Genomic DNA, 115,343 nt, shown 5'->3' on the forward strand with positions numbered 1-115,343 from the left:
CTAAGAAATTAGGAGGTTTTTTTGTATATAATTTTTAGAAAAAATTAATTAAATACATTTTAGAATCCGGACGATGCCTCTAGACCTTCTAAGAAATTAGGAGGTTTTTTTGTATATAATTTTTAGAAAAAATTAATTAAATACATTTTAGAATCCGGACGATGCCACAAAACTCTCTAAGAAATTAGGGATTTATTTTTGCATATATTTTTTAGAGAAAATTAATTAAATGCATTTTTGAATCCGAACGATACCTCTAAACCTTCTAAGATATTATAAATAGTTATTTACAAACATTTCTAAAATGAAATCATTTGAAAACAGTTTAATACAATAAAAAAATCCTATAAATTCTAATAGACTTTATAGGATTTACAAAGGTATAATTGATTAAAAACTATTCTTTCATTGATCCAGATTTGAATCTTTCACTGGCTGTTTGGTAATAGGAAATGGTTAAATCTTTATAAAAAGGGTTTATTGTTTTATCAACAGTCATTTGATTTGTTGTAGCATCCCAATGGTATTGATTGCATTGCTTTCTATCATTAATTTCGGTGAATGTATTCTTTTTTATCATTCCTAAAGTTCTGTAATTTCCAATTAATGCTCTTTCATCATCAGATTGCATTAAACGAACATCTTTTCCGTATAAAGAAGTTGAATAAGTCCAATTTAAGTATCCAAAAAGTGTTGGCATAATATCAATTTGAGAAACCAACTTAGTATGTTTGACTGCTGGAATTTTTAAATTATAAATAATCGCTGGAATATGATGTTTATCAATATTTAATTCCCATTTACCTGCACTACTTGCACAATGATCGGCTACAATAACAAAAACAGTATTTTCAAACCAAGGCTTTGTTTTGGCTTCTTCAATAAATTTTTGAATGGCATAATCGGTATATCTTACTACAGATTCTCTCTTTCCTTGAGGAAAATCAATTATGTTTTTTGGGAACGAATACGGTTTATGATTAGAAGTTGTCATGATAAAATCAAAGAAAGGTTTGTTCTTTTTATAACTTGCATCAGCCACTTGAATTGTTTTAGAAAACGTATTTTCATCACAAATTCCCCAAGCATTTTCAAAAGTAACTTCGCTATCTTCAATATTTATTCTTTGGGTTTTAATATCATCAGATAAGGGATTTCCGCGATTTCTATCGATTATTGTAAAACCTTGACCACCAAAAAAAGTATTCATATTATCAAAATAACCATCACCACCATAAATAAAATTTAAATCGTACTCTTTTTGTTTTAAAACAGATGCTATTGAATATAGATTAGCATTGTTTGGACGACGAACAATACTGTTTCCTGGAGTTGGAGGAACAGACAAAGTCAATGCTTCCATGCCTCTAATAGTTCTTGTTCCAGTTGCATATAAATTAGTAAAAAATACACTTTCGTTGGCTAAACTGTCAAGAAATGGTGTTAGTTTTTCCTTATTTCCAAAAGCTTCCATGAAATCTGCACTTAAACTTTCTACACAAATTAAAATAATATTTGGTCTATATTCTATACTATCATTAGTAACTTTTCGAGAAATATTTTGTAAATCATTAGTATTATAAACCTGGTTGTTTTGTCGAATTTCTTTTTTAACTAAATCAAATGCTTTTTCATTGGATAAGGTTTGATAAAACGTATTAAAATCCAATTCATTAGAACGAAATGCAGCAAAAAAAGAATATACTCCATTTTTTGAAAGTTCATTAACATATAAGTTTTTTGAAGTTTCAGCTTGCTTGTTGGTTATGAATTTTATGAAAATAAGACTTACTAAGACTAAGGGAATTATATAAAAAAATCTTTCTTTAAGTTTGGGTTGATTGGTAAATGTAAAATGAAATTTTTTGGTTTTGAAAAAGTAAAAAAACAATAAACCTGTTAAAGTAAAAAGTACAATGATTAATAATGGTAAAGGAAAAGATTGATTAATATTTTCAACAACTTCATAAGTATAAATTAAATAATCAACAGCTATAAAATTAAATCTTGTACTAAATTCATCCCAAAAAGGAAATTCAGCTAAAAACGAAAAAACAGTGATAAAAAAAGTAAAAAATAAAATGAAATAAGTTGCTAATTTATCTAACGAAGAACCAACTAATTTACTTGGAAGAACTAATAAATATAAAGCATAAATTAATCCAAAAAAAACAGCTGTTCCAAAATCAAATAAAAATCCTAAGGAGAAAATTTTAAAGACATTACCTACTGATAAATCTACAGAATTAAAAGAAATAATAAATAATATAAGTCTAATTGAGAATCCGAATAAACAATAAATAGAAAGAAAAGAAAACAGCACTGAAAACCTGTTTTTGTTAAATAAATGTTTCATTTTAAATAATAAATTAATACGATTCAAAAGTATTATCTGTTAAGTAAAATGGCAATAAAATAGGGTATGTTACAATTATATCATACTACTTTTTTGGGTATTCTGAAGGGGAAACACCGGTGATTTTCTTGAAAGTGGTATTGAAGGTAGATTTATTTTTAAAACCTACAGAATAAGCAATTCCTAAGATAGAATACTGATTGTTTTCATCATTGGTGTAAAGATGAATAAATTCTTGAATTCGATATTCATTAACAAATTGAGTAAACGTTTTTTGAAGATGAACATTTAAAATTTCAGAAATGTAATGTTTTGGAATAGCTGTTTTTTCGCTAAAAGTTTGTAACGTTAAAGCAGCATCTAAAAATAATTTATTAGCTTCCATGACGTTTTTCATTTGAGTGGTGTAAGAAGCTATATTTTCTTCATTTAAAGAAGAATTTTTATATTTAATTGTAGTTTTTGGTAAATGAATAAAACTATCATTAAAAACGAAAAAATAAGTCAAATAATAAAAAAGTAAAGCAATTTCTATAATTATAATGGAATTGAAAAGAGCTACATTGTTACTATGGGTATAAAAATTAAAAATAGAAGCACTATAAACAAAAAGTAACGATAAAATTATGATGTAAAACGGTATTTTTATTGCATTTGAATTAATCTTAATTTTAGCAAAATACAGAGCAGCAAGTAAATAAGTAACAAATGCAAAATACAAACCATGTTCTATGATTTCAATTTGATAAGATTCGTAAATAAGAATTTCAAATAATTCTAAACTCACATAAAACAAAACCGGAATAAAAAAAGGTAAAATAGAACGAATTTTAAAAGGGTCTTTTGTATTGAGGTATTTTAAAAAGAGAAATAAAAACGTAATAAAAAGGGTATTGTCAACTACAAAAATATCGTAATCTGAGATAAAAAGATTAGAATTATAATCACCCAAAAGATAAATTACTAAAGAAAAAAGTGTAGCTGAAAGAAAAAAGTAATCGTTAAAAAAATACTTAGCTCTATTTTTAAATAAAACAAAAAGTAAAAATATTCCTTGAATAATTGCAATTATATGAATAGTTTGGAGCATTTATTTTACTATTTTAAAAACTATTGAAGCAATTGGTTTGTGTAAAGCATTACCAACCATGTAATTTGCTTTTATATTATTTATGATAATGTAATCTTTTCTTTTAGCTTTTTTTAATAGATTTAGAACTTCTTCATTAAAAACATTTCCATTAACACTTATAGTTGGAAAATTACCAACCTTAATTGAAAATTGAGTAACATATGGATTAAAATTACCATAAATAAAATCAATAAATTTTATTCCAACTTTTGCTTCTTTTAGTTCTTCTATACTAAATTCTAAATAACCTTGACTTGAAAATTCATCATTTAAAGTCGGAAAAGGAATTGGTAAATTCTTAATCTGAAAAACATGTTCTTCTATAATTTTAGAATCGTCTAATAAAATAATTTCTATAAAAACTTTTGTTTCTGAACCTGCACCAGCTTTTAAAATATATTTACCTTCTTTTAAAACTACACCATCTCCAGAAACAGTATATGATTTGGCATTAGAAACGGCTATTGAAATTGGATTATCAATTCCTCTGTAAACAACTTTTACTTTATCAAGAGAAATTACACTATGTTGAGGTTTAGAAATTGTGTCTTGAGCAATTAAATTAATTGAAAACAAAAGTGTAAAATAGACAATTAATTTAGTCATAACTTTAAGATTGTTTATACTCAATTTCTGTATTTGGTAAAAATCTTTTTTTAAGTAGTTCTTTTTCATTTGGAAAAAAACCTTGCAACATAAAAAACAAACCAAATATCAAAATTACTATACTGATAACGCGTTTTATTTTATAAATATTTTGTGGTGTTAATCTGTTTTTTAATTGTTTGGCTAATATAATTTTGGCTACATCAAAAACTAAATAAAAAAATAAAATAGCTGCAAAAAACCATGAAATTCGTTCAGTTTTCATTTCCATTTGTGGACCATAAGTAATGATGATCATCAACCAAAAACCTAATACACCAATGTTTATAAAATTCAATAAAAAACCTTTAAAAAATAAAGCAAAATAATTATTCTTCGGAATATTATCATAATCTAAGTCTTTATCTTGTTGTTTTATGAAATTCTTTTTCAATAAAATAAAAGAAATCAATCCGTAAGCCAACATGATTAAACCACCAATAATGAACAACGTAGGATTATCTTTTAATTGTTCTAAAAGTTGATTGGTACTTAAATAAGCTATTAATATAAAAATAATATCACCAAAAACAATTCCTAAATCTAAGGTAAAAGCTGCTTTAAATCCTTTAGTTATTGAAGTTTCCAACAATACAAAAAAACCTGGACCTATTGAAAATGCCAATAAAAGTCCCCAAGGAATTGCAGTAAGTATGTCGTGTAAATGCAAATTTTTAGTGTTCAGTGTTCAGTTTTTAGTGTTCAGTAAATGAAACTAAAATCAAACTAAGTTTGTACGAATTTACAAAAAATATCAATTCTAATATAAGAATTTTAATATTACTCTAAACAACTGCCAACTAATTACTGAACACTGATCACTTATTTAACTTCACGAATTGTTCCACCAGCAACAACTTTTTGGTTGATTTGTCTTGGTTTTCCATAAATGGTAATGTTTCCTCCTGCTCTTACTTTAGCATCAACTAAATTTGTAGCATAAATATCAGCTTCTCCACCAGCATTTACAGTAATTGTGGTTTGTTCGGTTTCTAAAGATTTTGCATTATAAATTGCACCAGAATTTACTAATAAATCTTGATTTTTAGCTTTTCCAGTTACATTTATAATTCCACCTGAAGTTCCTTTTACATTTAATTTATCTACATCAAGATTAACTTTAATTTCAGCACCTTCTTTTGCAATTATATCAAAAATAGTTGCTTTAAAAATTTCTGTTGAAGCAATTCTTGAACCTTCATTGGCTTCAACAGCTTCAATATTTTTGTAATATAAAGTAACTGAAATATCTTCTCCACCCATAGTTTGTGAAAAAGGCATTCTGATTTTTAATTCACCATTTTTATTAACGGTTTCCACACTTTCAGCTTCATTTCCATTAATTGTGATTTTATTTTCTGTTGATTTTATTAATAAAATATCTAGTTTATCAAAAGAAGTTACTTTAGTAAAATCTCCTAAGGTTCTTTCTACTTGTGAAAAAGCTGCTGTTGTTAGTAATAGAAATGTAAATGTTAGTTTTTTCATGTTGTTATAAATTTATAAATATTATTAGACTTAACATAAATAATGCAGATTCTAATAAATTCAAATATATTCTATCAATAATTAAATTTTTAAAAATAAAATCTAAAATTAAAAGAAGTAAACTAAAAATTAATATTAAAATAGATAAACCTTTTGCAAATCCATGATAATCTATTTTATTCAAACTATTAAAAAAGATAACAATAGATGATAATAAAAATATAACTCCTAAAATATTAAAAACAGATATATTCTTCTTAATAAATTCAATTACTTTCATAATTAATAATTGTCTAAGTAATACAAATCAAAAACTGTTCCTTTTTAGAAATAAACTTAATTTTTATCATTCTAAAATTGATTCAGAAGCTAATTTATTTTAGAAGCAGAACTCGTTTCAGCTTGACAAGATTGTGTGTAACTGAACACTAAAAACTGATCACTGAACACTACTCCTTTTTCCTTAAATAAGTAAAATCCAATTGTTTTTTAACTAAATCTGCGTTTTTAACTTTAACGTAAACTTCGTCTCCTAATTGTATGATGTTTTTAGAAACTTCACCAACTAGTGCATATTGTTTGTCATCAAAGGTGTAATAATCATCTTTAATTTCTCGTATTCTACACATTCCTTCACATTTATTTTCAATGATTTCAACGTAAATTCCCCATTCGGTAACACCTGAAACAACACCTAAAAATTCTTCATCTTTATGATCTTGCATGTATTTTACTTGCATGTATTTGATAGAATCTCTTTCGGCTTGAGTAGCTAAATATTCCATGTTACTAGAATGTTCGCATTTTTCTTCATATTCTTCTGCTGAAGCACTTTTTCCACCATCTAAATAAAATTGAAGCAATCTATGTACCATCACATCAGGATAACGTCTAATAGGTGATGTAAAATGACTGTAGTAATCAAATGCTAATCCATAATGACCAATATTATCTGTAGAATATTTGGCTTTACTCATGGTTCTTATTGCTAAAGTATCAATTAAATTTTGTTCTTTTTTACCATTAACATCCTGCATTAATTGATTTAAAGATTTAGAAATATCTTTTTTATCACGTAAATCTAACTTATATCCAAATTTTGAAATCAAAGCTTGAAGATTAAATAATTTATCTTCATTGGGTTCATCATGAATTCTATAAACGAATGTTTTCTTTTGTTTTCCAATAAATTCAGCTACTTTTCTATTGGCTAAAAGCATGAATTCTTCAATCAAATGATTCGCATCTTTTGAAACTTTGAAGAAAACTCCAACCGGTTCAGCTTCTTCATTCAAATTGAATTTTACTTCTACTTTATCAAACGAAATGGCACCAGCTTGCATTCTTTTTTTACGAAGAATTTTGGCTAATTCATCTAGTTTTAAAGTCGCATCAACAATTGGTTTTGGAACTTGATAAGCTTCTCCAGTTAAAGAAATTTCAGCTGGAATTATATCGGATTTTGTTTCAATAATACTTTGTGCTTCTTCATAAGCAAATCGTTGATCTGAATAAGTCACGGTTCTTCCAAACCAAGAATCTACAACTTCTGCTTTTTGATTCAATTGAAAAACAGCTGAAAACGTATATTTCTCTTCATGAGGTCGAAGTGAACAAGCAAAATTAGATAAAACTTCAGGTAACATTGGTACAACTCTATCTACTAAATAAACTGAAGTGGCTCTGTTATAAGCTTCGTCATCTAAAATAGTTCCTTCTTTCAAATAATGCGAAACATCAGCAATATGAATTCCGATTTCGTAATTTCCATTTTCTAAAACTTCAAACGATAAAGCATCGTCAAAATCTTTAGCATCTTTGGGATCAATAGTAAAAGTTAGCGTTTTTCGCATATCTCTTCTTTGATCAATCTCTTCTTGAGTAATTGAAGTATCAATTTTTTTTGCGTAAGCTTCCACTTCGATAGGAAAATCATAAGGCAAACCATATTCCGCTAAAATGGCATGAATTTCAGTGTTGTGTTCTCCAGGTTTTCCTAAAACTCTAGTTACACTTCCAAAAGGTGAATCGGCTTTCTTTGGCCAATCTTCCATAGTGACTAAAACTACATCACCATTTTCGGCTTCACCAATTTTATCTTTTGGAATAAAAATATCGGTGTACATTTTATTATTGGCAGTAGTTACAAAAGCAAAGTTCTTTTGAATATCAATAACTCCAACAAATTCTGTTTTATCTCTTTCTAAAATTTCTAAAACTTCTGCTTCAGGTTTACGCGAACTTCTTCGGTTATACACATAAACTTTGACTTTATCTTTATCTAAAGCGTGATTCAAATTTTGAAAAGGAATAAATACATCGTGTTCCAATTCATCACAAATAAAATAACCTGTTTTACGAGAGGTCATGTCAACTGTTCCTTCGTAGTATTCGGATTTAGCAATGATTTTAAATTTTCCTCTTTCGGCTTCTTCGATTTTTCCTTTTTGTTTTAAACGATTTAATTCTTTGATAATTTCGTTTCTACTTTTGGTATCATTCACATTTAACACTGCAGCAATTTGCTTATAGTTAAAAGTCTTGTTAGCATCTTTTGAAATAATTTTTAAAATTTGAGCAGTGAAATCTTTTTCTTTGCTGCCATACTTTTTAATTTTCTTTGTCATATTCTTTTCTTATAAAGTTTAAAAGTACGAAGAAGTAATTAGTAAATAGTAATTAGTGAATAGATTTAATAAAAAGATAACTATTAAAAATAAAAAAAGATCTAAAATTTGTAGACCTTTTTTTAAAAATAAATCCATTAAAATATTACTCTTTTATAAATTTTTGACTCGTTAATTGAGTTCCATTAATTAAATTTAAGATATAAATTCCTTTTTCTAATTTACTAGTATTAATAGTAGTTGTTAATCCATCTAATTTTTGTGTGTGAATTATTTTACCTAAAATATCTGTAATTGTAATTTCTTGTGAAGGAGTAAAATTATCTAGTTTTATAGTAAGATTTTCTTTTGCTGGATTTGGAAAAATAGATAAATTATTATTTTCTAAAAAAGAAGTAGTTGATAAAGTTGCACTTAATTTTACGATCCAATAATCAGATTGTCCATGATTTCCTGTTACATCTCCATTATTTGAACTAGTATGAGATGCAACAATATAACCACCATCTGATGTTTGGATTATAGAAAGTGCATTATCCCAAGATGAACCACCAAATGGTTTTTTCCATTCTATTATTCCTGTTGAGTTTAGTTTTAAAATCCAACAATCACTTAATCCATAATTACTTGTTACATCTCCATCATTTGAACGAGATGGTCCTGCAACTAAATAACCTCCATCTATAGTTTGACTTATAAATAATGCTAATTCTGATAATGATCCACCAAATGATTTTTGCCATTCTATTATTCCTGAAGAACTTAGTTTTACAATCCAATAATCAGTAAACCCGTGATTACCTGTTACATCTCCATCATTTGAACTAGATGATCCTGCAACAATATAACCTCCATCTGTGGTTTGAATCATTGAAAATAAAACATCATTACTTGTTCCACCAAATGATTTTTGCCATTCAATTATTCCAAGAGAACTTAATTTTACAATCCAATAATCAGTAGCTCCGTGATTACCTGTTACATCTCCATTATTTGAACTGGATTCTCCTGCAACAATATAACCTCCATCTGTGGTTTGAATTATAGATTTTGCTACATCATTACTTATTCCTCCTAACGATTTTTGCCATTCAATTATTCCTAAAGAACTTAATTTTACAATCCAATAATCAGTAGCTCCATGATTTCCTGTTACATGTCCGTCATTTGAACTAGATGATCCTGCAACAATATAACCTCCATCTATGGTTTGAATTATTGAATATGCTTGATCATCACTTGTTCCACCAAATGATTTTTGCCATTCTATTATTCCTGTTGAAGTAAGTTTCACAATCCAATAATCATTATCTCCGTGATTACCTGTTACATCTCCATTATTTGAATTGGAAAATCCAGCAATAATATAACCTCCATCTGTGGTTTGAATCATTGAATAAAGTATATCAGTATTTGTTCCTCCTAACGATACTTGCCATTCTATAAATGGTGACTGTGCATAACTATAACAAGAAACAATTAGGAAAAATAAAGTTTTTAATATTTTTATGTATTTTAGTTTCATAGTTTTATCAAATAAAATTAGACTTAGCTAAAGTACATAATAAATTAATTTAAATTTCTAAAATTTCAAGAGTTTTCAACATATATTAAAAACAACAAAAATATTTTTATTTAAATTTAAATTTATGATGGTTATGATAGTGTGTTAATAGTTACTATAATTTTTTTAAAAAGATATTGGATTTTTAGTTTTGGTAATTTATACACAACAATTAACAATGTTATGAAATTGTAAAGTGCTAAAATTGAATTGAATTTAAGTTTTTATTAACAGATGTTAACAACCAAAAAAACACAATTTTCTTTGATAAGTTTTTATAAAATTTGTGTTGATAAGTGAAGATTTTGTGCTGATAATTTTCAAAAAAATAATCGAAACTTTTATAGGATTTTAAAAAGCAATTTTGGATTAGATAAAATTTTGATACAATGTCAAAAAACTTCTAAAAAACTATCTTTATTTATTAACAACTTATGTTAAATTAACATTAACTGATTATCAACTAGTTGTAAAATTTAATTAACAATTGTTATTTTAAATACATTTTGTGTATTAATTGTTCTGATTTTTAAGGTTTTAGTTAAATTTTTTTCAAAAAGTCTTTTTCTAGTATAGCATGTCTTTTGCTTTCCCTAACTTTGTATCAAACAAACACTAATAAAAACACAACTAATGAAAATATCTATTGGAAATGATCATGCAGGTCCAGATTATAAAAAAGCAATTGTTCACTATTTAGAAGAAAAAGGACATACTATTTTTAACCATGGAACGGATACTTTTGACAGTGTTGATTATCCAGATTTTGGTCACGAAGTAGCTTATGATGTGCAAATGAAAAAAGCAGATTTTGGCATTGTAATTTGTGGTTCAGGAAATGGTATTGCCATGACTGCAAACAAACACCAAGATGTTCGTGCTGCACTTTGTTGGATTAAAGAAATTGCAGAATTAGCTCGTCAACACAATGATGCCAATGTAATAAGTATTCCAGCAAGATATACATCAATTCCACAAGCAGTTGCTATGGTTGAAACTTTTTTAACTACAGCTTTTGAAGGAGGAAGACATGCCAATAGAGTAAATAAAATAGCTTGTAAATAAGATTTTTAGATAACTAGATTTTTAGATGATTAGAAAAAACTAAGAAATTTAAAATCTAATTTTCCAAAAGTCTAAAAATCTAATCATCCAAAAAATGAGTCACAACCACATTCATAAACATCAAGTACAAGGAAAAAATTTACTGTATTCTATTTTATTGAATGTGGTTATTACGGTTGCTCAAATTGTTGGTGGTATACTTTCAGGAAGTTTAGCTCTAATTTCTGATGCTTTACACAATTTTTCTGATGTTTTATCATTAATAATCAGTTATGTAGCTCATAAATTATCTAGAAGAAAAGCTTCATTAGAACAAACTTTTGGATTAAAAAGAGCAGAACTAATTGCAGCGTTTGTAAATGCTTTTTCTTTAATAATTTTGGCTTTTTATTTAATTTATGAAGCTATTTCTCGTTTTTTTCATCCGCATGATATTGAACCTAATTTAGTTATTTGGCTAGCAGCTCTTGGAATTGCAGTAAATGGTTTTTCCGTTTTATTATTAAAAAAAGATGCTGATCATAACTTAAATATGAAATCGGCGTATTTGCATTTATTAACAGATATGTTAGCATCTGTTGCGGTTTTAGTAGGTGGAATTTTAATGTATTATTATCAAATTTATTGGATTGACAGTGTACTTACTTTAATTATAGCGATTTATTTAATTGTTGTTGGAATTGATTTATTATTGAAATCAACCAAAATGCTAATGCTTTTTACACCAGAAGAAATCAATGTTAAAGATATTGTTAGAGCAGTTAATCAAATTAAAGGAGTAAAAAAATTACACCACATTCATCTTTGGCATTTGAATGAAGAAGAATTACACTTAGAAGCACATTTAGATTGTTCAGAAGATATTAAATTAAGTGAGTTTAATGATTTATTATATAAAATTGAAGTGGTTTTATTTAAAAAATTCCATATCAATCACGTAAATATTCAACCTGAATTTCAAAAAGAAGACCCAAAAGAGATAATAGTTCAAGATTGATTTTTATTTTCGAATAAAAAAAGTTACTTTTCTTTTCAATTTATATAGAAAATGAGCGAAGAAAAACCACAATTAAAAAAACAATATTATCCTATAAATTCAAATTTAAGAAGTTACCTAGAAAAATATAAGAGATTAACTAAAACCAATATTTTTTATGATGACTTGTTGCGTTTTCAAGGAAGTGTAGTTGTTTTTGATAAAGACGGAAAAGATACACTTTGGGTGAGACTTTTTTATAATGAGTTTGAAAAAGAAGAGCTGGATAGAAGTCTAAAAAAAATATATACACTCTTACATTCTGATGGTGATGAAAGTAGTATGGAGTTTTTAAATGTGGATTATATTGATTTTTGCACCTTTGGAAATTCAAAACCTTTTAGAGTAAAAATTCGAAATATTTTAAACGATAACTATACCCATTTTTATATTAAAAAAGCAGATGCTTCTCGAATTTTTGGTCTAGAAATAGAACATATTATTTCTCCAAACAGTATTAATTTTTTAGTTTTCGAAGACACACTCATCGAAGAACACATAGTCGGAATTCCAGGGGATGTTTTTTTAGAAGAAAATCTAAAAGAATGTAATGAAAATGAGAAAACCCAAATCGCAAAAGAGTTTGTAAAATTCAATGAACGTTGTATGATTGGACTTTTAGGAGATATGCGATCTTATAATTTTGTGGTAATTCCGATTTATGATTTTGATCAACGAATTTTCAGAATTAGAGCCATAGATTTTGACCAACAAAGTTATGAAGGCAGTTTTAAGTTGTATAAACCACATCTTTTCAAAGAAAATTTTAAATTATCAGAATTGGTGCAAAATAAATTGAAACCAAAATCAATTACACAATATCAAATAGAAGAACGTTCTATTATTGTAAAACGTTTAATTGATACCAAAACAAGATTAAAACGCTTAATCGAAGCTATGAAATCTACCAAGTTAGCTCCAATAGAACACATTCAGCAATTGCAAGATGAAATCTATGAAGTTACTTTAGACATTGAATTCAAAAAAGCCAGTTCTATGGGTGAAATAGTTCAAGCAGCTTTAAATTTCATGAAAAGAAATTACAAAATTGAAGATTATAATTAATTTTAAAAATACTTTATTCATATTATGTTTTTTACTATTAATTCCTTGTAAATAAGAAGTTAAAGAACCTATTCAAGAAAAATTGTTACCAATCGAAAAACAAAATAATACTTTACTATTACAACCTGAAACCACTATAAAAGACACTTCATTTATTAACATTCAAACCTTGAGTAATGATTTTATTTTAGATTTAAATATGCAACAACAGACAATTTTCTAAATCAAAAAGTATATGAATGTCCTAATTGCTATTTACGAAAAAACACAGCAATAGATTTAATGAAAGCCAATACAGAATTAATTACAAAAGGTTTCAGAATTAAATTATTTGATTGTTATCGACCTTTAGATGTTCAAAAAAAGATGTGACAAATTTTGCCAGTAACTAATTATGTAGCCAATCCAAAAAAAGGTTCCAAACATAATCGTGGTGCAGCTGTAGATGTAACTTTAGTAGATTCAAATGGAAATGAATTAGATATGGGAACCAATTTTGATTTTTTTGGACCAGAAGCTCATCATACTTATATGAATCATTCTCCAGAAGTTTTACAAAATCGTAAATTACTAAAAGAAACTCTAGCCAAATATAATTTCAAAAGTATTTATAACGAATGGTGGCATTATGAATATCGACCAGAAATCCGATCTAACATTTCTAATTTTAAGTGGAAATGTGAGTAAGAGGTTTAAAAGGTTGTAGGTTATAAGCTTAAAAGGTTTTGTGAATAAAAATAGCTGTTTTCATTCTATTTTTTAACTTTCAATTGACGCAATTTAGCTAAATTGCGTCAACCAACAGACGGAATTTACATTAATTTAGTCAGACACCAGAATATAATGTTCAAAATTATTTAGAATTTATACCAAAAAAGACTTTCAAACTTTACAAAAACCTTCGCATATTTGTGTTAAATAAAAAATCAATGAACCAAATTCAATTCATAAAAACAGTTGTAAATACTGTTGATAAAAACATAGAAGCCACTTTAAAGTTACTTTCAGAAGATTGTACCATTCCTTTTATTTCGCGTTACCGAAAAGATACAACCGGAAATTTAGATGAAGTCGAAATCGAAAATATTGCCAAACTTTCCAAGCAATATGATGAAATCGTAAAGCGAAAAGAATCCATTTTAAAAACGATTGAAGAACAAGGCCAATTGACTTCAGAATTGAAATTAAAAATTCAAAACAGTTTTGATTTACAAGAAATTGAAGATTTATATTTGCCCTACAAAAAGAAGAAAAAAACCAAAGCTGATGTAGCTCGAGAAAACGGATTAGAACCTTTGGCAAAAATCATCATGGCTCAAAACAACGACGAAATCGACTTTGAAGCTTCCAAATATATTTCCAAAAATGTGGTGAATGAAGACGAAGCTTTACAAGGAGCAAGAGACATTATTGCTGAATGGATTAACGAAAACATATACGTTAGAAAGAATTTGCGTCGTTTGTTTCAAAGAAAAGCTACAGTAACAACAAAAGTGGTTAAAAAGAAAGCCGAAGAAGAAGCTCAGAAATTCAAACAATATTTTGATTGGTCTGAACCGATTTCAAAAGCACCGTCACATCGATTATTAGCGATGATGCGAGCAGAAAAAGAAGGATTTATCAAGTTAAATGTTGAGGTTGAAAATGAAGAAGCCATTGATTTCATAGAGGAAAATATCTTAAAAGGAAGAAACGAAAGCACAGAACAAGTCAAAATTGCGATAAAAGACAGTTATAAACGTCTTTTAGAACCGGCCATTTCTAATGAAACTTTACAAGAAGCCAAGGCCAAAGCCGATGAAAAAGCTATTGAAGTATTTGCTGGAAATTTAGGACAATTATTATTAGCTCCACCTTTAGGTGAAAAACGAATCTTAGCCATTGATCCAGGTTATAGAAGTGGTTGTAAAATCGTTTGTTTGGATGAAAAGGGCGATTTATTATACAACGAAACCATTTATCCACACGCACCACAAAACGAGTCAGCAATGGCAATGAAGAAAATCCGTTCGATGGTAAATGCTTACAACATTGAAGCTATTTCTATCGGAAACGGAACAGCTAGTCGTGAAACCGAATTTTTCATCAAGAAAATTGCTTTTGATAAACCGGTTCAAGTGTTTGTGGTTTCAGAAGCTGGTGCATCAGTGTATTCAGCAAGTAAAATTGCACGAGATGAATTTCCAACTTATGATGTCACCGTTCGTGGTTCAGTTTCTATTGGAAGAAGATTATCGGATCCTTTGGCAGAATTGGTGAAAATTGATGCCAAATCCATTGGTGTTGGACAATATCAACATGATGTAGATCAAACCAAATTAAAAGAAGAATTAGATAATACTGTTGTCCGTTGTGTGAATTCAGTTGGAATCAACATCAACACAGCAAGTAAATCGTTATTAAGTTACGTTTCTGGAATTGGAGAAAAAATGGCCGAAAACATTGTAGCTTATCGTTCCGAAAATGGACCATTTGTAGAAAGAAACCAAATCAAAAAAGTACCAAGATTAGGAGAAAAAGCTTACCAACAAGCCGCAGCTTTCATCCGAATAAAAGATGGTAAAAATCCTTTAGATAATTCAGCCGTTCATCCAGAAGCTTATAAAATTGTCGAAAAAATGGCCAAAGATTTGAAAATTTCGGTTGAAGATTTAATCGGAAATAAAGAAAAAATCAGCCAAATAAAATTAGAGAATTACATCACACCAGAAATCGGAATTCTAGGTTTAAAAGACATCGTAAAAGAACTAGAAAAACCAGGATTAGACCCAAGAAAATCAGCAAAAATTTTTGAATTTGATGCCAATGTAAAAACCATAAAAGACTTAAGAACAGGAATGATTTTACCAGGAATTGTCAATAACATCACAGCTTTTGGATGTTTCGTTGATGTTGGAATAAAAGAAAGCGGATTGGTTCACATTTCCCAACTAAAAGAAGGTTTTGTTTCTGATGTCAACGAAGTAGTAAAACTCCATCAACACGTTCAAGTAAAAGTCGTTGAGGTAGATGAAGCTAGGAAACGTATTCAATTGACGATGATTCTATAAAACAAAAAATCCCAAACACCAACAATAATTGGAATTTGGGATTTTCTTTTTGAAATTTTAAAAAGCTTACTCCTTAGTAGTAGTATCGTCTTTTTTAGAATCTTTATTTTCCTCTTCTTTAGCAGCGTTTTTAAATTCTTTAATTCCACTACCTAATCCTTTCATTAATTCCGGAATTTTTTTACCACCAAAAAGCAATAAAATGGCCAAACCAATTAAAACATAAGAACCAGGACCTAAGGCACCTAAAAATATAGTTAATGCGTTCATTTTTTCAAATTTTAATACTGCAAAGATAAAAAGAAAATAACAATAGCTACTTTTTTAACGAATAATTATTGTTAGGCTAATCTCTTAACAAAGCATAATTCTTATATTTGTAAATCAAATGGTTAAAAAATGTCAAAAAAAAGAATTAAAAGACAACTTTTAAAAAATAAATTATTCAACAAAAGAAGACTTGTAATCTTAAACGAAGACACGTTTGAAGAAACTTTTTCATTAAAATTAAACTTAATGAACGTGTTTGTAGTGGCAACTGTATCAGCCATTTTTCTTATTTCAATTACAACATACATTATAGCATTTACACCACTTCGCGAATATATTCCTGGCTATGCTTCTACCCAGCTAAAACAAGATGCTATAGTTTTAGCGATCAAGTCAGATTCGCTTCAAGATAATATTGAAATCAATAACAAATACATCACTTCAATAAAAAAAGTGTTGGTTGGAGAGTTAGAATATGCCAAATTAAACAAAGATTCGTTACAAAGTAACCTTTCTCTTACCACTGAAGAGCTTGACATAAAAACCACCAAACAAGAACAAGAACTTAGAGATCAAGTAGCTCTTGAAGATAAATACAACGTTTTTGATAACGCAAAACCCAAAATCAACTTCGTTTTATTTCCACCCACAAACGGTAAAATTGTTAAAAATTACAATCCAGTTTCCAAAAATTATGCAATTCAAATTGCAGTTGCAAAAGATACACCCATAAAAGCAGTCGCTTCTGGAACCATTCTTTTTGCCGATTGGACACCAACATCAGGTTACGTAGTCATTATAAAACATAAAGACGATTTAATTTCGGTTTATAAAAACATTTCATTTCTTACAAAATCGGTTCGTGATAATGTCAAATCGGGTGAAGTAATTGGTCAAGCAGGAAGTATTGATAACAATTCGAATTCCAACCTACTTTTCGAACTTTGGAAAGAAGGATTCCCAATAAATCCCAACCAATTTATTAATTTTCAGTAATGTTTTTAGAAGCTTTTTCCCGCTGTCCATTACAAGATTTTGCAAACAATACTGTTTTTATAAACTATAAAAAGAGCTTCTTTGGTCGCTTTTTTACAGTTACAAAAACTAGCATTCTTTCACAAAATGCTTTCCATTACCATCAGGGCTAAATTAAAAACTATGAGTATAAAAAGTATCGTAGCAAAAATATTTGCAAAAAGCATTCACAAAAAAACTCAAAAATGGGTTTCAAATCCTATTAAAACGCAACAAAAAGTGTTTTTAGATTTAATCCAACAAGCTTCACAAACACAATTTGGAAAAGACCATAATTTTTCTCTAATAAAATCACATCAAGACTTTGTAAATCAAGTTCCAGTTCGGGATTACGAAGCTTTAAAACCTTACGTAGAAAAAGTCGTAAAAGGAGAACCAGACATTCTTTGGAAAGGAAAACCTTTATATTTTGCCAAAACATCTGGAACAACGTCAGGAGCCAAATATATTCCACTTACAAAAGAGTCAATGCCTTTTCACATTCAAGCGGCTCGAAATGCCATTTTAAGCTACATTCACGAAACAGGAAAAGCAGATTTTGTAGATGGAAAAATGATTTTCTTACAAGGAAGTCCACTTTTAGAAGATAAAAACGGAATCAAATTAGGTCGTTTATCTGGAATTGTAGCGCATTTTGTTCCCGCATATTTACAAAAAAACCGAATGCCTAGTTGGGAAACCAATTGCATAGAAGATTGGGAAACTAAAGTCAACGCTATTGTGGAAGAAACCATCAATGAAGACATGGCTGTCATTTCTGGAATTCCATCTTGGGTGCAAATGTATTTTGAAAAGTTAAAAGAAAAAGCCAATAAACCAGTTGGCGAAATCTTCAAAAACTTTAATTTATTTATTTACGGTGGCGTTAATTATGAACCTTACAGAGCAAAATTCGAAAATCTAATCGGTCGAAAAGTAGATTCTATTGAATTATTTCCAGCTTCCGAAGGATTTTTTGCTTACCAAGATTCCCAAACAGCAAAAGGAATGTTGTTGCTATTGAATTCAGGAATTTTCTATGAATTTATAATAGCCAATGAATTTCATAATGAAAACGTAAAAAGATATACGATTGGAGAAGTCGAATTAGGCATAAATTATGTTTTAATCATTTCAACAAACGCTGGACTTTGGGCATACAATATTGGAGATACTGTTCAGTTTACCAGTTTAAAACCCTATCGTGTTATTGTTTCGGGACGAATTAAACATTTTATTTCGGCTTTTGGAGAACATGTTATTGCCAAAGAAGTCGAAAGTGCTTTGCAAGAAGCGGTTCAAAATACTGAAGTTCGAGTAAACGAATTCACAGTGGCACCACAAATCAATCCAACTTCAGGTTTACCTTATCACGAATGGTTGATAGAATTTGAAAACGAACCCAATAATCTAGAAGAATTTGCGTTAAAAATAGATGATGCTATGCGGAAGCAAAATGTGTATTATGACGATTTAATTGTAGGAAAAGTGTTGAGAACAGTAGTTATTACAAAAGTACCTAAAAACGGTTTTCAAGAGTACATGAAATCCATTGGAAAGTTAGGCGGACAAAACAAACTCCCAAGATTGAGTGATAATAGAGAGATTGCGGATAAGTTAGGAAGAGAATAGATAAAAGAGCAAAGAAAAAAGATTTTGAAACAAGTTCAGAATGACAGAAAATCATGTAAATATTAAAATAGCGTAAATAATTTCGAATAATCTAAAACTTTGTCAAGCTGAACTTGATTCAGCTTCTAAAAAACATCAATATGAAGCAAATTTTACTCTTATTACTAATCTCATTTTCCCTTACTGCCCAAGTAAACGGAGTTGTTTTGGATAGTATTTCAGGTAAACCAATTGCTTATGTCAATATTTGGGTTGAAAACGAAAATATTGGTACAACTTCAGAAGAAAACGGTGTTTTTTCATTAGATATAAAAGAAGAAAAGAATATTATTTTTTCTGCTTTGGGTTATGAAACAAAAACCATAAAATCTACCGAAATAAAGCAGGTTTACTTGAAAGCTATCGTTTATGAAATGGAAGAAATTGTTCTAGAAATTCCAAAATTGACAAAGGAAATACAAATTAAAAGATTAAAAACTAAAACTATTAATCATGTATTTACCAGTAAATCAGGAATATTTATTTATGCTAAGTTTTTTCCAAAAAAGATAAACTATAACGAAACAAAATTTATAAAAAATGTAAAAATAAAAACAAATAGTAACATAAAAAATGCAAAGTTTAAATTAAGATTATATAGTACTAATGAATATGGTTTTCCAAGTAGCGATTTAATAGAAGAAGATATTATTGTAACGGTTAAAAAAGGAAAAAAAACAAATACAATTGACTTGTCAAAATATAAATTATTATTTCCAGAAAACGGTTTTTTTGTAGCTTATGAATGTTTAAAAATTGAAAGTAATAAATATAGAGATAATTCAAAACAAGAAAATGAATTTTACGAACCTGGTTTTGAGAGCAATATTGTAAATGAAGAACAAACATATTATTTTATAAAAGGTAAATGGGAAAAAAGCGAAAAATCAACAGATATAAACATTAAAGGATTTGATAACAAGATTTTTGAACCAGCAATTGAATTAACTTTAACCAACTAAAATTAAAAGGTTTAAAAACCTTTGAGGTTTACATAATAAAAAATTATGAAGCAAATTTTACTCTTATTACTAATCTCATTTTCCCTTACTGCCCAAGTAAACGGAGTTGTTTTGGATAGTATTTCAGGTAAACCAATTGCGTATGTCAACATTTGGGTTGAAAACGAAAATATTGGTACAACTTCAGAAGAAAACGGTGTTTTTTCATTAGACATAAAAGAAGAAAAGAATATTATTTTTTCAGCTTTGGGTTATGAAACAAAAACCATAAAATCTACCGAAATAAAGCAGGTTTACTTGAAAGCTATCGTTTATGAAATGGAAGAAATTATGGTTTCTGAACCAAAGAAAACAAAAAAAATCACCATCAATAAATATAAAAAAAACAAAATTAATTTATATTACGGCGCTGGAAAACAGCCAACAATTTTAGCTAAAAAAATCGAATATACAGATCAAATTGCAGAATATTCATATTTAAAAGAAATCAAGTTTTTAAGTTTATCACAAATTGAAAATGCAAAAATAATACTAAGATTTTTTGAAGTGGATATAGACGGAAATCCTAGTAATGATTATATTGATGAAAATATTTTAATTACGGTAGAAAAAGGTAAAAACGACAATACTATAAATTTAGAAGAGTATAAAATTAATATTCCAAAAGAAGGTATTTTTATTGCTTTTGAATCTATCATAATAGAAGAAAATAGATACGATTATGAAGTTAGATTAGGAAAAGAAGGTACTGAATATAAAAGAGATTATAATTATCAACCATTTATTGGAACAATACCTTCAGAAAATAATTTAACTTTTAAATTTATGGTAGGTAAGTGGTTTGAATCCAAAAAAAATAAATTTGAAGATTCTAAAATAATGAATAAATATCAAGATAAATTTGGAGAATTAGCAATTGAATTAACTTTAACCAATTAACATGAAACAAATACTCATCTTTTTACTAGCCACATTTTCCCTTTCTGCCCAAATCAAAGGTGTCGTTTTAGATAGTATTTCAGGTAAACCAATTGCTTATGTCAATATTTGGGTTGAAAACGAAAATATTGGTACAACTTCAGAAGAAAACGGTGTTTTTTCATTAGATATAAAAGAAGAAAAGAATATTATTTTTTCAGCTTTGGGTTATGAAACAAAAACCATAAAATCTACCGAAATAAAGCAGGTTTACTTGAAATCTATCGTTTATGAAATGGAAGAAATAGTTCTAGAAACACCAAAAAAAACTAAAGAATTTAAAGTTGGAAATTATGAATCTAGTGGTTTTCGTTGGCATTTGAATTATAATTTTAATGCTATATATTTTGAATCTAACGAAGAAACTGAAAAACACCCTTATTTGAAAGAAATTAAATTTCATACAATTTCTAAATTAAAAAACTCAAAAATTAGGATAAGAATTGTTGAATGTAATACAGATTTGTCTCTAGGTACAGACATTATTGATGAACCTATATTAGTTGATATAAAAAAAGGAAGTAAAAAAAACGTTGAAGATGTATCTAATTTAAAAATAAAAATTCCCGAAAACGGTTTTTTTATTGTGTTTGAAAAATTATTAATTAAAGAAAATAAATTTTGCTTAGAAAGAAAGTATAAAAATTCATCTAAAGTTAAAAGCACAATAAAAAGTTGTTCTTATGAACCTAATTTAGCCTATATTCCGTCAGAACAAAACAATGTTTTATATGCTAATAACACCTTAAATTGGACAAAACAAGATAAAGTTAAATTGGATAAACCTAAGAGTTACGAAAATTTATTGATGAGAAAATATCATGATAAATATTTAGTTCCTTCAATAGAAATTACTTTAACCAACTAAAAACTAAAAATCCTATATTTGCAGGTTAAATACACAAAATGAAAGAAATTAAAAACATATCACGTTCCAGAGCACAAGAATCTTCAGCTGCAATTGAGCGTTTATATATAAGCATGCGCCACCTTTTCAATAGAGGTTTTTATAAACCCATGGGAATATCAGGGGAAACGCTTCGTGAAGCCTTGTTGTCCTTACGACCTGAAATATATGGAAGTATTGCCGAAGAAAAAGTCGAATTAAATGGGTTATTGTATGTAATTGAAAGACTTCCTGTTGGAATTGAACAATGTCGCTTTATCAATTTAACTTCAGACGAAGGATATTCTAACTCGCACTTCAAAGCCATTGTTCCTCCAAAAAGAAGAAGAAATTGTTACAGAATTGACGACGAACAAATGAATGTGGAAATCACTCGTGGTCGTTCGGACATTTATGATATTTTGACCCATTTGACGTTTATTTTCATCGAATCTCACAAAATAAAAGATAGAGTTCTAATTGATGAATCCGGTGAACTAACTCGTGATTGGCAAAAATTAGAAGAAATTGTTTCTCAAAACAAAAAATTAACTGTTGTGGATAGAGAAAAAGCCATTTCTCATATATCCAACGTTTTAGGAAGAACTTTTGCAGAAGTACAAGCCATATATCCCGATTTTGCTACACCTGAAGCACCAGAACGCTTTTTACACATTGTGTATTGGTTGGGAAAATTAGCCATTGAAGAAGTGTTATTAAACAACAAACGAACCATTACTTTCAGTCCAATTTTAAGAGAACGACTTGGACATCATATTTACGGTGATATTTGGGCAACTAACATTAAACAAGTTTTACAAAAAAACAAGTTAATTGACAGACCCATTCATATCATTAGTGCCAATATGCACAGTGTTATGAATTCTATTTTTGCAGAACCAGTAATTGGAAAAAATTATAAAAACACCAACGATTTTCAAATTTTTGAAGATTTAAGCAGTTCTGAAAATAAAGATTTACGTAAAAAAGTGGAAGATTTTGCCGTTAAAAACGGCATGATTTCTTTACCAGATACTTCAGGAACCAATATTGATGTTCAAATTTTTGATACCGCTCAAATTGATCTTAAAAAATCTGCTTTCCCGTCAGCTCAATTAGATAAAGAAAAACCGGTTTTAATTGTCATGGATTACGCTTTTGGAGAACAAGCTTATGAAACTATTGATGAGTTATTAAAACCCTACAAAATGGATAAGTCTAAGGTTTTCTTAAATGTAGAATCGGTTTCAATAATGGGAAAAGCTGGAATTTTACAAGGAGGAAAAGGAGACATCATGATTCCAAATGCTCACGTAAATGAAGGAACAGCAGACAATTATCCTTTTGAAAACGAATTAACTGCTGCAATGTTTGAAGGCAATGACATTCCTGTTTTTGCTGGACCAATGGTTACGGTTTTAGGAACATCACTTCAAAACAGAGATTTATTAAAATTTTTCCACGAATCTACTTGGGAAGCTATAGGTTTAGAAATGGAAGGTTCTTATTATCAAAAAGCCATTCAATCGGCTTCCAAAATTAGAAAAAGCATTAATCCAAATGTAAAAGTTAGATATGCTTACTACGCTTCAGACAATCCTTTAGAAACAGGAAGCACACTAGCTTCAGGTGGTTTAGGAACTACAGGAGTTAAACCAACCTATTTAATTACAATAAAAATTTTAGAACAAATATTCAACGTAAAATAATCATAAATGAGTACAAATTCTCAAGAACAAGAAATAGATTTAGGTCAATTATTTAAAAAGATTGGAGATTTTTTTAGTGGTTTAGTAAATACAATTTTCGATTTTATTTTCTTCATACAAAAAAAAATAATCATTATTGTAGTCTTGTTGATACTAGGAATAGCATCAGCTTACATATTAGACGGAAAAAAAAGGTATGAACATGAATTATCGGTAATCCCTAATTTTGGAAGTAATGAGTATTTATATAAATCAATAGAGGAAATAAATACCAAATTAAAAGAGAAAGATCCAGAATTTTTTAAAAAAGTAGGCATTCATGATTTTAAAGACATCATGAGCATTGATATTGAAGCTTATCCTGCTGTGTATAGTTTTGTTAACAATAAAGAACAAGAAAATAATTTTGAGTTAATTAAATTAATGGCTGAAGATGGAGATTTAGAAAAAATTTTAGAGAATGAAATTACCAGTAAAAATTATTACCATCATAAAATTTCAATAGTCACTAAAGGAATGTGGAAAAGAGAAGACTTGATTAATCCAATTCTTAATTTCTTAAACAAAAGTGATTTTTTCTTAAAACAGCAAAAAGTAGTTCAACAAAATTTAGAAGACAAATTAGTGGCTAATGATTCTCTTGTAAAACAAATTGATAATATTATTTTGTTACTTTCTAGTAATAAAAATGGAGGAGGAAATATTTCTATTTCTGAAAACAGTAGTATTCCTGATTTAGTTGATAAAAAAGATTTTTTAATTACAGAATCTCAACGATTAAAATCAAGTAAAATTATTTATGATAAAATTATAAAAGAAGAAAGCAGTATTTTAAACATTAGAAATTATGTTCCTTTTATGCTGAATTCAAAAGTTTTACTTCCACTTATATTTGTTTTCATTTACTTATTTGGATTTGCATTTATGAAAATTTACAACAAACAAAAACTTAGAAAAGTTTAATACTAAATAAGTATGAAAGGAATAATATTAGCAGGTGGTTCAGGAACTAGACTTCACCCATTAACCTTGGCTGTGAGTAAGCAATTAATGCCTATTTATGACAAACCAATGATATATTATCCATTATCTACATTAATGTGGGCTGGAATCAACGAAATTTTAATCATTTCTACACCACATGATTTGCCCTTATTTAGGCAATTATTAGGAGATGGAAAAAAATTAGGTTGCCGTTTTGAATATGCAGTTCAAGAAAATCCGAACGGTTTGGCCGAAGCCTTTATTATTGGAAAAGATTTTATAGGAAATGATAAAGTGGCTCTAATTTTAGGAGATAATATTTTTTATGGAACAGGTTTAGCCGAATTACTTCAAGCTAATAACAATCCAGACGGAGGAATTATTTATGCTTATCATGTTCATGATCCAGAGCGTTATGGAGTTGTTGATTTTGATAAAGAAGGGAATGTACTTTCCATTGAAGAAAAACCCGAAAACCCTAAATCAAATTATGCAGTACCTGGAATTTACTTTTACGACAATTCGGTAGTTGAGGTTGCAGCAAATATAAAACCAAGTCATAGAGGTGAATTAGAGATAACGGATGTTAATAAAGAATATCTCAAAAAAGGAAATCTTAAAGTAAGTATTTTAGATAGAGGAACAGCTTGGTTAGATACAGGAACTTTTCAATCGTTAATGCAAGCCGGTCAATTCGTTCAAGTGATAGAAGAAAGACAAGGATTAAAAATTGGAGCTATAGAAGAAGCTGCTTATAAAATGGGTTTTATTAATGCCAATCAACTTCAAGAATTAGCAAAACCATTACTTAAAAGCGGTTACGGAGTACATTTAATGAGTTTAATAAAAGAATAGAAGAAAAAGTAAATAGAGAAAAGAAATTAGAACAAAGAGAAAAGAAAAATTTCACCTTTTAATATTGATTTTTTCTATTATAATTGATTAATGAATATGAATTTTATTGAAACAAAACTCAAAGGATGTTTTATCATAGAACCCAAAATAATCACTGATGAAAGAGGTTATTTCATGGAAAGTTTTAACGAAAACACTTTTCAAAACGGAATTGGCAAAAAAATCCATTTTGTTCAAGACAATCAATCTTATTCTTCTAAAGGCGTATTAAGAGGTTTACATTACCAAACAGGAGTAAATGCTCAAGCAAAATTAGTTCGTGTTTTAGATGGAGAAGTTTTAGACGTTGCGGTTGATATTAGACCAGAATCTGAAACTTTTGGAAAACACGAAACTCTTTTATTATCTGCTGAAAATCAGAAACAATTTTTTATTCCAAGAGGTTTTGCTCATGGTTTTATTGTTTTAAGCGAAACAGCAACATTTTTTTACAAATGCGATAATTTTTATAATAAAGAAAGTGAAGGAGGAATACTTTTTAATGATGTTAATCTAAATATTGATTGGCAATTTCCAATTGAAAAATGTATCATTTCCGAAAAAGACCAGGTTTTACCCGAATTGAAAAACGCTAAAAAAGTATGGTAGTTTTAGTTACTGGAGCCAACGGACAATTAGGGCAATCACTTCAATTTGTTGCTAAAAATTATCTTGAAGTTGCGTATGTTTTTTGTGATTCAAAAACATTAGACATAACAGATTATGATAACGTTAATGCTGTGTTTAAAGAAGTTCTTCCAAATTATTGTATAAATGCAGCTGCTTACACTGCGGTTGATAAAGCTGAATCTGAACCTGAAAAAGCCTACTCAATTAATGTTTTAGGCGCACAGAATTTGGCTAAAATTTGTAAAATGAACAACACTGTTTTATTACATGTTTCAACAGATTTTGTCTTTGATGGTACAAAAAAAACACCTTACAATGAAAACGACATTCCCAATCCAACTGGAATTTACGGACAAACTAAATTAGAGGGAGAAATAGTGATTCAAAATACTTGGGAAAAACATTTAATCATAAGAACATCATGGGTTTATTCTCAATTTGGTAATAACTTTATGAAAACCATGTTGCGTTTGGGTTCAGAAAGAGATAGTTTATCTGTTGTTGATGACCAAATAGGAACACCCACAAATGCAGTGGATTTAGCAGAAGTATTAATTAAAATCGTTGAATCTTGTCATGCTGAACTTGTTTCAGCATCTAATTATGGAATCTATAACTTCAGCAACGAAGGACACTGCTCATGGTACGATTTTGCCAAAAAAATCTTTGAAATAAATAATATCAACATAGATTTACAACCTATTCCATCAACAAATTATCCAACACCAGCCAAAAGACCAGCTTACAGTGTTTTGGATAAAAGTAAGATTAAAAAGGTTTTTAATGTTGAGGTTAAAAATTGGGAAAATTCGTTAAAACCCTATAATTTTCCATTACAATAGAAAAAACACACGATATTTTTCCATTATAACAGAAAATTATCGATTATTATTCTAAAACAAAAGCAAAATTACCCTTATCATTTACTAATAAATATCCAAAAAGTCAATTTGCAATAATTAATTCTGAAAACTTTTTTGAATATTTGATTTAAGTAAGATTAAACGTGTTTTTGGAGTAGAGATTAATAGTTGGGAAGAAAGCTTAAATTTAATACAATAATTGTTTAATTTCTCTTTCAAAATTATTTAATATTTTGTCTTCAGAAAAATGTTCTAAAACATAATTTTTAGCTTTTTCATCAGCAGCTATGTTATTTTCTTTGGCTGTTTTATTTTTCTTTATATAATCTAAAATAGGGTTTAAATCATCAGTAGAAAAGTATCCTTCTAGGTCATTGTCCTTAAAAATTCTAGAAACTTCAGAATGTTCATTTCCGGTAATTATGGATGGTTTGCCGCTTGCCATCATTCCTAAAATTTTAGAAGGCATTACAGTATCTAAAACATTTATTTTTTGAAAAAGAAAATGAAGGTCAGCACTGCATAATAAGTCATTCAAATCATTATAAGGAATGGGTTCGTAAAAACGAATAAAATTAAATCTTGACAATCTGTTTTTAAGTTTTTCAACATAAGCCCCATTTCCTACAATAACAATTTCAATATTTTCGGAAATTAATTGCTCACACAAAGCTTCAAAAAGGTTCCAATCTTGCTTTTCACCTATATTTCCTGAATATAAAAGAGTAAATTTATCTTCATTAAAATAAGGATGTTGTTTAGCTGTAGAAGGATTAATATTTTTAGACGAAATCCAGTTTGGAAAGAAATATACATTATTTAAATTAGTTTTTTCTTTAGATTTTTCAATCATATTATAACTAATGGTACTGATTACATCAGCTTTATTCAACAGCATCCTTTCAACAGTAAAAACACTTTTTTTAAATAATTTACCAATAAAACTAGCATGTAATAAACCAGATTGAAAAGCCAAATCAAACTCAAAATCTTGTACATGAACCCATAATTTAGCTTTAGTTTTTTTTGCCAATAAGTAGGCTGTAAAAACCGAAATTGTAAAAGGAACAATACAAATAACTAAATCTGTTTTTTTAATTTTCTTAGCATTATGAAAATTTCCCCAAAGAAGGCTAAGCATTAATTTAATTCTACCAATAAAAGAAACCTTTTTCGGAATATATTGTTTATATCTAAATACTTTAATACCATCAATTATTTCATTAAAATAAGTACTTTTGTTTTGGTATTCTTTAGCTATTTCCCATTTTGGATAATAAGGGAAACCAGTTATAACAGAAACAGTATATCCTTTGTTAGATAAAAAAACAGCAAACTGAGAAGTATAAAGACCTATTGCAGTGTCTTCTGGAGCATAATTTCCAGTAAATAGTGTAATAGTTTTTTTTGTGCTCAATTTTTTTTTGACAAAAATATAATTTATTAGAAACATATAGGTTAAAAAACGAAATAAAATGAAGATTTACTTAGACAATATTATTTTTTCGAAAGTTAAAAACGGTGGTGTTTCTAATTATTGGTATGAATTGATTAATTATTTGGAGCATCAGCAAAATGATGAAAAAAAATATTTTGAAAGTTTAAATGCCTTAGAAAATTTTCATAGAAAAAAATTATCTCTTGAAAACAACCAAATTATTGATGTAAAGTCAAGTGCTTTAAAAAGGTTTTTACCAATTTCATATAAAAACAACGATAAATTTATTTATCACTCAAGTTATTATAGAGGTTTATCAGGTTCTAAAAATAAAATTGAAGTGACCACAGTTTATGATTTTATCCATAGTTTTTATTCTAGTTTTCCAAAAAAACAACTTCATAACGTTTTAAAATTTAATGCGATTAAAAGAGCGCAAGGAGTAATTTGTATATCACACAACACGTATAATGATTTAAATAAAATATGTCCTTTAAAACCAAATCAAAAAGCGACAGTTATACATGTTGGTGTTAGTGATGATTATTTTTCGATTAAAGAGTATACAACAGTTGAAAATGAATTTATAATCAAAAACAAATTAGAAGATAATTTTTTACTATTTATTGGTGGTAGAACAAGCTATAAAAATTTCGATTTTGTGGCAAATGTTATAAATGAATCAAAAGAATATAAACTTGTTGTTGTTGGTGGCGGAAATTTAAATGAAGTAGAAAAAAAGTTATTTACAGAAGAAGCTTTAAAAAGAGTTGTCTTTTTTCCATCATTAGAAAACAAAGAACTCAATTTATTATTAAACAAAGCTAGTGCACTAGTTTATCCATCAAGTTATGAAGGTTTCGGAATTCCTGTTGTTGAAGCCATGCGTGCTGGTTGTCCGGTTATTGGATTAAATAATGCAACAATAAGAGAAGTTGCCGAAAATGCTGCCATTTTATTAAATGAATTGTCTATTTCTGAATTTCATTTAAAGACCAAAGAACTTCACAAACAAGAATTTAGAACGGAATTGATTGACAAAGGATTCCAAGATTCTAAAAAATACAGCTGGGAAAAATGCAGTAGAGAAACGCATGAGTTTTATAGTGCTTTGTATGATAATGATTTTTCCTCTTTGTAAAATAGAAAAGTTGAAATAAAAAACGAATATAAAAGCATTCCATTTTCTCTTTCTATTAAATTTTCTGTACTAAAATTTAACAAAAAGAACAGCAATAAACTAATACCAATATAGTTTTTTTGTTTAGTAAATATTTTATATATTTTATAAACACCAAACAAATAAATCATTAATCCAACTACTCCAACAGTCATTAAAATACTAAAATATTGATTATGTGTATTGTAAGTTTTAGTACTTAAATCAATTCCTTTTTCAATGTAACATGGATTTAATTGATCTTGAGTATTTCCAACGCCATAACCAATTAAAGGACTTTCTAATATTTTTTCAATAGAACAGTTGTAAATATTAGTTCTGATACTGGTGGAGCTATTAGGATTATTAATGGTTGAATTATTTACTATTTCCAAAAAACGATTATAATTTTTGTATTTGGGTAAAAATTGAATTGATAAAACAGTAATTAGTAAAATAACAAACAAGCCAACTATAGTTTTTTTAAAATTAAAGAGTTTAAACAGCAAATATCCTAAAGTTATAAATAGATAAATTATGGAACCTTTTCTCATTAAAACAGCAATTACTACGCTAAAAAATATGATCAGTAAAATATAAATTATGTTGTTTTTATTGGCATTATCTTTTATTAAATAAATTAACATTAAAATAGAAATCCCACAAAATAACGACATGTAAATTGGATGAATGGAGAATAGGCCTAAACCAATATTTATTAAATTGGAGTAATGAATAAATGTTTCGACTATCGTATAACCATCAAAATTAAGTACGTATATAAAACTTATAAAACAAAAAACGAAATTTGACATAATAAATGTTAAAAACAATTTTTTAAGCAATTTTTTATGTAATGGAAAAGAAGCACTAAAAAGTAAACTAAAAATCAAGGGAAACACAATCATACTAGACATTGTAGATATTCTTTTAAAACCCTCTTTAAATTGCAATGAATGGGAAATACTTATCAGGTAAAGGATAACTAAAACAGATATATAAATGAAATTTTTGAAAGGGAACAAAATTTTATTTTCTGCTTTTTTATAATAAAGTAAACTAACAAATAAAAATATAATTATTGGATATGCTTTAAATCTATTTGGAATTAGTATTGTAGCACTATTAACCAATAAAAATAATTCTACAAAAAAGCTTAAAGTAATTTTATTTTTTAACATAATAATTTATAAATGCTAATAATAGTTTTGGAAAAACAACTGTTGCAACTAAAAATGCAATTATATAAGCAAACCCACTAGTTAAATCTCCTCTCAAAAAATACATTAAATAAATTGCAAAATAAAACGCAAAAATAGATTTTAAATAGTCTTCACTTTGAAGCCATCTAATCATTAATACAAAAACATATGCTAAAATGATTGCAAAAAGTAAAATACCAACAAAGCCAAAGTTTATATAACCCTCAGAAATATATGGATTTGACAAATTATTCCAATTAAAATTATACTTATCAATCAAATAATTACCTATTAAAAAACCAGTTGTTTCTGGCTTTGATTCCCAGATACTTCTTGGAACAAAAAACAATAAACTACACGATAATTGTTCTCCTATAACAACACTTTTTTTATCGAAATAATCTATTGTTGCCAAAAAATTAGGATAAGCATCATAATGTAAAGAATTAAAAGCATCTGTAATTTTTAAATACTCTATATTCTTATATAAATAGATAGGTTTGGAAATCATTTGAGATAATGAATACCTGGAGTGCGTTATTATTGATAATACAGGAAATAAAACAATCATGGATAAAAACATCAAACGCAGTACTTTATAATTATTTGACAAGTATTTATGAAAAAATAAAAATATCATTGTAATATATAATGGACCCAGAGCATTTCTTTTTTCTGTTAAAGGATTTTTTAAAATTAATATTACAGCCAAGAAGTATAGAAAAAAGAATAAGACAATCTTTTTATTGGCCGAAAAGCCTTTATTTTGAATTAAATAGTAATATGAAATAATTAAGCCCGAGAAAGGAATAAAGTATAAAAATTTTTGAACTATCAAATATTGTGAAACACTAGTTTGTTCAGCTTCTTCATAATATTCATGCTGAAACTGAAAAATAATTGATTTATAATTAAGCAGTAATATGAATAATGTAAAAGAAAATAGTATGAATAAAAAGAAAGGTACTTGATTATAGGTATAAGTGAGTTTGTTTTTAAAATTAATTTTATTTTTAAAAAATAAATAAGCAATACTGAAAACCAAGTTAAAAACAAGAATATAGGAATTTGCTCTAATGCAAATGTTTTCACTAAAAGGAAAAGCTTGCATAAAAGACCCAGAGTTTTCAAATCCTTTTTGTGTTATATCATTAATTTGAATTAAAGGAGCAACAATAAAAAACAAAAAATTAAATACAATAAAAACACTTAAAAAAGGAGAGAATTTTTTTTCAAATAATATGTTGTAATAAGTAAGCGCTAAGAGTAATATAAAATTTATTGAAAATGAAATTTTAAGTAAAATAGGGCAGCTAAAAAACAAGATAATATATAAGTATATAATTATGATGAATGTTAAAAATATAGATTTACCCATTATTTGTTTTTTATAAAAAAAGGCACATATAGTGCCTTTTAATTATTTGTATAATTTTAAAAGTTCTTCCGTTAGATTAACATTAGATATCAAAACAGGATCTTTTTTGCCTTCAAAAGGAACAATATTATATTTTAAATTTTCTTCATCAAATATAATACTTTTATTACAATCCCAATTTGCAATAAACAAACCATCATCGCCATTAATAATTTTGTTATTATATTTTATAGAAATATTTTTAATAATTATATTTTCTGCTTTTTGATTTTTACCAACATCTAATCTGATTACTTTAGGTAAATCACCATTAGGGAAATTGAAATTTAGTTTTTGCATGTAATTTCCACCAAAGACTTTCTTTTCTATCATTTTAGAACCGTCAATTTCTTCATTTAAATCTGTTGAATAATAAACAATAAACTTATCAGGTGTATTGTAGTTAAATTCGATTAATAATTCAACATTTTCTAAAGTGGTGCTATTATTTTTTTCTTCTTTGTTTGGGTTTTCTTTTCCACAAGCCAATATAAATGTGCTAAAAGATAGCAATAAAAGTTTTTTTATGATTTTCATTTTTTTATGATTAGATTTTGAAGAACAAATGTATATTTAAAAAAAACATTTTTCAAACTTTATCAAAACAAAAAAGGTTTAATATTCTTAATTTTTTCATTAAGAATAATATTCGAAATTAATATTGGTATTTTTTTTCCTACTACAGGAGAAACGATAACGTCATGATAATAGTTTTCGTTATTGTAAATAATACTTTCATTAAGGCTCCAATAATTCATATATAAACCGTTATCACCATCAATTAAACTATTTCCATATTTTAATGAAATGTTTTTTATAGATAGTTTTTCTATTTTTTGATTTTCAGAAATATCTAATCTAATATTATATGGAGTAATAAATTCAGGAAAATTGATAGTTAATTTTTGATAATTTGGTTTTCCGTAAACATACAAATCGATATAGTTTGATCCATCTATTTCTTTTCCAGGAACTTTTGTGTAATATATTCTAACTTTGTCATTATACTTATTTAAGTACTCAATTTCTAATTGAAACTTATTATTTGTGTCAAAATAATTAAAGATAGAAACACATATAATAATTCCAGAAATGTAAACGATAATTTTTTTTAATCTATTTTTCATATTTAAATCCATTTTGTAATGTGTTTCCTCTTAATTTAATATTTTCGTTTAAGTATGCTGAACATGGCACAACATCAAAACATCTAAAGTAATTTATTTCAGGGGTGCTATATAAAATAATTGAATTGTTGTTTTTAAATTTAAATTCATTTTCAATAAATTCGGCTTTAGTGTTTTCAACATACTTCTTATAATTTAATGGTTTAAAAATATAAGAAGTATATTCCGAAATTTTATAGTCCTCTGTAAATAAAGCAAAAGATTTCTTTGATAAAATTATTAAAGTTGAAAATGTTATTATAATCATTAAGTGATTTATTTTTTTATTCAAGAAAAATTTATGATTAAAAAAATGTGAATAAACAAAAACATTTAAAAGTAATATGAAAGAAAATGAAAATCTAAAATCAGGAGCTTTTAAAAGCCAAAAAATAAAAGAAAAGTAACAAATAATAAAGGAGAATAAAATATTTTTATTTAATACTCTTTTGTTTCTAAAATATAAAAAAAGTAAAATAAAAGGTGAAATTAAAGCTATTATAAAAAACCTCCTGTTCTTTAAAGAAGTCATTTCCCACCAAATTATAATCCATTCAGAAAATGATTTTTCTAAAACATAGTTTGATTCAAAAAAAGGTATTCTAGCCCAAGCATAAATACTTTCTTTAGTTATAATAACATTTTCAACAGGAACTTTCCAATCAAAATTAAAGAAGTCCAAACTTTCAAAAGGATATAAAACATAACCAGTTATAATAATATTTCTTATTATCCATGGTAGAATAAAAACTATGGAAATAAGAGTAAGTTGTTTAATAAAATTTATATTGTTATTGTTCTTTAAATAGATAGCATAAAAACTTATTAATATAATTGGTAATGTTGATAATTTTAAAGTAATACAAAATATAGGTAAAATTATTATTATCAAATATTGTTTATTTATCATTTTTTCTAAAATTAAAAGCTTAAAAAAAACATAAGAAATTAATATATTAGGTATAAGATCAGAACTAGGGGATGATATATCTAAATAGTATTGTTCATAGAAAAAATATATAAAAAACAAACATAAAATAGCTACTAACCCTTTTTTATCAAAAACTATTTTAATTAACCAAACAAAAAAAACTAAAAGCGTAACAGAACTTAACAAGTACAAAGATTGTTTAAAAAAACTTTCAAAAGTAAATGCCGCACTCATTACAAACACAGAAGAATTGAAACCAAATCTGTCATGAAAATTTGCCAATCCAGGAACAACTCTATACATTTCATTCCATTTTATTGACCCAATATGATATAGATGTGAATCGAATAATCTTGGAGTAACTAAAGAAGTAAATAATATTATTACAAATAGTAGTAAAATTGATAAAGAAAATGATTTTTGTTTTATAAAAACATTTATAATTTTTTCATAATTATTTTTTAAAAATAAATTATTGTTTTTAAAAGAAATATATAATAATAATAATGATATTGCTAGTAGAATAATAAAAGCAAAGATGTTTGTAGGTAAAAATAAACTCCAAAAATTTAAAAAAGTACCTACTACACAAAAACCAATAAAAAAATTATCAAAATTATCATATTTATTTTTCGAATCTAATTTGAAAGAAACAAAAGATCCAATATTCATAAATATAAAAGTTATTATAAAGAAACAAAAAATATACGCTAACATAATTTACTAATTAATTTTAAATGAGCCCATTATGAAATATACAAAATCTTAAAACTTAAATTTCCATAATGTTTTAGTAACTCAAGTACAAGAGCTTATTTATTTTATGTTCAAACAGAAAAGGGCTTGTTTTAAAAGTTTGAATTAAATAATCTTGATATTAAATAATTTTTATCAAGTAAGTTTCAAATTTCTGTTTTGCTTATATTTAACACATAAAATGTATAAAATATAAGGACAAATATAATTATATAATTCATTTATATTATTCAAAATAAACATTTAAGTGAACGAACTATTAATATGTAAAGTATTTTAAAAGCGTACAGCGTTCAGATTGGATTGCATAAACAACCCCATTTTTGTATGCAATATTTATTATTGAGTTCATGTTGGAGTCACAACAATAGTCTAAACTCCAATTAACACCACCATCAATTGTTTTGTAAATTTTATTTTGATAACAATACCATCCTGTATTTTCATCTTTAAAACAAAAATTTGTCATAAAAACATCGTCATTTACTAAACTCCAATTTTGACCACCATCACTCGTTTTCATTAATTTTGAATTAGAATTATCACTTTTTATCAGGTTTAAAAAACCAATATTTTCATTGATAAAACTAATTTTATTTACACTAAAATTTGAATATAAAGAGTTATTTAATACAATTTGGTTGTAAACTCCATTTTTAATTATGGCGATATAAGGTTGATATGGACCATAAGATATAACAGCACCACTTTGCAGAATAGGTTGTCCATTTTTTCTACCAGCATACCATAGATTATTTTCGTTTAAGAAAGATGTACAATAAACATGCCTAGTATTAAAAAAGGGCGCTTGAGTAAATCTAGTAAAATTTACTCCATCGTTACTAGTGTAAACTCTATTATTAGAATCTATTAGATAAGTTATAGATAAATCATTAGAAACATAAATACCAACTATATTTGTTTCGCCATTAAAATATGAATTAGCAGATAAATAAGGAAATTGGAAAATATCAATAGCAACATTAGGGTCTATACCATATCTTACAAAACGATCACGTAAAGAATAGAAGCCGTCATGGTTTTCAGTAATATAAAAATCATTACCTTTTTGGTCGACTTTTCCAGTTTGTCTAAATGTTAATCCTCCATCTAATATTTTGTAAACTTTTTGAGATGAATAATAGCTATCACCACCAAAAGAATAATAAATTGCATCTCCTACAACTATTATTTTATTACTAGCAGAATTACCATAACCACTTGGCGGATTCAGTTTATAATCCTCAATTTTATGCCAAACATTAGGTGTATTATCTAATATTCCTATTCTACCGCCAAATCTTAAATACGGCATTGAATCTGATATTGAAGCCTGCCTGCCATTTATTAACAATCTCAAATCAGTAATACAATTAAATCCTGCAGGAAGTTTAACAACTATATGATTGATAGAACATTCTATTATTTGTGCATTTAAAACTATTTGTGAGTCAGAAGATATATATTCAAATTTTAAATCAATTTTGCTGATATCATTTGTAAAATTAGTTCCATAAATTGTAATTTCATCTCCCGAATAACCTAAATCTGTAGAATAGTTTTCAATTACGGGATATAATTCTGAAGTTACATCAGTTAACTCATTACTTTCAATCGATTTACTACAACTAATTATTAAAAAAATAAAAAATATAAGTATTTTTTTTTTCATAATGTAAAATTTTTGTAAGTCTAATTTATAAAATAAATTCTCTTTAAACATAATCTTGGTAAAATAAAAAATAAAATTTTATTTTAAAAATAAAAAACACAATGTAAAAGTATAATAAATTTCTTCAAATGTCTGAAAAACAAGTGATTATTTTTAAAATATAATATTAAATCACAAACATTTAAGATTACATTTCAATTTACTTTATTTTAAACAATCCATACTTTAAAATGCAGTAAATAGCTCTAAAGCCATCTTTCCAGCCTATCTTTTTTCCTTCTTCATACGTTCTTCCATAATAAGAAATACCTACTTCATAAATTCTTATTTTGGGTACTCTTGATATTTTTGCAGTAACTTCTGGTTCAAAGCCAAAACGATTTTCTCTTAATGGTATAGATTGTATAACCTTAGTATTAAACAACTTATAACAAGTTTCCATATCTGACAAGTTTAGGTTAGTAAACATATTAGACATAAAAGTTAAAAAACGATTTCCAATGGTATGCCAAAAAAACAAAATTCTGTGAGGATTTCCGCCCATAAATCTACTTCCATAAACTACATCGGCAAAACCATCTAGAACAGGTTTTAAAAGTAAATTATACTCTTGAGGATCGTATTCTAAATCGGCATCTTGAATGATTAAATAATCACCCGTTGCTTTTTGAATTCCGGTATGTAAAGCAGCACCTTTTCCTTTATTAACTTCATGTTTAAAATACTGAATGTTAATGGTTGGGTTAGAAGTCATATAATTTTTAATTGCCTCTTCTGTATTGTCTTTGGAACAATCGTTGACAATTATAATTTCTTTTTCAATATTATTTAATAAAGCTACTTGTTGTAATTTATCTAAAATAAAATGAATGGTTGGTCCTTCGTTGTAAGCCGGAATTATTATGGAAAGTTTGTGAAATGTATTCATAGTTTAATTTTTAAAAAACACACCATCTACTTCAATAAGTTCTCCGGTTTTTTTATTGTAATGACCACTTTCTATGGTGGTAAGTTTAAAGCCAAGGTTTTTTAGTTTATCGCTCATTTCTTCAAAGGTTAAACTTCCTTGATAAGAAGGTATTAAAGCCATTTCAATTTGAATTCCAAGTACATTTTTTATTGATTCTACTGCACCATCTAAAACCATTTTTTCATAACCTTGCGTATCAATTTTTAGATAAATGTTTTTGTCTTTTATATTTAAACTATCAAAAACAGAGTCTAATTTTTTAATCTTAATAGTTTCTTTTCTGATAAAAGTGGCTTCTGGAGCACTAGCTGTAAGTTGAGGTAAATCATTCAAAATAGAACTACTAACCGAGTTTTTAGAAATATTTATTTCAGATTCACCATTTCGTTCTCCTAATGACATGTTATGTACTTCCCATAAACCATCTTTTGAAGCCGTTTTTTGTAATTTAACGAAAGCTTCAGAAGTTGGTTCAAAAGAAATTATTCTTCCCTTATAACCTATATTTCTTAATTCTGAGCCATATTGACCTATATTAGCTCCAACATCAATAATTACATCAATATTAAAGTTTTTTAAAAGTTTAATTCTTCTGTCTAATTCCGGTGTTGGGTATTTTAAAATCTCAACACCGAAAGAATTGTTAAAAGCTCTTTTTAATTTTAATAAAAAGCTTTTGTTTTTATATATAAAATTATTCATTTTCCTCAATTTTATTAACCAAAGAGTAACATTTATAAGGTATAATTATTACCCAAAACAATAGTATAATTATAGATGAAATAACTACACTATTAACACGAAAGCCCAAATCTACAAAAAAATAGGATAACGGTATTTTTATTAGCATACTTATTATTAAAATGGAGATATAAACTGTTAAATTTCCAATACCATTTAAAAAAAAGGAATAGAAAGTTGTGAATATTCTCAACAAAGTAACAATTCCTGTTAAAAGAATTAAGTATTTAGGAACTTCAACTGCTTCTTTTATCCATAATAAAATAACATATGGACTAATCAAAACACCAATTATTACAACAATACTAATTCCAATAAAATATTTATTGAACTTCTTAAAAGAGTTTAATAAAGATTCTTTATTTTTTTCAATATAATTTTTTGCAAACATAGACCAAAGAGGCGATAAAGCAGCAAACAAAATCATTAATGGAAATTGAAATAATTTATTTACTATTTCATAAGGTGTAACTTCAGAAGGACTAAAAGCATTAGAAATAATATAATTATCAGAAGAGAAAATGATTAACATTCCAACTTGAATAATCATATATTTGAATCCTAATTGTAGTATGCCTTTTATAAAATCTTTACTAGCTTTTAATTTTGTTGATAAGCTCAAGGATTCCATTTTAAAAAAACGCAAAGTGTAGAACAAGTTTACTAGAAAAGTAAATAAACCATTTATAATAGAAATTGCAATTAGTTTTTCTTCTGAGTTATTATTTGGAAAAAACACAATCAAAAGTGCAAAAAGAAGCAATAATCCAATTTGATTTACGGCCAAAGATTCTTCGGAATATTTACCTTTTAAAAACGCAACGTATAAAGATTTATGAATATTGGCAATAAAGTTGATACAAAAGAAAAAAACATTCAACACAAAAAGAAAAGTAATGAATGGTTTGGTTTGAAACTCAATATTAAAAGCGGATTTGAAGTCGAAAAAAAAGGAAAACAATAAAAACGATATAAAAATAAAAACAGCAATGTAACCCGATATTTTGTAAGTGGATTTTATATAGCTTTTTATTAATTCTAGTTTTTGTTCATGTATCAAAACAGGAATTTTGGTTTTTAAAGAACTTTGGATGCCAAAATCCATTAATAAAACCAATTGAAATAATGTAAAAACTAAAACCCAAAGCCCATAGTTTTCATTACCTAAATAATCTAACAATAATCTTATGGATATAAACAAACAAAGCCCTGAGACCCCTTTGTAAAAACCGCTCATGACAAGATGATTGTTTAGAATTTTATGCACTTAAGTTTATTTAAAGTTGCTATAATTATGCGCTTTTAACCAAGATAGTGTTTTATTAATACCTTCTTCTAGAGAAACTTCATGTTTCCAGCCAATGGCGTTTATTTTAGAAACATCTAATAATTTTCGTGGTGTTCCATCAGGTTTTGAAGCATCAAAAACAAGATTGCCATCAAAACCAACTGTTTTCTTTATTAAAAGCGCTAATTCTTTAATAGACAAATCTTCACCTGTTCCAATGTTTATTGTTTCTGGTTCATTGTAATTCTGCATTAAAAACAAACAAGCTTTAGCTAAATCATCGACATACAAAAATTCTCTTTTTGGAGCACCACTTCCCCATATTGAAACTTCATTAGCATTATTATTTTTAGCTTCAATAAATTTTCTTAGTAAAGCCGGTAATACGTGAGAATTGTTTAAATCAAAATTATCATTTATACCATATAAATTTGTAGGCATGGCAGAAATGAAATTGGAACTGTATTGTTGTTTGTAAAACTTACACATTTCAACTCCTGAAATTTTTGCAATAGCGTAAGCTTCATTTGTGGGTTCTAATTTTCCGGTTAACAAACTATCTTCTCTTATGGGTTGTTCCGCATATTTTGGATATATACATGAACTTCCAAGAAAAAGTAGTTTTTTAACATTGTTCAAGTGAGCATGATGAATTACATTGTTTTGTATCATCATGTTTTCATATAAAAACTGAGCAGGATAAATGTTATTGGCATGAATTCCGCCCACTTTTGCAGCGGCTAAAAACACATAATCAGGTTTGTTGATCTCGAAAAAAGAGGCAACTGCAGTTTGATTAATTAAGTTTAATTCTGTAGAATTAGGTACTAAAAGATTTTGAAAACCACTTTTTTGCAATTCTCTTACTATAGCTGAACCTACCATTCCATTAGAACCAGCAACAAAAATTTTAGCTGTTTTTTCCAATTTAATATTTTTTTACGTAATCTAAATCGTGTTGAACCATAATTTTTACTAATTCTTCAAACGAAGTTTTATTAGGATTCCAACCTAGATTTTGTTTTGCTTTAGCTGGGTTTCCTAATAAAGTTTCCACTTCTGCGGGTCTATAATAATTTGGATCAACTTCGATGATTGTTTTTCCAGTTGCTTTACAAATTCCTTTTTCGTTTTCTTCTTTTCCTTCCCAAATAATTTCTACACCAACTTCATTAAAAGCAAGTTCACAAAATTCTCTTACAGAGTGTTGTTCACCTGTAGCAATTACATAATCTTCAGGCACATCTTGTTGAAGCATTAACCACATGCATTCTACATAATCTTTTGCATATCCCCAATCTCTTAAAGAATTTAGGTTTCCTAAATATAGTTTTTCTTGTAAACCATGTTTAATTCTGGCAGCAGCAAGCGTTATTTTTCTGGTTACAAAAGTTTCGCCTCTTCTTTCAGATTCATGATTGAAAAGAATTCCATTCACGGCAAAAATATTGTACGATTCTCTGTAGTTTTTAGTAATCCAAAAGGCATAAATTTTGGCAACACCATAAGGACTTCTTGGATAAAATGGAGTAGTTTCTGTTTGAGGAATTTCCTGAACTTTACCGTATAACTCTGAAGTTGAGGCTTGATAAATTTTTGTTTTTTCTTCTAAACCACAAATCCTAACCGCTTCTAATAAACGTAATGTTCCAATTCCGTCTGTTTCTGCAGTATATTCTGGCAATTCAAAAGACACTTTAACATGAGATTGAGCTGCCAAATTATATATTTCATCAGGTTTAATTTGTTGTACCAAACGAATCAAATTAGTAGAGTCCGTCATGTCTCCATAATGTAATTTAATTTGTTGTTTGTTATGCAGATCTTTTATTAAAGATTCAATATATAAATGTTCAATACGTTCTGTATTAAATGTAGAACTGCGTCTAATTATACCATGAACTTCATATCCTTTTTCTAGTAATAATTCAGCTAAATATGAGCCATCTTGACCATTAATTCCTGTTATTAAAGCTACTTTCATTTATTTTTTATAATTTTTAACTTCTTCTTCTAATAATATATCTAAAACATTAAAAAAATTGAGATCGTAATTCCAATTCAATTCTTTTTTTGCTTTTTCGTTGATTCCATAAATATCTTCAATGTCTGAAGGCCTGTAAAATGTAGGGTCAATTATACACAAATCTTTTGAAATCTTTAGTTTATCAAAAATATAATAGATAATTTCTCTCAAACTAACCGATTGTCCAGAACAAATCAAGAAATCCGAAGGTTTATCTTGTTGTAACATTAAATACATGGCCTCAACATACTTTTTTGCAAAACCAAAATCTCTTTTAATATCAATATTTCCAACTTTTAAAACGTCTCTTTTCCCAAGCGAAATCTCCAAACTTTCTCTTATAACTTTCTTTATAAAAAAAGTATCATTTCTCAAATAAGATTCATGATTGAATAAGATGCCACAAGATATAAACATTTCATAACTTTCCCTATAATTCACACAAGTATAATGTGCTGCAACTTTTGAAATGGCGTAAGGACTTACAGGATGAATTAAACTTTCCTCAGTAATAGGAAGTTTTTTAACTCTTCCAAACATTTCACTGCTACTTGCTTGGTATAGTTTTATTTTAGGATTTATATTTTTTATGGATTCAATCAAGTTAAAAACACTTAATGTATTGAACTCAAAAGTATTAATAGGTTCTTTGTAGGATTGATAAACAGAACTTTGAGCGGCTAAATTGTAAATTTCATCAGGTTGAATGGCACTTAATAATTCAGCTACTTTGTTAATGTTTAGTAAATCACATTCAACAACTTCAATCTTATCTAAAATTTTTAAATATTCTAATCCTTTAAAATTATTGGATTTTTTTCTAGTAAAGCCAATTACTGTATAACCCATATTTAACAAAAAGGATGCTAAATAAGCACCATCTTGTCCGTTAATACCTGTAATAATTGCTTTTTTCACTTAAAAAATTAGTTTGACTTGCAAATATAAAACTATAATTAAATTAACCTCTTTATTTACAAACAAATATTCAATAAATAAGTTAACTGTTAAAATAAAAAAAAATGATACCTTGCAATTAATTAAGGTAAAAATTACAGTAATGAATACTTTTAAATTTCAAGGGATTGGTTTTTTTCAAACGGTTAAAAAAGATTTTAAAAATAATGTTCCTTTGTCTTTTTTTGTTTTGAGTTTAATTACAATTCCTTTCAATCATGCTGTAAACAGTGTGTTTTTAGTTTTATTTTTCATTGCTTCTTCTTATTCATTAACTAAGAATAACTTTTCATTGAATAAAAGCTTATTTTATCTAGTTGCTTTTTATTTATTAATGTTATTTTCTTTGATGTGGACTTCTGACCAATCGGCAACATTGCAAGCTTTAATTAAAGAAGTTCCTCTTTTAGTAATTCCATTGTGTTTTTTACTGGGTAAAGAATTTTTCGTCGGTAATAAAATAAAAATTCTCAAATATTACAGTTATTCCATTGTTTTTGTTGCTTTTTATTTTATTGTAAAAGCTACTTATGATTATTTAATAATTAATGATTTAAGTGTTTTTTTCTTTCATAATTTAGTTACTAAAGATTTAAATGCAGTTCATTTTTCTGTATTTGTAAGCATCGCTTTTTTTTATTTTTGGACGAAGGAAATAAAGACAAATAAAGATAATTTATCAGCAACATTCCTTGCTTTTTTTCTTTTTTTACTTTCCTCTAAAAACATCATTTTTACAACAGTTCTACTTTCCATTATTCACTTTTTTTATTTTTCAAAATCAGCAAATAAAATGCGTTTGCGAAATATAATTATTTTAGGATTTGCATTAGTGTGCCTTTTTTCATTTGGTTGGATTAAAGAAAGATTGGTTTTTGAATTTAAAATCAAAGAAGAGAGTAATATTGGCCATACAGTTATTAACAAGCAAGATGTTGGATCAAATGTTATTAGTATGAAAGAAGCTTGGTACAATCAAAAATTTAATCAAACAGATTATTTTTCAGGATCATCGTTTAGAGTGTATCAAGCCCGATTATTTTTTGAGTTTTTAAAGGAAGACAATATTTTTTGGAATGGGTTTGGTTTAAATGCTTCTTATAAAAAAATTGAAGAAAAAGGATTACAAAACAATGTATTTCAAGGAAACGAGTTGATTGAAGGTTATCATAAAAAGAATTTTCACAACCAATATATTCAAGTTTTTGCAGAATTGGGTGTTTTAGGATTTATATTATTAATAGTAATAGTGTCTATAAATCTAAAAAACGCCATAAAACATAAAGAATTTATACATATAGCTTTTGCAGTTCTAATGATTAGTTTATTTTTGACCGAATCTTTTTTATGGAGACAAAGAGGTGTAGTTTTTTTCACTTTATTATATTGTTTATTTAATTCAAAACAATCACAATAAAAGGAAAATTATAACGTTCCATTAAGATAAAATTAACAAAACATAAAAAAAAATACTCAAAAAAATTGAAAAGAATACTAATTACAGGAGCTGCAGGGTTTTTGGGTTCTCATTTGTGTGACAGATTTATAAATGAAGGTTATTTTGTTATCGGTATGGATAATTTAATAACGGGTGATTTAAAAAATATTGAGCATTTATTTAAAGATAAAAACTTTGAATTTTACCATCACGATATTACTAAATTTGTCCATGTCCCAGGTGAATTAGACTATATTTTACATTTTGCTTCACCAGCAAGTCCAATAGATTATTTAAAAATACCTATTCAAACTTTAAAAGTAGGTTCATTAGGAACTCATAATCTGTTAGGATTAGCTAGAGTTAAAAAAGCTCGAATATTAATCGCCTCAACTTCAGAAATATACGGTGATCCATTAGTTCATCCGCAAACCGAAGAGTACTATGGCAACGTAAATACTATAGGTCCAAGAGGTGTTTATGATGAGGCTAAACGTTTTCAGGAATCGATAACTATGGCTTATCATACATTTCATGGATTAGAAACTAGAATTGTGAGAATTTTTAACACATACGGACCAAGAATGCGATTAAATGATGGTCGCGTAATTCCTGCTTTTATAGGTCAAGCTTTACGTGGAGAAGATTTAACTATTTTTGGAGATGGAAGTCAAACCAGATCTTTTTGCTATGTAGATGATCAAGTTGAAGGAATTTACAGATTGCTTCTATCGGATTATGTATATCCAGTAAATATTGGAAATCCAGATGAAATTACAATAAAAGATTTTGCAGATGAAATTATAAAATTAACAGGAACAAATCAAAAAGTAGTTTATCATCCGTTGCCAGTAAACGATCCTTTACAAAGACAGCCAGACACAACAAAAGCAAAAGAACTATTGGGTTGGGAAGCTAAGGTTTCCAGAGAAGAAGGAATGAAAATTACATACGAATACTTTAAATCTTTATCCAAAGAAGAATTAATGAAAGAGGAGCATAAAGATTTTTCAAAATATATATTCTAATTGAACAATAAAACAGGTAGATATTCAAAATACATTAGACCATTAATAACCTTTTTAGATTTATTAATTATAAATTTATTGGTGTTAATTTGTCTAAGAACCAGTATGAGTAATTTTGGATATCATACAATATTATCCATCTTTTGGTTAATAGCCTCTTATTACACTGGATATTATGAAGTGTTCAGATTTACCAAAGAAGTACAAATTTTTGGAAAGTTATTAAAGCAATTTTTCTTTATTACAATTATCACATTTGCTTATGTTGGTTATAAATACAAATATGTAACCCCAAACGAAATTTGGTTCTTTATATTTATATCCTTCATTACTATTGGTTTTCAAAAGTTTTTTATTTTTAATTTATTAAAAAAATACCGCCTTTTTTACGGTGGAAATTTAAGAAAAGTTATTATTTTAGGAAACGGTAAAAATGTAGATGAGTTAGTTGATTATTTTTCTAACAACCCAGATTATGGCTATAATTTGCTAAAACAATTTGATTTAAAAACTAATAAAAGAGAGGAGTTAAAAGAATGTTATCAATATGTTTTGGATCATAAAATAGATGAAATTTACGGATCATTAACTACTCTAAGAAACACAGATATTGAAAACTTAATCAATTTTGCCGATAACAATTTAAAAACAATTAAACTCCTTCCGGATAGTAAACAAACGCTTTATCGAAATTTAGCTTTAGAATATTATGGCTACATTCCTATTATTTCTTTAAGAAAAATACCTTTAGAAATAGAGGTGAATAAACGATTAAAAAGATTTTTTGATATAGTATTTTCAATCTTAGTTATTGTTGGAGTTTTATCATGGTTGATTCCAATACTTGCTGTTTTAATAAAATTGGAATCTAAAGGACCTATTTTTTTCAAACAAATGAGAAATGGTTTGAATTACGAAGAGTTTTCATGCTATAAATTCAGATCAATGCGATTAAATAAAATAGCCGATTTGGAACAAGTTTCTAAAAACGACCCAAGAATTACAAAAACCGGCAAGTTTATGCGTAAAACAAGTATTGATGAGTTACCTCAATTTTTCAATGTTTTAGTAGGCAACATGTCTGTTGTTGGTCCAAGACCTCACATGGTAAGTCACACAGAAATGTATGCCAAAAGTGTGGATAAGTTCATGGTACGTCATTTTATAAAACCAGGCATCACTGGCCTAGCTCAAACTAACGGATTTAGAGGTGAAGTTGAAAACGAACAAGACATCATAAACCGAGTAAAATACGATATTTTTTATCTGGAAAATTGGACTATATTACTAGACATTAAAGTTATTTTTACTACCATAGTTAATTCAATAAAAGGAGATAAAAAAGCATACTAATGAATGATTTAGTATCCATAATTACTCCAACATTCAATTCAGCTAAATATATTTCTGAAACTATTTTATCTGTTCAAAAACAAACACATCAAAATTGGGAAATGATTTTGATTGATGATTGTTCTTCAGACAACACGATTGATTTAATCAAAGATTTCATAGCAAAAGACCATCGAATAAAACTTTATCAATTAGATTTAAATTCGGGACCAGCAGTAGCTCGTAATAAAGGAATTGAAAACGGTAATGGAAAATACATGACATTTCTAGATGCTGATGATATTTGGTTTGAAGATTTTATCGAAAACAGCATCAAAACCATTCAAAAAACTGGAATTCATTTTGTTTTTTCATCCTACAAGCGTTCAGATGAGACGCTCAATTTTATTTATTCCGATTTCATTGTTCCTCAAAAAGTGACTTATTCCGATATTTTAAAATCAAACTCAATCAGTTGCTTAACTGCTTTTTTGGATATCGAAATCTTAGATAAAAAAGCCATGCCGTTAATCAGAAAACGTCAAGATATGGGTTTGTGGTTGAAATATTTAAAAGAAATTCCATTTGCCTATGGAATTCAAGAACCAAAAGCCATTTATCGAATTAGAAAAAATTCGCTTTCCAGAAAAAAATCTGATTTATTGAAATACCAATGGCAATTTTTTAGAGAAGTTGAAAAATTAAACGTTTTTCAATCTGTTTATTATATGTTACATTGGATGTATCGAGGTTTTATGAAGTATAGAAACTAAAGTAAGGATTCAAATTGCTTCAATTTTCCTCGTTTACTTCTTTCTAAGAAAGGTTTCTTATAGAAAACAAAGTTCAAATTAGGCTCTAAATAAAGAGAAATCGCATTTTGAATTGTTTCAATTTGACTTGAATTTAATTCACTTTCACTAACATAATCAATTTCAAAAGAATCAATTTTAGTTTGTTTTATTATAAATTCTTTCACATTTCCATCGTCTTCAATAATACTTTTGGTAACATAATAAAAGGTTAAACCTGGTGCTTTTTTTCCACTTGGTAAAATCGCAACATCATTAGTTCGACCAATTAATTTTTTAAGAATGGGTTTTTTAAACGTGCTTTTTTCATCTAAAATACCAACATCACCAATTTCATATCTAATAAATGGATGTGCTTTGTTGTAAAGAGAAGTTACAACAATTTTTCCTTCTTTTCCATGAACAACAGGTTGATTGTTTTCATCTAAAATTTCAACAAATAATGTTTCAGCATTTATTTGCCATTCACTATCTAAATTTTCAAAGGCAATTAAATCCAATTCAGAAGCACCATATTCATTGATAATTGGAATTCCAAAATAGTCTTCAAGTAGTTTTTTATCTTCATCAAAAAGCATTTCCGAAGTCACAAAACAGACTTTTAAAGAAGGACAAATATCTTTTAAAACTAATTTTCTTTCTCTTAAATATTTTCCAAAAAGCACAATTGAACTCGTATATCCATTGATATAACTAAAATTTTTAGCATTAAAATGTTCTAAAATGTCATCAAAAATTTTGTCCGATAAATCAAAAATAGGAAAACGATATCGGTTGCCTAAATAATCTTTCAAACGTTCTTTTTTGTTGCCTATAAAATCTAAGGGAATTCCATAAAAACGAGCTTGATAAGAAGAATTAAAATCAATTGCATACCAACCAAATCTATAAATAATTGAAGCCCAAGTTAAGGCATGACATTCTTTGTCTTTTGCAAAAACAAAAGGATTTCCACTGGAACCCGAAGTTTTATTAACAAATATATTTTTTTCAGAAAACCCTTTTGAAATGCGATTTTTTAAAGTTTGTTGTAAATCTTTTTTGGTTAAAACAGGTAGTTCATTCCAATTTTCAATTTCATTTTTTCCAACTAAATTTTGATAAAACGCATTGTTTTGAAGATGAAAATTGACAATTTCTTTTCGTTTTTCAATCACATAATTTTCATACTTTTCTTCAGGAATGGCTAAAATTTTATCAAATGCAGTCTTTGCTTTCTTTATAGGAAAACCATTTATTAGCAATGAAAAATCAAATAATTTAGCCACGTTTTATAAATTTTATCAAAAATAAGAAAACTAAAACTTTTTAAACGAAAATTATATTTTAAAAACAAAACAAAGTATTTTTGCCAAAACAACTAAACCGAACTTTTTGAGATGAGAATCTGAAACAAGTTCAGATTAAACACCACAAAAATGAATATTTTACTTTTAGGTTCAGGCGGAAGAGAGCATGCATTAGCTTGGAAAATGTTACAAAGTAGTAAATGTAAAAATTTATACGTAGCACCAGGAAATGCAGGAACCAGCCAAATTGCAACTAATATTGAATTAAATCCTAACGATTTTGAAGCTGTTAAAGATACAGTACTTAAAAATCATATTAATATGGTTGTGGTTGGTCCAGAAGACCCTTTAGTAAACGGAATTTATGATTTCTTCCAAAATGACTCTGAATTAAAGCATGTTCCAGTAATTGGTCCATCAAAAGTTGGCGCTCAATTAGAAGGTAGTAAAGAATTTGCCAAAGAATTTTTAGTAAAAAACAATATTCCAACCGCTAAATACGAAAGTTTTACAGTGGAAACGGTTGAAAAAGGGTGTGAATTTTTAGAAACTCTAGAAGCACCCTATGTTTTAAAAGCTGACGGATTAGCCGCTGGAAAAGGAGTTTTAATTCTGAATGACTTAGAAGAAGCAAAATCCGAATTACGAAGCATGTTAGTTGATGCGAAATTTGGAAACGCAAGTTCAAAAGTAGTTATTGAAGAATTTTTAGACGGAATTGAATTAAGTTGTTTTGTTTTAACAGATGGGAAAAATTATAAGATTCTACCAACAGCTAAAGATTATAAAAGAATTGGCGAAGGCGATACAGGTTTAAATACAGGTGGAATGGGAGCTGTTTCTCCAGTGCCATTTGCAGATGCCGTTTTGTTAGAAAAAATTGAAACTAGAATTGTAAAACCAACGATTCAAGGTTTACAAAACGACAATATTGATTACAAAGGTTTTGTTTTTATTGGATTAATTAATGTGAAAGGCGAACCAATGGTTATTGAATATAACGTAAGAATGGGTGATCCAGAAACTGAAGTAGTTATGCCAAGATTAAAAAGTGATTTGGTTGAAATTTTTGAAGCCATTTCAAAGCAAGAATTAGACAAAATTACCCTTGAGATTGACGAAAGAAGTGCCACAACAATTATGATAGTTTCTGGTGGTTATCCTGAAGATTATGAAAAAGGAAAAGAAATTTCAGGATTAGAAAGCGTGGAAGATTCTTTGGTGTTTCATGCAGGAACCAAATTAGAAAACGGAAAGGTAGTTTCTAATGGTGGAAGAGTTTTAGCTGTAACTTCATACGGAAGTTCGTTTGAAGAATCCATAAAAAAATCTTATCAAAACATAAATAAGTTACATTTTGATAAGATGAATTATAGAAAAGATATAGGATTTGATTTATAAAATCCTATTTTTTCAATTATTTAAGAAATGAATGAGCTGTTGTATTATCATCATCTTCATTATTGTTTTTGAAGATGTTTAATTGTTTAGTCCAATAAACCATTGCACCAATACAAATAATGATAAATATCCAGTTTAATGCGTTTGCTGCCCACCAATTTGTTAATTCTAATTCTCTTAACATATCGTAAGGTTTGAATAAAAAGTCAACAAATAACGAAGCAAATCCTTCAAAAAATGATTTCATTTTGATAATGTGTTATATTTACATCACAAAAGTATAAAATATCTTTATGATTGCAAACGTTTTTAGCAAAACAAGTCCAATAAATTATATAACTATAACAGTTATTTCTATCTTTTTCTATTCTTTTTATCAATTTAGCAGAATAGAAACTGAAACTACGGTATGGATTGTCGTTCAAAAAACAGCTATAATGTTACTATTATCGTTGTCTTTTATATATGTGAATATCATTTCTCAAAAGAATAATTTAACTAAATTAAATAGTTATACCCTTTTATTGTATGCATTGTTTTTTATCCTTTTCCCTTCTTTGTATAAAAATCCAAATGTAATTATTTCCAATCTTCTCATATTATTGGCTGTTGACAAATTATTTGCGCTTAAGACTTTAAAAAAATCTAAAGAAAAAATATTTGATGCCTCTTTTTGGATTTTTTTGGCTTCAATATTTCATTTTTGGAGCATATTATTCATTTTTTTGGTTTTTACAGCCATCATTTTTCACGTTGGAAGAGATTATAAAAACTGGATAATTCCATTCATTGCTTTATTTGCTGTTGCAATTTTGGTTGTATTATTTCAGTTACTATTTCAATATGATTTAATATCGTTAATTTACGATAATGTCTCCATTAGCTTGAATTTTAGTTATTTTGAAAATGTGTATCAAAACATTGCATTGGCTATATTTTCATCGATTGCTGTTTTTGTTTTTAGTACACAAACATTGGAAATTAAAAACAAACCTTTAAATCTTCAAGGAACTTACAAAAAAGTTGTTTTTATGTTTGTTTTAGCAGTTTTGATTTACGTTTTGTCCAATCATAAAAACAATAGTTTCTTAATTTATTCTTTCGTTCCAATGGCCATTTTAGGAGCAAATTTTTTGGAAAAAATCCAAACGTATTGGATGAAAGAAGTAACACTTTACATACTAATTGCCATAAGTGTTACCTTATTTACGTTGCAATTATAGTTTGTTGCCGTAAGCCAAATCTCCAGCATCACCTAAACCTGGAATAATATAATTTTTCTCATTTAGTTTTTCATCACAAGCCGCAACCCATAAATGGCAGTTCTTTGGAAGATTTTCTTCTAAATATGCAATTCCTTCTGGAGCTGCAATAACAACTGCAATATGAATTTCTTTAGGTTTTTGTTCTAAATGTAATTTATTTAAAACAGCCACAATTGATTGTCCAGTAGCCAACATTGGGTCAATTAAAATTAAATTCTTGTCTTGAAAAGAAGGAGCAGCTTGATATTCTACTAAAATTTCAAAAGCATCATCATTGTTATAGTGATGACGATAAGCAGATACAAATCCATTTTCGGCATCATCAAAAAAGTTCATAAAACCTTGATGCAACGCTAAACCAGCTCGTAAAATGGAACACAAAACAACATTATCAGCAACTGTGGTTGTTTCTTTTATACCTAGTGGCGTTTGGACTTTTATCTCTTTATATTCTAAAGTTTTACTTAATTCATAAGCCATAATTTCACCTATTCGCTCTATGTTTTTTCTAAAACGCATACTGTCTTTTTGAATATTGACGTCTCTAATTTGTGTTAAAAAATGGTTTAGAATACTGTTTTTTTCAGAGATATAATGAATATGCATTGTAATATTATTTAGTTTTTCAGGTTAAAAGTATAAAAATTCTCTATTTTTGTACAAATTAACACCATATAATTATGTTTGCGAAATTTGCATTTACAATTTTTGAAGAAAGTATCAACGATTATCACGTTCATGATAATGTAGATCAACCTATTAATAATAAGTATCCAAAGGATAAAATTGAGCATTTACTTTATGCCAAAAATTGGGTGGATACCGTTCAATGGCATTATGAAGATATTATTCGTGATCCACAAATTGATCCAGTAGCAGCTTTAACCTTAAAAAGAAAAATTGATGCTTCTAACCAAGTTCGTACAGATATGGTGGAGTATATCGATAGTTATTTTTTACAAAAATATAGTGCTGTTCAAGTAAAAGATGATGCTAAGATTAATACCGAAAGTCCAGCTTGGGCCATTGATCGTTTGTCTATTTTAGCTTTGAAAATTTATCATATGAATGAAGAAGCTACAAGAACGGAAGCTTCAGCAGAACATAGAGCCAAATGTCAAGAGAAATTGAATGTGCTTTTGGATCAAAAAAGTGACATGTTTACTTCCATAGATCAATTAATGGTTGACTTTGAAAATGGTGATAAATTCATGAAAGTGTACAAACAAATGAAAATGTATAACGACGATGAATTAAATCCTGTTTTATACCAGAATAAGAAATAAGCATTTTTTTAAATGCCTAAATCCAAAGACATAGTAGTAATAAGGCTCTCAGCCATGGGTGATGTCGCAATGACGGTTCCTGTGTTGAGAGCTTTTTCTGTTCAAAATCCTGATATAAAAGTTACAGTGGTTTCTCGACCATTTTTTAAACCATTTTTTGATGCGATTCCGAATGTTTCTTTTTTTGGAGTGGATTTAAAGAAAAGACACAAAGGATTTTTGGGATTACTTCGTTTGTTTTGGGATTTAAAGAAACTTGAAATCACTCATATTGCCGATTTACATAATGTTTTACGTTCACAAGTTGTAAGGACTTTATTCGCATCAATTGGAAAAAAAGTAGCTGCAACAGACAAAGGAAGAGCAGAGAAAAAAGCTTTAACTCGTCCCGAAAACAAGATTTTTAAACCTACAAAATCCATGTTTGAAAGACATGTGGCAACCTTTAATAAATTGGGTTTTGAAGTTGAGTTAGCTAATCCAAAGTTTCCTGAAAAAGAAGTTTTATCCAACGCTATTTTGAGTAAAATTGGAGAGATTTCTGGAATGAAACTAATCGGAATTGCCCCTTTTGCTCAATACGAAAGCAAAGTCTATCCTTTAGATTTAATGCAAAATGTTATTGACGAATTAGCAAAAAAAACAAATCAAAAAATCTTACTTTTTGGTGGTGGAAATGAAGAAATTCTGCAATTAAATCAATTGCAAAACAAGCATGAAAATGTAATTGTTGTAGCAGGAAAATTATCTTTTCAAGAAGAACTACAATTGATTTCCAACTTAGATGTTATGCTTTCTATGGATTCTGGAAATGCACATATTGCTGCTATGTTTGGAGTAAATGTAATTACACTTTGGGGAGCAACTCATCCTTTTGCTGGTTTTAAACCTTTTAATCAACCTATGGAACATTGTTTGGTTTCTGACAGAAATAAATTTCCTTTTTTACCAACTTCTGTTTATGGAAACAAAATTGTTGAAGGCTATGAAAATGCTATGCGAACGATTTCTGTAAATGATGTAGTTTTTATTATTCAATCTAAATTAGTTGATTAATAAAATTTCGTCATTCTGAACTTGATTCAGAATCTAAGACAATTCATCAAGCTTTTTAAACAGTTCGTCCTTATTAATTATTTTTAAAAATTGAATTCGATTAAGTTTGTTCTATAAAAATAAAACATCATGGAACACATCATTAAAATCTTCATTTATATTCATGCTTTTTTTGGAGGCATAGCACTTTTATCAGGTTTAGCCAGTTTTTTATTTGTCAAGGGAAGTCCAAAACACAAAAAAGCAGGAAAAGTATTTTCTTACGGAATGATTATCAGTTCCTTAATTTCTTTGCCTATTTGTTGGTTGCCTAACCACGAAAATAATTTTTTGTTTTTAATTGGAATATTTACGATTTATTTAGTGATTTCAGGAAATAGAATACTACTTTTCAAAAAGAAAAAAGAAGCTAATTTTACGGATAAATTCATTTCTAGTATTATGATTATAGCTTCTGTTTTAATGGTATTATTTGGAACTTATTTTCTTATCAACAACAATTCTGGTGGTATTTTATATTTGTTTTTTGGAATAACTGCTTTCTTTATTTCAACAAGAGATTTTAAATTTTATAAAAACATTGATAAAACAAAAATTCTACCATTTCACATTGGAAAAATGTCGGGTGCTTATATTGCCTCAATTACTGCATTTTTAGTTGCAGCTTTAAAACTAGAAGGATTAATTTATTGGATTTTACCTTCAATTGTTGGAACAATTTTTATAATGTATTGGACCAAAAGGAGTAAAATTTAATCTAAAAAGTGTTTGTTTTGGGAAGCTGAGTCGAGTTCAGATTTCAAGCTAATAAAACTCACAAATAAATTTGATTATCTCTACAAATCGCTAAGATATAACGTTTCATATTTGTTATGGTTTCTTGATAATTAGGTGCATCATAACCAAAACGCTCATGTTCCATTTGTTCTTTTTCAAGAACATTACATCCTTTTATGACCTCTTTTATCATGTCTAATAAAATGAGTTCTTTGTTTTTGTCTTTCTCAAATTTAAAATCAACAATTTGATCTTCCAAACCGTCACAATAGTCCAATAATTCTTGAACTTCTGGTTCATCCAAAAGATCTTTAGCATTCTTGAAAATTTCGAGTTTGTTTTTCATTTTTTGCTGCGAAGTCACAAAACCACAAAGTTTTTAAATTACAATTAGCCGATTTAATACAATTACTGAACACTAAAAACTGAACACTGCCAACTAATTACACATCATCATAATCTACAAAAATCTCAGCAGAAGTGGGATGTGCTTGACACGTTAGTATTAAACCATCCGCAATTTCTTTGTCAGTTAAAATGGTGTTTTTCTTCATTTCTGCAGTTCCTTTTGTGATTTTTGCAATACAACTGCTGCAAATTCCACCTTGACACGAATATGGAGCATCTAAACCTTGTTTCAAGGCAGCTTCTAATAACGTTTGCTTTTGACTCATTTCAAAAGTAGCTTCTTCATCATCTACTAAAACAGTTATTTTGGTATGACCATCATGAGAAATTACAGCATCATTTTCAGTCGTTGGCGTTGAAAATAATTCAAATTTAATGTCTTTTTCAGCAACATTATTTTCTTTTAAAACATCAGAAACCAAATTTATCATTTCTTCTGGACCACACAAATAGTATTTAGAGAACTCTTTTTGCGCATGCTTGTTTTTCAGTACAAAATTTACATTGGCTTTGTCAATTCTGCCAAAAAGCTGACCATCAACATTGATTTTACTGTAAACATAATGTACGAATAATCTTCCTACATATTGCAATTGCAAATCATGCAATTGTTGATGAAAAATAGTTTCTTCTTCATTTTTATTTCCATAAACCAAAACAAAAGTACTGTTTGGTTCCTCTTCCAAAACCGTTTTTAAAATCGACATTACTGGAGTAATTCCACTTCCGGCAACAAAAGCAGCATAATTTTTTTGTTTTTCAAATTTGGGTTCGAATGTGAATTTTCCTTCAGGAGTACCCACTTCTAATAAACCACCCACTTTTAAACTTTCATTAGCAAATTTTGAAAAGAAACCATTTTGTACAGCTTTTACAGCAATTCGTAATTCACCACTAGTTGGACTACTGCAAATAGAATAAGCTCTACGAATTTCTTGTCCATCTAAAGTTAATTTTAACGTAATGTATTGACCAGCAATAAATTGATAGTTTGATTTTAATTCTTCAGGTACGTTAAATAATATAGAAACAGCGTTTGGAGTTTCTCTTTTTATTTCTTTTATAGTAAGTTTATAGAATGATGACATAATTGAATTTCTTTTTACAAAAATACTACATATAAAGAAAATAGAGAAAAGATAAAAGAAAAAAGATTATAGATTTTAAGATAAAAAACAATACATAAGTTTCTAATGTATAAGAATATTATGTATGTTTGTAAAATAAAAATACTTTGTGCCTTTGTGCCTTCGTAGCAAAATAAAGTTTAAATGAAAAACTCACAATTATATAAAGGAAGTTTGAATACCATAATCATGAAGTTGTTAGAAGAAAATGGCAGAATGTATGGTTATGAAATCACTCAAAAAGTAAAGGAAATTACTAAAGGGGAATTGAACATTACCGAAGGAGCGTTGTATCCAGCCTTACACAAATTAGAAGCCGAAGATTTATTAGATGTTGAAGTTGAAAAAGTAGATAATCGACTAAGAAAATATTATAAACTAACCGAAAAAGGCACAAAAGAAACTGTAAACAGACTTTCAGAATTGGAAGAGTTTATAAAGAACATGCAAACTATTGTGAATCCAAAATTGAGTTATTAAGATGAAATTGAATAGTGAACAAATTAGTTACATAGAAAAATATATCTACAAAAATGACATAAAATACTATGAAGTTTATATGGAAATTTTAGACCATATGATTTTGAGTGTGGAAGCTATTTTAGAAAAGGATAAAGAAATTTCTTTTGAAAATACCGTTGTGAAAGCTAAAGTTGAAGGTTTTGGAAAGTTTGGCTTTAATGGAATGATTAGTGAAAGAATAAAATTTCTCAGAAAGAAAAACAGTAAAGAATTTAATACTAAAATCAGAGAATATTTTAATTTTCCTAAAACAGTTATGACGATTAGTGTTTTTGTAGTGTATTTTCTTTTCATTTCTGTTTTTGAAAAACCTCAAAAAGCACATAGTATTATAATGATTTTAGTATTGTTGGCAGGATTATTATCAATTTATCAAATATGGAAGTTTAGAAAAAAAGAGAGATTATTTGTGTTAAAAACTGATGTATTATTTATGACGTATAATACAACAATGTTAGGATTTCATTTATCAAGTATCATAATTGTTTGGGGTAAAGAAAGTTTAGATTTTAATCATTTTATTGTAAGGTTAATATTTTCAGTGCTATTTGTTTTTAGTTTACTTTCCTTACTAATATTCATAGAAGTCAGAAAAAAAACAATAGAAGAATTAAAAACTCAAATTTTTGTTTAAAATGAAAATCACTAAACAAAACATACAATTTATAGATAATTATCTAAAAAACAGTGAAGTTGATTATTATGATATTCGTATGGAAATGCTTGATCATGTAGCAACAGCAGTAGAACAAAAAATGCAGGCCGATAACCTAGATTTTTATGATGCTTTTAAAAGTTATATGGTTTTGAATAAGAGAGGTTTAATGGAACAAAACGAAAATACTTTAAAACACAACTATCAGGTGATTATTCCATTTTTAAAGTATTGCTTAAAACCTATAAGTTTGTCAATTTTTGTGCTATGCTATACATTCTTTTTTTATGTAATTCAAGAACACGACTTGTTATTTGTTTGTTTAAGAATGATTTGGACTGTTTATTTATTGATGATTGTTCAAGTTTTATTTCAGGCAAGGAACTACTATTTTAATCAAAAGAAACGTTTTTATTCTGTTGAAAAAAATTCGGCAATTCTTTTTATTGTTTATCAACCCTTAAATTTATTAAACATTACATTAATTGGGAAAAGAGAAAGTGCTACCCTTTTTGAAGGTATTATTATAACTTTTTTTCTATCATGGTTAATAATTTTTATGATTTATAATAGCAAAGAAAAAAAAAGAGTAGAGAACATCAATAAATCTTTTTTACCATGAAGTTAAACGAACAACAAACAACCTACATCGAAAACTACATCAAAAGATTTGATATAAAATACTATGAAGTTTATATGGAAATTTTAGACCATATGATTTTAAGTGTGGAAGCTATTTTAGAAAAGGATAAAGAAATTTCTTTTGAAGATGCAGTTGTAAAAGCTAAAGTTGAAGGTTTTGGAGAAAAAGGGTTTAGAGGAATGATGAATGAAAAAGTCCAAATATTAAATAAAATTTACAGGAAAAAATATGGAATTTTAATAAAGGACTACTTTAAGTTTCCTCTAATAGTACTAACTTTTGTTATTTTCATTTCATTTTTTGTAGTTACAAATTTATTTAAAACAAATCCAAGAATAATTTTGTTTCCAGTGTTTATAATTGTTTTTTATGTTTTAATAGATTGGCTTAAGGTTATTTATAAGTTTGGAAAGAAAAAAAAGTTAACTGTTTTAAAAACAAGTAGTTTAGGCTTTTATTCTAACAATGTTTTTTTATGGTTATATTTTTTTAATGGACTGAATTATGTTTTAATAGAAATTAACTACATTGTTTACTCTTTTTTTTGTTCTGTACTTTTTACAATGTGTTTTATTTCTTTTTTAATTTATTATAAAATAAAGAAACATACAGTTTTAGAATTACAAACTCAAATTTTTGTTTAAAATGAAAATCACTAAACAAAACATACAATTTATAGATAATTATCTCAAAAGGAATGATGTTATTTATTATGACATTCGCATGGAAATGCTTGATCATATTTTAAACGGTATTGAACAAGAAATGAAAGAAAATAACATTGAGTTCTATGATGCTTTTAAAATTTACATGCCTGTTCACAAAGCGGAAATATTAAAAGCTAATAAGCAATCTTTAATAGATACAACTAGACCTTTTTTGAATTCTTTAACAAATTCTTACAATCTTTTTGTTGCTATTTTTACTATTTTACTTTGTACTATTTTCAAAGAAAATATAATTGCACTCAATTCTGTTTTTTGGATTTTAATGCTTTTATATTTAATTATTAGAACCATTATTTATTTTATTAATTCAAGAAAAAGATATTTTATTCTTGAAAAATCAGGTCTCATAATAAATTTCATATATTTCATTAATTTGATATTAAATGGCTTTGGAAATTCCTTTTTTGGAGAATTTCATGGTAAAATTTATACTGTTGGTTTAATAATATTTCTAAGTATTTCTTTTTTCATTTATTACATAAACACAATAATTAAGTTTAATAAATCTAATAAAATGCTATTAGCAAAATGAAACTAAACGAACAACAAATAGAACGCTTATACCAATTCACACGTCAACATTATGTAGAATGGTACGATTTACAAACCGAATTAGTAGATCATTTAGCCAATGCAATTGAAGAACAATGGCAACAAAACCCTAAACTCACTTTTGAAGATGCTTTACAAATCGAATTCAAAAAATTTGGCGTTTTTGGTTTTATGGATGTGGTTGAAAAAAGACAAATAGCTTTAGGAAAGCAATACAACAAACTGGTTTGGAGTCATTTTAAAGATTTTTTTTCAATTCCAAAAATCATTGGAACTTTTACTGCAATTGCCTTTTTGTTTGTAGCAATGCAAAAGTTTCCATTTGCTCATATTGTTATTATTACTCTTTTTATCATAATATCACTCATTTCCTTTATAGGAATTATAACATTATCAAGAAAAAACAAAAAACAAGCTAAGATTTCAGGAAAAAAATGGCTCTACAAAGACATCATATTTGGTTTTAGTTCTTTTGGAGGATTTAGTTATTTACCTTTACAAATAGGACTTCAATTACACGACAAAATAGAAATTAACATGATTTCATCTATAATTATAAGCATTACTGTGGTTTCTATTTTATTATTTAATTATATCATTTTAAAAATTATCCCTTCAAAAGCAGAACAATATTTAAAAGAAACGTACCCAGAATATGAATTAGCAAACACTTTGTAACAAAACAAAACTTTTTACAACTTATAACCATCAACCATCAACCATCAACCATCAACCATCAACCATCAACCATCAACCATCAACCATCAACTAATAAATATGATAAAACAATTTTTACTTTTAGAATGGAGATCATTTTTCAGGTCTTCTAGCGTTGGAAAAAGTATCGCACTAAAAATATTCCTAGGTTTTTTAGCTCTTTATTTTTCTCTGTCTTTTTTGGCCTTAGGTTTTGGATTGTATAAAATATTAGAAGAAGTTTTTCCTACTATCAATCCGTTTATTTCAATTCAAAATTATATTGCTTCTTGGATAGGATTTCAAATAATCATTCGTTTTTTCATGCAAACTTTGCCAGTTATCAACATGAAATCTTTTTTAACGCAAAACATAAAAAAGAAAACTATCATTAATTATGTTTTGATAAAAAGTTTGTTTTCTTTTTACAATTTAATTTCGTTATTGCTTTTTATTCCTTTTACTATTATTGCCTACTACGAAAAAGCAATTTCTGCTTCACAAGCAATTACTTGGTTTATAAGTGTTTTTTTAATAAATATCATTTTAAATTACATAAATTTTTTAATCAAAAAAAGTTTTACGGCACAACTATCAAAGTTTATTCCTTTTGTTGTTATGGGATTAATTTTAGGAGTTTTAGATTATTTTAATGTTTTTAGCATTAGTGAAAAGGTTGCAAATGCAATGCTATTTCTTTCTAATAATCCAATTACTTGCATTGGTCTTTTAGCCTTTTTGATAGCAATTTATTTTTTAAATTATACCTTCCTATCAAAAAATTTCTATTTGGATAGTTTCCTAAAGTCAAAAACAGCTACTGCTGAAACAACGGATTTATCATGGACAAAACGTTTTGGATCTATTGCTCCGTTTTTACAACTTGATTTAAAGTTGATTTGGAGAAACAAAAGACCAAGAACAACCATTTTATTGTCGCTGATATTTTTGGTTTACGGATTAATTTTTTATACCAATCCTGTTTATCAAAAAATGCCAGCCTTTTTTGTGTTTATTGGAATTTTTACATCGGGTATGTTTACCATAAATTTTGGACAATTTATTCCTGCTTGGGATAGCAATTATTTTAGTTTAATTCATGCTCAAAATATTCAATTAAAAAACTATTTGGCTTCAAAAGCTGGATTAATGACTTTTTCAATTATAGTTTTAGGATTACTTTCTATTCCTTATGTGTATTTTGGATGGCATATTTTATGGATTAATTTGGCTTGTGTAGTTTACAATATTGGTATAAATGTCTTGGTGATTTTATATGCTGGTTCATTTAATAAAAAGAAAATAGATTTAGAAAAAAGTCCCTTTATGAATTATCAAGGAACAGGAGCAGCACAATGGATTGTTGGAATTCCATTAATGTTATTGCCATTACTAATTTGGTATTTATTTTTTAAATTGACCAATATGAACGCTGCAACCATTTTATTAGCTTCAATAGGAATTATTGGTATATTTTTAAGATCATTTTTTATGGATAAAATAGCCAAAGCATACAAGAAAAGAAAATATCAAACGATAGCAGGATTTAAACAACAAGAAAATTAAGAAATCATGATACAAGTTTCAAACCTTAAAAAAACATACAACGGGACAACCGTTTTACAAATAGATAATTTAGACATTCCTAAAGGACAAAGTTTTGGTTTAGTGGGAAATAATGGTGCTGGAAAAACCACTTTTTTTAGCATGGTATTAGATTTAATCATTCCTACAACAGGAAGAATAACTTCTAATAATATTCAAATTAATACAAGTGAAGAGTGGAAAAAATTTACTTCTTCTTTTATTGACGAAAGTTTTTTAATTGGTTATTTAACTCCAGAAGAATATTTTTATTTTATTGGTGAACTTCGTGGTTGGAATAAAGCTGATGTAGATGCTTTTCTTAAAAATTATGAAGACTTTTTTAACGGTGAAATTTTAAACAATAAAAAATATCTTAGAGATTTATCTAAAGGAAATGCCAAAAAAGCTGGAATTGTTGGAGCTTTAATAGGAAATCCAGAAGTAGTTATTTTAGACGAACCTTTTGCCAACTTAGATCCAACAACTCAAATTAGATTGAAAAAAATTATTAAAGAATTAGCCGAAGATAAAAAGACAACAGTTTTAGTTTCAAGTCATGATTTACAACACACCGTTGAGGTTTCTGACCGAATTGTAGTTCTAGAAAAAGGAACTATTGTAAAAGATTTAGTACCAACAACAGAAACCCTGAAAGAGTTAGAAGCTTTCTTTTCTGCTTAATTTTTTAAAATAGCACCTATAAACCTCTTTTTTAAGAGGTTTTTTTTATACAAAAAACTCAAATAAAGAACATAATTGATTTAAAATTTCCATAATTCTAAAAAAACCGTATTTTTACAAGTTCATATACTAAAAACTGAAAAAAGCAGTTATGTTTTTAAACCATTTTGATTTTGAAAATTAATACATATAAAAATTTAGGAATAGTATTTTTAATATTTCTTGCCATCTCTTGTTCGGTAAAGAAAGATAGATTTATTAACCGAACTTTCCATGCTAAAACAGCCAAATATAATACTTTATACAACGGTGGAGTTGCTTTAGAAACGGGTTTAAAGGATATTAACATCAACTACCAAGATAATTTTTGGGATATTTTACCAGTGGAAAGACTTCAAGATGACGAAGAAGGAATGTTACCCGGCGAATCTAAAAACCCAAATTTTATTCGTGCCGAAGACAAAGCTATCAAAGCCATTCAAAAACACTCCATGAATATTGGTGGTTCTGAAAAGAACTCTCAAATGGACGAAGCTTATATTTTATTAGGTAAAGCACGTTATTATGACAATCGTTTTATTCCTGCTTTAGAAGCATTTAATTATGTTTTGTACAAATATCCAAATAGTGATAAAATATACGAAGCTAAAGTTTGGAGAGAAAAAATCAACATCAGATTAGATAATGATCAAGTGGCTTTAGATAATCTAAAAAAGTTGTTAAAAGACAAAAAAATTAAAGGTCAAGATTTAGCCAATGCCAGTGCAATGTTAGCGCAAGCGTATATGAATGTTGGAGTAAAAGATACAGCATTAGTGGTTTTAAAAATCGCAAAAGAAAATACTAAATCTAACGACGAAAAAGCAAGATATACCTTTATTACAGGGCAATTATATGAAAATCTTAAATTTCAAGACAGTGCCAATATGGCTTTTCAGGAAGTTATAGATATGAATAGAAGAGCACCAAGAAAATATACCATTCAATCTCATGCCAAACTTGCACAACAATTTGATTATAAAAACGGAGATACTTTAGTTTTTATGAAAAAATTCGACAAGTTATTGGAAGACAGAGAAAACAGACCTTTTTTAGATGTGTTAAACCATCAAGTTGCTTTGTTTTATGACAAACAAAAATTAGATGACAAAGCTGTATCGTATTACAATAAATCTTTACGTAAAGAGTCAAAAGACAAGTATTTAACAGCTTCAAATTATAGAAATATTGCAGAAATTAATTTTTATAATTCAGAATACCAATTGGCTGGGAAATATTATGACAGTACTCTAGTTCGATTAGATGACAAAACTAGAGAATATAGAGCCATTGCTAAGAAAAGAGCCAATTTAGACGATGTTATTAAATATGAAACCATCTCAAAAGCTAACGACAGTATTTTATATGTAACATCACTTTCTGTTTCAGACAGAGATCAATATTATTCAGATTATATAGAAAAGTTAAAAGCAGCCAATCTTTTAAAAGAAAAAGAATTAGAACGATTAGCAATTATTGCAGAAAACGAATCTAAACTAGGTTCAGGTTCTGTTGGAAAAGGAATCAATTCGGTTTCAAAAATGGATGCTGCAACAAGTAAAGTAGCTCAAGCACAAGAATTTGCTCCACCAGGAATTGGAGGTAATGATATGCCATCAGTTAGTAAATTCTATTTCTATAATCCTTCAAATGTTTCTTCTGGAAAATCAGAATTTAGAAAAAGATGGGGAAAGCGTGCTTTAAAAGACAATTGGAGATTGAGTAGTTTTGGTTCTGAAAGTTCCAACTCTTCAAATGAAAATACAAAAGATTCCATTTCTGAAAAAGAAAAAATTGAAGTAGAAAATCCAGCTTACAAAGTATCTTTTTACACGGATTTATTACCTACAGATTCTAAAGTTTTAGACAGTTTAAAAAAAGATAGAGATTTTGCAGATTATCAATTAGGATCCATTTATAAAGAAAAATTTAAAGAATATGAACTAGCTGCAGCAAAATTTGAAAAATTATTAAATAACAATCCAGAAGCAAGATTCATTCTTCCATCCAAATATAATTTATTTAAAATCTATGAAATTATTGGAAATCCAAAAGCTAATGAAATAAAAAATCAAATCATAGCCGAGTTTCCAGAAAGTAGATACGCACAAATTATTCAAAATCCAGAACAAGAAAACAACGACAATCAATCTCCAGAAGCCGTTTATTCAAAACTTTACAAAGAATTTGAAACGGGTAATCTAAGAGAAGTTTACAAACAAAATTTAGAGTTTATTGATACGTTTACGGGTGATGAAATGGCTCCTAAGTTTGAATATTTAAAAGCTCAAATTTTAGCTCGATTAAAAGGAGTAGACGAATATAAAAAAGTATTGAACTTTGTAGCTTTAAATTATCCAAATTCAAAAGAAGGTAAAAAAGCAGAACAAGTTCTAACTACAGAAGTTCCTGTTTTAGAAAGTTTGGCTTTTTCAGATTCAGAAGCTTCGTCCTACAAAATAGTTTTTCCAAAAAATTATTTGTCAACCGCAGAAATAGAAGAATTAAATAAAAAATTAGATAAATATATTTCAGATAGAAACAGCTCTTTAGTTAAAAAATCAAATGACATATACGATGAAAACACTAATTTCATTGTTTTACACGGAATTTCAACCAAAGATATTGCACAGTCAACTATTGGTCTATTACGAGAATATAAAGACTATAAAATCGCTGATCAGGCATTTGTAATTTCTTCGGACAACTATAAAGTTGTTCAAATCAAGAAAAATTGGGAAGCCTATTTATCACTATTAAAATAAGCTATGTTTGATAAGAAAAAACCAACCGAAAGCCTTTATGGCAAAATGAATAGAATTTCAGAAGGAACTCAACTAACAGGAGATATTGTTTCTGATGCAGATTTTAGAATTGACGGAACTTTACTAGGAAATTGCATTCTAAAAGGAAAACTAGTAATTGGCCCAAAAGGATATGTAGAAGGCACAGTAAAATGTCAAAATATAGATATTGAAGGTAAATTTTTAGGCAAATTAGAAGCCATAGAATTATTAAATTTAAAGTCAAGTTCAGCCGTAAAAGGAGAAGTTTTTATTGGAAAATTGGGCGTTGAACCAGGAGCCATTTTTAATGCAACATGCACCATGAGAAACGCTGTTAAAAGCATAAATGAACTTAAAAATGAACCAAAGCAAGAAGAAAAAACAGCCTAATAAATGGTTGATTTTTTTGAATATTCCTTTTCAAATGGGAATAATTATTTTTGCAGGAGTATTTTTTGGAAAGTATTTAGATTTGTATTTTAGAACAGAGCCAACTTTTGTAATTGTATTATCTTTGAGTGCTATATTTATATCGCTTTATTCAGTTTTAAAAAATTTAAAAAAAATCCAAAACAATAATGATTAAAAGATTTTTATTTTCGATTTTATATCTTTTTCTTATCACTATGATAGTTGGAGTCTTTCATTATTTAATTATTAAAAACTTAAGTGTGTTTATTCCTTTAATAAATATCTATTTATTTAATTTTTTAATGACAGTAATAGGATTGGCAATTTTGTATTTAATGTATGATAAATTCAATGATAAAGTTGGATTTACTTTCTTAGGAATTGGAATAATAAAAATGGCAATTGCTGTTTCTTTTTTAATGCCATTGATAAAATCTAATTTTTCCAATAAAATACCGGACACGTTAAACTTCTTTTTTTGTTATTTTATATTTTTAATAATTGAAAGTGTATTTATGGTCAAATTATTAAACAAAAAACAGTAAAAGACAAATATTATAAAAATTACATCAATATGTTTTATTATTTTAATTAATAATGTACTTTTGCAAAAAAATTAAAACACTGTTTTTAACTAAATATAGTTATGAAGATTTTTGGAAAAGTATTGAACTTGATTTTATTAGCTACTTTACTACTAGTTTCGACTAAAAGTATTGCTGGTCATGGTGAAGAAGAAGGGAAAGAATTTAATGCAACAGAATTAATAAATTCTCATATTGGTGATTCTCACGATTTCCATATCGCTGACTGGAATGGTCATCCAATTTCACTTTCACTTCCTATTATTTTGTGGACTGAAAATGGTTTGGTTTCATTTAGTTCAGGAGAATTTCATCATGATAACGAAGGGCATCACATTGTTGACAAAAATGGTGAAAAATTTGTTAGATACAATGAAGTTATTTACTATGCAGACAAGTTTGAAAAATTAAGTGAAGAGGATAAAAATGCTTTCAATTTCGAAGCTAGACCTTTGAACTTTTCAATCACTAAAAATGTTTTTTCTATGTTACTTTCTGTAATAGTATTGTTTTTACTATTTACAGCTTTAGCTCGTTCATACAAGAAAAACAAAATGGCACCAAAAGGACTTGCCGGATTTTTAGAACCTTTAGTTATTTTTGTCAGAGATGAAATTGCTGTTCCAAATATTGGAGAGAAGAAATATGCTAAATTTATGCCTTACTTGTTAACTATATTTTTCTTTATATGGATTAACAACATGTTTGGTTTAATTCCTTTCTTTCCATTTAGTTCAAACTTAACAGGAAATATCTATTTCACATTTGTTTTATCTTTTATAACATTTATTGTTACAACTGTAAATGGTAATAAAGATTATTGGGGTCACATTTTTAACACCCCAGGAGTACCTGTTTGGTTAGCTCCTATTATGATTCCAGTTGAAATTATTGGAATGTTCACAAAACCTTTTGCATTAATGATTCGTTTATTCGCTAACATTACAGCAGGGCACATTATTATTTTAAGTTTAATTTCATTAATTTACATATTCCAAACAAAATGGATTTCTCCAGTATCTGGTGCATTTGTATTGTTTATGAGTGTGTTAGAATTATTGGTTGCGGCATTGCAAGCTTATGTGTTTACATTGTTGTCAGCACTGTTTATTGGTCAGGCAGTTGAAGAACATGATCATCATTAAATCGAGTTTTATTAATTATTAACTAAATAAATATTTTATTATGGTATTAGCTGGAATCGGTGCAGGATTAGCTGTTATTGGAGCAGGAATCGGGATTGGAAAAATTGGTGGATCAGCAATGGACGCTATGGCAAGACAACCTGAAGTTGCTAGTAAAATTCAAACAGCAATGATTATTGCTGCTGCTCTTATCGAAGGTGTTGCACTTTTCGCTGTAGTAGTTGCTTTAATTGCTAAGTAATTAATTATCTTCTCACAACGGTTGGTTGTGAGAAGATTTTTTTAAAAAAGAAACTAAAAGTAAATTATATATATTATGAATTTAACTTCACCTGAGAGTTTAATTTTTTGGACAAGTCTAATTTTTATTGTTTTCTTTATTTTAATGAGAAAACTTGCTTGGAAACCAATTCTTGGAGCTGTAAAAAGCAGAGAAGACTCAATCAATAATGCTTTATTAGCAGCAGAAAACGCTAAGAAAGACATGCAAAACCTGAAAGCTGATAATGAAAAATTATTAGCCGAAGCTAGAGCAGAAAGAGATTTAATGATGAAAGAAGCTCGTGAAATCAAAGAAAAAATGATTAATGATGCTAAAACAGAAGCTCAAGTTCAAGGAGAAAAAATGATTGAACAAGCAAAAGCATCTATTGCTAGTGAAAAAAATGCAGCCATTGCTGATTTGAAAAATCAAGTAGGTGCTCTTTCATTAGAAATTGCAGAAAAAGTATTAAAAGGAGAATTAGCTAACAAAGAAGCTCAAACTAATTTAGTTGAGAAAATGTTAGGTGACGCCAAATTAAACTAATCATTATGGCAGGTACAAGAGCAGCTATTCGATACGCAAAAGCTATCCTTGAAATTGCACAAGCAAACAATAACACAGTTAACGTTACTAGAGATATGACTTCGATAGTAAATGCTGTTAAGGAAAGTAAAGAGTTGAAAAACTTTTTGCAAAGTCCTATTATTAAAGGTGAAGTTAAACACTCTTCTTTAGTAGCTATCTTTGCTTCAGCACAAAAAGAAACTAAAAGCTTATTTCAGTTGTTATTAGTTAACAAGAGATTTGAGTTATTACCAACAATTGCTTCAGATTTTAAAGCATTAGTGAACGAATTAAATGGTGTTGAAATTGCAAAAGTTACAACGGCATTTCCTCTAACTGCTGATTTAGAAACTAAAGTTTTGGCAAAAATTAAGGAGTTTTCAAACAAAGCTATCACTATTGAAAACATTGTTGACGAATCTATCATAGGTGGATTTATTTTAACAATGGGTGATCAACAATACAATGCATCTGTTGCAAGCAGCTTGCAAAATTTAAAAAGAGAATTTAGTTATTAATATTTATCGCACTTTTTAGTGTACAAATTATAAATAAAATGGCGGAAATAAATCCTGCTGAAATTTCAGCAATATTAAAGCAACAATTAACAGGTTTCGAATCAGGAGCTTCGTTAGAAGAAGTAGGAACTGTTCTACAAGTAGGTGATGGTATCGCACGTGTTTATGGATTATCTAATGCACAATATGGTGAATTAGTTCAATTCGACAACGGTTTAGAAGCTATCGTACTTAACTTAGAAGAAGATAATGTAGGTGTAGTACTTTTAGGACCATCAACAGGAATTCGTGAAGGTTCAAATGTAAAAAGAACACAACGTATTGCTTCTCTTAAAGTTGGAGAAGAAGTTGTAGGTCGTGTATTAGATACATTAGGTAACCCAATTGATGGAAAAGGTCCAATCGGTGGAACTTTATATGAATTGCCAATCGAAAGAAAAGCACCAGGAGTTATCTTCCGTCAGCCAGTTACAGAACCATTACAAACAGGTATTAAAGCTATTGATGCAATGATTCCAGTGGGTAGAGGGCAACGTGAGTTGGTAATTGGTGACCGTCAAACAGGTAAAACAACTGTTTGTATTGACACCATCTTAAATCAAAAAGAATTTTACGATGCTGGGCAACCAGTATATTGTATATATGTAGCAATTGGACAAAAAGCTTCAACTGTTGCAGGAATTGCAAAAACATTAGAAGAAAAAGGAGCAATGGCTTATACAACTATTGTAGCAGCAAATGCTTCTGACCCAGCAGCAATGCAAGTATATGCACCAATGGCTGGAGCGGCAATCGGAGAATATTTCCGTGATACAGGTCGTCCTGCATTAATTATCTATGATGATTTATCAAAACAAGCTGTAGCTTACCGTGAGGTTTCTCTTTTATTAAGAAGACCACCAGGACGTGAAGCTTATCCTGGAGACGTTTTCTACTTACACTCTCGTTTATTAGAAAGAGCTTGTAAAGTAATCGCTAATGATGAGATTGCTAAAGACATGAATGATTTACCAGACGTATTGAAACCAATCGTTAAAGGTGGAGGTTCCTTAACAGCTTTACCAATTATTGAAACACAAGCGGGTGACGTTTCTGCATACATTCCAACAAACGTAATTTCGATTACTGACGGACAAATTTTCTTAGATGGAGATTTATTCAACTCTGGAGTTCGTCCTGCAATTAACGTAGGTATCTCTGTATCTCGTGTTGGAGGTAACGCACAAATTAAATCAATGAAAAAAGTAGCTGGTACATTAAAATTAGACCAAGCTCAATATAGAGAATTAGAAGCATTTGCTAAATTTGGTTCTGACTTAGATGCAGTAACTAAAAACGTAATTGAAAAAGGTAAACGTAACGTAGAAATCTTAAAACAAGCAGTAAATGATCCATATACTGTTGAAGACCAAGTTGCAATTATCTATGCTGGTTCTAAAAACTTATTAAAGGATGTTCCTGTTGAAAAAGTTAAAGAATTCGAAAAAGATTTTATCGAATATCTTAACGCAAAACACAGACCAACATTAGATGCTTTAAAAGCAGGTAAATTCACAGATGAAATTACTGACGTTTTAGGAGCAGCAGCTAAAGAAGTTTCAGCAAAATATTAATTTTAAGTGAATAGTGATTAGTAATTAGTGAAAAGCTAATTACTAGTTGCTAATTACTAATTACTCATATAAAATGGCAAATTTAAAGGAAATTAGAAATAGAATTACTTCCGTTTCATCTACGATGCAAATCACATCAGCGATGAAAATGGTTTCTGCAGCAAAGCTAAAAAAAGCACAAGATGCTATTACAGCAATGCGACCTTATGCCGAAAAATTAACGGAATTATTACAAAACTTAAGTGCAACTTTAGAAGGAGATAGCGTTGGTAGTTTTGCTGATCAAAGAGAAATTAATAAAGTATTAGTTGTTGCTATTACTTCGAACAGAGGTTTATGCGGTGCATTTAATACAAATGTTATCAAACAAGCTATTGTTATAGGAAATTCTTATCCTGGAAAACAAGTGGATGTTTTTGCTATTGGTAAAAAAGGAAATGATGTTTTAGGTAAGACATTTAATGTAATAGATAATCAAAGTACTATTTTTGATAATTTATCTTTTGAAAATGTTGCAGAAATTGCTCAAGTTTTGATGGATAAATTTGAAGCAGGTGAATATGATAAAATTGAAATAGTTTACAATCAATTCAAAAATGCAGCTACGCAAATTGTACAAAGAGAGCAATTTTTACCTTTAGCACCAATTACTGGTGGTGAAGCCGTTTCTTCTGACTATATTTTTGAACCTTCAAAAGAGGAAATTGTGTTAACCTTGATTCCAAAATCATTAAAAACACAATTATATAAAGCAGTTAGAGATTCATTTGCTTCTGAACACGGTGCTCGTATGACCGCAATGCACAAAGCAACTGATAATGCAACAGAATTAAGAAATCAATTAAAATTAACTTATAATAAAGCACGTCAAGCTGCAATTACTGGAGAAATTTTAGAAATTGTTGGTGGAGCGGAAGCTTTAAATAGTTAATATTTATATAAAATAATAGTTTTAAAAGAGTCAAAGTAATTTGGCTCTTTTTTTATTTAATATATTTGTTTAAACCAAATTCAAAATCATGTATAAATATATTTTCAGTCTTTTTATTTTGATAGGATTAAATGGTATTGCTCAAAATCTTCAATTAGAGCAAATCATGAAAGGCAATGAATTCATTGGAAATCAACCTGAAAATCACCGTTGGTCGATAGATGGTTCCACAATTTATTTTGATTGGAATCCAAAAAACGAACCAGGAAGTAGTACTTATTATTGGAATTCCTCAATGAAAACACCTCAAGTTTTGGAAGATTCTGATCAAGAAATAGACGATTCTAACCAAAAAGAATATGAAATTTTCTACTACACAAAATCAGGAAATTTATATGCTTACAATAGAAAGAATAAAAGCATTAAGAAAGTAATTGTTGCAACGGAGCGCATTTATAATGTGGAAAGAAGTAGCAATCCAGATATCATTTTTTACCAACAATCTAGAAATATTTTTCAATTGAATGTCAAAGATTTTTCAATAATACAGTTAACCAATTTTAAAACCGGTAATGAATTTGAAGAAAAAGAAAAATCTAAAAACTATTTGGAAAAACAACAATCTGAATTGTTTCAATTTGTAAGAGATGATGAGTCAAAAAAGAATTGGTTTGATGAAAAATACGCTAATGATAAATCCAATTCAATCAAAGAAATTTATTACGGGAAATCTGCTTTAGAGCAATTAAAGCCTTCTCCAGACGGAAAGTTTGTCACGTTTAGGCTTTCAGATTATGAAACTCAAAAGCCAACAAAAGTAGAACATTTTATTACTGATGATGGCTATACTTCCAACAAAACGGCACGTTCCAAAGTATCCATAGATAATCTGAGCAAACATAAAATGGGAATTTATAACATTGAAAAAGACACCGTTTATTATGTTTCGTTCTCCAAATTAACCGGAATTATGGATTATCCTGCGTATTACCAAGAATATGACAATTTAAAAGATAAAGAAAAGGTTGAAAAAGCAGTGGTAATGGTTAGCCCAATTTACAACAAAACCGGAACAAAAGCTGTTTTTGAATTAAGAAGTCAAGACAATAAAGACCGATGGATAGTTGAATTAAACTTGAAATCAGGAGCAATAACAGAATTAGATCATCAACATGACGAAGCATGGATTGGTGGACCAGGAATTCCAAATTACAATTATGGAGGAGGAACTTTAGGTTTTTTAAAAGATAATGAGACCATTTATTTTCAATCTGAAGCCACAGGATTTTCTCATTTATATACTTTGAATTTAGATTCTAAAAAGAAAGTTCAATTGACTTCAGGCAACTGGGAAGTTAGAGATGTAAAATTATCACAAGATTTAAAAACATTTTATATTACTACAAATACCAATCATCCAGGGAACAGAGAATTCTATAAATTAGATAGTGAAACCAAAAAAATTACACCTATTTTAACCAATGATGGTGCTTATGAAGTGGAATTATCTCCAAACGAAAAACAACTTTTAGTACGTTATTCCTATAAAAATAAACCTTGGGAATTATATGTTGCTGATAATAAACCTAATCCAACTTTAAAACAAATTACGCAGTCAACCACAAAAGAATTTGAAGCTTACCAATGGAAAAGTCCAAACGTAATCACTTTCAAAGCAGAAGATGGAAAATCAGTTTATGCAAGATTATACGAACCAAAAGTAGACGCAAAAAACAATGCAGCTATAATTTTTGTACATGGAGCTGGATATTTACAAAATGCTCATAATTATTGGAGTTCTTATCATAGAGAATTTATGTTTCACAATATGTTATCCGATTTAGGCTACACGGTTTTAGACATTGATTATAGAGGAAGTGATGGATATGGAAGAGACGTTCGAACAGGAATTTATAGACACATGGGTGGTTTAGATTTATCAGATCAACTAGACGGAAAAAAATATTTAGTTGAGAATTTAGGAATTGATGCCAATCGAGTGGGAATTTACGGTGGTTCTTACGGAGGATTTATTACTTTAATGGCATTATTGACTGAACCTGGAGAGTTTAAAGCAGGAGCAGCTTTGCGTTCAGTAACAGATTGGGCTCATTATAATCAAGGATATACAGCTAATATTTTAAATTTCCCAGAAACTGATTCTATTGCTTACAAAAGAAGTTCACCCATTTATTTTGCTGAAAATCTTCAAGATAAATTGTTAATGTTACACGGAATGGTTGATGATAACGTGCAATTTCAAGATGTAGTTCGTTTATCGCAACGTTTTATTGAATTAGGGAAAAAAGATTGGGATTTGGCCGTTTTTCCAGTGGAAGCTCATGGTTTTAAAGAAACCTACTCTTGGATTGATGAATACAGAAGAATTTTAGATTTGTTCAATGAAAATTTATTAGAAAAATAATGCAAATCCTTGAATTAACTACCAAAGAAACAATGTTGGAACAGCTTCCAATCATTCAACAATTGTATACCGATTTTACTTTGGAAAAATATGAATCGCTTTTAAACGAAATGTTGCCTATTAATTACAAACAAGTAATCATTCAAGAAAACAATGAAACTATAGGTTTGGCTGGATTTTGGATAGCAACTAAATTGTGGTGTGGTAAATATTTAGAATTGGATAATGTAATAGTTCATCCCAATCATCGTTCTAAAGGTATTGGGAAGGTTATCACAGAATATCTAGTTCAAAAAGCAATAGACAACGATTGCACAATGGCTGCTTTAGATGCTTATACAACCAATTTTGCAGCACAAAAATTTTATATGAACCTTGGTTTTGTACCCAAAGGATTTCATTTTGTAAAAGATTTAAAATAAAAAAATGAAGATTTTAACAGCACTTATTGTTTTTGCAATTGCTTCTTGTTCCTCATCAAAAGTGGTCCAAGAGAATATTGATTTTTATGAAATTGACAATGCCTATTATCAAAAATGGGTTGCTGGAGTTCAAGGTGGTGGAAGTGGTATTAATCTTCATATTATATTTAAGAAGCCTTTAAATCATGATTTTGAATTAGAAAAAGTTAGTTTTCAATCCTATGAAGGTGTTTTTGAAAAAATTTCAGAAACAGAATATGTAGCAAAAATTAATACAAAACAAAATGATTTAATTTTAGATGAAAATCCTGCAAAGGAATATGGAAATGAAGCTCCAATAGAAGATGTTTTAAAACCTGATGAAGCACTTTTATATTTTAGAATTAAATCAAAAGGTAAGTATTTGGTAGGATTAGCCAAAAACGTTAAAGAAAAACCAATGATTGCTTATCCATCAATGAATAAATCAAAGAATTAATTACTTTTGCTTCAATATAAAAAACCACAATTTTGAGTGTATATAAAAGTCTTTTTAAACAAACTGCAATTTATGGCTTAGCAACAGTTTTGCCCAGAATGTTGAGTTTTTTATTAGTTCGATTACATACAGATTTAATGCCAGCCTCTAATTATGGCGAAATCACTACTTTGTTGGCATATATGGTTTTTTTAAACGTGCTGCTTTCTTATGGTATGGAAACTTCTTTTTTTAGATTTTACAATAAAGAAGATGATAAAAAATCAGTTATTGAAACTTCAAGTATTTCTGTTTTTTGGAGTTCTTTAGCTTTTTTAACAGTTGCTCTACTATTTAGAAATACGTTAGCAAACCTAATAAATACAGATGTTGAATATGTAATATATGCTATTTGGATTTTAGTTTTTGATGCATTGAGTGTAATTCCTTTTGCGAAATTAAGAGCTTTACAAAAACCCAAAGTATTTGCAATAATTAAATTTATCAATGTTGGATTAAACCTAACGTTGAATGTATTCTTTTTATATTTTCTTCCAAAAATAGCAAGTTCAAATCCTGATTCATTTTTAGCTTCTATTTATATTGAAGACTTTCAAATTGGTTATGTATTCTTTGCAAATTTATTGGCAAGTTTAGTAACTCTAGTTTGTTTTATTCCGGATTATTTTAATCTTAATTGGAAATTTAATTTAGACCTATGGAAGCAAATGCTAAAATATGGATATCCTATTTTAATTGCTGGTTTAGCGTTTGGAGTTAATGAACATTTAGATAAAATTTTACTAGATGTTTTTAATGTTTCAAAAGCTGATATTGGTGCTTATGGTGCTTGTTATAAATTAGGATTATTTATGGTTTTATTCAGAACGGCTTATAGTTTAGGAATTGAACCTTTTTTCTTTAATCACGCTAAAGAAAATAATGCAACTCAAACATTTGCAGATGTAACTAAGTATTTTGTTATTATTGGATCATTAATGACTCTTTTTATAATTGTGTTTATTGATGTTTTAAAAGAAATTTTAATAGATAATGATAAATATTGGCAAGCCATAAAAGTGGTACCTTTAATTGTGTTAGCTAACTTCTTTTTAGGAATTTACACAAACTTATCCGTTTGGTATAAATTAACTGATAAAACCAAAATGGGAATGTACATTTCAATAGTTGGAGCCATAATCACATTAGCCTTAAACTTTTTATTAATCCCAATTTGGAGTTATATGGGAAGTGCCATTGCAACCATATCAGCTTATGGAACAATGATGTTCATTTCTTATTATTTTGGAAATAAATATTATCCAATTCCATATGATATGAAGAAAATTATCGGATATTTAGGATTAGCAATTCTTTTATCTGGACTTTCTTTTTACATCGAAATATTTAGAGAAACCTATATTTTTGGTATTTTAGCCATAATTTTTTTCGGCTATTTTATTTATAGAAATGAAAAGGAAATTTTATTAAGAATAATTAAGAAAAAATGAACATAAAAATAATAAACAAATCTCAACACTCATTACCTAATTACGAAACCATTGCTTCAGCTGGAATGGATTTACGTGCTAATTTATCTGAACCAATTACATTAAATTCGCTAGAAAGAACCATTGTAAAAACAGGACTTTTTATCGAATTACCAATAGGTTATGAAGCTCAAGTTCGTCCAAGAAGTGGTTTGGCTGCCAAAAAAGGAATCACAGTATTAAATTCACCTGGAACAGTTGATGCGGATTATCGTGGAGAAATCGGAGTAATTTTAGTAAATTTATCCAATGAACCCTTCGTAATTGAAAACGGCGAACGAATTGCTCAACTAATCATAGCCAAACACGAAAGAGCCGAATGGATTGAAGTTGAAGAATTGTCCGAAACATCTCGTGGAGAAGGTGGTTTTGGAAGCACAGGAGTTAAATAGTAATCAGTGTTCAGTTTTTAGTTGGCAGTTTCGAATTAATACTTAATACTCAAATCTTAATACAAAATACATGAAAATAATAGTACCAATGGCAGGTCGTGGATCAAGACTTCGCCCACATACATTAACAGTTCCTAAACCATTAATTCCAGTGGCTGGAAAACCAATCGTTCACAGATTAGTGGAAGATATTGCAGGAGTTTTAAACCAACCTATAGACGAAGTAGCTTTTATTATTCACGAAAGTTTTGGTGAAAAAGTAGAAGAAGAATTACTTGCAATTGCTCAAAAGTTAGGTGCAAAAGGAACGATTTATTATCAAAATGAAGCTTTAGGAACAGGTCATGCGATTATGTGTGCTAAAGATTCTCTTTCTGGACCAGCAGTTATCGCTTATGCTGACACCTTAATTCGTGCGGATTTTGATTTAGATAAAAATGCAGACAGCGTAATTTGGGTAAAACAAGTAGATAAACCAGAAGCTTTTGGTGTTGTAAACTTAAATGACAATGGAGAAATCATTGAATTAGTTGAAAAACCAAAAGAATTTGTTTCTGATTTAGCCGTAATAGGAATATACTATTTTAAAGACGTTGCAGTGTTGAAAAATGAGTTGCAATTGGTTATTGATAATAATATCATTCACGGTGGAGAATATCAAATTAATGATGGAATTAAGCAAATGATGGCAAAAGGCATGAAATTTGTACCAGGTAAAGTAGATGAGTGGATGGATTGTGGAAACAAAGACGTAACTGTTGATACAAACACAAGAATGTTAGGTTTTTTACACAATGATGGAGAACATTTGATTGATTATGATGTAAAACAAGAAAATTCGACAATAATTCCTCCATGCTATATTGGTGAAGATGTAGTTTTAATTAATGCAACAGTTGGACCAAATGTGTCGTTAGGTAAAGGTTGCCATGTGATTGATTCAACCATTAAAAACAGTTTGATTCAAACACATGCTCACATCAAAAATGCCAATTTAGACAATGCTATGATTGGAAATCATGCTTCATTTGACGGAAATTTCACTAGCATTAGTATTGGAGATTATTCGGTTTTAGAATAAATTATATTGAAAATGAAAATTATAAAAACACCTCTTTTACTATTATTTTGTTTGGGAATTTACTTTGTGGGTTTTTCTCAAGAAAATGTTGAACCAGACGAAATTGCAGTAGTTGATGATGCTTTTGAAAATAATTTTTATGAAGCTTTAACTCAAAAAGCTATTGAAAATTATGATAAAGCAATTGTGTCTTTACAAAAATGTTTAGATAAAGAACCCAAAAACCCAATTCTTTATCATGAACTTGGTAAAAATTACTTTTTATTAAAACAATACGCTGATGCTGAGAATAGTTTTAATAAAGCTATAGAACTAAATCCAAACGAACGCTGGTATTGGAATGGTTTATACGATGTTTATTATGAAATAAAAGATTATAATAATGCAATAAGAGCGGTAACTAAACTGATTGAGTTTAACAAAGATTTTCAAGACGATTTAGTCTCTTTGTACATGTACACCAATCAAAAAGACAAGGCTTTGTCCTTACTTAAGGAAATGCAAAAAACCACCAATTTGTCTAAAACAATGGAGTTTTATTTGCTTAAATTAGAACAATCTGAACCTGCTCCAAATCCAGACAAAAAAGATCTTGAAGCTGCTATCAAAAAAAATCCGTTAATTGAACAAAATTATATTGACTTAATTTATCAGTATTCTGAGGCAAATAATGAAGAAAAAGCTTTTGAAGTAGCCAAAAAATTAGCCGAAAATATCCCAAATTCTGATTGGGCTCATGTGAGTTTAGTAAAATTTCATTTAAATAATAATGATGGACAAAGTGCTTCTGAATCTGTTTTTAAAGTACTTGGAAGTAAAAAAATTGATTCAAAAATCAAACATCGAGTGTTTAATGAATTTTTAATTTTTAGTGCAAATCATCCTGAATTTACTTCGGATTTAGATAAAGCAATTAATTATTTTGATGACGACAAGCAAATAAATGTGAGTAAAGAAGTTGCCAAATTCTTTTTAAAGAGAAATAGAAAAGAAGAAGGCATGAAATATTTTGAAAAAAGTATTGAAAACAAACCGGATGATTTAGAAGCATACAGCTATTTAATGCCTTTATTAATTGACAATAATGAGTTTCAAAAGGTAGAAAAATTAGCCAATTCCCAATTAGAATTATATCCAACTCAAGCCAATTTATACTATTATTGTGGTTTGGCTTTGAATAATTTAGGTAAATTTAAAGAAGCAAAAAACAAGCTAGAAGAAGGAATAGATTTCATTATTGAAGACGAACAATTAGAACAAAATTTTTACAAGCAAATCCTAATTGCATTTGAAAAACTGGGAGATTCAAAAAACAGGCAAAAGTACCAATCCAAAATAAAACAATAATGTTTAAAAAAACGTTAACCTTACTAATCCTTTCTTTTTTGGTGTTTTCTTGTAAAACAGTTCAAGTGGTAACTAATGGAGTGGCTTCTGAAAAAACAACAATTGATCAAATTTCTAAAGGACATCTTTCAAATTTTAAAGATTTTAAAACACTAAATATTCGTTCGTCTGTAAGTTATGAAGATCAAAAAAACAGTCAATCTGTAAGTGTAGATATTCGAATATTAAAAGACGAAACCATTTGGTTAAATGTGAAATTTTTAGGATTTCCAGCCGCAAAAGCCCTAATAACACCAACTAAAGTTAGTTATTATGAAAAACTAAATAAAACGTATTTTGAAGGCGATTTTACTTTGATTAGCAATTGGTTAGGAACAGAGTTAGACTTTAATAAAGTACAAAATTTATTGCTTGGAAAAGCTATTGAAAACATTACAAAAGACGATTTTATTGCTGCAATAGTGAACAACAGTTATGTTTTATCTGAAAAAAAGACAAACAATCTTCAAAAAGAATTTACCTTTGAAGCTGAATCTTATTTTTTAAAGAATGAAACCATAAATCAACCTTCAGAAAATAGAAGTTTAGAAATCGCTTACAATTCTTATCAATTAATTGAAAAGCATGTTTTTCCAAAAGAATTTGTAGTGAAAGCCAATCAAAATAAAAGTGTCATTATTGAAATAGAATACAATAAAATAGAAGTCAATAGTGCCGTTTCTTTTCCATTTTCAATTCCTAATGGGTATGACAAAATTGAAATGAACTAATTAAATATCCAATGAAGTTTAAATTATTTTTCCTATTAATTTTTTTATCAAGCTCTTTTGTTTTTGCTCAAAAAACAACGGAACAACTAAATCTTGAAAAAAAGAAAGCCTCAATTTTAAAAGAGATTCAAGCTTTTAAAAATCTTTTACAAGTTGAAAAAAAGAAAGAAAAATCAGTTTTAACAGAAATTGATCAAAAAAATGCTAGAATCAGAATTAGCGAAAAACTAATTGAAACCAACGAAAAACAATCGGTTTATATTTCAAACGACATCAAAAAAAATCAAAACATAATTGCAAGTTTGACGAAAGATTTAGAAGTCTTGAAGGAAGATTATTCTAAAATGATTTTGAAAGCTTACAAAAGTCGTTCACAACAAAGTCGCATCATGTTCGTTTTGTCGTCTAAAGATTTTTTACAAGCCTACAAGCGTATTCAGTACATGAAACAATATGCAGGTTATAGAAAATCGCAAGCAGAAGAAATAAAACAAAAGCAGATTAAGTTAAACGATGCGATTATTGCTTTACAAAATAAGAAAAACCAAAAAGAGTTAATCATTACTCAAACAGAACAAGAAAAAGAAGTCTTAGAAAAACAACGTCTTGAAAAAGAAAAATTGGTAAAAATCATTCAAAAAGACAAGAAAAAATATACTGCCGAGATTGATAAAAAAGATAAAGAAAGAAAATCAATTGACAAAAAAATTCAGCAAACTATTGAGCAAGAAATAGCTAGAATTAACAAAAGAAATGCTGAAAAAAATAAAGCTAAAGCTGCACAAACTACAACTACATCTAAAACAACCACTACTAAACCTGCAGCAACAAGTTCCAAAAAATTTATTTTAACTGCAGAAGGTAAAGTAGATTCAGATAACTTTAAAGCAAATAAAGGTAAATTACCTCTTCCTGTTTCGGAAGGATATATTTCTAAAGGATACGGAAGTCAACCACATCCAACAAATAAAAACCTAACAATTACTAATGCTGGTGTAGAAATTACAACCAAAGAAGGATCAAATGCTAGAGTTGTTTTTGATGGTGAAGTTTCTCAAATTCAAATCATTCCAGGAAGCAATAAAAAAATTGTTTATGTGATTCATGGTGACTTTTTTACTATTTACCAAAATTTGGATACGGTTTTAGTAAAAACGGGAGACAAAGTTAGCATTAAACAAAGCCTCGGAAAAGTGCATACCAATTCCGATGGAACCACTATTTTGAAATTTTTAATTCAACAAAACACCACTATTTTGAATCCTCAAAGTTGGTTGAGTTTGTAGTTTTTTAATTATTTTCAAACAAAGCTTTTAGTTCAGTGGCTTCATTGGGTTTCATTTTTCCAGCCAATACCAAACTTAGTTGTTTTCTTCTTAAAGCACCCATAAAACGTTCTTTTTCTAACTCTGTTTCTGGTTCAACAGCAGGTACTTCAACAGGTCTTCCAGTGTCATCTACAGCTACAAAAGTATAAATTGCTTCATTAGCTTTAGATCGATTGCCACTTTCCCTATCTTCTACCCAAACGTCTAAATAAATTTCCATCGAAGATTTAAAGGCTCTTGATATTTTTGCTTCCACAGTAACAACACTTCCTAAAGGAATTGATTTATTAAAAGCAACATGATTTACACTTGCAGTAACAGTTATTCTTCTACAATGTCTTCTGGCAGCAATACTAGCAGCTCTATCCATACGAGCCAAAAGTTCTCCACCAAACAAGTTATTTAACGGATTTGTTTCACTTGGTAAAACTAAGTCGGTTAATATTGTAAGAGATTCTGAAGGTGATTTTGCGTGCATATTTAATTTTTTTGCAAATATACAAACTATAAAACAAGCAATAATTAAGTAAAAGTTAAACTAAACAGAAAACTAATCAATCAGTAACCAAGCTTGACTTTCAGGATTTTTTCTAAGTGTTTGAAGAAAATTTTCAGCTTCATTTAAAGTGCCAAAACTTTGAAAATAAACAGGAAACATTCCTTTAGCGTTTTTATTTCCTAATTCAGCCTTGTAACCTTCTTTTAAAAGTGAATTGTAGGCTCTTGTAGCATTTTTAGAGCTGCTAAAAACCCCACTAACAATATGAAAAGGGAGTTTTGTTTCAACAGCATTTTCATTTACAGCAACTGTAACTTTTGGCAAAGGTGTAGCAATAAAAAAAGTTGCTTCTTGAACAGCGGCTTGCACTTTTTCTTGCACTTTTTGATTAACAATTAAGGTTTGTTGTTCAATTTGATTATCATAGTGATACTTATAACCAATTGTTCCAGCTAAACCAAAAAACAAAACAGCTGCAGCAGCATATTTTAAGTAGGAATAATTTTTTTTCTTTTCAGGTGTGAAAATTATTGGGGTAACTTCTTCTAATTCTTCTACTACTTTTTTCAATTCTTCTCTTTTTACTGTTGGTGCAATAAAATTAGAAAGACCAAAAGAGGAAGTCAAAAAGTTTGTAGTTCTAAAAGGTTCAAAAAAGTAAACATTATCTGTTGAAAGCTTTATGTTTCCAACGTTTTCAATGGTTAGAGTTTCTCTGTTTTCTAATTGAAATAGCCAATTTTTAACTTCAATATCAATTTGAGTTAAAGCCTCTTCGTAAGAAATTTTTTCGGCCAAACTCACATGATTGGTCAATAAACCATCATTGTTTTTAATATTTGCATTAAAAGAAATTACTTTTCTTGGAGGAACAAACGAAACGGCACTACCATTTAACTGAGCCGATTGGTTTTCGGTAACAAAAGCTCCAAAACCAGGCACAGTAACACATTGATAGCGATACAATAAAGCGTTTATATGTTTGTTTAAATTCATAGCCTACAAAGAAAAAATTTTAAGTCATCAAAGCAAAATATATCGAACAAAATTTATTAACATTCGTAAAAATAGTTTACAATTACTTTATAAACAATGTTTTATATAACCAAAAAAATATTTATTTTTGAAGCCAATTTATTTATATGAGCCAAACAGAATTATTTTACGCCTTATCCTTACTACAAGTGGAAGGAATTGGAGATGTCATGGCAAAGAAACTCATTAATCAATGTGGTTCTGCTGAAAACATTTTCAAAGAAAAGAAAACAATCCTTCAAAAAATTGATGGTGTTGGAGCGTCTATCCTCAAAAACCTCAAAGATAAATCCATCTTTGATAAAGCTGAAGCCGAATTAAAATTCATCGAACAAGAAAATATCCAAACCTTATATTTTCAAGACAAATTATATCCAGAACGATTGAAACACTGTTTTGATAGTCCTTTAGTTTTGTTTCAATCAGGAAATATTGATCTACAAAACCGAAAAATCATCAGTATTGTTGGAACACGACAAATCACAAGTTACGGAACAGAATTTTGTAAAAAATTACTAGAAGATTTAGCACCTTTAAATCCAATTATCGTTAGTGGTTTTGCTTACGGAGTTGATGTTGTAGCACATCAAACAGCAATGGATTTGGGATTACAAACGGTTGGTGTTTTAGCCCATGGTTTAAACCAAATTTATCCAAAAGTCCACAAAAAGTATGTAGCTAAAATGGAAGAAAATGGTGGTTTTCTAACTGAATTTTGGAGTACATCAAATCCAGATAAAGAAAATTTTGTGAAGCGAAATAGAATCGTTGCAGGAATGAGTGAAGCCACAATCGTAATTGAAAGTGCAGAAAAAGGCGGTTCGTTAATCACAGCCAATTTAGCTAATGATTACAATAGAGATGTTTTTGCTGTTCCAGGTCGAACTTCAGATAAGTTGAGTCAAGGCTGTAATAATTTGATAAAAACCCAAAGAGCCAACTTACTTTCAAGTGCTGCCGATATAGTTTATATTTTAAATTGGGAATTAGAAAATGATAAAAAGGAAAGCAAAAGCATTCAAAAGCAACTCTTTGTTTCCCTTGAACTAGAAGAACAAAAAGTATATGATTATCTTTTAAATAAAGGAAAAGAACAATTAGACATTATAGCTTTAGAGTGTGATTTTCCAATATTCAGAATTTCATCTATTTTATTAAATATGGAATTAAAAGGAGTAATCAGACCATTACCAGGAAAATTGTTTGAAGCGATTTAAAAAACCTTCACATTTTATTAATTTATTTTAAAAATTAAAATTGTAAATTAGGGTCAAATTTAATTTTCATGTACACCTTACCAAAAATCGAGCGTTTCAATCAAAATGTCGCTTCAAAATACAATATTTATAACAGTGTTTTTATCACTTTACCTTTTGACGAAATAAATAATACAGGTGTTTTATTGCCTTTATTTTCTGAAGTGTGTGAAAGTGGTTTCAAAAAAAATCAAAGTCCAGAAGAGATTTTTGACACTTTTGTAACTAAATATTTAGATAATCCAACGCAACAAGAAAAAGAATCGTTAATGTTTCGATTTATTCAATATATCGAACGTCAAGTCGTGCTTTTTGATGCTATTGAAGATGCTGCGTTTTCAGTGGTTAATAATTTGGAAGGTCGAGGTTCATTGCGTGACATGAAAGAAAATGCCGAGCAAAAAAATAAGCATGAAGAACTGAAAGAATTTTTAGAAAATTTTAAAATAAGAACGGTTTTAACAGCACATCCAACGCAATTTTATCCAGGTTCAGTTTTAGGAATTATTACCGATTTGACAGAAGCAATTCGACAAAACGATTTACATGCTATCAAAGAATTATTGGCCCAATTAGGAAAAACACCTTTTATAAAACAAGAAAAGCCAACACCTTATGATGAAGCAGTGAGTCTTATTTGGTATTTGGAAAATGTGTTTTATGAAACTGCTGGAGCAATGATGCAATACATTCAGAAAAACATTTTGGATGGAGAAATGCCTAAAAATGACATTTTAAATTTAGGATTCTGGCCTGGTGGAGATAGAGACGGAAATCCATTCGTAACTACCGAAATTACCTTAAAAGTTGCAGATAGATTAAGAACTTCTATTTTAAAAAGTTACTACAATGATATTCGAAAATTAAAACGGAAATTAACTTTTTTTGGGGTTGATACTATAATTTCTGATATAGAAAATAAACTATATCGTTCTGTTTTTTATTCTCAAGGAGAAATATTTATTTCATTGGATGAATTGAAAGATAAATTGGAACAAATTAAAATGCTGGTTATAAATAAACATCAATCGCTTTATATAGATGAGATTGATTTTTTGCTGAACAAACTAAATCTTTTTGGATATCATTTTGCGACGTTGGATATTCGTCAGAACAGTAAAATTCATGCAAGAGTTTTTGAGGCTATTGTTTCCAATGAAAAAACTATTTTTCCTGAAAATTATCAAACACTAACAGAAGAGCAAAAACTACAATTTTTATCTAACGTTTCTTCCGATTTAGAAGTAGATGATTTTGAAGATGAAATTGCAAAATCTACAATTGGATCTATAAAAGCCATGAAAACCATTCAAGATAATAATGGTGAAAAAGCCTGTAATCGTTATATAATTAGTAATAATGAAAGTGCTTTGCATGTTTTTGAAACGTTGAGTATGTTTCATTTGTGTGGATGGCAAAACCCAACGGTTGATATTGTACCTCTTTTTGAATCGGTTGAAGATTTAGAAAAAGCAGACAAAGTCATGGAACAACTGTATACGAATCCAACGTATGCCAATCATTTGAAAACAAGAGGAAACGAGCAAACAATCATGCTAGGTTTTTCTGATGGAACAAAAGATGGTGGTTATTTAATGGCTAATTGGGGAATTTATAAAGCCAAAGAAGCTCTAACAGCTATTTCTAGAAAATATGATGTGAAAGTTGTGTTTTTCGATGGTCGTGGTGGACCACCTGCTCGTGGTGGTGGAAAAACCAATAAGTTTTATGCTTCACTTGGACCAACTATCGAAAATCAACAAATTCAATTAACTGTTCAAGGACAAACGATTAGTTCTAATTTCGGAACGTTGGATTCTTGTCGTTATAATTTGGAGAATTTATTGAGTGCTGGAGCCAGTAACCAAGTGTTTACTAAAACAGAAAATGAATTGACTTCAGCGGAAAAAGAAGTCTTGCAAAACCTTTCAGAAATCAGTTATAAAAAATATGTAGATTTTAAGAATCATGACATGTTTGTACCTTATTTAGAGCGAATGAGTACTTTAAATTATTATGCAAAAACGAATATTGGAAGTCGTCCATCCAAAAGAAATCAATCAGATAAATTGAATTTTGCTGATTTGAGAGCCATTCCTTTTGTAGGTTCTTGGAGTCAGTTGAAACAAAATGTTCCAGGATTTTTTGGGGTTGGAACAGCTTTAAAAAACTACGAAGACAACAACGAATGGCAAAAAGTTTCGGATTTATACAACAACTCTTTATTCTTCAAAACGTTGATTGAAAACAGTATGATGGCTTTGAGCAAATCGTTTTTTCCTTTAACAGCTTATATGAAAAATGACAAAGAATTTGGAGCATTTTGGCAATTGATTTACACTGAATTTTTAGAAACTAAACGTTTACTTTTAAAACTTTCAGGCTACAAAGAACTAATGGAAAATTATCCTGACGGAAAAGCATCCGTAGAACTTCGTGAAAAAATTGTTTTACCGCTTTTAACCATTCAACAATATGCTTTATTGAAAATAAAAGAATTAAAAGAAAGCTCAAATCCTGATGAAAAACAAATAGCTATTTATGAAAAAATAGTAACACGTTCTTTATTTGGAAATATTAATGCTAGTAGGAATTCGGCTTAATATAAAACATGAACAAAGAGATTCTGAAACAAGTTCAGAATGACAAAAGGCAACGTTAGTAATAAAGAACAAAATCAATAATTACGATAAACATAAACCTCTGTCAAGCTGAACTTGATTCAGCTTCTAGCTAATACCCCAATTTCTCTCTAACCCTCTGAATAACTCCATTAGCAACTACACTTGCTTTTGCAGCACCATCTAATAATAATTTGTCAACTTCTTCTGTGTTGTTGATGTAGTAGTTGTATTTTTCTCTTACAGTTGAAAATTTTTCTACAATTAATTCAAACAAAGCTTGTTTTGCGTGTCCATAACCATAATTTCCACCTAAATAATTGGCTCTCATTATTTCAGTTTGTTCTAGTGAAGCTAATAATTTGTATAATGTAAAAGCATTGCAAGTATCAGGATTTTTTGGCTCTTCAAGTGGTGTGCTATCGGTTTCAATGCTCATGATTTGTTTGCGTAAGGCTTTATCATCTAAAAAAATATTGATATAATTGTTGGCCGATTTACTCATTTTTCCACCATTGGTTCCAGGTACAATCATCGTATTTTCATCGATTTTTGCTTCTGGTAACACAAAAGTTTCTCCCATTTGATGATTGAAACGAGAAGCTACATCACGAGTAATTTCTAAATGTTGCAACTGGTCTTTTCCAACAGGAACAATATTGGCATCATACAATAAAATATCTGCAGCCATAAGCATTGGATAGGTAAATAATCCAGCATTTACATCTTCTAATCGATCTGATTTATCTTTAAAAGAATGCGCTAATGTCAAACGTTGAAAAGGAAAAAAACAGCTCAAATACCAAGATAATTCCGTAGTTTGTGGCACATCAGATTGACGATAAAAAGTAACTTTGTTTATATCTAAACCACAAGCCAGCCAAGCTGAAGCAGTACTATATGTGTTTTGACGAAGGGTTTCTGCGTTTTTTATTTGCGTAATAGAATGTAAATCTGCAATGAATAAAAAAGATTGATCATCACTTTTATTAGTCATTTCGATTGCAGGAATAATTGCACCTAATAAATTTCCTAAATGAGGTGTTCCTGTACTTTGTACACCAGTTAAAATTTTTGCCATAATATGCTGAATTTATTTCTTCTGAATTTATTTCAGAATTTCAGTATCTGTTTTATTTCTAAGATTAATTAGAAGACTGTAAAATTAAGATAGTTAATTTAAACTTGCATAAAGAAATTGAAGTTTTTCTGTAAAAAAAGAAATTATAATACAGTAAAATTTTAACGCAAAGTTTTTTAAGTTTTTCGCAAAGGGTCGAAAGAGTTTTTTTAGAGATTATTTACAATTCTTTTAATTCCGTTTTTTAATAAGATAGAATTGAAGTTTAAAAGTAATCCCAATTTATAGTTTCCTAATTTTAGATATGTTAACGTTTGAGCGATGTGTAAATTAGAAATATCTTCAACACTTTTTAATTCTAACACTAATTTATCTTCAACCAATAAATCTATTCTGTATCCAATTTCAAATTTAACTTCTTCAAAAGTTATCGGAATTGCTTTTTCTTTTTCAACTCTAAATCCATATTCTTTAATTTTATAATACAAACATTCTTTGTATACATTCTCTAATAATCCTGGACCCAAAGCAGTATGGACTTCCATAGCAATACCAATTATGATTTTCGACAATTCATTTTCTGTCATAATTCTTACTTTTTTTACTTTGCGAAAAACTTAAAAAACTTTGCGTTAAACAAATTTAAACTTTTTCAGTTTAGAATATGTATTTTTGATTTTATTTACAATTTATGAAGATTTTTAAAATAGTATTTTGGGTTTTGTGGCGTATTTGGTTTTACATTTTGATGTTTATACCAATTATGGTTTTATTGCCTATTTTAGTTCTAACAATACTTAGTGAAAAAACATATCCTCAGTTTTTTTGGATTGCTCGTTTTTGGGCAAAATTCATTTTGTTTGGTATGGGCTTCTATTATAAAATAGAAAAAAAACAAGAATTTGAAAAAGGTAAAAGTTATATGTTGGTTGCTAATCATACTTCCATGACTGATATCATGTTAATGTTGGCTGTTGTAAAAGACAATCCGTTTGTTTTTGTTGGTAAAGCAGAATTAGCTAAAATTCCAATTTTTGGATTTTTCTATAAACGTACTTGCATTTTAGTAGATAGAAGTAATAGCAAAAGTCGTTTCAAGGTTTTTGAAAGAGCGCAACATAAAATCAATCAAGGATTAAGTGTTTGTATTTTCCCTGAAGGTGGTGTTCCTGATGATGAATCTATTTTGTTGGATGAATTTAAAGATGGAGCTTTCAGATTAGCTATTGAGCATCAAATTCCGATTGTACCTATGACTTTTGTAGATAATAAAAAACGCTTTTCATTTACTTTTTTAAGTGGAACCACAGGAAGAATGCGCGTTAATATTCATCCGTTCATAGAAACAAAAGATTTAAAATTAGAAGATAAAGCTAAAACAAAAAATCAAGTTAGAGATTTGATTTTGAAGGATTTGGAATCTTATCAAAAATAAAAAAATGCCTAAGAGAATTAACTTTTAGGCATTTTTTGACTTAGGTTATTTTTTACCAAATTTTTACTCGATTTTCTGGAGCAATGTATAAGGCATTTCCTGGTTCAATTCCGAAAGCTTTATAAAAAGCCTCAACGTTTTGTAAAGGAACATAAGCTCTATACATTCCTGGAGAATGTGGGTCAGTTTTTACTTGATTTTTTATGGCTTCATCACGCATTTTGCTTCTCCAAATGGTTGCCCAAGAAATGAACAATCGTTGTTCTGGTGTAAAACCGTCAATTAATCCAGGATTTTCATTCTGATTTAAATAAATCTGTAAGCCATCATACGCTGCGTTAATTCCACCTAAATCTCCAATATTTTCACCAAGAGTAAATTTTCCATCTACATAAATTCCTGGTAAAGGTTGCAGTTGTGAATATTGAGCTGCTAAAGAACCACCAAGTTCAGTAAACTGAGTTAAATCTTCATCACTCCACCAATTTATAAGGTTTCCATCGGCATCGTATCTTGAACCAGAATCGTCAAAACCATGAGAAATTTCGTGACCAATTACGGCTCCAATTCCACCATAATTTACTGCTTCATCGGCTCTGTAATCATAAAAAGGTGCTTGAAGAATCGCTGCTGGAAATACAATTTCGTTGTTAGAAGGATTGAAATAGGCATTTACTGTTTGAGGAGACATTCCCCATTCCGTTTTATCAACAGGTTTATTAAGTTTTGCTATATTTTCTTCATGAGCCCATTTGGCGTAAATTTTTGAATTATCAAAATAAGTTCCTCCTTTTTCAGGGCTAATAATAGTTAATTTTGAATAGTCTTTCCATTTGTCAGGATAACCTATTTTTACGGTAGATTTTCTTAGTTTTTCTTTAGCATTTTCTTTCGTAGCTTTTGTCATCCAAGGCAAATTATCAATTCTGTTTTCATAAGCCAAGAAGATATTTTTAATCATTGCTTCTGCTTTAGCTTTAGCTTCTGGTGGAAATTTTTTAGCTACGTATAATTTTCCTAAAGCTTCTCCCAATCTTCCATTTACTACTTGCAATGCTCTTTCATCTGCGGGTCTTTGTTTTACGGCACCCGTTAATGTTTTTCCATAAAAATCAAAATTAGCATTCTCTATATCAGTTGATAACATGGAAGATGAACCTCTTAAAAGTGTCCAACGCATGTAAGCTTTCCAATCGTCTACTTTATTTTCTTTAAAAATTGTTTCTAAAGTTTCTAAATATTTTGGTTGAGAAACAACAATAGAATCTAATTTTCCAATTCCAACAGTTCCTAAATATTGATTCCAATTTACAGTGGGTAAAATGTTTTGTAAATCGGCAACAGTCATTGGGTTGTAAGTTTTTCTTCGATCTCTTCTTTCCACTCGATCAAAAGTTGCTGTAGACATAGTAGTTTCAAGAGCCAATATTTTTTCAGCATTTGCTTTTGCATCAGCCTCATTTTCGCCAATAAACTGAAGCATTTTTGCCACATGATTTACGTATAATTCGCGTTTTTCTTTATTATCAGGCGCATCGGAAACATAATAATCTCTGTCAGGCAAACCTAAACTTCCTGTACCAACATATACTACATTTCTTTTACTGTTTTTAGCATCAGTACCTACATAAGTTCCAAAAAAACCTAAGTTGGTTTCCGCATCCATTTCACCTAAAAGCGCAACTAATTCGCTGGCATTTTTAACCTCGTTTATTTTGGCTAAATAAGACTTAAGAGGCTCAATACCTAATTTATTTCTGTTAATGGTATCTAATACAGATTTATATAAGTTAATTGCTTTTGCTTGATCAGAATTAGGATCGATTGACTGATCTGATAAAGCTTCTTTTAAGATCATCATTACATCTTCATCTGTTTTTTTACGGAGTTCGTCAAAACTTCCCCAACGAGTTCTATCTGCAGGAATTTCGGTATTATCTACCCATTTTCCGTTTACATATCTAAAAAAATCATCACCTGGTTTAACTGAAGTGTCCATTAGTGAAGTATCTATTCCGACAGGTTTTAGTTTTTCTGAGGTAGCTTTTGCGGAAGAACAAGAATATAAAATTCCTGTAACTACCAAAACACTTAAACTGCTTTTAACTAAGTTTATTTTCATATTTATTGTTTAATTATTCTTTTTACAATGGATTGATTATCAGTTTCAATTTTTACAAAATAAATTCCAGATGATGCGTTCGAAATATCTAATGAAGTTTCGTAATTAGTGGTTACAATATTTTTATTTTCACTAATTATTTTACCAGTCATGTCATAAATAACAATTGAAGTAGGTTTAATATCTCCAAGGAAAAGAGTAAATATTCCTTTAGTTGGATTTGGATAAATAGTTATATTATTTAATTCAAAATTTTCGTTACTTAATATTCCAGAAACAACAAAATCATCAACGTTTGCGCCTAAATTAGTAACACTTTGATCAGTATGAAAAACAAATCTAAAAATAACATTTGAATTACCTATTAAGCTTGTTAGAGGATAACTATAGGTGTTGAAAGCTGTATTTGTTCCTGTCCATTGAGCTCCAACACAGTTAAAGCAATCACTTCCAGTAGTTTGTGGAGTTCTATCACTATTGTACCAATTTGGACCAGATTCTCCTAAAACAGACCAAGTTGCTCCAAAATTTGTAGAATATTCTACATAAATTAAATCCCAATTCAGCTCTAAATCATACTGAAACTTAAAACTAATTTGTGGATTTGAAACATTACTCAAATCATAACATTGTGACACAAGATATGATTTTACATTGTCTGGATAATTTCCAGTAAGGTTAGTTGCATATACTACATTTGAACCTGTTGCTAACATACCTATTGATCTAGCTCCTCTTACCCATTGTGAACCTTGATTATTTTCATTGTATGATAACAACTTATCTGCGGAAGAAGAAAATCCATTAACTTGACCAATTGTTCCATTGTCGTTTAAATTAAAAAAAGTAGTTAGTGAATTATTGTTTTGGAAGGCATCATTTGGAATTGTTGTCGATACATTTATGGTATGGTTTCCTTTCAACAGGTTTTGAGTTGGTAATGTAATAGTTTCAAATTGGTTAGGATTAATTGTTCCGTTCCAAGTGAAATTATTTGTTGTTCCACCATCTATAGAGTAAGTTACATTTACTGTAGAAATACTATTTAATCCGTTATTTTTTACTTTAATTATTGGAGACAAATTGGTGTTGCAATTAATATTGAAAGTTGGATTTTGAATTTCTGAAAGTTTTACATCATCAGAAGGAGTTAGGGTTGGAATATCTGTCTGCCAAATCCCTCTTCCATAAGTAGCAGCAATTAATTTTGAATCTTCTATATTAATTTCCAAATCTGTTACAGAAACATTTGGTAAATTAGTGTCAAAAGGCTCCCAACTAGTTGTTAAATCATCTAAATAATAAACTCCTAAACTTGTGCCTAAAAAAAGAGGATTATTTGTATTATTTCCTTGGTGTACAATTACATTTTTTCCAATATTTGGTAGTCCAGTTGAAATATTTGTAAATGTATCACCTCCATTGATTGATTTGAGTGCTTGACCATTATTGCCCTGAGTAGTTAAATAAATAATACTAGTATTGTTTGAATTTATAGCAATTGATGTAATGTTATTATTATTAAAATATAGTGCTGAAAAAGTAATTCCCTTATCAATACTTTTATATAAAACATTTTCATTTGCAACGTATATTACATTATCATTCAATGGATCAATTTTTATCAATTCTAAATTTCCACTTCCTACAGAAGTTATATTTTGTTGCTCCCAAGACGAACCTGTTAGTTTGTAAAGTCCATCGTAGCCTGCATAAATTTCTCCAAGAGAGTTAGAAACCAAAGGGGTTACCCAATTTCCTGAAATTCCGGCAGGAGCATTAACTGATGATGTTAAGGAATTACCGGCATTATTACTGATATACAAACCGCCACCATTTTGAATGAATCCGTAGTATAAATTTGGATTTATTGGACTAATTGCTGTATCCATTCCATCTGCTCCATAATAGTTTTTCCAAGCATTGTTACTAAAAGCATGACCACCATTGTCTTGTAAACCTCCTACCATATTTGAAGAGGATTGTTTTGAAACTGCAATTTTGTAAAATTGACTTATTTGTGCAGTGGCAGTTAAATCTGTAAAAACGATTCCATTATTTGTAGAAACATATATGCCACCATCGCTTCCACAAAACAATTTGTTTCCATGAAATCCTAGATAATGTATATCGGCATGAGTATATGCAGGTGAGTTTGGGTCACTCCAATTATTTAATTTAACAAAAGAGGTACCGCTGTTTGTTGATTTCCAAACATTTAAACAACCCGTATAAACTTCATTTTCATTGGTATTTGAAACAGCCAAAGCCAAGTCAAACCAAGCTTGATTTGATTCAAAAATATTTGTTGTATTTAAAGTCTTTACCCATGTATTTCCACTATCTGTTGATTTATACAAACCCTGAAAAGAATAGTCTGTATTTGCGCTTAGTAGGTAAACAACATTTTGGTTTGCAGCAGTAACATCTAAAATCATTCTTCCAGAATTTAAAGGCAAACCTGTTGTAATGTTAGAAAAATTAGCACCAGAATTTGTAGAAACAAAAAAAGAATTATTAGAAACAGCATAAATTGTATTTGGATTTCCTGGTTTAAATCTCAATGAACCTTGTGCAAAATTTCCTGCTTGAACAATATTCCAAGTGGTTCCCCCATTTATTGTTCTATATAAACCTTCACTTGTCGCACAAAACAATGTTTGATTATTTGTAGGATCCATAATGATATCACCGGCTCTCGAGGAAGTATTTGTAAAAGTCAAACCAGTGGTGTTCCAAGTAATTCCTCCATCACTTGACTTTAATACACCGATTGAATATGTATCAGAAGCATCTTTATCTCCAGTAGCTATGTAAATTACGTTTGAATTTGCATAATCTACCACAATTCCTGAGACTCCAATTTGTGGTAAATAGTCAGAAAGAGGCAACCAATTTGAACCATTATCAGCTGATTTCCATATTCCACCTGCTGGAGCACCAATGTACAAAGTATTTGAATTAGAGGGATCAACATAAACTATATTAACTCGACCTTGACCAGAAGACCAAGAACCAGTATTTGTATGTGTAGAAGGACCAACAGGCAGCCAATTACTATTTGGGACTAAAACTGACGAAGCAGATCGTTGAAGTTTTGCTTGATTTTTTTGCCCCCAGGCTTCCCACATTTCTTCAGTAGTTAAAAGCATTCCTTGAGAATTGGTTTTATTTCTCCAATGATATTCCCAACGCATAAAAGGTTTATATCCTGAACCTTTAACATTTTTATCATGACTTAACCAATAGGCATCAAAACTAGATTTGATTTCATCAATAGATAAATTTCCTTTTTTTTCTTCGTTAACATCTAACATCCAAGGAGCAGAAGAATTAAACTGTCCGAATGAAATAGAGGTGATTAGGAATAGAAAAAATAATACTTTCGTTTTCATATTTCATTTTTTAACAAATATAAAGAATGATTTAAAAATATCTTAAACTTTAACAATTGATATACTTTGATTTATAGTAATTTTGTAAAAAATAGAGTATGAAAGTTAGAAATAAAAAGTTTTTTGTGTTTATGGGTGTATTACTAGTGGTTATTTTCATAGCTATTTACACTTTAACTAAACCCAAAAAAAACTTACCCATTTTTTCACCTTCGGATGTTAATCCTCAATTAGTTGACACTACAATTCAACATATAATAAATAATCATAAAATAGCTGATTTTACCTTTACCAATCAAAATGGAAAAAAAATAACTCAAGAAGATTATAAAAACACTATTTATGTTGCTGATTTTTTCTTTACAACATGCCCTACAATTTGTCCAATAATGACTGATAATATGGTTTGGTTACAAGAAAAAATTAAAGATTTACCCCATGTAAAATTGTTGTCTCATTCAGTAACACCAGATATTGATAGCGTTCCTGTTTTAAAAGAGTATGCTATAAAAAAAGGTGTAATTGATTCTAAATGGAATTTAGTAACGGGCAATAAAAAGGATATTTATTATATAGCAAGAAAATCTTATTTAGCTGTAGAAACAGGAAAACCAGAAGAATTATACGATATGGTTCATACAGAAAACTTTATTTTAATTGATAAAAAAGGAAGAATAAGAGGTTTTTATGACGGTACAAATTTAGATCAACCTACCGAAGATGGCGTAAAAAATGTTTCACAACTTTTGGAAGATATTATTTGGCTAAACAATCAATAAATTACCAACCTACATATTTTGGTGGTACAATTTCATTCAGGTTTAAATATACAATTAGTTGACCACGATGATGTGTTACATGATCTTGAAGTAAATTTAAAATTTGCAATTTCGTTTTTTCACCAGCAAAAAAATCTACTTTTTCATTTAAAGCATCTGACTTTGTGTTTTTTATTATTTCGGAAACAACGTCAAACGAATTAGACAACATGGCAATAATTTCTTCTTTAGAATAAGTGATTTCATCCTTCTTTTTTTCAAATTCTTCATCAGTAAAATAAGAAGTACTCAACCAATCCATATTTCCTTTAATGTGCAATAATTGTTCTCCAAAAGACATCTCTCTTTCAGTTGGTTTAAAGCTATAATTATCTTCAGGCATTGCTTTTGCAATTTCAATTAAATAGGTTTTGGAGTTTTCCCATTTTTCAAGAAAAGCTTTAATTAAATCATTTTGAGCAAATCCAAAAGAGGAATAAACCAATGTAAATAATAGAACTATTTTTTTCATTATTTTTTATTTAATAGTATAGCAGCTTCTTTAGCAAAATAAGTTGAAATTAAACTAGCACCAGCTCTCTTGATACACATTAATTGTTCCATCATGGTTTTGTCGTGGTCCAACCAACCTCTTTCGGCAGCAGCTTTAACCATTGCATATTCACCTGAAACATGAAAAACAGTTACCGGAATATTCACAGCATTTTTTACTTCTCGAACAATATCTAAATAAGCAATTCCTGGTTTTACCATGACCATATCAGCTCCTTCTTCAGCATCCCAAACCGCTTCTTTTATAGCTTCAATACGATTGGCATAATCCATTTGATAGGTTTTTTTGTCTTTCGGTACTTCAACTTCAGCATCTTTTGGAGCTGAATCTAAAGCATCGCGAAAAGGCCCATAAAAAGCAGATGCATATTTAGCCGAATAACTCATAATCCCAACATTATGAAATCCTGCAGCATCTAAACCTTGACGTAAACGCAAAACTCTTCCATCCATCATATCGCTTGGTGCCACAAAATCGGCTCCAGCTTTGGCATGAGAAACCGCCATTTTCACCAAAGCATCATTGGTTGCATCATTAGCTACATCGCCATTTTCAATAATTCCATCATGACCATAAATTGAATATGGATCAAGTGCAACATCTGGCATTACAATCATTTCTGGACAAGCTTTTTTGATGGCTTTGATAGCAGTTTGCATTAATCCGTTGTCATTCCAAGCTTCTTTTCCAGTGTTGTCTTTTAACGAGTCGTTTACTTTTACATAAATGTTTACAGCTCGTATTCCTAAATCAAATAATTCTTTAACTTCAGCAACAGTTAAATCTATAGAACGACGAAAAATACCAGGCATTGAAGGAATTTCAACTTTTACATTTTCTCCTTCTGCAATAAACATGGGAAACATAAAGTCAGCTGGACTTAAACTCGTCTCACGAACTAAACTTCTAATCGATTCGTTTACTCTTAATCTTCTACCTCTGTGTAATGGAAACATAATTTTTCTATATTTGATACAAAGATAAAAATACTAATTCTTTCTATGCCTTTTAAAAAGCTTAAATTTATTTTTCCTTGGAGAAATTATCAAGAAAAATTCATAAATAACATTCACAAACACATTGATGACAATCACTTACATGTTGTTGCGCCTCCTGGATCAGGAAAAACCATTCTTGGAATTGAAATAATGAGGCAGGTTGGAAAGAACACTTTAGTATTAGCACCAACTTTAACCGTTAGAAATCAATGGGAAAGTAGGTTGCAAAGTTTTTTTATGAAAGACGAGCTTTTTGAGGACTTTTCTTTTGATTTAAGCAGACCAAAAGCAGTAACGTTTTCTACCTATCAATCACTTCATTCATTTTACAAGAAATTTGAAACTTTGGAAGAATATTATAAATTCTTTGAAAAAGAAAAAATCGAAGTTATTGTTTTGGATGAAGCACATCATTTAAAAAACGAATGGTGGAAATGTTTATTTCAATTAAAATTAGATAATAATATAACCATTGTAGCTTTAACTGCAACACCACCTTATGATAGTGATGCTTTAGAAGTATCAAAATATTTTAAATTATGTGGAGAAATTGACGATGAAATTGCTATTCCTGAATTAATAAAAGAAGGAGATTTGTGTCCACATCAAGATTATGTTTTCTTTTCTGAACCAAAGGATTTAGAAATTAATTTCATTTTTGAATATCGAATGAAAATATCGAATTTCATTGAAGAATTGCGTCATAATTCAACTTTCATTTCTTATATTAATTCCCATAGATTTTTAACTCAAACAGAGACTTATTTAAATGAAATTTATAATAATCCGGAATATTTTTCAGCGTTATTAATATTTTTAAACACTATCCAACAAGAAATTCCAAAAGACAAATTAATTATTTTAGGGTTTGAGGAAAAAGACAAAATAGAATTTCCGGCTTTTAACAACAATTGGGCAGAAGTTTTGTTCCAAAATTTATTGGTTTCAGATAGATTAACTTTGACTGATGATGAAGAGTATTTAAATGAAATAGAATCCAAATTAAGACGATTAAATATTTTTGAAAACAAAAAAGTAGACTTAATTGGTGGAGATTATTTGTATAAATCATTAGCTAATAGTCCTAGTAAATTACAAAGTATTATAGAAATAGTAACAAGTGAATTTAGTGCTTTGCAAAATGATTTGAGAGCAGTAGTTTTAACAGATTACATTAAAAAAGAATTTAAGAACACGAACGATGAAGCTATAAAAACAATTGATAGATTAGGAGTAATTCCAATATTTCATAATTTACGCTTAGCGGGAATTCCCAAAAAAGAAATCGCTGTTTTAACAGGAACATTGGTCATTATACATGCTTCAACAATTGCAGCTTTTGAACAATTTGAAAATATTGAAAACTACAGTTTTTTACCTTTAGAATCAGATCCAGAATTTGTAGAAGTTCATCCAAAAACATTAGCAAATCATCTAGTAAATACTATTACAAAATTATTTGAAAAAGGCAACATTAAGATTCTAATAGGCACAAAATCCCTTTTAGGAGAAGGTTGGGACGCTCCATCAATAAATACTTTAATTTTAGCTTCGTTTGTAGGTTCATTCGTGTCTTCTAATCAAATGCGAGGAAGAGCCATTCGAACCCAAAAAAGTAATTTAGATAAAACAGGTAATATTTGGCATTTAGTATGTTTAGACCCAACAGATAACAATGGAGGAAAAGATATTGAAACTTTAAAAAGAAGATTTGATGCTTTCGTAGGAATTTCAAATACAGAAATACCTTATATAGAAAGTGGTATTGATCGATTGAATTTGCCTTCTAATTTTGAAAATATTTCAGTAGAAGCGCTCAATGAGCAAACGCTTGAACAGGCAAAAAATAGGACTATTTTAAAACAGATTTGGGAAAATTCCATACAAAAAGGAACAGGAATTTCAAGAGAGATTAAACAATACTATGGAGGTAAAGAACCTTATATTTTTGAAAAAAAGTCTGCTTTTAAAGATGTTGTGAGTTATAGTTTTTTAGAAATATCAGTAGCGCTTTCCTTTTTTTTACCACAATTTCTAATTAAAAACCTTCATGTTTTATTATCAAAAGGAGTTCTTACATTTGTTTATTCTTTATTAAGTGCTTTAGGTTTAACTTTTGGATATAAATCCTACATTGCTATAAAAAACTATATTCAATTTGGACTTTTGCATAAAGATTTAGAGAAAATAGGTCAAACATTATTGGATAGCATGATTGAACTAAATGTGATTTACACCGATAAATCTAAAATAAAATTAACAACTCAAATTCAACAAAAAGGAGAAGTAGTTTGTTCCATACAAGGCACATCTGAAATGGAAAGTGCCATGTTTATTAATGCATTACAAGAGATAATTGAACCTATTAAGAATCCTCGATATTTAATAATTAAAACCAATTGGCTAAGGAAAAATTTTGAAATTCAGAATTATTATTCTGTTCCTCAGTTATTTGGTGATAAAAAAGAACGATGTACTGTTTTTTTAAGAAATTGGGAAAAACATGTTAGCTCTTCAAAAGTAGTTTATACCCGAAATATTGAAGGAAGAAAAATTTTAATAAAAGCCAGAATGTTACACTTATCAAAAGCTTTTGAAAAAACTACCAAAAAAGCAGTCATTTGGAATTAAACCCAATCAACTGGATTTTCTAATACTTTAATTAATTTTTCTTCTTCGCTTCCTTTTTCAGGATGATGGTCATAAACCCATTGGACATGGGGTGGCAAACTCATCAAAATACTTTCAATTCGACCGTTAGTTTTTAATCCAAATAAAGTTCCTTTATCATGAACCAAGTTGAATTCTACATAACGACCACGACGAATTTCTTGCCAATTTTTTTGAACATCTGTATAAGATAAATCTTTGCGTTTTTCAACAATTGGTAAATAAGCGGTTAGAAAACTATTTCCAACTTCAGTCACAAAGTTAAACCAATCTTCCATTTTCATTTCTTCTGTTTCTTTGCAGTAATCGAAGAATAATCCTCCAATTCCACGAGCTTCATTTCTATGAGCATTCCAAAAATAAGCGTCACATTGTTTTTTATATTTTGGATAAAAATCAGGATTATGTTTGTCACAAGCTGTTTTACATGTTTGATGAAAATGAGTAGCATCTTCTTCAAATAAATAGTAAGGTGTCAAATCTTGTCCACCACCAAACCAACTGTTGATAACATTTCCGTCATCACCATACATTTCAAAGTATCTCCAATTCGCATGAACTGTTGGCACCATTGGACTTTTTGGATGAATTACTAAACTCAAACCACAAGCAAAAAAATCAGCTTCTCCAACGTTGAAAAGCTTTTGCATAGAATCAGGTAACTTTCCATGAACAGCAGAAATATTTACACCCCCTTTTTCAAAAACAGTTCCGTTTTCGATAACGCGTGTTCTTCCACCACCACCTTCTGGTCTGCTCCAAAGATCTTCTTTGAAATAAGCTTTTCCATCAAGAGTTTCCAAACCTTTGCAGATTTGGTCTTGTAAGTTTTGTATGTATGCGTAAAATTTATCTTTCATATTCTAATTCATATAATTCCATATTTAATGGAGCTTCATTGGGTGGTGTGTATTCGTTTAAAAGTGTTTTTTTCCATTCAAAACCACATTTTTCAGCAACTTTACAACTTCCAACATTTGTTTTGTGTGCAATAATTTGGAATTTTTCAAAACCTAAAGTTTCAAAACCATATTTAGTAGTTAGTGCAATTGCTTTTGACATCCAACCTTTGTTTTCGTATTTTGAACTTGTACAATAAGCATATTCACCTTGTTTGGTTTCCCAATTTATTTCTTTAATGATAATCAAACCAACAATGTTTCCATTAGAAACATCTTTAATTCCAAAAGTAAATTCTGATTTTGATTCATTTTCTTTTATCTTTTCTTCAATATATTTTAGACTATCATTTATAGATAGATTTTTTGATAATGTAATTGGAAAATATCGTTTAAAATTATCATAATTTAAAACCATCATTTCAGATAGACTTTTTGCATCTTCTGGTTGTAAAGTGATTATATGAAATGGATCAGTTTTTATCATTTTTTTCTAAAATCTTATATTTTTAAATTATCAACCCAAATAGCAATCAAAATAGTTGAAACTATAAAAATGTATATGAAATCACTAAATAATTTTTTCTTTTTTATTTGATTTAATATTAAGAGAATTATCAAAGTTAATACAATAAAAAATAAAGTAAAAAAAGGCAAAAAATTAACCAAATAATCTTTCATTGGACTTAAATGAGTTACATATTTAATTCTAAATAAATAAAAATATAAAACATACATACACCAAATAAAATAAAGCGTAATAGGGATTATATTAATTCTATTTTGAATTTTTAACTTCATTAACTGCCAACTAATTACTGAACACTGATTACTTTTTGTACTCCTTCACAGCATCAACAAAAGCTTTAGCATGATCTACCGGAATATTTGGTAAAATTCCGTGACCAAGATTTACTATGTAATTATCTTTTCCAAATTCATCAATCATTTCGTGAACCATTTTCTTGATAACTGGAATTGGAGATAACAATCTAGAAGGATCAAAATTACCTTGTAAGGTTTTCTTTCCACCAGTTAAATATCTTGCATTTCTTGCTGTAATAGTCCAATCTACACCAATTGCTGATGCTTTTGATTTTGCCATTTCGTCTAATGCAAACCAACAACCTTTTCCAAAAACTATAACTTTCGTTTCTGGTGCTAAAGCTTCTACGATTTGGTTCATATAATTCCATGAAAACTCTTGATAATCTGCTGGAGAAAGCATTCCACCCCAAGAATCAAATACTTGAACCGCATTTACACCATGTTTTACTTTTTCTTTCAAGTATAAAATGGTTGTATCTGTGATTTTTTGTAACAATAAATGAGCTGCCACCGGATTTGTAAAACAAAACCCTTTGGCTTTATCAAAACTTTTTGAACCTTTTCCTTCAACTGCATAACAAAAGATTGTCCAAGGGGAACCCGCAAAACCAATTAAAGGAACTTCATTGTTTAATTTTTCACGAGTCATGTCAATGGCATCCATTACATAACCTAACGTTTCATTGATATCTGGAATAAAAACGTTGTCTACATCAGAAGCTTTGCGAATTGGATTTGGCAAAACAGGTCCGATTCCGTCTTCTAATTCTACATCAATTCCCATAGCTTGAGGAATTACTAATATGTCTGAAAACAAAATAGCAGCATCAGGTTTGATAATTCTTATCGGTTGTACTGTAATTTCAGAAGCTAATTCTGGAGTTTTACATCTTGTAAAAAAATCATATTTTTCTTTGATGGCCATAAATTCTGGCAAATATCTTCCTGCTTGACGCATCATCCACACTGGTGGTCTTTCAACGGTTTCGTTGTTTAAGGCTTTAAGGAATAAGTCGTTTTTTAACATGTTTTTTGTTTTGAGACCTGACAGGTTTCCGAAACCTGTCAGGTCTTATTTATAATATTTTATTACTTCTTCAATTGCATTTTCTACGGTTGGTTGTGCTGCAATTTTTATATTTTTTGTTCTATTTTCAAGAGCTTTTGCGGTTGTATTTCCGATGCAAAAACAAGTTTGATTTTTTAACTTATTTTTAGTCAAATAACTTTCAACGGCTGATGGACTAAAAAAAAGAATTCCTTCAATTTCGGTTTTCATTTTTTTTGATTTTAATGAAGTTTCATAAACCCTAACTTCATTCCATTTTATGTTGTTTTCGTTTAATAAATTAGGCAAAGTATTTTTTCTAATATTTCCTGAAAAAAAAGTAAACGAACTATTTTGATATTTTTTTACTATTTCAGAACCTAATTCTTCAGCATAATTTACGCATTCTTGAACAATAAAGTTTTTTTTCTCAAGAAATGTTTTGGTTTTTTGTCCTACACAAAATATTTTTTTTAACTTAGTTGAGTTCGAATAATCACTTTTTAAAACGCTTTTAACAGCATTTTTACTGGTAAAAATCACAAATTCATTAAATGCGTCAATCTGAAAATCTATTTTTTTTGTTTTGATAAAATTCTTTTCAATCACTTTGAAATTAGCCTTGATAAGTTTTTGTCTCATCGAATTACTTAATTTTTTTGTGGATAGAATTGTAGTCAAAATTTATAGTTTTATGTCCTGTTCTTCCTGATCTTCACAATAAAATGATATGTCTTTATTGTTTCCATAAACCACTAAAATGTCACATTCTTGTAACACTGTATCTGGAGTTGGACGACCAATACTTTCTTTAATTATGGTTTTTTTACCAATTAAATTCCTTTTTTCTCTTTTTCTGATTATGGTAACTAATGTCAAGTGATATTTATCTATGTCATTTAACTCAGCTAAAGTTTTACCATCAAATTCAGGCTTAGATTTAACTTCAGAAATAGTATAATTATCATCCAATTGATAGTTTTCTAAAGTCGTTTTAAAGTTGATTTGTTTGGTAAGTCGGTCTGCAGAATCTTGTTCAGGATGAATGATACTGTGAATTCCCATAGCCTCTAAAACGGTATCATGAATTGGAGATAGAGCACGAGAAATAATTTTCACTTCGGATAACTTTTTGATGATAGCTGTTGTAATAATAGCTGCACCTTCATTTTCTCCAATCGCAACTACAACTTTATCAGCATCTTTTAAAGGAACCGCATCATAAGCCAACTCATTGGTAGAATCCATACAAATAACGTGAGAAATTTTATCTTTCACTAAGTTAACTTTGTCCATTTGTTTATCTATTCCTATGACTTCGTTTCCCGTTTCAGTAAGCGATAACGCTAACGACATTCCGAAATTTCCTAATCCAAAAACGATTACTTTCATTTTTATACTATTAATTTATCAAAATATTTTCTTTTGGATACTCATAAAATTGATGATTCAATCTTCTAAGTACTCCAACCATTAAGTTAAGCATTCCTATTCTACCAATAAACATAGTTGCAATGATTACATATTTGCTAGGTTCAGTTAAAGTTGGTGTAAAGTTTAAACTTAAACCTACGGTACTGTATGCTGAAAAACACTCAAAAACTACAGTCAATAAAGGAGTGTCTTTTGGTTCAAAAATAAGCAAGGCCATAATGGCTATACCAATTACAATCAATGAAATGCATAAAATTGCAAAAGCTCTTGAGGTTGATTCACTTGTAACTCTTCTACCTAAGAATTGAATTCTACTTCTTCCCATTGCTACAGCAAAAATATTTAGAGTTGCTAATGCAAAAGTAGTTGTTTTTATTCCACCACCCGTTGATGCAGGAGAAGCACCAATCCACATTAAAAAAATAATAAAAAGCAGTGAAGGAACGGTAAATTGAGTAAAGTCAACCGTATTAAATCCAGCTGTTCTTGGAGTTACAGAATTAAACGCTGCATTGGTAATTTTTCCAAAAGCGGTATCATGTATTTGTAAGGTATTATTGTATTCTGAAATGTATAAAAAGACAAATCCTACACCTAATAAAAGTACTGTTGTATAAAGTACTAACTTAGTATTTATAGTAATAATTGAGACTTGTTTGTGGATTCTTTTCTTGTCAAAAAACTCTAAAACGTATGTTTTAATGTATTGATAGAAATTGAAAACAATATTATGTCCTAAACCACCAAATACAATTAATGTCATAATTATCCATTGAAATAAATAATCAAATCGGATGCTTTCTTCAAATAAACCTGACGAAAAAATAGAAAAGCCAGCATTACAAAAAGCAGAAATAGAATGAAATAATGAGAAGAAAAATTTATTATCTATCGAAGCATTATCTAGAATAGAAAAATAAATAAATACAGCTCCAATAAATTCCACAGACAAGGTAAAAATAACCACATTTAATGCTGCTCTAAAAACATCTTTTAATCCTTCATGAGCAATAAAATCTTTCGTATTTAATCCTTCTTTAAAGGAAGAGCTTCCTCTAAAAAAGAAGGCGAAAAATGAGGTAAAAGTTAAAATTCCAATTCCACCCAATTGAATCAATACTAAAATTATAGATTGTCCAACGGCAGTAAAATCATTTGCGGTATCTACAACAGCCAAACCTGTTACACAAACAGCACTAATGGCTGTAAAAATGGCATTTGTAAAAGAAATTCCGTTATTAGTTGCACTTGGAAGCATCAATAAAAAAGCACCACTTAAGCCTAAAATCATGAAACTACCAACAAAAACAATAGCAGGATTAAAATAAATATCATAAATATGACGAACTAAAACTAGTAATCGTATGAGAAAATATAAAATTAATCCACCTTCAAGAATTGGTTTAACTCTTTGAAGAATATAATTACAACTAAAATCTAAATTAAGAATAGCAACAATTAATGAAATGAATAAGACCGTACTAATTAAGGTGATGTTTACTAAAGCTACTTTTTTATTACTTTTAAATTTGTATTTAATAAGTTTAAAAAGATTAAAACCTAATAAAGCAAACGATAAAATAATTAAACCAATTACATGAGGAGAATTATAGTTTTCTTCAAAATCATATCCAAAATCAAATACGATAAATAACAGAACGATGATGTCAAAAAATCGATAGAGGTAATTGAGTAAGGATTCTTTTTCCATTTAATTCTGAACTTGTTTCATGATCTTTCGAAACAGAAACGTTTACTTTTATTTCACTTTTAATTCAGTTCGAAGTTTTTCCATCAATGGTTTTCCTCCGTTTTCTAGAATTTCTTTAGCACATTCTTGACCAAAGTTTAAATAGGATTCAAAATTACAACTTTTTTCAATGAAATGCTTTTCTTTTCCATCTAAAGAAAATAAAACACCTTTAAATTCAATTTTATTATCGTTTTTTATAGCTAAAGCACCAATTGGAGCCGTACAACCACCTTCTAAAGTGCGAAGGAATTGTCTTTCAATATAGGTGCAAATTTCTGCTTCATTATTGTTTAATTTAGCTAAAGCTTCTCTGGTAAAAGTATCTTTTTCCATAGCAACAACAAGCATTGCGCCTTGAGCAGGAGCTGGAACCATCCAATCTAAATTAATAAAAGTATCAGGTTTTAAGTTAATTCTTTCTAAACCTGCAGCGGCAAAAATAGCTCCATTCCAATTATTATCTTTTAATTTTTGCATACGAGTATTTACATTTCCACGTAAATCTTCAACTTGATGTGTAGGATATTTGTGCAACCATTGCGCTTTTCTTCTTAAACTTCCTGAAGCAATAATTCCTTTAGAATTCAAAAAATCTAAGTTTCCTTTGTGAACTAGTAGGTCTAAAGTGTTGGCTCTTTCTAAAACAGCCGCCTGAACAATACCAATAGGCAATGCAGTTGGTACATCTTTCATAGAATGCACCGCAATATCAACTTCACCTTTAAGCATTGCGATATCTAAAGTTTTGGTAAAAATTCCCGTGATGCCTAATTCGTATAATGGTTTATCAAGGATAAGATCTCCTGTAGATTTTACAGCGATAATTTCGGTTTCGTAACCTAATTCGTTAAGTTTGTTTTGAACAGTGTGCGCTTGCCAAAGAGCTAATTCGCTGTCACGTGTTCCAATGCGTATTTTTTTAACCACTTTTTTTTATTTTCGAAATTATAACGCTTTAAAATTAATTAAATATTTTCTCGTTTTCCAGTTTAAATACTTTTTCAATCCATTCTATTCCTTCATCCATTGAAGAATCTCCATCTTTTAAATGGTTTACAAAATGATTTGTAATTTTTTGTATAATTCTATTACTTATTAATTCGGCTTGTTCTTCGTCAAAATTTTCTAATTTTTTTCTCTGGAAATTTAATTCACCTTCTTTAATAGAATTTAATTTTTCTTTTAACGCTATAATGGTAGGAGCAAATTTTCTGTTTTTTGTCCAAGATAAAAATTCTTCTTTTATTTCTTCAATAATAGCCTCAGCTTGAGGGATATGTTGTTTTCTTTTTTCTAAAGTTTCGTCTGTGATTTGAGACAAATGATCTAAATGTATTAATGAAACACCATCTATTTCTTGAACATTTGTGTTTACATTTTTAGGAATAGATAAATCTAATATTAAAAGTGGTTTGTTTAAGTTTAAAAGAGCTTTGTCAATTGTTGGGTTTTGTGCTCCAGTAGCAACCACAACGATATCAGCTTTTTTAAGTTCAACTTCCAAATCAGTATAATCTTTAACAATTAAGTTTAATTTTTCACCTAATTTTTCAGCTTTATCTTTAGTTCTGTTGATTAGTGTGATGTGCTCGTGCTTAGTATGTTTTACTAGATTTTCGCAAGTATTTCTACCTATTTTACCAGTTCCAAATAACAAAATATTTTTGTTTTTGATGTCTGTAACGTTTTTGATGATGTATTGTACCGAAGCAAATGAAACAGATGTAGCACCTGATGAAATTTCTGTTTCTGTTTTTATTTTTTTACTTGCTTGAATAACTGAGTTTATTAATCTCTCAAGAAAACTGTTAACTAATCCGTTAGATTTGCTTTCAACAAAAGCAGTTTTTAATTGACTGATTATTTCAAAATCACCAAGAATTTGACTGTCTAAACCAGTACCAACTCGAAACATATGGTTTACTGCATCTTGATTTTTGTATATGTAAGCTATTTCTTGAAATTCTTCTACAGTTCCTTGGCTATTTTCGCAAAGTAATTTTATAAGTTCGTACGGATGATTAGCAAAACCATATATTTCAGTTCTATTACATGTTGAGGTAACAATTAAAGATTCAATACCTTCGGCTTCGGCTTGAATTAATAATGTAGATTTAGCTTTCGCATCTAAACTAAATTTTCCTCTCATTTCTGCATCAGCTTTTTTGTAACTAATACCTAATGCATAAAAAGAAGTATGTTTTGCCATTTTAAAATTTTCCATAGTTATCCTTATTCTTAAAGATTTAACAAAATTATCTATATAGTATTTATAAAAGTAACGCTAAAAGGACTTTTTGTGTCGCTATCAGATTATTTTGAAAAAAAAGTGTTGTTTTTTAATAAATTGAGCAAGAAACGTTGTAAAACAAGGAATTCCTCATCAAACTATATAGAACAATTCTAAATAACAACATTTATTTTTCTTGTATTTATATACGAAAAAATATCGCTTAGGGTTCTTTTTTTAGTGAACTTTTATTCCTGTAAAAATTAACAGTATAATTTGTTCTTGCATTTAAATAAAAACGCTGCCTATTAGACAGCGTTTTATTAACTAATCAATTATAAATTATTGTACAATTGGGTCTCTTAATGACTCTAATACAGCAACAATATCTGTATATAATTCAGTGTTAGAAGCAACACCATTAGCATTTGCAGCAGCACCAACATATCCAACAAATTTTGTATAATCGTTGTTTGTTGAAGTTGTTCCCATACGAGGATTTGTTGCAGGATTGTGTGCAGCAACCATGTTTAAACCTGAATAAGTGTTAACAGCATTAGTTCCTCCTGTGTTGAATGAAAAGAAATCTGTTAAATTGTCTACTAATATTGCTAAGTTAGTAGTGTTTCCAGCTCCAACTTCTGTTAAAACAGGTGCAAAATGTGCTCCTAAATTTCCTGAAGCATTGTTTTGTACATCAGCAACAATTAATCCCACAGTTGAATTCACAACTTTACGGAAAGATAAACGCCCTTGTTCAATCATTTGGCCAGCATTATCAGGATCTGGAACCATTGTTGTTCCACCTAAACGCTCATAAATTGATGCCTCAGGAGCAGCAACAGCATCGTCATCATTATTACAAGATGTAAATAAAGATGAAGTAATAATAACTACAGCAAGTGTAATTTTCGAAAAATTTCTCATGGTAATAAAATTTAAAGGTTAATTAAAAAATTGATTTATTGATTTAGATAATTTATAACCAAAACTATTTTGGTCAACAGGGCATACTTCTTTATTTGCTAAATTAGCTGGAAGTATAAAACGTTCGGCTTCATAAGGTCTTTTAGCCATTAATTCGTTGTATACTTTTTCAGAATTAGTAATGGAGTTATTGTGGAAATAAACCACTACATTTCTTTTAATAATAATAGAATCAGTTGTTAATCCTTCAATTGATCTTAAATCAGCGTATATTTGTTTAGCTTGGATAGAATCAATTGGAGATTTAAAGTCGATTCGACTAACTTGCAGGTTCGCATTTTCATATTGTGCTGGCTTAGCAGTAATGATATGAAAAAGTAAAATTGCGATAAATAGAACAAATATTCCAATCACCGCATAAATAATTCGTTTAATTGTTTTGTTTATTTTCATGTTTTTTGTTTTTCTCCATATACGACTGTAACTACTGTTTGGTTTTGTTGAATTAAAAAAAAATTCAATTTAGATTTATTTTAAATAATTTTTGTATCACTCTTTTATCACTAATGAACCGACTGAAATTTCATTAAAGAACCTTTTATATTTGTTGTTTTTTTATTCTATTTTCATAATAATTTGATTTTGAGATTGTTTTTATTATTAAATTGTATTGAATTATTTGAGTATATACTTTCGATTTATTGTGATTCCCTTTTATTTTATTACCCTTTATTGGATTTAAAAAAAATATTATTTTATAAATCTTTTTTAATTTTTATTGAATCTTTTAGTAAAATCAAATCTATTTCAAACTTATTTAGGCATAATATGGGTTGCTAAAACCAAGTGCTTCATTATCTATTAACTATGCAAAAGAATAAACAAACCATAATTTTAAAAGAAAACGAACAATAAATCGTCAAAATAATTTAATTTTGTGTTATGAGGTTATTTTTTAATAAGCAGTAATAATTTAATCAAACATGGAAGAAGAAATAAAAATTGAGCCCGATTTTATTTTATTGCGTTTTCAAAATGACACTAACGAAATACAACGTTTTGAAAAGCAGGTAAAAACAGGTTTAATTCAATTTCATTTTAATGTAAAAGGCAAAGGAAAGTTTATTTTTAATAACGGAAATTATGCTCTAGATTTAAAAGAAGAAAAATCACTTCTACTTTATAATCCTCAAAAAGAATTACCATTACATTTAGAAGTTGCTCCAAAATCTTGGATAATTTCTGCCTTAATATCGATTAAAAAATTTCACACTTTATTTTCAAATGAAGCAGAATATATTCCGTTTTTAAGTGATGAAAATTTGGACAAAAAATACTATGGTGAAGAGGATATTAGTCCTTCCATGGCAATTGTCTTGAATCAAATATTTCATTACAACCAAAACACTTCCATCAAAAATCTTTACTTAAGAGGAAAAGGATATGAATTATTAAGTTTGTATTTTAACAGAAATGAAGATCCAAATGCAGAGCATTGTCCATTTTTAATTGATGAAGAAAATGTTTTAAAAATCAAAAAAGCTAAAGAAATTGTAATAGCAAATATGGCCGAGCCACCAGGATTACAAGAATTGGCCGATCAAGTAGGTTTAAACATAAAAAAACTAAAAGTAGGATTCAAACAAATTTATGGCGATAGTGTTTATAGTTTTTTGTTTGATTATAAAATGGAATATTCGAGACATTTATTAGACAGCGGTTCGTATAATGTTAATGAAGTTGGATTGAAAATTGGTTACAGTACCTCAAGTCATTTTATAGCAGCTTTTAAAAAGAAATTTGGAACTACTCCCAAAAAATATTTAATGAATTTAAACATGAATGTTTAAACTATTGATTTATTTAATACGTAGATAGAGAAAAAATAATGAAGTATAGCAGTACAAAAGGCAACATTATTTAATTTTAACACAAAGCAAATAATTGAAAAAGATATAATTAAAAAAAAATGAAAAAAGGAGTATTATTAGTAAATCTTGGCTCACCAGAAAGCCCAACACCAAAAGATGTAAAGCCGTATTTAGATGAATTTTTAATGGATAAATATGTTATTGATGTTCCATTTTTATTAAGAGCTTTATTGGTTCGCGGCATTATTTTACAAACAAGACCCAAAAAATCAGCCAAAGCGTATGCTAAAATTTGGTGGGATGAAGGTTCGCCATTAATTGTTTTATCCAAGAGATTACAAGCCAAAATTCAAAAACAAGTTAGCGTTCCTGTTGAGTTAGCTATGCGATATGGAAACCCAAGTATAGAAAGTGGTTTACAAAAATTAAGCGATCAAGGAATCACAGAAGTTTTGTTATTTCCTTTGTATCCTCAACATGCAATGGCTTCTACAGAAACTATTTTAGTTTTGGCAGAAAAATTGCGTAAGGAAAAATTTCCACACATGAGTTTTACCATTGTTCCTGCATTTTACAATCAAAAAGATTACATCAGAGATTTATCAAATTCAATTAAAAAGCATTTAGAAGGATTTGAATACGATCATTTATTATTCTCTTATCACGGAATTCCAGAACGTCATATTCGTAAAACTGATATCACCAAAAGTCACTGTAAAATTGATGGAAGTTGTTGCAACACACCTTCACCAGCACACGAATTTTGTTACCGTCATCAATGTTATGAAACCACAAAGCAAGTAGTAGAATTTTTAGGAATTGAAGAAGGAAAATACAGTCAAACTTTTCAATCGCGTTTAGCAGGTGATAAGTGGTTAACTCCTTACACAGATGTTGAAGTGAATATAATGGCAGAAAATGGAATAAAAAAATTAGCCGTTGTAACTCCAGCTTTCGTTTCCGACTGTTTAGAAACTTTGGAAGAAATTGCTATGGAAGCGAATCACGAATTCAAAGAACATGGTGGAGAAGAGTTTTTAGCCATTCCTTGTTTAAATGATGATGATGATTGGGCAAAAACATTAAGTCGTTGGGTAGACCAATGGGCTTTTCAAACGGAAGAACAAAAAGTATAATGGCAGTTTCTTCAACCGAACTAGATACTTTAAGCATAAAACAATTACTGATAAAACAATCAGTTCCTGCATCGATTGGCATTTTATTTATGTCTGTCAATATCTTAATAGATACCATTTTTGTTGGGCAATGGATTGGTTCATTGGCCATTGCAGCAGTTTCGGTTGTATTACCCATTACATTTCTAATTTCCTCTTTAGGAATGGCCTTAGGAATAGGAGGAAGTTCTATTATTTCAAGAGCTTTAGGAGCTGATGATCGAGAAAAAGCTTTAAAAACGTTTGGCAATCAAATCATGATGACGCTCAATTTAGCTGTGATTTCGGTTGTGGTTGGTTATTTTTTTTCAGAAGAAGTTCTACTACTTTTTGGAGCTAATGGTGAAATTATGAAACCAGCCAAAGCGTTTTTTCTTCCTGTTTTAATTGGAGTTCCTTTTTTAGCTTTATGCATGATGGGAAACACGGTTATTAGAGCAGAAGGAAAACCCAAATTTGCCATGATTGCCATGATAATTCCAGCGTTTAGTAATATTATTTTAGATGTAGTTTTTATTAAATTTTTAGATTGGGGAATGTTTGGTGCTGCATTGGCAACTTCCATTTCCTATTTCATGTGTTTTGCATTTATATTATGGTTTTTTATCTACAAAAGCGAATTAAGATTACAATTAAAACACTATACCCTAGATTTTAAAATCGTTTCTGAAATTAGTTCACTTGGTTTTGTAACGTTTGCTCGTCAAGGTGTTGTAGCCCTATTGTCTATAATTTTAAATCATACCTTATTTATATATGGTGGAGAGCATTCCGTAGCTGTTTATGGCATTATTAGTCGAATGTTAATGTTTGCTTTGTTTCCAATTTTAGGAGTTACACAAGGCTTTTTACCAGTTGCAGGTTACAATTATGGTGCTAAAAATTATGTTAGAGTCAGCGAAACCATTTCAACTTCTATAAAATGGGCTGCAGGATTAGCAACTTTGATTTTTATTGCCATTTTAATTTTTGCAGAACCAATAGTTGCTGTTTTTTCAACGGATGCTGATATTATAAAAGAAACACCAAACGCCTTACGATTGGTTTTTGCCGCTTCACCAATTATTGCCATTCAATTAATTGGAGCCGCTTACTTTCAAGCAGCAGGAAAAGCAATTCCGGCACTTTTATTAACGTTGACTAAACAAGGATTTTTCCTGATTCCATTAATTTTAATTTTACCCAATTATTATGGTATTTTTGGAGTTTGGATAGCGTTTCCCATTGCCGATGTTTTATCCACTTTAGTAACAGGATTCTTCTTAAAAAGAGAAATGAATCGCAAATTAACTCTCGCTCAAAATGGAATATAACTACATAAAAGCACTACATTTAATATTTGTAATCACATGGTTTGCCGGACTTTTCTATATTGTTCGTTTGTTTGTGTATCATGCCGAAGCCAAACAAAAACCACAACCCGAACAAGATATTTTAATAAAACAATACCAATTAATGCAATACAGACTTTGGTACATTATTACATGGCCAAGTGCTGTTTTAGCTAGTCTTTTTGCGTTTTGGATGCTTTATAAAAATCACGGTTTATTATATGCACATTATTTTCAAGTAAAATTGGCATTCGTTTTGTTGTTGTATCTTTATCACGCAAAGTGCCATCAAATTTTTATACAACTCCAAAAGAATGAAGTTAAACATACGTCTAATTTCTTTAGAATTTGGAATGAAGGAGCAACAATTATTTTGTTTGCAGTTATATTTTTAATTATTTTAAAAGATGCCATTAATTGGGTTTTTGGAGTAATCGGCATATTTGCGTTTTCAATCCTAATCATGTTAGGTTTTAGATTGTACAAACGAATTAGAGAAAAATAATAAGAAGCTAATCCAGCTATACATTGCAAGTTTTTTGCAAAAAATGTGTTTTTCTATAGCATAAAAAGAGCTTCTTAGGTCGCTTTTTTATACTAATAAAAACTACATTTTTTCACAAAAAAGCTTTCCATTGCTATCTGGGCTAAAAAAAATGGACAGAATATTCAACATAAAACATCTTTCATTACGAGTAAGAATATTTCTTTCTATGATATTCTTAACTCTAATTGCGTCATTTTTAATTGCAGCAGTTTCCATTTATCAATTTAAAAAAGAAGCAAAAGAATACCATCAAGACAGGTTAGAACGAAAGGAAAATGCCATTCAAGAACATATTGATTATGTTTTACAAAACACCACTTATCCTTTAACAACCAAAAATATTCCTCTAATCTTTAAAGAGAAAATCTATGAAATCTCAGATGTTCATAGTATGGAACTTAATTTTTATGATTTAAACGGTAAGTTGCTATTGTCTTCAAAAGCCTCTTTTAAGCAAGACAAAGAAAAACCTACAATAAAATCCACAACATTAAAAATTTTGCAATCAACTTTGGAGAAAAGATATGTTGATTTTCAAACCATTGATACTATAAAACTCAGAAAATCTTACAGTTATATAAAAGATAATAAGTTCAAACCATTAGCTATTTTAAATTTACCTTATGAAGAAGATACTGATTTTTATGAAAGTGAATTAAGAAATTTTTTGATACGTTTCGGACAAGTCTATTTTTTTATGTTTCTATTTGCTATCATATTATCTTATTTTTTATCCAGTTACATTACCAAATCTTTAAAACTAATTAGCGATAAAATTGAAGAAACAAATCTGAATCAAGTCAATAAAAAAATTGTTTTGGAAGAAGGCAGCCAAGAAATAAATTTACTAGTTCAAGCCTACAACAGCATGGTTGATAAATTGGAAGAAAGTGCTACAAAATTAGCACAAAGCGAAAGAGAACAAGCATGGCGTGAAATGGCAAAACAAGTCGCACACGAAATCAAAAATCCGTTAACACCAATGCGATTAACAGTTCAAAGTTTTCAAATGCGATTTAATGAAAACGACCCTGATATCAAGAAAAAACTCAACGATTATTCTAAAACATTAATTCAACAAATTGACACCATGTCATCAGTTGCGAGTGCTTTTTCTAATTTCGCATCTATGCCAGCACAACAAAATGAAACGCTAAATGTGGTCAAAATAGTGGAACTTTCATTAGATATTTTTAATGAAGATTATATCCATTTTTCAAGTTCAGAAGAACAAATAATAGCTCGTTTAGACCGAACACAACTAATCAGAGTAATTACCAATTTAGTAAAAAATGCCATTCAATCCATGTCAGAATCATTAGAAAACAAACAAGTAGATGTTGTTGTTTATAAAAAAAATGACAACGTAATAATAAAAGTTAAAGACAATGGAAAAGGTATTTCAGAAGAAAATAAAGCTCGAATATTTGAACCAAAATTCACAACAAAGTCAAGCGGAATGGGATTAGGTTTGGCAATTATTAAAAACATCATTGAAAATTATAACGGAACTATTACCTTTGAAAGTGAAGAAAATGTGGGAACGGAATTCTTTGTTTCTTTCCCAATAACACAATAATATCAATTACCTTTGGCTTAAGCAAACGTTTAAAAACAAAAAATATGGAAAACATTTTAATAGAAAAACAAGACAATATTGCTGTTGTAACCATCAATAGACCAGAAAAATTAAATGCTTTAAACAAGGCTACAATTCAAGAATTACATGATGGTTTTAAAGCGTTAAATGAAGATAAAGAAGTTAAAGTAATCATCGTAACAGGAAGTGGAGAAAAAGCATTTGTAGCTGGAGCAGATATTTCAGAGTTTGCTAATTTTTCAGTTGAAAATGGTGGGTTATTAGCAGCAAAAGGTCAAGAATTATTGTTTGACTTTGTTGAAAATCTTTCCACACCAGTAATTGCAGCTGTCAACGGTTTTGCACTTGGAGGTGGATTAGAATTAGCAATGGCTTGTCATTTTAGAGTAGCGTCTGATAATGCAAAAATGGGATTACCAGAAGTTACTTTAGGAGTAATTCCGGGTTATGGTGGAACACAACGTTTGCCACAACTAGTGGGTAAAGGAAGAGCTATGGAAATGATTATGTCAGCTGCTATGATTGATGCAGAAACTGCAAAAAATTACGGTCTAGTAAATCATGTTGTACCGCAAGTAGAGCTGTTAGAATTCACCAAAGGAATTGCCACAAAAATTACTAGAAATTCATCTGTTGCCATTGCAAAAGCTATAGAGGCAGTAAACACTAATTACGAAGATGGTGTTAATGGATATGAAACAGAAATCAAAAATTTTGGAGCTTGTTTTGGAAC

Annotated in this window: 107 protein-coding genes and 1 pseudogene (1 of these 108 only partly in view); 62 read left to right on the plus strand and 46 right to left on the minus strand. The window is 28.7% G+C overall.

Annotated features, from left to right (window positions below; genetic code table 11):
• Positions 1–397: 397 nt before the first annotated feature.
• The 8 genes from ACTF56_RS00330 to ACTF56_RS00365 form a co-directional block, all read right to left on the minus strand.
• Entirely contained in the window at positions 398–2,356 is a 1,959-nt protein-coding gene (locus ACTF56_RS00330; RefSeq protein ID WP_438964910.1) for an LTA synthase family protein, read from the minus strand.
• An 85-nt stretch (positions 2,357–2,441) separates the two neighbouring features.
• The gene (locus tag ACTF56_RS00335; RefSeq protein WP_438964911.1) at positions 2,442–3,446 is read right to left on the minus strand and encodes a helix-turn-helix domain-containing protein; all 1,005 of its coding nucleotides are present in this window, start codon (positions 3,444–3,446) and stop codon (positions 2,442–2,444) included.
• Complete coding sequence (locus tag ACTF56_RS00340; RefSeq protein WP_438964912.1) at positions 3,447–4,094, minus strand: GldM family protein; 648 nt, start codon at positions 4,092–4,094, stop codon at positions 3,447–3,449.
• A gap of 4 nt (positions 4,095–4,098) precedes the next feature.
• Entirely contained in the window at positions 4,099–4,803 is a 705-nt protein-coding gene (locus tag ACTF56_RS00345; protein ID WP_438964913.1) for a LysE family translocator, read from the minus strand.
• A 152-nt stretch (positions 4,804–4,955) separates the two neighbouring features.
• On the minus strand, positions 4,956–5,621 hold the full coding sequence (locus ACTF56_RS00350; RefSeq protein WP_438964914.1) for a head GIN domain-containing protein: 666 nt from the start codon (positions 5,619–5,621) through the stop codon (positions 4,956–4,958).
• Positions 5,622–5,625: 4 nt separating this feature from the next.
• Entirely contained in the window at positions 5,626–5,901 is a 276-nt protein-coding gene (locus ACTF56_RS00355) for a hypothetical protein (protein ID WP_438964915.1), read from the minus strand.
• A 169-nt stretch (positions 5,902–6,070) separates the two neighbouring features.
• Positions 6,071–8,248, minus strand: a complete 2,178-nt coding sequence (rnr, locus tag ACTF56_RS00360) for a ribonuclease R (RefSeq protein ID WP_438964916.1) — start codon at positions 8,246–8,248, stop codon at positions 6,071–6,073.
• Between the two features lie 145 nt (positions 8,249–8,393).
• Positions 8,394–9,773, minus strand: a complete 1,380-nt coding sequence (locus ACTF56_RS00365; RefSeq protein WP_438964917.1) for a T9SS type A sorting domain-containing protein — start codon at positions 9,771–9,773, stop codon at positions 8,394–8,396.
• A 672-nt stretch (positions 9,774–10,445) separates the two neighbouring features.
• On the opposite strand from ACTF56_RS00365, the gene rpiB reads away from it, so the two are divergent.
• From rpiB to ACTF56_RS00390, 5 genes and pseudogenes are all read left to right on the plus strand, one after another.
• Positions 10,446–10,877 (plus strand): ribose 5-phosphate isomerase B, encoded by a 432-nt coding sequence (rpiB, locus tag ACTF56_RS00370; RefSeq protein ID WP_438964918.1) that lies wholly within the window; start codon positions 10,446–10,448, stop codon positions 10,875–10,877.
• A gap of 94 nt (positions 10,878–10,971) precedes the next feature.
• Positions 10,972–11,874: a cation diffusion facilitator family transporter gene (locus tag ACTF56_RS00375; RefSeq protein WP_438964919.1), complete on the plus strand. Its 903-nt coding sequence runs from the start codon at positions 10,972–10,974 to the stop codon at positions 11,872–11,874.
• A 51-nt stretch (positions 11,875–11,925) separates the two neighbouring features.
• Entirely contained in the window at positions 11,926–12,978 is a 1,053-nt protein-coding gene (locus ACTF56_RS00380; RefSeq protein ID WP_438964920.1) for a hypothetical protein, read from the plus strand.
• 136 nt (positions 12,979–13,114) lie between these two features.
• Positions 13,115–13,665, plus strand: a pseudogene (locus ACTF56_RS00385) (M15 family metallopeptidase).
• Between the two features lie 242 nt (positions 13,666–13,907).
• The gene (locus tag ACTF56_RS00390; RefSeq protein WP_438964921.1) at positions 13,908–16,028 is read left to right on the plus strand and encodes a Tex family protein; all 2,121 of its coding nucleotides are present in this window, start codon (positions 13,908–13,910) and stop codon (positions 16,026–16,028) included.
• Positions 16,029–16,094: 66 nt separating this feature from the next.
• Here ACTF56_RS00390 and ACTF56_RS00395 read toward each other — a convergent pair whose 3' ends face one another.
• Positions 16,095–16,298 (minus strand): twin-arginine translocase TatA/TatE family subunit, encoded by a 204-nt coding sequence (locus ACTF56_RS00395; protein ID WP_438964922.1) that lies wholly within the window; start codon positions 16,296–16,298, stop codon positions 16,095–16,097.
• Positions 16,299–16,427: 129 nt separating this feature from the next.
• On the opposite strand from ACTF56_RS00395, the gene ACTF56_RS00400 reads away from it, so the two are divergent.
• From ACTF56_RS00400 to rfbD, 10 genes are all read left to right on the plus strand, one after another.
• Positions 16,428–17,294, plus strand: a complete 867-nt coding sequence (locus ACTF56_RS00400; protein WP_438964923.1) for a murein hydrolase activator EnvC family protein — start codon at positions 16,428–16,430, stop codon at positions 17,292–17,294.
• A gap of 162 nt (positions 17,295–17,456) precedes the next feature.
• Positions 17,457–18,944, plus strand: a complete 1,488-nt coding sequence (locus tag ACTF56_RS00405; protein ID WP_438964924.1) for a GH3 auxin-responsive promoter family protein — start codon at positions 17,457–17,459, stop codon at positions 18,942–18,944.
• A gap of 140 nt (positions 18,945–19,084) precedes the next feature.
• Complete coding sequence (locus tag ACTF56_RS00410) at positions 19,085–19,945, plus strand: carboxypeptidase-like regulatory domain-containing protein (protein WP_438964925.1); 861 nt, start codon at positions 19,085–19,087, stop codon at positions 19,943–19,945.
• Positions 19,946–19,990: 45 nt separating this feature from the next.
• On the plus strand, positions 19,991–20,884 hold the full coding sequence (locus ACTF56_RS00415; protein WP_438964926.1) for a carboxypeptidase-like regulatory domain-containing protein: 894 nt from the start codon (positions 19,991–19,993) through the stop codon (positions 20,882–20,884).
• 1 nt (position 20,885) lies between these two features.
• Positions 20,886–21,791, plus strand: coding sequence for a carboxypeptidase-like regulatory domain-containing protein (locus tag ACTF56_RS00420; protein ID WP_438964927.1), 906 nt, complete (start codon positions 20,886–20,888; stop codon positions 21,789–21,791).
• Positions 21,792–21,829: 38 nt separating this feature from the next.
• The gene (locus ACTF56_RS00425; RefSeq protein ID WP_438964928.1) at positions 21,830–23,518 is read left to right on the plus strand and encodes a DUF6909 family protein; all 1,689 of its coding nucleotides are present in this window, start codon (positions 21,830–21,832) and stop codon (positions 23,516–23,518) included.
• A 6-nt stretch (positions 23,519–23,524) separates the two neighbouring features.
• Positions 23,525–24,481, plus strand: a complete 957-nt coding sequence (locus ACTF56_RS00430; RefSeq protein ID WP_438964929.1) for a hypothetical protein — start codon at positions 23,525–23,527, stop codon at positions 24,479–24,481.
• A gap of 12 nt (positions 24,482–24,493) precedes the next feature.
• Positions 24,494–25,357, plus strand: coding sequence for a glucose-1-phosphate thymidylyltransferase RfbA (gene rfbA, locus ACTF56_RS00435; protein WP_438964930.1), 864 nt, complete (start codon positions 24,494–24,496; stop codon positions 25,355–25,357).
• A 96-nt stretch (positions 25,358–25,453) separates the two neighbouring features.
• The gene (rfbC, locus tag ACTF56_RS00440; RefSeq protein ID WP_438964931.1) at positions 25,454–26,005 is read left to right on the plus strand and encodes a dTDP-4-dehydrorhamnose 3,5-epimerase; all 552 of its coding nucleotides are present in this window, start codon (positions 25,454–25,456) and stop codon (positions 26,003–26,005) included.
• Positions 25,999–26,868, plus strand: a complete 870-nt coding sequence (gene rfbD, locus ACTF56_RS00445) for a dTDP-4-dehydrorhamnose reductase (RefSeq protein WP_438964932.1) — start codon at positions 25,999–26,001, stop codon at positions 26,866–26,868. The genes rfbC and rfbD overlap by 7 nt, the downstream gene beginning before the upstream one ends.
• Before the next feature lie 208 nt (positions 26,869–27,076).
• On the opposite strand, the gene ACTF56_RS00450 is transcribed toward rfbD, so the two are convergent.
• Positions 27,077–28,306 (minus strand): WcaI family glycosyltransferase, encoded by a 1,230-nt coding sequence (locus ACTF56_RS00450; RefSeq protein ID WP_438964933.1) that lies wholly within the window; start codon positions 28,304–28,306, stop codon positions 27,077–27,079.
• Positions 28,307–28,364: 58 nt separating this feature from the next.
• Here ACTF56_RS00450 and ACTF56_RS00455 point away from each other — a divergent pair, with 58 nt between their 5' ends.
• Positions 28,365–29,468, plus strand: a complete 1,104-nt coding sequence (locus ACTF56_RS00455; RefSeq protein WP_438964934.1) for a glycosyltransferase family 4 protein — start codon at positions 28,365–28,367, stop codon at positions 29,466–29,468.
• Here the strand turns inward: ACTF56_RS00455 and ACTF56_RS00460 are convergent.
• The 12 genes from ACTF56_RS00460 to ACTF56_RS00515 form a co-directional block, all read right to left on the minus strand.
• Positions 29,429–30,301 carry an O-antigen ligase family protein gene (locus ACTF56_RS00460; RefSeq protein ID WP_438964935.1) on the minus strand — a complete coding sequence of 291 codons (873 nt, stop codon included), beginning with the start codon at positions 30,299–30,301 and terminating at the stop codon, positions 29,429–29,431. The genes ACTF56_RS00455 and ACTF56_RS00460 overlap by 40 nt on opposite strands.
• A 352-nt stretch (positions 30,302–30,653) precedes the next feature.
• Positions 30,654–31,874 carry an O-antigen polymerase gene (locus ACTF56_RS00465; protein ID WP_438964936.1) on the minus strand — a complete coding sequence of 407 codons (1,221 nt, stop codon included), beginning with the start codon at positions 31,872–31,874 and terminating at the stop codon, positions 30,654–30,656.
• A gap of 234 nt (positions 31,875–32,108) precedes the next feature.
• On the minus strand, positions 32,109–32,642 hold the full coding sequence (locus ACTF56_RS00470) for a hypothetical protein (RefSeq protein WP_438964937.1): 534 nt from the start codon (positions 32,640–32,642) through the stop codon (positions 32,109–32,111).
• 62 nt (positions 32,643–32,704) lie between these two features.
• Positions 32,705–33,232 carry a hypothetical protein gene (locus ACTF56_RS00475; RefSeq protein WP_438964938.1) on the minus strand — a complete coding sequence of 176 codons (528 nt, stop codon included), beginning with the start codon at positions 33,230–33,232 and terminating at the stop codon, positions 32,705–32,707.
• A complete protein-coding gene (locus ACTF56_RS00480; protein ID WP_438964939.1) occupies positions 33,222–34,919 on the minus strand; it encodes an LIC_10190 family membrane protein in 1,698 nt (565 codons plus the stop codon). Before ACTF56_RS00480 ends, ACTF56_RS00475 begins: the two co-directional genes overlap by 11 nt.
• 298 nt (positions 34,920–35,217) lie before the next feature.
• Entirely contained in the window at positions 35,218–36,630 is a 1,413-nt protein-coding gene (locus ACTF56_RS00485) for a WD40/YVTN/BNR-like repeat-containing protein (protein WP_438964940.1), read from the minus strand.
• A 199-nt stretch (positions 36,631–36,829) separates the two neighbouring features.
• Positions 36,830–37,558 (minus strand): glycosyltransferase family 2 protein, encoded by a 729-nt coding sequence (locus ACTF56_RS00490; RefSeq protein ID WP_438964941.1) that lies wholly within the window; start codon positions 37,556–37,558, stop codon positions 36,830–36,832.
• 3 nt (positions 37,559–37,561) lie between these two features.
• On the minus strand, positions 37,562–38,302 hold the full coding sequence (locus ACTF56_RS00495; RefSeq protein WP_438964942.1) for an FkbM family methyltransferase: 741 nt from the start codon (positions 38,300–38,302) through the stop codon (positions 37,562–37,564).
• Positions 38,295–39,578 (minus strand): lipopolysaccharide biosynthesis protein, encoded by a 1,284-nt coding sequence (locus ACTF56_RS00500; RefSeq protein WP_438964943.1) that lies wholly within the window; start codon positions 39,576–39,578, stop codon positions 38,295–38,297. The genes ACTF56_RS00495 and ACTF56_RS00500 overlap by 8 nt, the downstream gene beginning before the upstream one ends.
• A gap of 36 nt (positions 39,579–39,614) precedes the next feature.
• Entirely contained in the window at positions 39,615–40,556 is a 942-nt protein-coding gene (locus ACTF56_RS00505) for a GDP-L-fucose synthase family protein (protein WP_438964944.1), read from the minus strand.
• 1 nt (position 40,557) lies between these two features.
• A complete protein-coding gene (gmd, locus tag ACTF56_RS00510; RefSeq protein ID WP_438964945.1) occupies positions 40,558–41,613 on the minus strand; it encodes a GDP-mannose 4,6-dehydratase in 1,056 nt (351 codons plus the stop codon).
• Positions 41,614–42,573, minus strand: a complete 960-nt coding sequence (locus ACTF56_RS00515) for a GDP-mannose 4,6-dehydratase (protein ID WP_438964946.1) — start codon at positions 42,571–42,573, stop codon at positions 41,614–41,616.
• 142 nt (positions 42,574–42,715) lie between these two features.
• On the opposite strand from ACTF56_RS00515, the gene ACTF56_RS00520 reads away from it, so the two are divergent.
• From ACTF56_RS00520 to ACTF56_RS00535, 4 genes are all read left to right on the plus strand, one after another.
• Positions 42,716–44,029: an O-antigen ligase family protein gene (locus tag ACTF56_RS00520; protein ID WP_438964947.1), complete on the plus strand. Its 1,314-nt coding sequence runs from the start codon at positions 42,716–42,718 to the stop codon at positions 44,027–44,029.
• 65 nt (positions 44,030–44,094) lie between these two features.
• The gene (locus tag ACTF56_RS00525) at positions 44,095–45,078 is read left to right on the plus strand and encodes a UDP-glucuronic acid decarboxylase family protein (RefSeq protein ID WP_438964948.1); all 984 of its coding nucleotides are present in this window, start codon (positions 44,095–44,097) and stop codon (positions 45,076–45,078) included.
• Entirely contained in the window at positions 45,079–46,431 is a 1,353-nt protein-coding gene (locus ACTF56_RS00530; RefSeq protein WP_438964949.1) for an exopolysaccharide biosynthesis polyprenyl glycosylphosphotransferase, read from the plus strand.
• Entirely contained in the window at positions 46,431–47,183 is a 753-nt protein-coding gene (locus tag ACTF56_RS00535) for a glycosyltransferase family 2 protein (protein WP_438964950.1), read from the plus strand. The genes ACTF56_RS00530 and ACTF56_RS00535 overlap by 1 nt, the downstream gene beginning before the upstream one ends.
• On the opposite strand, the gene ACTF56_RS00540 is transcribed toward ACTF56_RS00535, so the two are convergent.
• Positions 47,180–48,490: a phenylacetate--CoA ligase family protein gene (locus ACTF56_RS00540; RefSeq protein WP_438964951.1), complete on the minus strand. Its 1,311-nt coding sequence runs from the start codon at positions 48,488–48,490 to the stop codon at positions 47,180–47,182. The two genes, ACTF56_RS00535 and ACTF56_RS00540, sit on opposite strands and share 4 nt — an antisense overlap.
• Before the next feature lie 150 nt (positions 48,491–48,640).
• Here ACTF56_RS00540 and purD point away from each other — a divergent pair, with 150 nt between their 5' ends.
• On the plus strand, positions 48,641–49,912 hold the full coding sequence (purD, locus tag ACTF56_RS00545; protein WP_438964952.1) for a phosphoribosylamine--glycine ligase: 1,272 nt from the start codon (positions 48,641–48,643) through the stop codon (positions 49,910–49,912).
• 16 nt (positions 49,913–49,928) lie between these two features.
• On the opposite strand, the gene ACTF56_RS00550 is transcribed toward purD, so the two are convergent.
• Positions 49,929–50,159, minus strand: a complete 231-nt coding sequence (locus ACTF56_RS00550; protein ID WP_438964953.1) for a DUF6341 family protein — start codon at positions 50,157–50,159, stop codon at positions 49,929–49,931.
• A gap of 46 nt (positions 50,160–50,205) precedes the next feature.
• On the opposite strand from ACTF56_RS00550, the gene ACTF56_RS00555 reads away from it, so the two are divergent.
• Complete coding sequence (locus ACTF56_RS00555; RefSeq protein ID WP_438964954.1) at positions 50,206–51,135, plus strand: DUF6427 family protein; 930 nt, start codon at positions 50,206–50,208, stop codon at positions 51,133–51,135.
• Here the strand turns inward: ACTF56_RS00555 and upp are convergent.
• Positions 51,130–51,783, minus strand: coding sequence for a uracil phosphoribosyltransferase (upp, locus tag ACTF56_RS00560; protein ID WP_438964955.1), 654 nt, complete (start codon positions 51,781–51,783; stop codon positions 51,130–51,132). The genes ACTF56_RS00555 and upp overlap by 6 nt on opposite strands.
• A 74-nt stretch (positions 51,784–51,857) precedes the next feature.
• Here upp and ACTF56_RS00565 point away from each other — a divergent pair, with 74 nt between their 5' ends.
• From ACTF56_RS00565 to ACTF56_RS00575, 3 genes are all read left to right on the plus strand, one after another.
• On the plus strand, positions 51,858–52,463 hold the full coding sequence (locus ACTF56_RS00565; protein WP_438964956.1) for a DUF4254 domain-containing protein: 606 nt from the start codon (positions 51,858–51,860) through the stop codon (positions 52,461–52,463).
• Between the two features lie 12 nt (positions 52,464–52,475).
• The gene (locus tag ACTF56_RS00570) at positions 52,476–53,519 is read left to right on the plus strand and encodes a glycosyltransferase family 9 protein (RefSeq protein WP_438964957.1); all 1,044 of its coding nucleotides are present in this window, start codon (positions 52,476–52,478) and stop codon (positions 53,517–53,519) included.
• 129 nt (positions 53,520–53,648) lie between these two features.
• Positions 53,649–54,275 (plus strand): hypothetical protein, encoded by a 627-nt coding sequence (locus ACTF56_RS00575; protein WP_438964958.1) that lies wholly within the window; start codon positions 53,649–53,651, stop codon positions 54,273–54,275.
• Between the two features lie 58 nt (positions 54,276–54,333).
• Here the strand turns inward: ACTF56_RS00575 and ACTF56_RS00580 are convergent, their stop codons facing one another.
• Positions 54,334–54,642, minus strand: a complete 309-nt coding sequence (locus ACTF56_RS00580; protein ID WP_438964959.1) for a hypothetical protein — start codon at positions 54,640–54,642, stop codon at positions 54,334–54,336.
• Positions 54,643–54,739: 97 nt separating this feature from the next.
• A complete protein-coding gene (locus ACTF56_RS00585; RefSeq protein WP_438964960.1) occupies positions 54,740–55,792 on the minus strand; it encodes a 2Fe-2S iron-sulfur cluster-binding protein in 1,053 nt (350 codons plus the stop codon).
• 183 nt (positions 55,793–55,975) lie between these two features.
• Between ACTF56_RS00585 and ACTF56_RS00590 the strand changes: the two genes are divergently transcribed.
• The 11 genes from ACTF56_RS00590 to ACTF56_RS00640 all read left to right on the plus strand — a co-directional run bounded on the left by ACTF56_RS00590 (position 55,976) and on the right by ACTF56_RS00640 (position 65,306).
• On the plus strand, positions 55,976–56,311 hold the full coding sequence (locus ACTF56_RS00590) for a PadR family transcriptional regulator (protein WP_338376098.1): 336 nt from the start codon (positions 55,976–55,978) through the stop codon (positions 56,309–56,311).
• A 1-nt stretch (position 56,312) separates the two neighbouring features.
• Positions 56,313–56,987, plus strand: coding sequence for a hypothetical protein (locus ACTF56_RS00595; RefSeq protein WP_438964961.1), 675 nt, complete (start codon positions 56,313–56,315; stop codon positions 56,985–56,987).
• A gap of 1 nt (position 56,988) precedes the next feature.
• The gene (locus ACTF56_RS00600) at positions 56,989–57,630 is read left to right on the plus strand and encodes a hypothetical protein (RefSeq protein WP_438964962.1); all 642 of its coding nucleotides are present in this window, start codon (positions 56,989–56,991) and stop codon (positions 57,628–57,630) included.
• Positions 57,627–58,295: a hypothetical protein gene (locus ACTF56_RS00605; RefSeq protein WP_438964963.1), complete on the plus strand. Its 669-nt coding sequence runs from the start codon at positions 57,627–57,629 to the stop codon at positions 58,293–58,295. Before ACTF56_RS00600 ends, ACTF56_RS00605 begins: the two co-directional genes overlap by 4 nt.
• 1 nt (position 58,296) lies before the next feature.
• Entirely contained in the window at positions 58,297–58,911 is a 615-nt protein-coding gene (locus tag ACTF56_RS00610; RefSeq protein WP_438964964.1) for a hypothetical protein, read from the plus strand.
• Positions 58,908–59,609 carry a hypothetical protein gene (locus ACTF56_RS00615; RefSeq protein WP_438964965.1) on the plus strand — a complete coding sequence of 234 codons (702 nt, stop codon included), beginning with the start codon at positions 58,908–58,910 and terminating at the stop codon, positions 59,607–59,609. Before ACTF56_RS00610 ends, ACTF56_RS00615 begins: the two co-directional genes overlap by 4 nt.
• A 99-nt stretch (positions 59,610–59,708) precedes the next feature.
• On the plus strand, positions 59,709–61,193 hold the full coding sequence (locus tag ACTF56_RS00620) for a DUF5687 family protein (protein ID WP_438964966.1): 1,485 nt from the start codon (positions 59,709–59,711) through the stop codon (positions 61,191–61,193).
• A 6-nt stretch (positions 61,194–61,199) separates the two neighbouring features.
• Positions 61,200–61,895: an ABC transporter ATP-binding protein gene (locus tag ACTF56_RS00625; RefSeq protein ID WP_438964967.1), complete on the plus strand. Its 696-nt coding sequence runs from the start codon at positions 61,200–61,202 to the stop codon at positions 61,893–61,895.
• Between the two features lie 173 nt (positions 61,896–62,068).
• Positions 62,069–64,699 (plus strand): tetratricopeptide repeat protein, encoded by a 2,631-nt coding sequence (locus tag ACTF56_RS00630; protein ID WP_438964968.1) that lies wholly within the window; start codon positions 62,069–62,071, stop codon positions 64,697–64,699.
• Between the two features lie 3 nt (positions 64,700–64,702).
• Complete coding sequence (locus tag ACTF56_RS00635) at positions 64,703–65,110, plus strand: bactofilin family protein (RefSeq protein WP_438964969.1); 408 nt, start codon at positions 64,703–64,705, stop codon at positions 65,108–65,110.
• Positions 65,079–65,306: an AtpZ/AtpI family protein gene (locus tag ACTF56_RS00640; RefSeq protein ID WP_438964970.1), complete on the plus strand. Its 228-nt coding sequence runs from the start codon at positions 65,079–65,081 to the stop codon at positions 65,304–65,306. Before ACTF56_RS00635 ends, ACTF56_RS00640 begins: the two co-directional genes overlap by 32 nt.
• A 108-nt stretch (positions 65,307–65,414) precedes the next feature.
• Here the strand turns inward: ACTF56_RS00640 and ACTF56_RS00645 are convergent, their stop codons facing one another.
• Positions 65,415–65,594 (minus strand): hypothetical protein, encoded by a 180-nt coding sequence (locus tag ACTF56_RS00645; protein WP_438964971.1) that lies wholly within the window; start codon positions 65,592–65,594, stop codon positions 65,415–65,417.
• A gap of 183 nt (positions 65,595–65,777) precedes the next feature.
• Here ACTF56_RS00645 and atpB point away from each other — a divergent pair, with 183 nt between their 5' ends.
• The 15 genes from atpB to ACTF56_RS00720 all read left to right on the plus strand — a co-directional run bounded on the left by atpB (position 65,778) and on the right by ACTF56_RS00720 (position 80,481).
• Positions 65,778–66,860 carry a F0F1 ATP synthase subunit A gene (gene atpB / locus ACTF56_RS00650; RefSeq protein ID WP_438964972.1) on the plus strand — a complete coding sequence of 361 codons (1,083 nt, stop codon included), beginning with the start codon at positions 65,778–65,780 and terminating at the stop codon, positions 66,858–66,860.
• A 40-nt stretch (positions 66,861–66,900) separates the two neighbouring features.
• Complete coding sequence (atpE, locus tag ACTF56_RS00655) at positions 66,901–67,101, plus strand: ATP synthase F0 subunit C (RefSeq protein WP_320815916.1); 201 nt, start codon at positions 66,901–66,903, stop codon at positions 67,099–67,101.
• 75 nt (positions 67,102–67,176) lie between these two features.
• On the plus strand, positions 67,177–67,668 hold the full coding sequence (locus tag ACTF56_RS00660) for a F0F1 ATP synthase subunit B (RefSeq protein WP_438964973.1): 492 nt from the start codon (positions 67,177–67,179) through the stop codon (positions 67,666–67,668).
• Between the two features lie 5 nt (positions 67,669–67,673).
• On the plus strand, positions 67,674–68,207 hold the full coding sequence (gene atpH / locus ACTF56_RS00665) for an ATP synthase F1 subunit delta (protein WP_438964974.1): 534 nt from the start codon (positions 67,674–67,676) through the stop codon (positions 68,205–68,207).
• 38 nt (positions 68,208–68,245) lie between these two features.
• Positions 68,246–69,820, plus strand: a complete 1,575-nt coding sequence (gene atpA, locus ACTF56_RS00670) for a F0F1 ATP synthase subunit alpha (protein ID WP_438964975.1) — start codon at positions 68,246–68,248, stop codon at positions 69,818–69,820.
• 73 nt (positions 69,821–69,893) lie between these two features.
• Positions 69,894–70,751: an ATP synthase F1 subunit gamma gene (gene atpG / locus ACTF56_RS00675; protein WP_438964976.1), complete on the plus strand. Its 858-nt coding sequence runs from the start codon at positions 69,894–69,896 to the stop codon at positions 70,749–70,751.
• Between the two features lie 88 nt (positions 70,752–70,839).
• Positions 70,840–73,176: a prolyl oligopeptidase family serine peptidase gene (locus ACTF56_RS00680; protein ID WP_438964977.1), complete on the plus strand. Its 2,337-nt coding sequence runs from the start codon at positions 70,840–70,842 to the stop codon at positions 73,174–73,176.
• A complete protein-coding gene (locus tag ACTF56_RS00685; protein ID WP_438964978.1) occupies positions 73,176–73,598 on the plus strand; it encodes a GNAT family N-acetyltransferase in 423 nt (140 codons plus the stop codon). Before ACTF56_RS00680 ends, ACTF56_RS00685 begins: the two co-directional genes overlap by 1 nt.
• 4 nt (positions 73,599–73,602) lie before the next feature.
• Complete coding sequence (locus tag ACTF56_RS00690) at positions 73,603–74,076, plus strand: hypothetical protein (protein WP_438964979.1); 474 nt, start codon at positions 73,603–73,605, stop codon at positions 74,074–74,076.
• A 32-nt stretch (positions 74,077–74,108) separates the two neighbouring features.
• A complete protein-coding gene (locus ACTF56_RS00695; protein WP_438964980.1) occupies positions 74,109–75,566 on the plus strand; it encodes an oligosaccharide flippase family protein in 1,458 nt (485 codons plus the stop codon).
• On the plus strand, positions 75,563–75,997 hold the full coding sequence (gene dut / locus ACTF56_RS00700; RefSeq protein WP_438964981.1) for a dUTP diphosphatase: 435 nt from the start codon (positions 75,563–75,565) through the stop codon (positions 75,995–75,997). Before ACTF56_RS00695 ends, dut begins: the two co-directional genes overlap by 4 nt.
• A gap of 70 nt (positions 75,998–76,067) precedes the next feature.
• Positions 76,068–77,078, plus strand: coding sequence for a sugar phosphate nucleotidyltransferase (locus ACTF56_RS00705; protein WP_438964982.1), 1,011 nt, complete (start codon positions 76,068–76,070; stop codon positions 77,076–77,078).
• 12 nt (positions 77,079–77,090) lie between these two features.
• Entirely contained in the window at positions 77,091–78,425 is a 1,335-nt protein-coding gene (locus tag ACTF56_RS00710) for a tetratricopeptide repeat protein (RefSeq protein ID WP_438964983.1), read from the plus strand.
• Positions 78,425–79,195, plus strand: coding sequence for a DUF4292 domain-containing protein (locus ACTF56_RS00715; RefSeq protein WP_438964984.1), 771 nt, complete (start codon positions 78,425–78,427; stop codon positions 79,193–79,195). The genes ACTF56_RS00710 and ACTF56_RS00715 overlap by 1 nt, the downstream gene beginning before the upstream one ends.
• 11 nt (positions 79,196–79,206) lie before the next feature.
• Positions 79,207–80,481, plus strand: coding sequence for a murein hydrolase activator EnvC family protein (locus ACTF56_RS00720; RefSeq protein WP_438964985.1), 1,275 nt, complete (start codon positions 79,207–79,209; stop codon positions 80,479–80,481).
• Positions 80,482–80,485: 4 nt separating this feature from the next.
• Here the strand turns inward: ACTF56_RS00720 and ACTF56_RS00725 are convergent, their stop codons facing one another.
• Both ACTF56_RS00725 and ACTF56_RS00730 read right to left on the minus strand, forming a co-directional pair.
• The gene (locus tag ACTF56_RS00725; RefSeq protein WP_438964986.1) at positions 80,486–81,001 is read right to left on the minus strand and encodes an acyl-CoA thioesterase; all 516 of its coding nucleotides are present in this window, start codon (positions 80,999–81,001) and stop codon (positions 80,486–80,488) included.
• A gap of 72 nt (positions 81,002–81,073) precedes the next feature.
• A complete protein-coding gene (locus tag ACTF56_RS00730; protein WP_438964987.1) occupies positions 81,074–82,018 on the minus strand; it encodes an SPOR domain-containing protein in 945 nt (314 codons plus the stop codon).
• A gap of 146 nt (positions 82,019–82,164) precedes the next feature.
• On the opposite strand from ACTF56_RS00730, the gene dprA reads away from it, so the two are divergent.
• Both dprA and ACTF56_RS00740 read left to right on the plus strand, forming a co-directional pair.
• The gene (dprA, locus tag ACTF56_RS00735; protein ID WP_438964988.1) at positions 82,165–83,274 is read left to right on the plus strand and encodes a DNA-processing protein DprA; all 1,110 of its coding nucleotides are present in this window, start codon (positions 82,165–82,167) and stop codon (positions 83,272–83,274) included.
• Positions 83,275–83,342: 68 nt separating this feature from the next.
• A complete protein-coding gene (locus tag ACTF56_RS00740) occupies positions 83,343–85,916 on the plus strand; it encodes a phosphoenolpyruvate carboxylase (protein ID WP_438964989.1) in 2,574 nt (857 codons plus the stop codon).
• A 130-nt stretch (positions 85,917–86,046) separates the two neighbouring features.
• On the opposite strand, the gene trpS is transcribed toward ACTF56_RS00740, so the two are convergent.
• Entirely contained in the window at positions 86,047–87,015 is a 969-nt protein-coding gene (gene trpS / locus ACTF56_RS00745; protein ID WP_438964990.1) for a tryptophan--tRNA ligase, read from the minus strand.
• Positions 87,016–87,224: 209 nt separating this feature from the next.
• A complete protein-coding gene (locus ACTF56_RS00750) occupies positions 87,225–87,602 on the minus strand; it encodes a GxxExxY protein (RefSeq protein ID WP_438964991.1) in 378 nt (125 codons plus the stop codon).
• A gap of 104 nt (positions 87,603–87,706) precedes the next feature.
• Between ACTF56_RS00750 and ACTF56_RS00755 the strand changes: the two genes are divergently transcribed.
• Complete coding sequence (locus ACTF56_RS00755) at positions 87,707–88,450, plus strand: lysophospholipid acyltransferase family protein (protein WP_438964992.1); 744 nt, start codon at positions 87,707–87,709, stop codon at positions 88,448–88,450.
• 52 nt (positions 88,451–88,502) lie between these two features.
• Here the strand turns inward: ACTF56_RS00755 and ACTF56_RS00760 are convergent, their stop codons facing one another.
• Both ACTF56_RS00760 and ACTF56_RS00765 read right to left on the minus strand, forming a co-directional pair.
• Positions 88,503–90,572, minus strand: a complete 2,070-nt coding sequence (locus tag ACTF56_RS00760; protein ID WP_438964993.1) for a M13 family metallopeptidase — start codon at positions 90,570–90,572, stop codon at positions 88,503–88,505.
• A 2-nt stretch (positions 90,573–90,574) separates the two neighbouring features.
• Complete coding sequence (locus tag ACTF56_RS00765; protein ID WP_438964994.1) at positions 90,575–93,967, minus strand: T9SS type A sorting domain-containing protein; 3,393 nt, start codon at positions 93,965–93,967, stop codon at positions 90,575–90,577.
• 98 nt (positions 93,968–94,065) lie between these two features.
• On the opposite strand from ACTF56_RS00765, the gene ACTF56_RS00770 reads away from it, so the two are divergent.
• Positions 94,066–94,746: an SCO family protein gene (locus ACTF56_RS00770; RefSeq protein ID WP_438964995.1), complete on the plus strand. Its 681-nt coding sequence runs from the start codon at positions 94,066–94,068 to the stop codon at positions 94,744–94,746.
• Position 94,747: 1 nt separating this feature from the next.
• Here the strand turns inward: ACTF56_RS00770 and ACTF56_RS00775 are convergent, their stop codons facing one another.
• Both ACTF56_RS00775 and hemB read right to left on the minus strand, forming a co-directional pair.
• The gene (locus ACTF56_RS00775) at positions 94,748–95,257 is read right to left on the minus strand and encodes a DinB family protein (protein WP_438964996.1); all 510 of its coding nucleotides are present in this window, start codon (positions 95,255–95,257) and stop codon (positions 94,748–94,750) included.
• Positions 95,257–96,255: a porphobilinogen synthase gene (gene hemB, locus ACTF56_RS00780; protein ID WP_438964997.1), complete on the minus strand. Its 999-nt coding sequence runs from the start codon at positions 96,253–96,255 to the stop codon at positions 95,257–95,259. The genes ACTF56_RS00775 and hemB overlap by 1 nt, the downstream gene beginning before the upstream one ends.
• A gap of 45 nt (positions 96,256–96,300) precedes the next feature.
• On the opposite strand from hemB, the gene ACTF56_RS00785 reads away from it, so the two are divergent.
• Entirely contained in the window at positions 96,301–98,928 is a 2,628-nt protein-coding gene (locus ACTF56_RS00785; RefSeq protein WP_438964998.1) for a DEAD/DEAH box helicase family protein, read from the plus strand.
• Here the strand turns inward: ACTF56_RS00785 and hemF are convergent.
• The 10 genes from hemF to ACTF56_RS00835 all read right to left on the minus strand — a co-directional run bounded on the left by hemF (position 98,925) and on the right by ACTF56_RS00835 (position 108,539).
• A complete protein-coding gene (gene hemF, locus ACTF56_RS00790; protein WP_438964999.1) occupies positions 98,925–99,827 on the minus strand; it encodes an oxygen-dependent coproporphyrinogen oxidase in 903 nt (300 codons plus the stop codon). The two genes, ACTF56_RS00785 and hemF, sit on opposite strands and share 4 nt — an antisense overlap.
• Positions 99,817–100,353, minus strand: a complete 537-nt coding sequence (locus tag ACTF56_RS00795; RefSeq protein WP_438965000.1) for a GNAT family N-acetyltransferase — start codon at positions 100,351–100,353, stop codon at positions 99,817–99,819. The genes hemF and ACTF56_RS00795 overlap by 11 nt, the downstream gene beginning before the upstream one ends.
• 342 nt (positions 100,354–100,695) lie before the next feature.
• A complete protein-coding gene (gene hemE / locus ACTF56_RS00800; RefSeq protein WP_438965001.1) occupies positions 100,696–101,721 on the minus strand; it encodes a uroporphyrinogen decarboxylase in 1,026 nt (341 codons plus the stop codon).
• A 45-nt stretch (positions 101,722–101,766) separates the two neighbouring features.
• Positions 101,767–102,384, minus strand: a complete 618-nt coding sequence (locus ACTF56_RS00805; RefSeq protein WP_438965002.1) for a uroporphyrinogen-III synthase — start codon at positions 102,382–102,384, stop codon at positions 101,767–101,769.
• Between the two features lie 42 nt (positions 102,385–102,426).
• Complete coding sequence (locus tag ACTF56_RS00810; protein WP_438965003.1) at positions 102,427–103,134, minus strand: potassium channel family protein; 708 nt, start codon at positions 103,132–103,134, stop codon at positions 102,427–102,429.
• Between the two features lie 10 nt (positions 103,135–103,144).
• Positions 103,145–104,887 carry a TrkH family potassium uptake protein gene (locus tag ACTF56_RS00815; RefSeq protein ID WP_438965004.1) on the minus strand — a complete coding sequence of 581 codons (1,743 nt, stop codon included), beginning with the start codon at positions 104,885–104,887 and terminating at the stop codon, positions 103,145–103,147.
• 48 nt (positions 104,888–104,935) lie between these two features.
• The gene (gene hemC, locus ACTF56_RS00820; RefSeq protein WP_438965005.1) at positions 104,936–105,856 is read right to left on the minus strand and encodes a hydroxymethylbilane synthase; all 921 of its coding nucleotides are present in this window, start codon (positions 105,854–105,856) and stop codon (positions 104,936–104,938) included.
• Positions 105,857–105,890: 34 nt separating this feature from the next.
• Positions 105,891–107,153, minus strand: a complete 1,263-nt coding sequence (hemA, locus tag ACTF56_RS00825; protein WP_438965006.1) for a glutamyl-tRNA reductase — start codon at positions 107,151–107,153, stop codon at positions 105,891–105,893.
• A gap of 348 nt (positions 107,154–107,501) precedes the next feature.
• Positions 107,502–108,086, minus strand: a complete 585-nt coding sequence (locus tag ACTF56_RS00830; RefSeq protein ID WP_438965007.1) for a hypothetical protein — start codon at positions 108,084–108,086, stop codon at positions 107,502–107,504.
• Between the two features lie 18 nt (positions 108,087–108,104).
• On the minus strand, positions 108,105–108,539 hold the full coding sequence (locus ACTF56_RS00835) for a hypothetical protein (protein WP_438965008.1): 435 nt from the start codon (positions 108,537–108,539) through the stop codon (positions 108,105–108,107).
• A gap of 530 nt (positions 108,540–109,069) precedes the next feature.
• Here ACTF56_RS00835 and ACTF56_RS00840 point away from each other — a divergent pair.
• From ACTF56_RS00840 to ACTF56_RS00865, 6 genes are all read left to right on the plus strand, one after another.
• Positions 109,070–109,936, plus strand: a complete 867-nt coding sequence (locus ACTF56_RS00840; RefSeq protein WP_438965009.1) for a helix-turn-helix domain-containing protein — start codon at positions 109,070–109,072, stop codon at positions 109,934–109,936.
• A 119-nt stretch (positions 109,937–110,055) separates the two neighbouring features.
• Complete coding sequence (gene hemH / locus ACTF56_RS00845; RefSeq protein ID WP_438965010.1) at positions 110,056–111,093, plus strand: ferrochelatase; 1,038 nt, start codon at positions 110,056–110,058, stop codon at positions 111,091–111,093.
• Positions 111,093–112,445, plus strand: a complete 1,353-nt coding sequence (locus ACTF56_RS00850) for an MATE family efflux transporter (RefSeq protein ID WP_438965147.1) — start codon at positions 111,093–111,095, stop codon at positions 112,443–112,445. The genes hemH and ACTF56_RS00850 overlap by 1 nt, the downstream gene beginning before the upstream one ends.
• Positions 112,435–112,968, plus strand: a complete 534-nt coding sequence (locus ACTF56_RS00855) for a CopD family protein (RefSeq protein ID WP_438965011.1) — start codon at positions 112,435–112,437, stop codon at positions 112,966–112,968. The genes ACTF56_RS00850 and ACTF56_RS00855 overlap by 11 nt, the downstream gene beginning before the upstream one ends.
• 208 nt (positions 112,969–113,176) lie before the next feature.
• Positions 113,177–114,589: a sensor histidine kinase gene (locus ACTF56_RS00860; RefSeq protein WP_438965148.1), complete on the plus strand. Its 1,413-nt coding sequence runs from the start codon at positions 113,177–113,179 to the stop codon at positions 114,587–114,589.
• 44 nt (positions 114,590–114,633) lie between these two features.
• Positions 114,634–115,343 carry the 5' portion of an enoyl-CoA hydratase/isomerase family protein gene (locus ACTF56_RS00865; protein ID WP_438965012.1) on the plus strand. 67 nt of this gene lie beyond the right edge of the window, so only the first 710 of its 777 coding nucleotides appear in the window; its start codon is at positions 114,634–114,636; its stop codon lies off the right edge, out of view.

It is taken from the genome of Flavobacterium sp. (assembly GCF_965657075.1).
GTDB lineage: Bacteria > Bacteroidota > Bacteroidia > Flavobacteriales > Flavobacteriaceae > Flavobacterium.

Excerpts from the sequence above, each read along its gene's own strand:
- trpS (WP_438964990.1), bottom strand. The coding sequence starts at position 87,015 with ATGGCAAAAATTTTAACTGGTGTACAAAGTACAGGAACACCTCATTTA.
- ACTF56_RS00520 (WP_438964947.1), top strand. The coding sequence starts at position 42,716 with ATGAATACTTTTAAATTTCAAGGGATTGGTTTTTTTCAAACGGTTAAA.
- ACTF56_RS00460 (WP_438964935.1), bottom strand. The coding sequence starts at position 30,301 with ATGTCAAATTTCGTTTTTTGTTTTATAAGTTTTATATACGTACTTAAT.
- atpB (WP_438964972.1), top strand. The coding sequence starts at position 65,778 with ATGAAGATTTTTGGAAAAGTATTGAACTTGATTTTATTAGCTACTTTA.
- atpG (WP_438964976.1), top strand. The coding sequence starts at position 69,894 with ATGGCAAATTTAAAGGAAATTAGAAATAGAATTACTTCCGTTTCATCT.
- ACTF56_RS00690 (WP_438964979.1), top strand. The coding sequence starts at position 73,603 with ATGAAGATTTTAACAGCACTTATTGTTTTTGCAATTGCTTCTTGTTCC.
- ACTF56_RS00615 (WP_438964965.1), top strand. The coding sequence starts at position 58,908 with ATGAAACTAAACGAACAACAAATAGAACGCTTATACCAATTCACACGT.
- ACTF56_RS00475 (WP_438964938.1), bottom strand. The coding sequence starts at position 33,232 with ATGAAAAATAGATTAAAAAAAATTATCGTTTACATTTCTGGAATTATT.
- rnr (WP_438964916.1), bottom strand. The coding sequence starts at position 8,248 with ATGACAAAGAAAATTAAAAAGTATGGCAGCAAAGAAAAAGATTTCACT.
- ACTF56_RS00840 (WP_438965009.1), top strand. The coding sequence starts at position 109,070 with ATGGAAGAAGAAATAAAAATTGAGCCCGATTTTATTTTATTGCGTTTT.
- ACTF56_RS00485 (WP_438964940.1), bottom strand. The coding sequence starts at position 36,630 with ATGAAAAAAAAAATACTTATATTTTTTATTTTTTTAATAATTAGTTGT.
- ACTF56_RS00430 (WP_438964929.1), top strand. The coding sequence starts at position 23,525 with ATGAGTACAAATTCTCAAGAACAAGAAATAGATTTAGGTCAATTATTT.
- ACTF56_RS00750 (WP_438964991.1), bottom strand. The coding sequence starts at position 87,602 with ATGACAGAAAATGAATTGTCGAAAATCATAATTGGTATTGCTATGGAA.
- ACTF56_RS00835 (WP_438965008.1), bottom strand. The coding sequence starts at position 108,539 with ATGAAAATAAACAAAACAATTAAACGAATTATTTATGCGGTGATTGGA.
- hemA (WP_438965006.1), bottom strand. The coding sequence starts at position 107,153 with ATGGAAAATTTTAAAATGGCAAAACATACTTCTTTTTATGCATTAGGT.
- ACTF56_RS00500 (WP_438964943.1), bottom strand. The coding sequence starts at position 39,578 with ATGAGCGGTTTTTACAAAGGGGTCTCAGGGCTTTGTTTGTTTATATCC.
- ACTF56_RS00765 (WP_438964994.1), bottom strand. The coding sequence starts at position 93,967 with ATGAAAACGAAAGTATTATTTTTTCTATTCCTAATCACCTCTATTTCA.
- ACTF56_RS00775 (WP_438964996.1), bottom strand. The coding sequence starts at position 95,257 with ATGAAAAAAATAGTTCTATTATTTACATTGGTTTATTCCTCTTTTGGA.
- ACTF56_RS00390 (WP_438964921.1), top strand. The coding sequence starts at position 13,908 with ATGAACCAAATTCAATTCATAAAAACAGTTGTAAATACTGTTGATAAA.
- ACTF56_RS00595 (WP_438964961.1), top strand. The coding sequence starts at position 56,313 with ATGAAATTGAATAGTGAACAAATTAGTTACATAGAAAAATATATCTAC.
- ACTF56_RS00795 (WP_438965000.1), bottom strand. The coding sequence starts at position 100,353 with ATGATAAAAACTGATCCATTTCATATAATCACTTTACAACCAGAAGAT.
- ACTF56_RS00420 (WP_438964927.1), top strand. The coding sequence starts at position 20,886 with ATGAAACAAATACTCATCTTTTTACTAGCCACATTTTCCCTTTCTGCC.
- hemE (WP_438965001.1), bottom strand. The coding sequence starts at position 101,721 with ATGTTAAAAAACGACTTATTCCTTAAAGCCTTAAACAACGAAACCGTT.
- rpiB (WP_438964918.1), top strand. The coding sequence starts at position 10,446 with ATGAAAATATCTATTGGAAATGATCATGCAGGTCCAGATTATAAAAAA.
- ACTF56_RS00405 (WP_438964924.1), top strand. The coding sequence starts at position 17,457 with ATGAGTATAAAAAGTATCGTAGCAAAAATATTTGCAAAAAGCATTCAC.
- atpH (WP_438964974.1), top strand. The coding sequence starts at position 67,674 with ATGGCAGGTACAAGAGCAGCTATTCGATACGCAAAAGCTATCCTTGAA.
- ACTF56_RS00480 (WP_438964939.1), bottom strand. The coding sequence starts at position 34,919 with ATGTTAGCGTATATTTTTTGTTTCTTTATAATAACTTTTATATTTATG.
- ACTF56_RS00855 (WP_438965011.1), top strand. The coding sequence starts at position 112,435 with ATGGAATATAACTACATAAAAGCACTACATTTAATATTTGTAATCACA.
- ACTF56_RS00660 (WP_438964973.1), top strand. The coding sequence starts at position 67,177 with ATGAATTTAACTTCACCTGAGAGTTTAATTTTTTGGACAAGTCTAATT.
- ACTF56_RS00760 (WP_438964993.1), bottom strand. The coding sequence starts at position 90,572 with ATGAAAATAAACTTAGTTAAAAGCAGTTTAAGTGTTTTGGTAGTTACA.
- ACTF56_RS00410 (WP_438964925.1), top strand. The coding sequence starts at position 19,085 with ATGAAGCAAATTTTACTCTTATTACTAATCTCATTTTCCCTTACTGCC.
- rfbD (WP_438964932.1), top strand. The coding sequence starts at position 25,999 with ATGGTAGTTTTAGTTACTGGAGCCAACGGACAATTAGGGCAATCACTT.
- rfbA (WP_438964930.1), top strand. The coding sequence starts at position 24,494 with ATGAAAGGAATAATATTAGCAGGTGGTTCAGGAACTAGACTTCACCCA.
- atpA (WP_438964975.1), top strand. The coding sequence starts at position 68,246 with ATGGCGGAAATAAATCCTGCTGAAATTTCAGCAATATTAAAGCAACAA.
- ACTF56_RS00600 (WP_438964962.1), top strand. The coding sequence starts at position 56,989 with ATGAAAATCACTAAACAAAACATACAATTTATAGATAATTATCTAAAA.
- ACTF56_RS00400 (WP_438964923.1), top strand. The coding sequence starts at position 16,428 with ATGTCAAAAAAAAGAATTAAAAGACAACTTTTAAAAAATAAATTATTC.
- ACTF56_RS00470 (WP_438964937.1), bottom strand. The coding sequence starts at position 32,642 with ATGAAAATCATAAAAAAACTTTTATTGCTATCTTTTAGCACATTTATA.
- ACTF56_RS00830 (WP_438965007.1), bottom strand. The coding sequence starts at position 108,086 with ATGAGAAATTTTTCGAAAATTACACTTGCTGTAGTTATTATTACTTCA.
- atpE (WP_320815916.1), top strand. The coding sequence starts at position 66,901 with ATGGTATTAGCTGGAATCGGTGCAGGATTAGCTGTTATTGGAGCAGGA.
- ACTF56_RS00715 (WP_438964984.1), top strand. The coding sequence starts at position 78,425 with ATGTTTAAAAAAACGTTAACCTTACTAATCCTTTCTTTTTTGGTGTTT.
- ACTF56_RS00755 (WP_438964992.1), top strand. The coding sequence starts at position 87,707 with ATGAAGATTTTTAAAATAGTATTTTGGGTTTTGTGGCGTATTTGGTTT.
- ACTF56_RS00590 (WP_338376098.1), top strand. The coding sequence starts at position 55,976 with ATGAAAAACTCACAATTATATAAAGGAAGTTTGAATACCATAATCATG.
- ACTF56_RS00620 (WP_438964966.1), top strand. The coding sequence starts at position 59,709 with ATGATAAAACAATTTTTACTTTTAGAATGGAGATCATTTTTCAGGTCT.
- ACTF56_RS00565 (WP_438964956.1), top strand. The coding sequence starts at position 51,858 with ATGTTTGCGAAATTTGCATTTACAATTTTTGAAGAAAGTATCAACGAT.
- ACTF56_RS00425 (WP_438964928.1), top strand. The coding sequence starts at position 21,830 with ATGAAAGAAATTAAAAACATATCACGTTCCAGAGCACAAGAATCTTCA.
- ACTF56_RS00785 (WP_438964998.1), top strand. The coding sequence starts at position 96,301 with ATGCCTTTTAAAAAGCTTAAATTTATTTTTCCTTGGAGAAATTATCAA.
- ACTF56_RS00850 (WP_438965147.1), top strand. The coding sequence starts at position 111,093 with ATGGCAGTTTCTTCAACCGAACTAGATACTTTAAGCATAAAACAATTA.
- ACTF56_RS00805 (WP_438965002.1), bottom strand. The coding sequence starts at position 102,384 with ATGAGACAAAAACTTATCAAGGCTAATTTCAAAGTGATTGAAAAGAAT.
- ACTF56_RS00585 (WP_438964960.1), bottom strand. The coding sequence starts at position 55,792 with ATGTCATCATTCTATAAACTTACTATAAAAGAAATAAAAAGAGAAACT.
- ACTF56_RS00740 (WP_438964989.1), top strand. The coding sequence starts at position 83,343 with ATGTACACCTTACCAAAAATCGAGCGTTTCAATCAAAATGTCGCTTCA.
- ACTF56_RS00640 (WP_438964970.1), top strand. The coding sequence starts at position 65,079 with ATGAACCAAAGCAAGAAGAAAAAACAGCCTAATAAATGGTTGATTTTT.
- ACTF56_RS00550 (WP_438964953.1), bottom strand. The coding sequence starts at position 50,159 with ATGAAATCATTTTTTGAAGGATTTGCTTCGTTATTTGTTGACTTTTTA.
- ACTF56_RS00575 (WP_438964958.1), top strand. The coding sequence starts at position 53,649 with ATGGAACACATCATTAAAATCTTCATTTATATTCATGCTTTTTTTGGA.
- ACTF56_RS00335 (WP_438964911.1), bottom strand. The coding sequence starts at position 3,446 with ATGCTCCAAACTATTCATATAATTGCAATTATTCAAGGAATATTTTTA.
- ACTF56_RS00730 (WP_438964987.1), bottom strand. The coding sequence starts at position 82,018 with ATGAATTTAAACAAACATATAAACGCTTTATTGTATCGCTATCAATGT.
- ACTF56_RS00380 (WP_438964920.1), top strand. The coding sequence starts at position 11,926 with ATGAGCGAAGAAAAACCACAATTAAAAAAACAATATTATCCTATAAAT.
- ACTF56_RS00725 (WP_438964986.1), bottom strand. The coding sequence starts at position 81,001 with ATGCACGCAAAATCACCTTCAGAATCTCTTACAATATTAACCGACTTA.
- ACTF56_RS00340 (WP_438964912.1), bottom strand. The coding sequence starts at position 4,094 with ATGACTAAATTAATTGTCTATTTTACACTTTTGTTTTCAATTAATTTA.
- ACTF56_RS00815 (WP_438965004.1), bottom strand. The coding sequence starts at position 104,887 with ATGGAAAAAGAATCCTTACTCAATTACCTCTATCGATTTTTTGACATC.
- ACTF56_RS00605 (WP_438964963.1), top strand. The coding sequence starts at position 57,627 with ATGAAGTTAAACGAACAACAAACAACCTACATCGAAAACTACATCAAA.
- ACTF56_RS00495 (WP_438964942.1), bottom strand. The coding sequence starts at position 38,302 with ATGAATAATTTTATATATAAAAACAAAAGCTTTTTATTAAAATTAAAA.
- ACTF56_RS00535 (WP_438964950.1), top strand. The coding sequence starts at position 46,431 with ATGAATGATTTAGTATCCATAATTACTCCAACATTCAATTCAGCTAAA.
- ACTF56_RS00860 (WP_438965148.1), top strand. The coding sequence starts at position 113,177 with ATGATATTCTTAACTCTAATTGCGTCATTTTTAATTGCAGCAGTTTCC.
- ACTF56_RS00705 (WP_438964982.1), top strand. The coding sequence starts at position 76,068 with ATGAAAATAATAGTACCAATGGCAGGTCGTGGATCAAGACTTCGCCCA.
- ACTF56_RS00330 (WP_438964910.1), bottom strand. The coding sequence starts at position 2,356 with ATGAAACATTTATTTAACAAAAACAGGTTTTCAGTGCTGTTTTCTTTT.
- ACTF56_RS00720 (WP_438964985.1), top strand. The coding sequence starts at position 79,207 with ATGAAGTTTAAATTATTTTTCCTATTAATTTTTTTATCAAGCTCTTTT.
- ACTF56_RS00555 (WP_438964954.1), top strand. The coding sequence starts at position 50,206 with ATGATTGCAAACGTTTTTAGCAAAACAAGTCCAATAAATTATATAACT.
- purD (WP_438964952.1), top strand. The coding sequence starts at position 48,641 with ATGAATATTTTACTTTTAGGTTCAGGCGGAAGAGAGCATGCATTAGCT.
- ACTF56_RS00355 (WP_438964915.1), bottom strand. The coding sequence starts at position 5,901 with ATGAAAGTAATTGAATTTATTAAGAAGAATATATCTGTTTTTAATATT.
- hemB (WP_438964997.1), bottom strand. The coding sequence starts at position 96,255 with ATGTTTCCATTACACAGAGGTAGAAGATTAAGAGTAAACGAATCGATT.
- rfbC (WP_438964931.1), top strand. The coding sequence starts at position 25,454 with ATGAATTTTATTGAAACAAAACTCAAAGGATGTTTTATCATAGAACCC.
- ACTF56_RS00685 (WP_438964978.1), top strand. The coding sequence starts at position 73,176 with ATGCAAATCCTTGAATTAACTACCAAAGAAACAATGTTGGAACAGCTT.
- ACTF56_RS00635 (WP_438964969.1), top strand. The coding sequence starts at position 64,703 with ATGTTTGATAAGAAAAAACCAACCGAAAGCCTTTATGGCAAAATGAAT.
- ACTF56_RS00680 (WP_438964977.1), top strand. The coding sequence starts at position 70,840 with ATGTATAAATATATTTTCAGTCTTTTTATTTTGATAGGATTAAATGGT.
- ACTF56_RS00365 (WP_438964917.1), bottom strand. The coding sequence starts at position 9,773 with ATGAAACTAAAATACATAAAAATATTAAAAACTTTATTTTTCCTAATT.
- gmd (WP_438964945.1), bottom strand. The coding sequence starts at position 41,613 with ATGAAAGTAGCTTTAATAACAGGAATTAATGGTCAAGATGGCTCATAT.
- hemF (WP_438964999.1), bottom strand. The coding sequence starts at position 99,827 with ATGAAAGATAAATTTTACGCATACATACAAAACTTACAAGACCAAATC.
- ACTF56_RS00580 (WP_438964959.1), bottom strand. The coding sequence starts at position 54,642 with ATGAAAAACAAACTCGAAATTTTCAAGAATGCTAAAGATCTTTTGGAT.
- dprA (WP_438964988.1), top strand. The coding sequence starts at position 82,165 with ATGAGCCAAACAGAATTATTTTACGCCTTATCCTTACTACAAGTGGAA.
- ACTF56_RS00375 (WP_438964919.1), top strand. The coding sequence starts at position 10,972 with ATGAGTCACAACCACATTCATAAACATCAAGTACAAGGAAAAAATTTA.
- ACTF56_RS00610 (WP_438964964.1), top strand. The coding sequence starts at position 58,297 with ATGAAAATCACTAAACAAAACATACAATTTATAGATAATTATCTCAAA.
- ACTF56_RS00770 (WP_438964995.1), top strand. The coding sequence starts at position 94,066 with ATGAAAGTTAGAAATAAAAAGTTTTTTGTGTTTATGGGTGTATTACTA.
- ACTF56_RS00625 (WP_438964967.1), top strand. The coding sequence starts at position 61,200 with ATGATACAAGTTTCAAACCTTAAAAAAACATACAACGGGACAACCGTT.
- ACTF56_RS00490 (WP_438964941.1), bottom strand. The coding sequence starts at position 37,558 with ATGAATACATTTCACAAACTTTCCATAATAATTCCGGCTTACAACGAA.
- ACTF56_RS00395 (WP_438964922.1), bottom strand. The coding sequence starts at position 16,298 with ATGAACGCATTAACTATATTTTTAGGTGCCTTAGGTCCTGGTTCTTAT.
- ACTF56_RS00455 (WP_438964934.1), top strand. The coding sequence starts at position 28,365 with ATGAAGATTTACTTAGACAATATTATTTTTTCGAAAGTTAAAAACGGT.
- hemH (WP_438965010.1), top strand. The coding sequence starts at position 110,056 with ATGAAAAAAGGAGTATTATTAGTAAATCTTGGCTCACCAGAAAGCCCA.
- ACTF56_RS00570 (WP_438964957.1), top strand. The coding sequence starts at position 52,476 with ATGCCTAAATCCAAAGACATAGTAGTAATAAGGCTCTCAGCCATGGGT.
- ACTF56_RS00350 (WP_438964914.1), bottom strand. The coding sequence starts at position 5,621 with ATGAAAAAACTAACATTTACATTTCTATTACTAACAACAGCAGCTTTT.
- ACTF56_RS00710 (WP_438964983.1), top strand. The coding sequence starts at position 77,091 with ATGAAAATTATAAAAACACCTCTTTTACTATTATTTTGTTTGGGAATT.
- ACTF56_RS00415 (WP_438964926.1), top strand. The coding sequence starts at position 19,991 with ATGAAGCAAATTTTACTCTTATTACTAATCTCATTTTCCCTTACTGCC.
- dut (WP_438964981.1), top strand. The coding sequence starts at position 75,563 with ATGAACATAAAAATAATAAACAAATCTCAACACTCATTACCTAATTAC.
- ACTF56_RS00810 (WP_438965003.1), bottom strand. The coding sequence starts at position 103,134 with ATGAAAGTAATCGTTTTTGGATTAGGAAATTTCGGAATGTCGTTAGCG.
- upp (WP_438964955.1), bottom strand. The coding sequence starts at position 51,783 with ATGCATATTCATTATATCTCTGAAAAAAACAGTATTCTAAACCATTTT.